Annotated in this window: 77 protein-coding genes and 2 pseudogenes (1 of these 79 running past the window's edge); 18 read left to right on the forward strand and 61 right to left on the reverse strand. The window is 57.0% G+C overall.

The window, feature by feature from the left end:
* From GSF01_RS18240 to GSF01_RS18265, 6 genes are all read right to left on the reverse strand, one after another.
* A protein-coding gene (locus GSF01_RS18240; protein ID WP_159886551.1) for a putative thiazole-containing bacteriocin maturation protein crosses the window boundary here: on the reverse strand, window positions 1-615 show its start. It extends 1,347 nt beyond the left edge of the window; the window shows 615 of its 1,962 coding nt (coding positions 1-615); its start codon is at window positions 613-615; the stop codon falls past the left edge of the window.
* Between the two features lie 240 nt (window positions 616-855).
* A complete protein-coding gene (locus tag GSF01_RS30420; protein ID WP_159886553.1) occupies window positions 856-1,116 on the reverse strand; it encodes a heterocycloanthracin/sonorensin family bacteriocin in 261 nt (86 codons plus the stop codon).
* A 285-nt stretch (window positions 1,117-1,401) separates the two neighbouring features.
* On the reverse strand, window positions 1,402-2,250 hold the full coding sequence (locus GSF01_RS18250) for an AraC family transcriptional regulator (protein WP_159886555.1): 849 nt from the start codon (window positions 2,248-2,250) through the stop codon (window positions 1,402-1,404).
* A gap of 91 nt (window positions 2,251-2,341) precedes the next feature.
* The gene (locus GSF01_RS18255; protein WP_159886557.1) at window positions 2,342-3,190 is read right to left on the reverse strand and encodes a sugar phosphate isomerase/epimerase family protein; all 849 of its coding nucleotides are present in this window, start codon (window positions 3,188-3,190) and stop codon (window positions 2,342-2,344) included.
* A gap of 5 nt (window positions 3,191-3,195) precedes the next feature.
* Window positions 3,196-4,302: a Gfo/Idh/MocA family protein gene (locus GSF01_RS18260; RefSeq protein WP_159886559.1), complete on the reverse strand. Its 1,107-nt coding sequence runs from the start codon at window positions 4,300-4,302 to the stop codon at window positions 3,196-3,198.
* A gap of 16 nt (window positions 4,303-4,318) precedes the next feature.
* Window positions 4,319-5,482 (reverse strand): Gfo/Idh/MocA family protein, encoded by a 1,164-nt coding sequence (locus tag GSF01_RS18265; protein ID WP_159886561.1) that lies wholly within the window; start codon window positions 5,480-5,482, stop codon window positions 4,319-4,321.
* 233 nt (window positions 5,483-5,715) lie between these two features.
* Between GSF01_RS18265 and GSF01_RS18270 the strand changes: the two genes are divergently transcribed.
* A complete protein-coding gene (locus tag GSF01_RS18270; RefSeq protein ID WP_159886563.1) occupies window positions 5,716-5,865 on the forward strand; it encodes a hypothetical protein in 150 nt (49 codons plus the stop codon).
* Between the two features lie 108 nt (window positions 5,866-5,973).
* Here the strand turns inward: GSF01_RS18270 and GSF01_RS18275 are convergent, their stop codons facing one another.
* The 4 genes from GSF01_RS18275 to GSF01_RS18290 all read right to left on the reverse strand — a co-directional run bounded on the left by GSF01_RS18275 (window position 5,974) and on the right by GSF01_RS18290 (window position 10,559).
* Window positions 5,974-7,299: a TolC family protein gene (locus GSF01_RS18275; RefSeq protein WP_159886565.1), complete on the reverse strand. Its 1,326-nt coding sequence runs from the start codon at window positions 7,297-7,299 to the stop codon at window positions 5,974-5,976.
* Window positions 7,300-7,345: 46 nt separating this feature from the next.
* Entirely contained in the window at window positions 7,346-8,632 is a 1,287-nt protein-coding gene (locus GSF01_RS18280) for an ABC transporter permease (protein WP_159886567.1), read from the reverse strand.
* Between the two features lie 6 nt (window positions 8,633-8,638).
* Window positions 8,639-9,913 carry an HlyD family secretion protein gene (locus GSF01_RS18285; protein WP_159886569.1) on the reverse strand — a complete coding sequence of 425 codons (1,275 nt, stop codon included), beginning with the start codon at window positions 9,911-9,913 and terminating at the stop codon, window positions 8,639-8,641.
* Window positions 9,914-9,983: 70 nt separating this feature from the next.
* Window positions 9,984-10,559: a TetR/AcrR family transcriptional regulator gene (locus GSF01_RS18290; RefSeq protein ID WP_159886570.1), complete on the reverse strand. Its 576-nt coding sequence runs from the start codon at window positions 10,557-10,559 to the stop codon at window positions 9,984-9,986.
* Window positions 10,560-10,759: 200 nt separating this feature from the next.
* Between GSF01_RS18290 and GSF01_RS18295 the strand changes: the two genes are divergently transcribed.
* From GSF01_RS18295 to motB, 4 genes are all read left to right on the forward strand, one after another.
* Window positions 10,760-11,218: a MarR family winged helix-turn-helix transcriptional regulator gene (locus tag GSF01_RS18295; RefSeq protein ID WP_407945778.1), complete on the forward strand. Its 459-nt coding sequence runs from the start codon at window positions 10,760-10,762 to the stop codon at window positions 11,216-11,218.
* 77 nt (window positions 11,219-11,295) lie between these two features.
* Entirely contained in the window at window positions 11,296-12,318 is a 1,023-nt protein-coding gene (locus tag GSF01_RS18300; protein WP_159886574.1) for an aldose 1-epimerase, read from the forward strand.
* A 531-nt stretch (window positions 12,319-12,849) separates the two neighbouring features.
* Window positions 12,850-13,644, forward strand: coding sequence for a flagellar motor stator protein MotA (gene motA / locus GSF01_RS18305; RefSeq protein ID WP_159886576.1), 795 nt, complete (start codon window positions 12,850-12,852; stop codon window positions 13,642-13,644).
* The gene (gene motB / locus GSF01_RS18310; protein WP_159886578.1) at window positions 13,637-14,443 is read left to right on the forward strand and encodes a flagellar motor protein MotB; all 807 of its coding nucleotides are present in this window, start codon (window positions 13,637-13,639) and stop codon (window positions 14,441-14,443) included. The genes motA and motB overlap by 8 nt, the downstream gene beginning before the upstream one ends.
* A 116-nt stretch (window positions 14,444-14,559) precedes the next feature.
* On the opposite strand, the gene GSF01_RS18315 is transcribed toward motB, so the two are convergent.
* Window positions 14,560-15,147 (reverse strand): biotin transporter BioY, encoded by a 588-nt coding sequence (locus GSF01_RS18315; protein ID WP_159886580.1) that lies wholly within the window; start codon window positions 15,145-15,147, stop codon window positions 14,560-14,562.
* A 124-nt stretch (window positions 15,148-15,271) separates the two neighbouring features.
* Here GSF01_RS18315 and GSF01_RS18320 point away from each other — a divergent pair, with 124 nt between their 5' ends.
* Together GSF01_RS18320 and GSF01_RS18325 are read left to right on the forward strand one after the other, a co-directional pair.
* A complete protein-coding gene (locus tag GSF01_RS18320) occupies window positions 15,272-16,207 on the forward strand; it encodes an energy-coupling factor ABC transporter ATP-binding protein (RefSeq protein ID WP_159886582.1) in 936 nt (311 codons plus the stop codon).
* Window positions 16,204-18,012: an ATP-binding cassette domain-containing protein gene (locus GSF01_RS18325; RefSeq protein ID WP_159886584.1), complete on the forward strand. Its 1,809-nt coding sequence runs from the start codon at window positions 16,204-16,206 to the stop codon at window positions 18,010-18,012. The genes GSF01_RS18320 and GSF01_RS18325 overlap by 4 nt, the downstream gene beginning before the upstream one ends.
* A gap of 86 nt (window positions 18,013-18,098) precedes the next feature.
* Here the strand turns inward: GSF01_RS18325 and GSF01_RS18330 are convergent, their stop codons facing one another.
* The 7 genes from GSF01_RS18330 to GSF01_RS18360 all read right to left on the reverse strand — a co-directional run bounded on the left by GSF01_RS18330 (window position 18,099) and on the right by GSF01_RS18360 (window position 26,617).
* Complete coding sequence (locus GSF01_RS18330) at window positions 18,099-19,784, reverse strand: ABC transporter substrate-binding protein (protein ID WP_159886586.1); 1,686 nt, start codon at window positions 19,782-19,784, stop codon at window positions 18,099-18,101.
* Between the two features lie 80 nt (window positions 19,785-19,864).
* On the reverse strand, window positions 19,865-20,704 hold the full coding sequence (locus tag GSF01_RS18335) for a carbohydrate ABC transporter permease (protein WP_159886702.1): 840 nt from the start codon (window positions 20,702-20,704) through the stop codon (window positions 19,865-19,867).
* A gap of 73 nt (window positions 20,705-20,777) precedes the next feature.
* On the reverse strand, window positions 20,778-21,731 hold the full coding sequence (locus GSF01_RS18340) for an ABC transporter permease (protein WP_159886588.1): 954 nt from the start codon (window positions 21,729-21,731) through the stop codon (window positions 20,778-20,780).
* 73 nt (window positions 21,732-21,804) lie between these two features.
* A complete protein-coding gene (locus GSF01_RS18345) occupies window positions 21,805-23,604 on the reverse strand; it encodes a cache domain-containing sensor histidine kinase (RefSeq protein ID WP_159886590.1) in 1,800 nt (599 codons plus the stop codon).
* A 14-nt stretch (window positions 23,605-23,618) separates the two neighbouring features.
* Window positions 23,619-24,350, reverse strand: a complete 732-nt coding sequence (locus GSF01_RS18350; protein ID WP_159886592.1) for a response regulator — start codon at window positions 24,348-24,350, stop codon at window positions 23,619-23,621.
* Between the two features lie 294 nt (window positions 24,351-24,644).
* Window positions 24,645-25,484: a sugar phosphate isomerase/epimerase family protein gene (locus tag GSF01_RS18355; RefSeq protein WP_159886594.1), complete on the reverse strand. Its 840-nt coding sequence runs from the start codon at window positions 25,482-25,484 to the stop codon at window positions 24,645-24,647.
* Window positions 25,481-26,617 carry a Gfo/Idh/MocA family protein gene (locus GSF01_RS18360; protein ID WP_159886596.1) on the reverse strand — a complete coding sequence of 379 codons (1,137 nt, stop codon included), beginning with the start codon at window positions 26,615-26,617 and terminating at the stop codon, window positions 25,481-25,483. The genes GSF01_RS18355 and GSF01_RS18360 overlap by 4 nt, the downstream gene beginning before the upstream one ends.
* A gap of 125 nt (window positions 26,618-26,742) precedes the next feature.
* Here GSF01_RS18360 and GSF01_RS18365 point away from each other — a divergent pair, with 125 nt between their 5' ends.
* The 3 genes from GSF01_RS18365 (at window position 26,743) to GSF01_RS18375 (ending at window position 29,784) form a co-directional block, all read left to right on the forward strand.
* A complete protein-coding gene (locus tag GSF01_RS18365) occupies window positions 26,743-27,687 on the forward strand; it encodes an AraC family transcriptional regulator (RefSeq protein ID WP_159886598.1) in 945 nt (314 codons plus the stop codon).
* Window positions 27,688-28,776: 1,089 nt separating this feature from the next.
* Window positions 28,777-29,109 carry a hypothetical protein gene (locus tag GSF01_RS18370; protein ID WP_235941592.1) on the forward strand — a complete coding sequence of 111 codons (333 nt, stop codon included), beginning with the start codon at window positions 28,777-28,779 and terminating at the stop codon, window positions 29,107-29,109.
* Window positions 29,110-29,514: 405 nt separating this feature from the next.
* Window positions 29,515-29,784 carry a hypothetical protein gene (locus tag GSF01_RS18375; RefSeq protein ID WP_159886600.1) on the forward strand — a complete coding sequence of 90 codons (270 nt, stop codon included), beginning with the start codon at window positions 29,515-29,517 and terminating at the stop codon, window positions 29,782-29,784.
* A gap of 2 nt (window positions 29,785-29,786) precedes the next feature.
* On the opposite strand, the pseudogene GSF01_RS29725 reads toward GSF01_RS18375, so the two are convergent.
* The 3 genes and pseudogenes from GSF01_RS29725 to GSF01_RS18390 form a co-directional block, all read right to left on the reverse strand.
* A pseudogene (locus tag GSF01_RS29725) lies at window positions 29,787-29,969 on the reverse strand (IS110 family transposase); the annotation flags it as partial.
* Between the two features lie 327 nt (window positions 29,970-30,296).
* Window positions 30,297-30,926 (reverse strand): CPBP family intramembrane glutamic endopeptidase, encoded by a 630-nt coding sequence (locus GSF01_RS18385; protein ID WP_159886602.1) that lies wholly within the window; start codon window positions 30,924-30,926, stop codon window positions 30,297-30,299.
* 83 nt (window positions 30,927-31,009) lie between these two features.
* On the reverse strand, window positions 31,010-31,885 hold the full coding sequence (locus GSF01_RS18390) for a helix-turn-helix transcriptional regulator (RefSeq protein WP_159886604.1): 876 nt from the start codon (window positions 31,883-31,885) through the stop codon (window positions 31,010-31,012).
* A 136-nt stretch (window positions 31,886-32,021) separates the two neighbouring features.
* Here GSF01_RS18390 and GSF01_RS18395 point away from each other — a divergent pair, with 136 nt between their 5' ends.
* Together GSF01_RS18395 and GSF01_RS18400 are read left to right on the forward strand one after the other, a co-directional pair.
* A complete protein-coding gene (locus GSF01_RS18395; RefSeq protein ID WP_159886606.1) occupies window positions 32,022-33,035 on the forward strand; it encodes a Gfo/Idh/MocA family protein in 1,014 nt (337 codons plus the stop codon).
* Window positions 33,032-34,027 (forward strand): Gfo/Idh/MocA family protein, encoded by a 996-nt coding sequence (locus GSF01_RS18400; RefSeq protein ID WP_159886608.1) that lies wholly within the window; start codon window positions 33,032-33,034, stop codon window positions 34,025-34,027. Before GSF01_RS18395 ends, GSF01_RS18400 begins: the two co-directional genes overlap by 4 nt.
* 126 nt (window positions 34,028-34,153) lie before the next feature.
* On the opposite strand, the gene GSF01_RS29730 is transcribed toward GSF01_RS18400, so the two are convergent.
* A complete protein-coding gene (locus GSF01_RS29730; RefSeq protein ID WP_407945779.1) occupies window positions 34,154-35,470 on the reverse strand; it encodes a WG repeat-containing protein in 1,317 nt (438 codons plus the stop codon).
* A complete protein-coding gene (locus tag GSF01_RS29735) occupies window positions 35,431-36,573 on the reverse strand; it encodes a WG repeat-containing protein (protein WP_235941595.1) in 1,143 nt (380 codons plus the stop codon). Before GSF01_RS29735 ends, GSF01_RS29730 begins: the two co-directional genes overlap by 40 nt.
* A 163-nt stretch (window positions 36,574-36,736) precedes the next feature.
* Between GSF01_RS29735 and GSF01_RS18410 the strand changes: the two genes are divergently transcribed.
* Window positions 36,737-37,948, forward strand: coding sequence for an AI-2E family transporter (locus tag GSF01_RS18410; RefSeq protein WP_159886610.1), 1,212 nt, complete (start codon window positions 36,737-36,739; stop codon window positions 37,946-37,948).
* Window positions 37,949-38,249: 301 nt separating this feature from the next.
* On the opposite strand, the gene GSF01_RS18415 is transcribed toward GSF01_RS18410, so the two are convergent.
* The 5 genes from GSF01_RS18415 to GSF01_RS18435 form a co-directional block, all read right to left on the reverse strand.
* Entirely contained in the window at window positions 38,250-39,059 is an 810-nt protein-coding gene (locus GSF01_RS18415; protein WP_159886612.1) for a hypothetical protein, read from the reverse strand.
* A 984-nt stretch (window positions 39,060-40,043) separates the two neighbouring features.
* Window positions 40,044-41,129, reverse strand: coding sequence for a Gfo/Idh/MocA family protein (locus GSF01_RS18420; protein ID WP_159886614.1), 1,086 nt, complete (start codon window positions 41,127-41,129; stop codon window positions 40,044-40,046).
* A gap of 13 nt (window positions 41,130-41,142) precedes the next feature.
* Window positions 41,143-42,099, reverse strand: a complete 957-nt coding sequence (locus tag GSF01_RS18425) for an AraC family transcriptional regulator (protein ID WP_159886616.1) — start codon at window positions 42,097-42,099, stop codon at window positions 41,143-41,145.
* Window positions 42,100-42,171: 72 nt separating this feature from the next.
* A complete protein-coding gene (locus GSF01_RS18430) occupies window positions 42,172-43,176 on the reverse strand; it encodes a Gfo/Idh/MocA family protein (protein ID WP_159886618.1) in 1,005 nt (334 codons plus the stop codon).
* Between the two features lie 112 nt (window positions 43,177-43,288).
* A complete protein-coding gene (locus GSF01_RS18435) occupies window positions 43,289-44,620 on the reverse strand; it encodes a DRTGG domain-containing protein (protein ID WP_159886619.1) in 1,332 nt (443 codons plus the stop codon).
* A 180-nt stretch (window positions 44,621-44,800) separates the two neighbouring features.
* Here GSF01_RS18435 and coaA point away from each other — a divergent pair, with 180 nt between their 5' ends.
* The gene (coaA, locus tag GSF01_RS18440) at window positions 44,801-45,721 is read left to right on the forward strand and encodes a type I pantothenate kinase (protein ID WP_159886621.1); all 921 of its coding nucleotides are present in this window, start codon (window positions 44,801-44,803) and stop codon (window positions 45,719-45,721) included.
* A 189-nt stretch (window positions 45,722-45,910) separates the two neighbouring features.
* Here the strand turns inward: coaA and GSF01_RS18445 are convergent, their stop codons facing one another.
* From GSF01_RS18445 to argH, 14 genes and pseudogenes are all read right to left on the reverse strand, one after another.
* Window positions 45,911-46,537, reverse strand: a complete 627-nt coding sequence (locus GSF01_RS18445) for an FMN-dependent NADH-azoreductase (protein WP_159886623.1) — start codon at window positions 46,535-46,537, stop codon at window positions 45,911-45,913.
* Window positions 46,538-46,672: 135 nt separating this feature from the next.
* Window positions 46,673-47,097: pseudogene (locus GSF01_RS18450) on the reverse strand (STAS/SEC14 domain-containing protein).
* 27 nt (window positions 47,098-47,124) lie between these two features.
* Window positions 47,125-48,135 (reverse strand): galactose/methyl galactoside ABC transporter permease MglC, encoded by a 1,011-nt coding sequence (gene mglC / locus GSF01_RS18455; protein WP_159886625.1) that lies wholly within the window; start codon window positions 48,133-48,135, stop codon window positions 47,125-47,127.
* Between the two features lie 20 nt (window positions 48,136-48,155).
* Window positions 48,156-49,673 carry a sugar ABC transporter ATP-binding protein gene (locus tag GSF01_RS18460; protein ID WP_159886627.1) on the reverse strand — a complete coding sequence of 506 codons (1,518 nt, stop codon included), beginning with the start codon at window positions 49,671-49,673 and terminating at the stop codon, window positions 48,156-48,158.
* A gap of 138 nt (window positions 49,674-49,811) precedes the next feature.
* The gene (locus GSF01_RS18465; RefSeq protein WP_159886629.1) at window positions 49,812-50,879 is read right to left on the reverse strand and encodes a galactose ABC transporter substrate-binding protein; all 1,068 of its coding nucleotides are present in this window, start codon (window positions 50,877-50,879) and stop codon (window positions 49,812-49,814) included.
* Between the two features lie 222 nt (window positions 50,880-51,101).
* Complete coding sequence (locus tag GSF01_RS18470; RefSeq protein WP_159886631.1) at window positions 51,102-52,082, reverse strand: ABC transporter substrate binding protein; 981 nt, start codon at window positions 52,080-52,082, stop codon at window positions 51,102-51,104.
* Window positions 52,079-53,863 (reverse strand): cache domain-containing sensor histidine kinase, encoded by a 1,785-nt coding sequence (locus tag GSF01_RS18475; protein ID WP_159886633.1) that lies wholly within the window; start codon window positions 53,861-53,863, stop codon window positions 52,079-52,081. Before GSF01_RS18475 ends, GSF01_RS18470 begins: the two co-directional genes overlap by 4 nt.
* Window positions 53,860-55,506: a response regulator gene (locus tag GSF01_RS18480; RefSeq protein ID WP_159886635.1), complete on the reverse strand. Its 1,647-nt coding sequence runs from the start codon at window positions 55,504-55,506 to the stop codon at window positions 53,860-53,862. The genes GSF01_RS18475 and GSF01_RS18480 overlap by 4 nt, the downstream gene beginning before the upstream one ends.
* A gap of 219 nt (window positions 55,507-55,725) precedes the next feature.
* Complete coding sequence (locus GSF01_RS18485; RefSeq protein ID WP_235941596.1) at window positions 55,726-56,451, reverse strand: PIG-L deacetylase family protein; 726 nt, start codon at window positions 56,449-56,451, stop codon at window positions 55,726-55,728.
* Window positions 56,452-56,497: 46 nt separating this feature from the next.
* On the reverse strand, window positions 56,498-57,367 hold the full coding sequence (locus tag GSF01_RS18490; RefSeq protein ID WP_159886639.1) for a carbohydrate ABC transporter permease: 870 nt from the start codon (window positions 57,365-57,367) through the stop codon (window positions 56,498-56,500).
* 15 nt (window positions 57,368-57,382) lie between these two features.
* Window positions 57,383-58,300: a carbohydrate ABC transporter permease gene (locus GSF01_RS18495; RefSeq protein ID WP_159886641.1), complete on the reverse strand. Its 918-nt coding sequence runs from the start codon at window positions 58,298-58,300 to the stop codon at window positions 57,383-57,385.
* A gap of 20 nt (window positions 58,301-58,320) precedes the next feature.
* Window positions 58,321-59,697: an extracellular solute-binding protein gene (locus GSF01_RS18500; RefSeq protein ID WP_159886643.1), complete on the reverse strand. Its 1,377-nt coding sequence runs from the start codon at window positions 59,695-59,697 to the stop codon at window positions 58,321-58,323.
* 44 nt (window positions 59,698-59,741) lie between these two features.
* On the reverse strand, window positions 59,742-60,677 hold the full coding sequence (locus GSF01_RS18505) for an amidohydrolase family protein (protein WP_159886645.1): 936 nt from the start codon (window positions 60,675-60,677) through the stop codon (window positions 59,742-59,744).
* 2 nt (window positions 60,678-60,679) lie between these two features.
* Window positions 60,680-62,215, reverse strand: a complete 1,536-nt coding sequence (argH, locus tag GSF01_RS18510; protein WP_159886647.1) for an argininosuccinate lyase — start codon at window positions 62,213-62,215, stop codon at window positions 60,680-60,682.
* Window positions 62,216-62,517: 302 nt separating this feature from the next.
* On the opposite strand from argH, the gene GSF01_RS18515 reads away from it, so the two are divergent.
* A complete protein-coding gene (locus GSF01_RS18515; RefSeq protein ID WP_159886649.1) occupies window positions 62,518-63,744 on the forward strand; it encodes an MFS transporter in 1,227 nt (408 codons plus the stop codon).
* Between the two features lie 94 nt (window positions 63,745-63,838).
* Window positions 63,839-64,171 (forward strand): MerR family transcriptional regulator, encoded by a 333-nt coding sequence (locus GSF01_RS18520; protein ID WP_159886651.1) that lies wholly within the window; start codon window positions 63,839-63,841, stop codon window positions 64,169-64,171.
* Between the two features lie 168 nt (window positions 64,172-64,339).
* Here the strand turns inward: GSF01_RS18520 and GSF01_RS18525 are convergent, their stop codons facing one another.
* From GSF01_RS18525 to GSF01_RS18600, 16 genes are all read right to left on the reverse strand, one after another.
* The gene (locus tag GSF01_RS18525; RefSeq protein WP_159886653.1) at window positions 64,340-64,651 is read right to left on the reverse strand and encodes a DUF1330 domain-containing protein; all 312 of its coding nucleotides are present in this window, start codon (window positions 64,649-64,651) and stop codon (window positions 64,340-64,342) included.
* Window positions 64,652-64,661: 10 nt separating this feature from the next.
* The gene (locus GSF01_RS18530; protein ID WP_159886655.1) at window positions 64,662-65,156 is read right to left on the reverse strand and encodes a tautomerase family protein; all 495 of its coding nucleotides are present in this window, start codon (window positions 65,154-65,156) and stop codon (window positions 64,662-64,664) included.
* A complete protein-coding gene (locus GSF01_RS18535; RefSeq protein ID WP_159886657.1) occupies window positions 65,120-66,172 on the reverse strand; it encodes an ACP S-malonyltransferase in 1,053 nt (350 codons plus the stop codon). The genes GSF01_RS18530 and GSF01_RS18535 overlap by 37 nt, the downstream gene beginning before the upstream one ends.
* Window positions 66,169-67,047, reverse strand: coding sequence for a Cof-type HAD-IIB family hydrolase (locus tag GSF01_RS18540; protein ID WP_159886659.1), 879 nt, complete (start codon window positions 67,045-67,047; stop codon window positions 66,169-66,171). The genes GSF01_RS18535 and GSF01_RS18540 overlap by 4 nt, the downstream gene beginning before the upstream one ends.
* Entirely contained in the window at window positions 67,044-67,313 is a 270-nt protein-coding gene (locus GSF01_RS18545) for a phosphopantetheine-binding protein (RefSeq protein WP_159886661.1), read from the reverse strand. The genes GSF01_RS18540 and GSF01_RS18545 overlap by 4 nt, the downstream gene beginning before the upstream one ends.
* Entirely contained in the window at window positions 67,298-68,194 is an 897-nt protein-coding gene (locus tag GSF01_RS18550; RefSeq protein WP_159886663.1) for an alpha/beta hydrolase, read from the reverse strand. Before GSF01_RS18550 ends, GSF01_RS18545 begins: the two co-directional genes overlap by 16 nt.
* Before the next feature lie 87 nt (window positions 68,195-68,281).
* The gene (locus tag GSF01_RS18555; RefSeq protein ID WP_159886665.1) at window positions 68,282-69,286 is read right to left on the reverse strand and encodes a beta-ketoacyl-ACP synthase III; all 1,005 of its coding nucleotides are present in this window, start codon (window positions 69,284-69,286) and stop codon (window positions 68,282-68,284) included.
* Window positions 69,287-69,294: 8 nt separating this feature from the next.
* A complete protein-coding gene (locus GSF01_RS18560; RefSeq protein WP_159886667.1) occupies window positions 69,295-70,056 on the reverse strand; it encodes a holo-ACP synthase in 762 nt (253 codons plus the stop codon).
* Entirely contained in the window at window positions 70,037-71,239 is a 1,203-nt protein-coding gene (locus tag GSF01_RS18565; protein WP_159886669.1) for a M20 family metallopeptidase, read from the reverse strand. Before GSF01_RS18565 ends, GSF01_RS18560 begins: the two co-directional genes overlap by 20 nt.
* Before the next feature lie 89 nt (window positions 71,240-71,328).
* Window positions 71,329-72,060, reverse strand: a complete 732-nt coding sequence (locus GSF01_RS18570; protein ID WP_159886671.1) for an ABC transporter ATP-binding protein — start codon at window positions 72,058-72,060, stop codon at window positions 71,329-71,331.
* The gene (locus tag GSF01_RS18575) at window positions 72,026-72,835 is read right to left on the reverse strand and encodes an ABC transporter ATP-binding protein (RefSeq protein WP_159886673.1); all 810 of its coding nucleotides are present in this window, start codon (window positions 72,833-72,835) and stop codon (window positions 72,026-72,028) included. The genes GSF01_RS18570 and GSF01_RS18575 overlap by 35 nt, the downstream gene beginning before the upstream one ends.
* Entirely contained in the window at window positions 72,795-73,784 is a 990-nt protein-coding gene (locus tag GSF01_RS18580; protein ID WP_159886675.1) for a branched-chain amino acid ABC transporter permease, read from the reverse strand. The genes GSF01_RS18575 and GSF01_RS18580 overlap by 41 nt, the downstream gene beginning before the upstream one ends.
* Window positions 73,781-74,656 (reverse strand): branched-chain amino acid ABC transporter permease, encoded by an 876-nt coding sequence (locus tag GSF01_RS18585; protein ID WP_159886677.1) that lies wholly within the window; start codon window positions 74,654-74,656, stop codon window positions 73,781-73,783. Before GSF01_RS18585 ends, GSF01_RS18580 begins: the two co-directional genes overlap by 4 nt.
* A gap of 22 nt (window positions 74,657-74,678) precedes the next feature.
* Window positions 74,679-75,863, reverse strand: a complete 1,185-nt coding sequence (locus tag GSF01_RS18590) for an ABC transporter substrate-binding protein (RefSeq protein WP_159886679.1) — start codon at window positions 75,861-75,863, stop codon at window positions 74,679-74,681.
* A 107-nt stretch (window positions 75,864-75,970) separates the two neighbouring features.
* Window positions 75,971-76,831, reverse strand: a complete 861-nt coding sequence (locus tag GSF01_RS18595) for a VOC family protein (protein ID WP_159886681.1) — start codon at window positions 76,829-76,831, stop codon at window positions 75,971-75,973.
* A 157-nt stretch (window positions 76,832-76,988) separates the two neighbouring features.
* Window positions 76,989-77,912, reverse strand: coding sequence for an alpha/beta hydrolase family protein (locus tag GSF01_RS18600; RefSeq protein WP_159886683.1), 924 nt, complete (start codon window positions 77,910-77,912; stop codon window positions 76,989-76,991).
* A gap of 175 nt (window positions 77,913-78,087) precedes the next feature.
* Here GSF01_RS18600 and GSF01_RS18605 point away from each other — a divergent pair, with 175 nt between their 5' ends.
* Both GSF01_RS18605 and GSF01_RS18610 read left to right on the forward strand, forming a co-directional pair.
* Window positions 78,088-78,417 carry a carboxymuconolactone decarboxylase family protein gene (locus GSF01_RS18605; RefSeq protein ID WP_159886685.1) on the forward strand — a complete coding sequence of 110 codons (330 nt, stop codon included), beginning with the start codon at window positions 78,088-78,090 and terminating at the stop codon, window positions 78,415-78,417.
* Between the two features lie 327 nt (window positions 78,418-78,744).
* Entirely contained in the window at window positions 78,745-78,960 is a 216-nt protein-coding gene (locus tag GSF01_RS18610) for a hypothetical protein (protein ID WP_159886687.1), read from the forward strand.
* 276 nt (window positions 78,961-79,236) lie between these two features.
* Here the strand turns inward: GSF01_RS18610 and GSF01_RS18615 are convergent, their stop codons facing one another.
* The 3 genes from GSF01_RS18615 to xylA form a co-directional block, all read right to left on the reverse strand.
* Window positions 79,237-79,572 (reverse strand): hypothetical protein, encoded by a 336-nt coding sequence (locus GSF01_RS18615; RefSeq protein WP_159886689.1) that lies wholly within the window; start codon window positions 79,570-79,572, stop codon window positions 79,237-79,239.
* A gap of 196 nt (window positions 79,573-79,768) precedes the next feature.
* On the reverse strand, window positions 79,769-81,259 hold the full coding sequence (gene xylB / locus GSF01_RS18620; RefSeq protein WP_159886691.1) for a xylulokinase: 1,491 nt from the start codon (window positions 81,257-81,259) through the stop codon (window positions 79,769-79,771).
* Between the two features lie 23 nt (window positions 81,260-81,282).
* On the reverse strand, window positions 81,283-82,599 hold the full coding sequence (gene xylA / locus GSF01_RS18625; protein ID WP_159886693.1) for a xylose isomerase: 1,317 nt from the start codon (window positions 82,597-82,599) through the stop codon (window positions 81,283-81,285).
* Window positions 82,600-82,852 lie beyond the last annotated feature (253 nt).

Here is an 82,852-nt window from a genome sequence, read left to right on the forward strand (position 1 = left end):
CCTTACGGCCTTCGTCCAGTCGATGCCCTCTTCTCCCGGCAAGGAAACCTCCTCCACGACCGCCTCGGGGTCGGATTGACGGGCATGGGCTGCCAGCTCCTGCATCCGTTGCCGATCTGTCGGGCCCGGACCTGAGACGAGCACGTGAATCTTGGGCAAACCCGAGACAAGCAGCGAAGAAATAAGCGAGTTCAATAAGGGGCCGGAGCCGACCGCCAAAACCTGACTCTGCCGATAGGATTGAAACCGAGAGGCGCCCGACTCTCCGAAGCAATCGAGAAATTGAATTTGGGAAGCAAACTGTCTGACAATCGGTTCCGGCAATTGATGGGGAGCGTCTTGGCTTACATCCCGAGCAAACCCATTACGATACAGCATTTCGCCAATTTTGTAGACCTGGTTCCGATAAAGGTCGGGCAGTCCGTCCGTTATTTCGTCCAGCCTGTACTCTCCGTTGAAGATGGGTACGAGCTGTTCAATCCACTGGTCGATCGACTCGCCCTCCATGCGGAACGAGCTTTTGTTGTTTCGGAAATATACGCTGCCGGCCGGATCAGGCACAAAGAATGTGTCCCTGTTTACCTTTAGCCGCATCGAAGAATTCAATTGGGCCATGCCAATCCCTCCTCCATGTCGCTTAATGGTGATCGTCCCTATCTCTGCACTAGTCATCTTATGTATCGCTCTTTGTCCCTCATGTCTTCTTCCCGCTAAGTCCTGTCTCCAAGGTCGTAACCTACCTGGATACAAGCAAGAAAGCCCCTCGTGAGCCAGGGGCTTTCCTCTTCCGATCCTATGCCGCCTAGAAGCGGGAAAACATCAGGCGCAGCTGATGCCAGACCGGCAACAACAAGCTCAATGTCCTCCGCCTCGGTGGCAGCCCTGACAACGCTGACAGTTGAAACAACGTTGGCAGCTGAAGCAGCGCTGGCAGCTGAAGCAATTAAAACAGTTAACGCAATTAAAACAGCTGACGCAGTTAACGCAGTTAACGCAGTTGAAGCAATTGACGCATAACCGGGCGTCTCGCTGGCCCTGTTCGTTCCAAGGCGTCACCTGGCTCGCATTGAAATCCGAAACACTCAGTTTTTTCAGGTCATTTTTGAAATCATTCATGTACGTTCAACCTCCGTATTGTCCATAGTTGAGTTGCCAGTACTCTGCGTTGGCAAGAAGAACCTTGGGCATCCGCCAATTTATTCAAGTTCCCCATGTCAACATATGACCATAGCTCCGCTCTTGTTACTCCTGCAAGTGCCTATTCTCCATACAGGAGATCTCTTATCGTCAGGCCCGCATGTCAAAAAGGAGCTCAGCCGTTAGAACACGGCCAAGCTCCTCTATTCGTATTGCTGATGGATATTGGGGAAATCGCCCATTTCCCGTGAATGGGGCTCCAGCTCAAGTAGCGGTAATGGCCCGCTTGTAGCTTTCGGGCGTCTGCCCGACCTGCTGTTTGAACACGCGGCTAAAGTGGGCCAGATGCTTGAAGCCTACCTTGAAGCATACCTCCGTGACGGGCACCTTCGGATCCAGCAAAAACTCGATCCTAGCCTGATTGATCCTCCGCTGGTAGATGAAGTCAAAGATGGTCACCCCCGTGACCTCCTTGAACAGCTTGGACACATAATACTTGCTCAGGTGCAGATCCTGCTGAAGCTGCTCCAGACGCAAATCTTCCGTGAAGTGCTCCTCCAGGTACGAGATGATCTGCTGGGCGGTCTTCTCCTTCTCCACCGGCTGATCGCTTCGGTCCTGCATCGGCTGAAGACAGTGCGCGTAGATGAGGCAAAGCAGATCGGCAAAGGCCAGCCGGCAGCGGTAAGCTCCGACGGCATCTCCTCGCTTGTTAAAATCGTTCATCCTGCGAAGGATATCCTCTGCCTCGTCACGGTCAGCGCCAGCCAGCCGAAGCCGGTAGTTGCCCAGCTCCTGGAAGGGCTGGAAGATCGGTAGTTGCGGATAAGCCGGTAGAAGCGGCTGCAGCGCCCCCGGTTCGAAATGTACCGTAGATCGGATATAAGGCACGGCCGGGTCGATCTTGGCGCAGTGCAGCGTCATCCCGTTCATCAGGATCAAATCTCCGGGGGCCAGCACATAGATCCGGTCGCCGATGAGATAGTTGCACACACCGCTGTGAAAATAATAAACCTCGTAATGCGAATGCGAATGAAATGTAGGCTTGAGCGGCGCATCCGCTTTGTACGTATAGGCAAAGATCATATCCCGCTCAGCAGTCCTGGCACGCATAGGAACCTCCGAAGCATTCGGCATTTCCCCCAGCATACCATGAGACGGAGCGGCGATACAATCCATCCGTGCCTTGGTTGAAGCTCCGGTACTACAGCAGACGCCCAATGTAGTCCGCATAATGACGCAGCATGTCCTTGGAAGGAAGCTGCCCGCTGAAATCCTCGACGCCCAGATAGCCGTCATAGCCGACAGCCTTCAAGTCCTCGATCACCTGCGGCCAGGGCACGATGCCTTCGAATAACGGCTGCCAGCCGGCGCTCCAGACAGGGGAGCCGGACTCGACCGCTTCCGTTTGTCGCCAAACCGCATTCTTCACATGCACATGTGCCAGGTACGGGCCGAGCAGCTCCAGGCCGAACCGGTAATTCTCGTAGCCCTCGTAGACCATATTGCCCGGATCATAGAGCACTCCGATCACATCCGGATCGAAGTTCTCCACCAGCCGGTAAGTCCCGCTTGCACTGGAAGCAATCGTATTGTGATGCGTTTCGATCAGTCCCTTAACGCCATACTGCTTGCAGAGAAGGGCCGCCTCTTTAAGGTAGGCCAGCTCTTCCTCGAACAGCTCTCTCGCATGGCGGGTACGGTTATAAGCCGGGACGGCCAGACGGATATACGAAGCCCCAAGATGCTTCGCCGCGACAAGCACATTCTCGGTCGCCTCCAGATCGCCGACACTCAGATACGGCGTCACGCTAAGCGATACAAGGCCTTGCGCATCCGCTGCTGCCTTGAAGCGGTCCCACTCTCCTGCTCCGCCTCGCTCCGGCATGGAGCAAAGATTGTTACGCCAGTACGACGGCGCTTCGGAGGCAAGCTCCGCGGGAACATCCTTAAACCGCCATTCGATCCCGTGCAGACCGGCTTCCTTGGCGGCGACTGCCAGCTCCTCCGGCGTAAGATCCGGTGTGGATACGGTAAATACGGACAGCTTCATCCCGGTTACACTCCTTTCGGCTGCAGCTCAGCCGCATTCTGTATTTGCACCGCTTGCTGTTGAGCGACCAGACACAGCTCCGCCGCCTTGAACGCATGGGCTTGCGTCATGGCCAGCTCGGTCCGGTTGATGCAATCGAGTATCAGCTCGCCGAAGTAGGGGTAGCCCACTTGACCGGTGACATTCAGGTGATATTCCTTCTGACCGTCTACCAGATAGATGTGGTTCCCCGATTTCTCCCGGCCGACATCGATGTACTTCCGCAGCTCGATATAGCCCTTGGTCCCCTGAATGATCGTCCGGCCGTCTCCCCAGGTTCCGAGACCGTCCGGCGTCAGCCAGTCGACCCGGAAGTAGCCGGTAGCGCCATTGTTGCCGATCAGAGTGGCATCGCCAAAATCTTCAAGCTCGGGATAGGCCGGATTGTTGAAATTGCCTACCTTGCTGTGTACCACCCGGGCGTCCGTGTTGCCGGTGAAGTAAAGGAATTGCTCGATCTGATGGCTGCCGATATCGCACAAAATCCCGCCGTAGCGCTCCTTCTGGAAAAACCAGTCCGGACGGGACGGCGCATTCAGCCTGTGCGGCCCGAGACCTAGGACCTGAACGACGCTGCCGATCGCGCCGTCCTTGACCAGCTTGCCGGCATAGACTGCACTTTCTACGTGAAGCCGCTCACTGTAATAAACCGCGTACTTACGGCCAGTAGCCTTCGCGGTCTCGCGCGCTTCCGCCAGCTGCGCGAGCGTCGTGAACGGCGCTTTATCCGTAAAGTAGTCCTTGCCGTGCTTCATGACCTTGACCCCGAGGGGGCCGCGTTCGGATGGAACCGCTGCTGCCGCGACAAGCTGCACCTCGGCATCCTGCAAAATTTCTTCTACCGAGGAGGCTACTTTTGCTTCCGGGTATCTTGCCAGGAAACCTGCCACTTTAGCCGGATCCGGATCGTATACCCACTTCAGCTCCGCACCCGCCTCGATCAGACCGTTGCACATCCCGTAGATATGGCCGTGGTCCAGCGCGACTGCCGCGAAGATAAACTCTCCGGCCTTGACGACCGGGCTCGGCTTGCCCTCCGGCGCGTAATTCATCCCATTATTGACATCTACCATGGTTGATCCCTCCTTCTTAATGCGTGCCGCCAACCTCAAGCGTTCTGTACTCGCCTGCCTTCTTCTTCGTCTCCGAAGCGTCGATGCGCTCCTGCAGCTTGGCCAGGAACAAGTCCTCATCGATCGGCAGATTCACCCAATCGTCCATCCAGGTGGACAGCAGCATCGCATTGGAAATCATCAAGCCCTTGATGCCTTCTTCACCCGGTGCGAGCAGCGGAGTGCCGTTCGCGATGGCGCTTACCCAGTTGGCTGTAATCCCCTTGTGCTGCGGGCTGTCGCCTTTCGTCTGGATCGGGATTTTCCAGCATTCCGGCTGGCCGAAGCCGCCTTTGAAGGTACGGTTGAATTCCGACTCCGAAACGCGCAGACGGTGGAAGGTCATCGCCCCGTCTTCGATGACGATTTTGCCGCGGTCTCCGGTCACTTCGAACCGGTTCGTTCCCGGCGCTTCGCAGGTCGAGGTAACGAACACGCCCGTCGCACCGTTCTCGTACTCCGCATATGCCGTTACTTCATTCTCCACCTCGATCGAACGATGCTTGCCGAAGGAGCAGAACGCCCGGATGCGCGTAGGCATCATGCCGATCGTCCACTGCCACAGGTCGAGCTGGTGCGGGTCCTGGTTAATAAGCACGCCGCCGCCTTCTCCTGCCCATGTCGCGCGCCAGCCGCCCGAATCGTAATAGCTTTGAGAGCGGTACCAATCCGTAATAATCCAATTGGTGCGCCGCACCTCGCCCAGTTCCCCGGACTCGATCAGATCGCGCAGCTTGGCGTACAGCGGATTGGTCCGTTGGTTATACATGATGCCGAACACGCGCCCGGATTCCTTGGCAACTTCATTCATCTCGCGTACCTGCTTGGTGTAGACGCCGGCAGGCTTCTCGATCAGCACATGCAGTCCTTTGCGCAGCGCTTGAATCGCTTGTTCCGGATGGAAATAGTGGGGCGTATTGATCAGAACCGCATCCACCTCGCCCGAATCGAGCAGCGCCTCGTAGCTGCTGTACCGCTTGACTCCTTCTCCGAGATGCTCAGCCGCCCAAGCGAGCCGATCCTCTCTCATGTCGCAGACGGCCGTCAATTGACCGCTTGGCACCTCGTTGTTTTTTAAATACATCGCGTGACCCGTTCCCATATTGCCGAGACCGACTAATCCGATTCGTACATTCGTCATGGAGACACATTCCTTTCGGGATCGTCTTTATTAATGAAATTGTCAGCTTGTTGCCTTCCTTAATGGTAGCATGAAACCGATTTCGGCACTTCACTAGCGTTGCCCAATTGCCGTGACTTATTTAACTCTGGTTGCTGCCTGGCGATCAGCGCGATACCCGGCTATCTTCTCCTATCAGCCTCGAAAAGCAATGAAAACACAAGAATAAACCGGAAAAAGAAAGGATTTTGCCGTTGAAGCTGGCGAAGCCCGACCATCTGCCCGACCCGCGGCCTATCCGGTTGCCCTCCGGCACGATCAACAGCAAAGGCCAGCATGAGCCCTGGAAGCCGTTTACCCGAGACAATGTGGGCAGCGGAGTGCTGGACGCCAGAATAACCTGATCGCTTTGATCGTAACCAAGCCGTGAAGCGCCAAAGGGTCTGTCCCCCAAAAATCACATCCGTGACTTTTGGAGGACAGACCCTCTTGTACGAGCGCGTGGAGAATGATCAGGATATAAATCCTTTCTCCATCGCCTTTGCTTTCTCCAGCCGCGCGTAATAGGTCAGCTTGGCGGCCTCGAGCGCCAGCTCCTGACTCTGCACCTTCAAGTCGAATTTGTTCAGGTCATGCAGCGAAATAACGCCCGCCGTATAACGCAGCTTCATCTTCTCCCGATCTTCCTTCGCTTCGCTTGTCAGCCGCGACTCGGTCAGAACGCTCTGGTAGGCCTTCTCGGCTTCCGTGTAGGTCGCCTCGATCTTTTGAGTCAGCTCCAGCTGGGTTTGGTGATTTTGAGTACCGGCTATCCCCATGTTTACGCCTTGATAGCTCGCTCCGTAGGTGGATCCGGTCACGGTATGAGCTTGCTGCCAGGCGGATTCGTCCAGGTTATTGGCGCTCTTCTTCATGCCGTACGAGCCCTTGAGCAGCTCCTTCGTATCGGCCCGGACGACCGACGGGATCGGACCTGCCGACAGCTCGGCGATGTCTGCAAGCTTAAGCGACGGATTGAAGGCGATGCCGATGTCGAACGATAGCTGCACGAGTGCCAGCCGGTAATTCTGCGCCAGGACAGCCGTATCGTCCCGATGTTTGGCCAGCGCCTTGCCTGCCGTCCGTACATCCTCCAGGGAAGCCAATCCCTGTTCGTTCATCAGCTTGGCCCGCGCCTCTTCCTTCTTCAGCGTAGCCTCATAATCTTTCATGAAGGCAAGCTGCTTGTTCTGACCGAGAAGCTGCACATATTGGGCGATTGTCTGCAGGCGGATAGCTTCCCTGGCCTCCTGCTCCTGCAGCAGCGTATTGCGCTGATCCGTGTAGAGCTGGTGAGCGGCCGACTTCATCTGCTCCCGCTGCGAGGCGAGCAGTGCATTCATCCCGTCGGTCATGGCGCCCATCCCCTGAATAACCTGATTGACGGCCTTATTGGTGACCGTCGTCATAGGACCGATCCACAGATTATCCTCCGGATCGACAGCGACGCCTTGCGCTGCCATCCCTGCGAGAAGCTCCTGCGGCGTATCCGGCAGATGGACGCTGCCGACCGAGCCGCCATACATCGAGGAAGCCTGGGTTTCGAGGTCAAGCTGCTTCGTGTGCTGGGCCGCGTATTTCAGCTGCAGCAGCTGGATATTCGTCGAATCCTTCATAGCCCGCTTCAACACGCCTGGCAGGTCGATGGAATCGACACTCTCCAGCGTCACATCGCCCACATAGATGTTCTGAGTGGCGGAGGCCGCGTCTTCGGCCGCATGCGCCAGCGGCTGCATGACCGTTGTCAGCAAGGCAAGCGCCGTGCAGCAGCCCGCCACTTTCTTGAATACTCTGTTCATTCTTGTGCATCTCCTTCTATTCGCTGTCTTCTCATGATGTCGCGGACTAGGCCGAGAATCCGGCTGTACCTGAGGCCGGAGCTGTGGCTGTACCTGACGGCACGACCGTCTGCGCGGCTTCGTCAGTACCTCCTGGTCGCGGCCCCGCGCCCCCTTCAGTCGCTGCCTTCCCGGCTTCCTTGCGGAAAACGACGAAGCGGGTCAGCAGCATGGCCGCGAAGTAGGTGACGAGACCCATCATACCGAGCGCCAGGCAATCCTGTACGATTGCGGAATAATCCAACCCCTTCACAAATACCGACCGTACGCCGTCCAGCAAATAGGTCAAGGGCAGCAGCTGGCCTACTGTCTGCAGCGCCCGAGGCATCGCCTCGAACGGCCAGGTAAATCCCGACAGCAGAAAGGACGGCACGGCGATCAGCATCGCAATCTGCGTAGCGCCGAGCTGGTTGCCGGAAAACAGGCTGATCAAATATCCGATTCCGCAGACGGCAAAGGTAAAGCAGAGAACAAGAGCCAGCCCCGCCAGCAGGCTGCCGGACAACGGCGCCTGGAAGACATAGCTTGCCACCAGCAGCGCAATCGCTGTGTTGAAAACATTGATGAGAAAGTAGGGGACCGTCTTCGCATAGGCGATCTTCCACGGGTCCCTCCGCCAGGCGGCAAAGCGCGGCCACGTTCCTGCATCCTTCTCGCGTGTAACCGTCAGCGAAATGCCTAGAAACAACACCTGTTGAAGGATCGCTCCCAGCAGCCCGTACAGCATGAAGTCGCTATAGTTAAATGCCGGATTGTACAATACCCGATACCGGAATGGGATCGGCGAAAGCACATTCGCCACCTGCTCGTCCTGCAGCCCCTGCTGGAGCTGCAGCTTCTTGGCGGACAAGCCCATGCTGAAGGTGGTAATGACTTCATTGGCCCCCTTCGTAGCCGAGTTCGAATACAGCATGTTGCTTCCGTCCACCCACGTCAGCAGCGGCAGCGTATGGCCCTGCTTCAGACTGGCCTCGAACCGGCTAGGGATGAAGACCCCCACCTTCGCCTGGCCCGATGCGATCGCCTGCTCGACCTCCTGCTCGGAACGGGCCTCCATCGTCACGTGGAACGCTTCGCTTTCCTCGAAGGCCTGCACGATCTGGCGGCTCAGCGGGCTTTGATCCTCATCCATCACGATCGTGGTCATCTCGGTTACCTTATGATTGGTGTACAGCGCGCCGAACAGGAGCAGGTACATCACCGGAACGACAAACAGGATCAAGAAGAGCCGGCGGTCCCGAAAAATATGTCTCCACTCATCCGCGATAACACGGCCTATGCTAAGCTCAGACATGCTCCATCATCCCTCCGTGATACCGATCCACTGCAGCGTCATCCCGATAACCGCGCCTTCCGGCAGCTTCGGCAGCTCCACCTTGACGCCAAAGGAGCGCACATCCGCCTCCCCCGAAGCCTGGGTCGACTTCTTGATCGCGAAGTCAGGCGCAGCGGCGATCGACGTCACTTTGCCGACTACTTCCTCCCCTGTCGCAACCAGCTTCAGCTTCACCGTATCATTCAGCTTCAAGCCGACCAAGGTCTTCTCGGTCATATAAAACTTGGCCCACTGTGCATCGGTCGCCTGTATCGAGAACACCGGGAAACCGGACCCGACCAGCTCGCCTTCCTGGGCCGTTTGCGCGAGCACCACGCCGTCCGCCGGAGCGGTAAGCTCCGTATAGCTCTGGTACGTCTCCGCTTCCTGCTGAGCTGCCTGCGCTTGCTGCTCGCCGGAGCTCGCCGATTGAATCGCACCCTGCGCCTGGCGGATGGCTGCATCTGCGGCTGCTACATCGCCTTGGCGCACCAGGATCTGGGCCCGTCCGGCCTGTGCGAGTCCAAGCGCCGCTTGCGCCTGCTCCAGCAGCGCTTCCGCGGCGCGGACCTCCTCCTCGCGCGGTCCTTGGTTCACCAGATTGCGCTGCTGCTCGGCAAGCTCCAGCTTCGCCTTCGCCTCCTGGTGACTGACCTTCGCTTTATCCACCTCTGCCTGCGCGATAAGCCCCTCATCCAGCAAGGCTTGCAGCCTGCCAAGATTTTGCTCCGCGATCGCGTATACCTCCTGCGCGGCCTGAACTTGAATCTCGGCCTGCTGCTTCTCTTCGGGACGCGCCCCGTTACGCAGAGCGTCTACCTTCGCCTGGGCCGCTCGCACAGCCGCCTCCGCCTGCGCGACCTGCTGATCGGCCGCCTGCTCCGTGGCGCTTACGCCTGCGGCCGCCTGCTGCTTCTTGGCTTGTGCGGTCGCAGTCGCGCCCTGAGCCTCGGCGAGTTTGCCTTGGGCCAGCGCCACGGCGGCCTTCGCCTGCGCCACCTTCGCTTCCAGCTCTGCACTCTGCAAGCGTGCAAGCGGCTGGCCCTTTTTCACCGTATCGCCTTCCTTTACCAGAACTTCCGTCAGGCGTCCGCCGATCTTGAAGCTGGCGCCGACTTCATTGGATTCGATATACGCGGTGGGAAGGATCGCTAGGCCCGGCTGCGTGCTGCCGGATACCTGCTTGGATGAAAGAAGCACTCCTCCCGCTCCGATGGCAATCGCCATCACCGAATAAACCACTGGTCTAATAAATCGCATAAAGTTCCCTCCATAAGATGTACAAAATGAAGATCGACGAAAAAGCTTCCGCATCAAGTCCTATAGAGGGCTATTCGACAGAGAGACCTTTCATCACATATAGCTGCATCAGCTCGGATATTTGCTCGTTGTCCAGCGGCGGGTGCTTCATCCCCCAGTCATGTACAAGCCCCAGATAGAGCTTAAACAGCACGAACGCCGTAATTTGCGGATCGCAAGGCTTCAACATGCCGGCTGCAACAGCCCGTTCGATATAACCAGCTATGTACGCTTGCGATTCCTGCTCGATAAGGTCAAGCGCTTGCCTCATCATGGGATTGCCGAACTCGCTCTCCTCCCGGAACAGCTTGACCAGCAGCTCATGCTCCTTGCGAAAAACCAATATATTATAGAGAGCTGTGTGGAACCGTTCGAACAAGGGCATCTCCGGATGCTGAAGAGCCTGATCCGCCGATTGCTTCATCTCTTCCGTTAAAAAAAGGATAATATCGTTCAGCAGCTCCTCCTTGCTCGTAAAATACAGGTATAAGGTGCCTTTGCCTACGCCTGCCAGCTTGGCGATATGCCCCATCGTCGTACCCTTGAAGCCGAAGAGGGAAAAAGATTGCTTGGCCGCTTCGAGAATGGCGATTTTTTTAGAATCCATTCGATTACCTCCCTTGATGACCAAAATAACATTTTGGTTCTGTGGTCAGTGTTAACTATATCACATCCTCTTTTTCCTGACAAGGTGGCGAGCCGGCCGATTCCTCCTTATTTGATTTTTGAAAGCCGACCTGATATCGTTAACTATAATTTATATTGGATGAAATTAAATTTAATAGAAGATAAATGAAGGAGACTGCCTTGAAATCAGCTAAGTGGAATGCCGATGATCTAATGAAGCTGGACAATCAATTCTGCTTCGCCGTCTATGCGTGCGCCCGTGAAGTGACCAAGCTGTATCGTCCCCATCTGGATCAGATAGGGCTGACGTACACCCAATATATTGTGCTGCTTGTCTTATGGGAGCGCGACGATATCACCGTGAAGGACCTTGGCGCCAGATTGTATCTCGACTCCGGTACGCTGACTCCTCTTCTCAAGAAGCTGGAGAGCATGAAGCTGCTGCGGCGCTTCCGCGACCCTAGCGATGAGCGGAGCGTGAGAATCCGCTTGACGGCCGAAGGCGCCTTGCTCCGCGAGCAGGCGCTGGACATTCCTCGGAAGGTGTTCTGCATACCCGGTCTTCCTGCAGAGGAGATCGACGAGCTCCGTCAGCGGATGAACGCCCTGCTTCGGCTGGTACATCCGTTAAACGCTTGAGTGTGATTTAGGATGGAAACTACCGGCAAATGCGGGTATGATAGAGGCTGTACCGACCGTAAGAGCAAAGACCATTTATGGAGGGACTTATTGTGGCATTCACTTATCAAGCTATCGAAGATACGTATCAAGGACTTTCCGCTATCACGCTGCGGGCAGATCGTTACGAAGCGGTTGTTCTGCCTACGGTAGGGGCCAATCTGATTGCCTTTCGCGATACCGTAACCGGCAGCAAATTTCTGCGCGAGCCCGCTTCGAACAAAATGGACGACTTTCTTGAGAAGCCCGCCGTGTATGGAATTCCCGTCTTGTTTCCGCCCAATCGATATGAGGACGGCAAGTTTCCGTGGAACGGAGTGGTCTACGAATTCCCGATTAACGAGGAGGACACGAACAACCACCTGCACGGTTTTCTTCATACGATACCATGGGACATTGAAGAGATCGGCACCACCGCAACAAGCAGCTATGTGAGCCTGGTTCAGCATGTGGATGCGAGCCATCCCGTCTATTCCTATTTACCCCATGCGTTCACCTTCCGCCTCCGCTACACGCTCGGCGAAAATGGGCTGCTTCAGCATGTATCCATCCGCAATAACGGCTCAGAGCCGATGCCTTGCCTGCTCGGCTTCCATACCGCTATCAACGCCCCGTTCGAACCGGGCAGCGAGGCTGGCGACTGCACTTTTACGTTGACGACGGGTCGGCGGAGGGAATTAAACGAGCGCATGCTGCCGACCGGCGGCTTCCAGCCGCTTAGCGCGGAAGAAGAAGCGATGAAGACCGGAGGGATCTCTCCTTTCTTCGAAGCGATGGACAATCATTACACCGCCGAGCCTCAAGGCGGACGGAACCGGATGGTGCTGACCGACAAACGCACCGGAACCAAGCTCATCTACGATGTGGGAACGGCTTATAAGCACTGGATGGTTTGGAATAACAAGCTCGTCGGCGGTTTTTTCTGCCCAGAGCCTCAGCTTAACCTGGTCAATGCGCCTAATATCGATCTGCCCGCCGATGAGATCGGCCTCGTGTCGGTGGCTGCAGGCGAGATTTGGGAAGAGACCAGCCGCCTTTACGTCGTTCGGTCCGCAGGCTAGACTAACGTGGATTATGCCCGGCCCCCAAGAGAAATACGCAGCGTTGATCTTGAACAATCGCCCGCCTTGCGAGGAGTCGAATGTCCCAGGATCAGGTTTTTACAACAAATGATCGGGTTAGCCTTCAAAACGAGGACTCTGTCACCGATATAATCGGTACAGAGTCTTTTTTGGCGGTCACGGATATACCGGCTCCGACTATGACTGCCGAACTATGCTGCAGCGCAAGCTTAGCCCGACCGGTTGCAGTACCCGTGTGCTTCGCCTGGTGACCGACGGCCTCGCGCACGTTGTCCTTCAGCTTCCCCACCTGATCGATCGTGACGCTGGCAGCCTGCGGATCGCCTCCATGGGCGAAATGAATCAGCCGGCGTAAACACCGGGGCTTCCGCTTCGTCCGCTTCCATGAAGGAAGACGAAAAAACTTTGATGCGCTTCAGCAGGAGAAGTGTCATTTTTTGTCGAAATAGTCTTCCATCATCAAGCAAACCCTGAATTCGAAAAAATACTGGTGTGGAAGGTGTTTCTCTCTTGGAAAAGTCAACCTTTATCGGCATTATCCTGGCCTTTGTCGCAGTTATCGTGGGTATGATCCTGAAAGGCGCCAATCCCGTAGCTCTGGCAAATCCCGCGGCCATCATGATCATTATCGTCGGCACGGCGGCCACCCTGTTCATCGGCTTCTCGCTGGAAGAGCTGAAGCTGTTTCCCAAGCTCATTAAAATTGTGTTCTCGGAGCAAAAAGCGATCCCGAAAATGGATCTGATCAACATGTTCACCGACTGGGTTTCCATTACGCGCCGTGAAGGCTTGCTGGCCATGGAGAGCAAGGTTGAGGAAATTCAAGATCCGTTTCTGCGCAACGGCATGAGAATGATCATTGACGGCAACGACCAAGATTTTGTCCACGACGTGCTGATGGAGGATATTCACGCCATGCAGGAGCGTCACCGCTCCGGAGCCCAGATCTTTACCCAGGCCGGAACGTACGCACCGACCCTCGGGGTTCTTGGCGCCGTAGTCGGCTTGATCGCAGCCCTCAGCAACCTGAACGAAGTAGAAGCACTCGGCCACCTGATCTCCGCCGCATTCGTCGCGACCCTGCTCGGTATTTTCACCGGTTACGTGCTTTGGCACCCGATCGCCAACAAGCTGAAGCAAAAATCGAAGAAGGAAGTCGAAATTCGTCTCATGATGGTCGAAGGTCTGCTCTCGATTCAATCCGGCATCTCCTCGACGGCTGTGAAGCAAAAGCTGATGGTCTTCGTACCGACTTCGCAGCGCGATGAGAAGAAAGATAATAAAGCGGGGAACAAGGATGAGTAAAAAAAAGCATAGCGAGCATCATGAAGAGCATATCGATGAATCCTGGCTAATTCCTTATGCCGACCTGCTGACGCTGCTGCTGGCGCTGTTTATTATATTGTTCGCTTCCAGTCAGACCGATTCCAAGAAGTACAACAGCATCATGCGCTCGCTAAACCAGGCCTTTACGGGAGGCGTGGGCGCTTTCGAAGCGTCCAACCTGATTCCGATCACAACAGAGGCGAATCCGGACCCGAAGCAGTATGAGCAGCCCGCATCCACGCAGCCTCAGGAAGATGAATCGGAGGAGCAGAAGCAGCTTCAAAAGGAACAGAAGGACCTGGAGCAGCTTAAGGAAAAGCTCGACGAATACATCAATGAAAACAGCTTGTCCGCCCAGCTCGATACGAAGCTGACCCAGGAGCTGCTTATGATTACGATCCGGGATAACGCGCTGTTCGCGTCGGGATCGGCCAACGTTAAGCCGGAGGCCAAGCTGCTGGCTGTCGCCATCTCCGACATGCTGGCGCAATACCCCAACTACCGGATCGAGGTGGCCGGACATACGGACAATGTGCCGATCGGCACCGCCGCCTTTGAAACGAACTGGGATCTAAGCTCGAAGCGGGCTCTGAATTTCATGAAAATTTTGCTGGAAAATGCCCAAGTCGGCCCTGAGCGCTTCCGTTCCATCGGCTATGGCGAATACCATCCGATCGATACGAATGATACGGCTGACGGGCGAGCCAAAAACCGCCGTGTGGAAGTCAGTATTCTGCGAAGCATCAAATCGCCGGAAATGAAAGACGTACCTAAGTAACCGTTCGTTAACAAGAACATCTTCATATTCGTACGCCCAAAGACCGTCTGGCAATCGCCAGACGGTCTTTGGGTATGTACGGGCCTTATAGCACGATGCGAGTGTAGATTAAGATGCTAATCCAGCGGCACGACCTTATTCCCCGCTCCCCCGGTAAGACGCTCGGCCGGGAAGGCCTGCCGGACCGGGATCAGGATAAGCAGCGCAGCTGCTGCCTTGATCGCATCGCCGAGCAGGAACGGGTAGCAGCCCGCCACCATGGCCGCCGACAACGACATTGCCTTCACATGGGCAAGCCAAGGCACTGCGCTGACATACACGAGCCAAGAGCCGAAAACAAGCAGGACGGCATAGGCTGAAGCATAGCCGACAAAGCCTTTCAGCCTAATACGGGGAATCAGCAGGCCGATCAGCAAGGCGGAAAACGGCCACATGAGGATATAGCCTCCCGTTGAGCCGAGCAGGATCCCGAACCCCCCAACGCCATGAAACAACGGAAACCCGATCGCTGTCAACACAATAACCAGAGCCACGCTCAAAAAGCCGTAGAGCGGCCCCAGCAAAGCTCCCGCCAGCATAACAGCCAGCGTCTGCAAAGAGATTGGCACCGGCGTAAAGCCTAGCGGAATGCTGATATAACCGAATAAGACAAGCAAGGCTGAGAATAAGGCAGTAAATACAATCCCCCGAAGCGACAATTTCATGATTGTGCAATCCTCCTGATTTTGGTATGGTAGGTACAGGCTTCTCGTTAACCAATTATCTCGATTCAAGGTTAACAAATCGGATTGTAGCACAAACTTCCACCATGTGAAAGGATTTTTTCAGATGATTTTCTCTCCTTCCCGCTTTCTTTCCTTACGGCAAGCCGCCGTTCAATACTCCACCGATTCCGGTACAGGCCGTAAAGCCTTGACGGATATCACGCTGGATATCCATCAGGGGGAGTTCGTAGCCGTCGTCGGTCCCAACGGCAGCGGCAAGAGCACGCTTGCTAGCGTCCTGCTTGGGCTGTGCCCCCTCTCGCGCGGCAGCTTCACGGTGCAAGCCGGCTCCGGGCTTCGCGGGGTGCTCCAGCAGCCGGACACTCAAGTGCTCGGGGATACGATCGAGGAGGAATTCGCTCTCACCCTGGGCAAGCAGCTCGATAGCGAAGAACAGCTTCAGGCCTACTGCCGGGAAGCTTTGCTGCAGGTCGGCCTCAGGCTGTCTCCCGGGACGCCCTTCTCTGCGCTCTCGGGCGGGCAGCGACAGCTCGTCAACCTGGCTCTCGCCCTGTCCATGCAGCCGGACGGGCTTCTTCTGGATGAAGCTACGGCCATGCTGGATCCGCAGATTCGCGAACAGGTGCTAGCTCTGGTAACGAAAGCGCACCATGAAGGGATGACCGTGGTCTGGATCACCCACCGCATGGAGGAAGCTGCGGCCGCGCAGCGGATCGTAGCGCTCAAGGCGGGGGAGCTCGCCTACGACGGGCCGCCCGAGGGGTTCTTCTATGGCGATGCTGAACCCCTTGTTCCAGGCGCGGGAGCTCAAGAACAGGGTGGCCGGGGAAGCTCCTCCCCTCCCGTTCCCTTTACGACGGCAGCTTCGCCGACTCCCTGCGAACGGCTCGCGCTCGAGCCTCCATTCGTAGTCCGAACGGTGAAGGCTCTTCACGCGCTTGGCGTCCCTATAAGCGGACAGCCTCTGGATGCGAAGCAGCTGGCATCGCTCCTTCGGGCCATCGCTTCCGCAAAGGGGAAGGAGGCGTGTCCGCTATGAGCTTAGCGCTTATTCAGGCCACGGCTGCCGCGCCGGACAACCCGGAGCGTCTGCTGCTCGGGCCGCTCGACCTCAGCTTCTCCGAGGGAACCGTCACCTTGCTGATCGGACGTACCGGCTCGGGCAAATCGACCCTGCTTCAGCTGCTCGCCGGTGTGCGCGCCCCGGCGGGCGGCGAAGTCCATGCAGACGGCGCATCCATTTGGCGCAAATGGCGCGCAGACCGGCGTCTGGTGCTGCCGCTCGGCCTAACGTTTCAATTTCCCGAGCAGCAGCTCTTCGCTCGTACGATCAGGCATGAATTTGGCTACTCGCTTCGCCCCTTCCGCCTGAGCCCGGCCGAAGAAGAGCAGCGAACGCGCGACGCCCGCGCCGTCTGGGACCGCCGGGACGCCTTCGCGCCTGAGCGCTCCCCCTTCACGCTGAGCGGAGGCCAGCGCCGCAGACTGGCTCTGGCCACGACAGCGGCGACAGCTCCGGACTGGCTGCTCATGGACGAGCCGACGGCCGGGCTCGAAGCCGCATCCGTGCTGGTGCTGCAGGCGTATATCCGCCAGCGCCGGGAGAATGGCGGCGGCACGGTCATTGCGACGCATGATCTCGATACGTTCCTGCCGCTCGCAGATCGCGTCCTCGTGCTTCAGGACGGTCTTATCGCCGCCGACCTGCCTCCGCGCGAGCTGTGTGCGCAGTCCTGGCTGCTTCGTCAGACCGGCGTAGGTGTGCCGAGCTGCGTCACGGTGTCGGAGGCTCTGAGCGCGCACGGCCTGGAGCTTCAACCGGACCGGTTGACGCCCGAAGAGACAGCAGAGGCGATCGCCGCTGCCCTCAGCCTCGGCGGAGAGCCGGAAATCAAGCGCAGAGATGCGGCGGAGAGCGATGGAACAAGCCCGGAGGCGGAGAAGCTTCCGACCTCCGCTGCAGATACAGCCGGCGGGCTCCCCACGGAGGCCAGGCATCCCATCGCGCCCCAGGGAGAGCCCCTGCCATCGGCGGCCTCCGGGGCTTCCTATGCCGCAGAGGCACCATCAGCTTCTGTACCCTCTGCGCCCGATGCGGGCTGGGTACAGCGGCTGGACCCCCGGGCCAAGTGGCTGCTTTACGCACTGTCTGTGATCGGCACGATGCAGCAGCAAAGCTGGCTCGGACTCACAGTCTCCCTCGTGCCTGTGCTGCTCGGATTGTTGAGTCTGCCGCGCGAGCGGGTCAAGGGCCTGTTGAAGTTCGCCAAGCCGCTCGCACTGTTCTTTCTGCTGTCGGTCGGTCTGTCCGGTCTGACGCTGACGGCAGGCGAAGGCCTGCCCCTGTTCGGCTTCTCCGCCGAACGGGCGGCCATTACCGCCTTCTATGTCTACCGTCTGCTGATCGTGACGCTGGCCAGTCTCTGGTTCGCGGGGTCCACTTCCTACGGCAGAATGGTCGAGGGTCTGAACTGGGCGTTGTCCTATGTGAAAAGAACCGGACTGCCCGTGGGGTCGTTTGCTTTGGCCGTTGCGCTGCTCTTCCGGTTTATCCCGATGATCCTCAGCGAGCTGGAGCGGTTCTCCCTGATCGTCCGCGCCAGGGGCAAAGCCTCGATGCGTCCCGGCGCCGTGAGGGCCCGCGATATCCCGGCGCTGATCGTGCCTCTTATGCTATCCTTATTTCAAAGGGCGGAGGATATGACGATGGCTATGGAGATGAAGGGAACGGGCACTAGCCCGCTCCAGTCGGCAAGGCCCTCTCTCCTGACTTGGACACGTACAGATTCTCTCTTCACCGCAGCGGGCCTTCTGGCGCTCATCCTGCTTTTGTCGATCCGCTGAGTGCTAACGCTGAACATGGCAAAGGGGGCCCCAAGGCCCCCTCACTCTCACTCAACAATATGTTATCATTCGCGCCCAGCCTTAACTCACTCGTTCCACAGCTTGATCCTGTCCTTCAGCAGTCCGTCAAACTGAGCCTCCAGCTTCTTCACTCCGGCTTGCTCAAGCTCCTTTTGGAAAGAATCCCATAATTCGTCGAACTTTTCCGGTTTCGCCATGATAGCTTCCGGTACCCTTTTTCTCATCAGCTCCAGACATTTTTGCATAATGACGGCGCCGTCCGTATCCTGGGGAATATTGATCTGCCATGCCGCACCCCACGGCTTCACGGGAAACTCGGAGGCCTTCGGATACAAGTCCTGCCACATCTTGGCGTTGTAGTTAGCCAGAACCTCCTTCTCCACGCTGGAGTAGTTATCCATGATCTGCTGCTCGCTATCGATCAAATACGTCTGGCCGGAAGGGTCCTTCACACCGAAACCGTGTTGAGGGAATGGATATACATACATCCCGATGCCGGTTTTCTTGCCATACTGCGGATCATTGACGCGCTTCTCCATCTCTTCCTTGGGAATGACGCGCTTGCCGTTCTCCACCTTGTAGTGTACGCCCTCGATCCCCCAGTTGTTCAAAATCTGCGCTTCGTCGGAGGCCAGCCAGTCCAGGAACTTGATCGCCCGAACAGGATCCTTGCACGACTTCGAGATCGCGACGCCCCATCCTGCCGAGTAGCCGGCGCTCTGGAAGTTCTTGTTCTTGAAGCTTTCATTGAGCGTGATCGGATACATCCCATACGTCAGGTCAAACTTGCCCGCCTGCTTCAGCGACTGCTCCGGCTCCCTGTACTGCCACTTGGAGTCGATGATGGCGAGTACCCGTCCGGATGAAATTTTGGCCTTATACTGATCGTACTTCTGAACGAAGCTCTCCGGGTCCAGAAGACCGATATCATTCATGTGATTAAGCCAGCGGAAGTACTCCTTCTCCTCCGGCCGGGTGATATGAAGTACAGGCTTCTGCGTCTTCTCATCGATATACCATTCGCCGTCATCCGAGCCGCCGGTGGCAAATACAGCCGGATTCGTTACCGACTGGGCGATCCGCCAGTCGTCGGCAAGCAGTGACAGTCCGATCGTCGGCTTACCGTCGATGGTCGGGTGCTTCTCCTTAAACGCCTTGATCGCTTCCTCATAATCTTTGACGGTTCTGAGCTTCGGATAGCCGAGCTCCTTCACCACCTGATGCTGGAGCTGGAAGCCGTCCCTCGGCTCCCACTGCTGCTCGTTCACACCGAAGGTGCCAAGGAAGTAAATCGAGCTATCGTCCTTGCTCCACTTGAGCCGCTTGAGATAGTCGCCGTACAGCTTCTTGAGATTCGGACCGTGCTTCTCGATCAGCGGAGCGAGGTCAATAAAGCCTCCCGCGTCGGCGATGATATTGGAATCATTCTTGGCGAAGATCAAGTCCGGGTATTCGCCGCTTGCGGCCATCAGGGATACCTTTTGCTTGGGGTCCCCTACCGGATAATCGATTTTGAGCGTTACGCCGGTAAGCTCCGTTATTTTTTTGCCGACCGGGCTCTGCATATTTTCGTAGTTCGTGTTCGGGTCCGCCGCAAACATCGTGAAGGTGATCGGCGCTTTGTCGTTGCTTGCGTCAGGGCTGTTGCCCGATTCCTGATTAGGGGCGCTCTGACCCGCATCGTTGCTGCAGCCGGCCAAAGCCAGCCCGGCAGCCAATGTAAATGCCATTATTTTTTTGCTCTTGCTCATGATACGGCCTCCTTATAGGTTCACTATGTATAAACAGATGCTTCATCTGCGCATACCTCATGCAAGCGGCGGTACGGGCGCTAAGCCTTAACCGCCCCCAGCGTCAAGCCTTTCACAAAATATTTTTGCAGGAACGGATACACCAGAAGAATCGGCAGCGTAGCCACAATCGTGATGGACGCCCGGATGGATTCCGGGGACACCTGCGCGGAGAGCGCAGGGTTGCCGCTGCGCGCCAGATCGGCATTGCTGGAGCCTATGGTCGTATTGGCGAGTATCTTCATTAACTCGTACTGGAGCGTGGACAAATGCTCGGAAGTACTGTTGTACAGGAAGGTATCGAACCAGGAGTTCCACTGGGCTACGGCGATAAACAGAGAGATCGTCGCAAGCACCGGCTTGCAAAGCGGTAAGATGATTTTGAAGAAAATCGTCATATCGTTGGCCCCGTCCAGCTTGGCCGATTCCTGCAGGCTGATCGGCAGTCCGTCCATGAAGGAGCGGATGACGAAGATGTTCCAGGCGTTAACGAGGGTGGGCAAAATATACACCCAGAACGAATTCATCAGATGCAGCTCCCGCATGAGCATATAAGTCGGGATCAGGCCGCCGGAGAAATATAGCGTCAAGACGAACAGGAAGGAAATCTGCTTCCTTGCGATAAAATCTCTGCGGCTCAGCACGTAAGCGATCATCGAAGAGCTGAACACGCCGGCAAACGTCCCGATGACCGTTCGCAGCACCGAATTTTGAAAAGCGACCAGCAGGTTGTTATAGGTATAAATTTGCTTGTAGTTTTCCCAGGTAAATTGCCTCGGCCATAAGTAGATGCCGCCCCGCACCGTGTCCATCGCCTCATTGAAGGAAATGGCGAGGATGTTCAGGAACGGATAGATCGTCACTACAGCAACAAACAACATAAGCAGGTACAGCCCGATTTCAAACAGGTAGTCAGCCGCTTTATTCTCTGTTCTGATTCTCACAGCGATCCCCCTATATCACGCTTTCTTTGGTCAGCCGCTTAAACACCCAGTTGGCCGTCAGCAGCAGAACGATGGAGACGATCGTATTGATAATCCCCACAGCCGTACCGAATGAAAACCGGGCCAGCTTGATTCCATAGTTCAGCACGTACAGATCCAGCACTTCCGCATAGTCCTGAACAATCGCATTGCCGAGCAAATACTGCTTCTCAAATCCGATGCTCATCAGCCAGCCGATCGAGAGCACCAGCATGACCATGATCGTCTGGCGTATGCCCGGCAGCGTAATATGCCAGATCCGGCGGAATCTGCCTGCCCCGTCCACCTTGGCCGCCTCGTAGAGCTCCGGGTCTATGCCCACGATGGCAGCCAAGTAAATGATCGAGCTCCAGCCCATTTCCTTCCATAGATCGGACAAGGTGACGATCCCCCAGAACAGATGGCCCTGCGCCATAAACTGGATCGGCTTATCGATCAGATGCAACCCGACCAATATCTCGTTAATGATTCCGCCGTCGGTCGACAGCATCTTGGTCACGATCCCCGCCACGACGACCCAGGAAACAAAATGCGGCAAGTAGGAGATCGTCTGAATCGAGCGTTTGAACGCCACTAGCCGGATTTCATTCAGCAGGATAGCGAAGATGATGGGAATGGTATATCCGACGACCAGGCTCATCGTACTCATAGCCAGCGTATTGCGCAGTACCAGATAGAAGTGCGGCTCCTGGAATACCTGGATGAAGTTATCGAAGCCCACCCAGGTCTGCTCGCTAAAGGCTTTGCCTGGCTTGTACTTCTGAAATGCCATCGTCCACCCCCAGATAGGGAAATAGTGGAAGATCAGCAGCCAAACGACAAATGGCAGGGTCATTAGAAAAAGATAACGCTGTTCGACAACCGCTTTCCATCTGGATTTCGTTCTTAGGGAAGCGGCTGCCTTAGTCTGACTCATCGTTTCCATGCTTCTTGCTCCTTTCTCTTTTATCCGAATTAATAGGATCTTCACGGCCTGCACGCCTCTTCTCCAGTCCAACCTAAGCGGTCATTCCCCCCTTTCTTCCATCCGCGGGCAGAACTATGGACACCTTAGTCCCCTGTCCCGGCACGCTGACCAGCTCCAGTCCGTAGCCAGGACCATAGTAGAGCTTGATGCGCTGGTGCACATTGCGAAGACCGATCCGCTGACCCTGCTCCTTCTCCGGTTCGTCCAGCCCCTCCGCGATCGTACGGAGACGGCCGGCCTCCAGACCGATGCCATTATCCTCCACGGTAATAACGGTCGCCTCTGTCCCGCGAATGACGTCGATCCCTACCGTCCCCTTTCCCCGTCCGCTCTCGATCCCATGAATGATGGCGTTCTCCACCAGAGGCTGAACGAGCATAGGCAGGATGAGGATGCCTTGACAGACCGACGGCTCGGGCAGCCGGAACGTCAGCTTGTCGCCAAATCTGAATTTCTGAATATCCAGATAAGCGCGTACGGTTTCAAGCTCGGCCTGCAGCGGTACCGCCTTATGTCCGAGCTCGAGATTATGCCGGAGCAGCTTGCCGAGCGCATGGACCGAGTCGGCTATCTCGTCTTCCTCCTGGTAAAGCGCCTTCATGCGGATCGATTCCAGCACATTAAACAAAAAATGCGGGTTGACCTGATTGACCAGCATTTTAAACTGAATTTCCTTTTGCCTGATCTCAAGCTCATGCCTTCGCTGCTGCTCCTCCTCTACCCGGATCATCAGTTCCTTGATGCTGCTGACCATCGAATTAAAGTGCCAGGACAGCTGCCCGACTTCATCCCGTCCCTGAATGCTTGAGTGATGGGATAGATCGCCTCTCGACACCAAACGAATATCCTTGATCAGAAGCCGGATTCGCTTGGTAAAGGCATTGGAGAAAAAGACGATGATCACAAGTGCAAGCAACAGGGTGCAGGCAATCATGCCGTAGGCGATCAAGCTGATGCTCCGCGACTCTTTCAGGATAGCCTCCAGCGGAATGATACTGACAACCTGCAGACCGTTTACGCTGTTCTCCGGCTGGATGGATTGCACGATGAGCTTGACGGGCTTGTTCTCGTGCCTGGCATCCATCACCTGAATGCCCGGATTTACCACCGGACCTGCAACCTGCAGCTCGGGGAGCGCATGTCCGACCAAGCCCGGATTTTTGGCTGCCAGCACCACGTCCTGTTCTGAAACGATCATCGTCTCATAAGGCTCCTGATGAACGATGGATTGCAGGGTTTGGGGACTGACGGCAATGACCAGCATGCCCGCGAAGGACATATTGCTGAAGAAAATCGGTCTTGCCAGACTGACCAAGGGCTGATCCTCCCTCGTTTCGTCCGGTATGCGGTACCAGCCCACTTTCCCCCGGTTGCTCAAAGCTTCCTTATACCACGCTTGTTCGGATACCTTAGCCTTGAGCTGAAAGAAAACCCAGTTTTCCAGCAGCGTCCGGTTCCAGGTATATAAACGTACGCCCGCCACTTCTTTGTACAGCTCCCGATACTCCGCGAGATCCGCATGGCTCGCATACGCCTGATAAACCTCCAGACTGGAATCGAAGTTCCGCCCGAGCAGTTCCTTTAATCTCTTGTCAAAATATATTTTATTGGAGATGTCCGCCGGAATTTTTAGCGTCTCCTCCACCTGCTTCTTGATCTTCTCCACATTGTTAACCGACTGCTGGACTGCATGGTCGACCGCCATTCGCTGGAGGGACTGAGTCAGCAGCATGCCAACGATTAGAACGGGCACCAGCACGATCAGTACATAGGAGAGCATCAGCTTTTTCCGGATGTGAATGTTGTTGGTCAATAACGTAATAATCTTCATCCCGCCCGCCCCCGTTAGCTGCGCTTCCCTCTGTAATCCTTGGGCGTCATCCCCGTAACCTTCTTGAACAACTTGTTAAAATATACCGGGTCCGAGTAGCCCACGAGCTCAGCGATCTCGTAGTTTTTGAGGCTGGGATGATCGGCGATAAATTGCTTCGCCTTATCGATCCGGATACGAATCAGGTAGTCCGTCAGCGTTTCGTTCGTCTTGTTCTTGAACAAGCGGCTGATATGACTGGAGCTTTTGCCTATCCGTTCGGCCAGCCTTTCAAGCTCGAACGGCTTGCCGTATTCCTGCCGGAGAATACCTTTGATCTGCTCCACTTCTCCATAGTCCTTCGGGTCTTCCATCTCCCTTTCCACCGAACGGTTTAGTTTGGCGATGCGCTTGAGCGTTTCGTACAGCTGGCTCTTGTCCACCGGCTTCAGCAAGTAGTCGGAGACTCCGTACCGGATAGCGGTACGCGCATAATCGAATTCGCTGAATCCGCTTAGTACGATGACTGCAATGTCCCTCGATTTCTCCCGTACGAGCTCGGTAAGCCTCAGCCCGTCCATAACCGGCATCTTAATATCCGTAATCAGCACCTCCAGGTCGCTGAAATCCAGCTTATGCAGGTGAGACAACGCTTCCATCCCATTGGCATGAGAGCCGATTACTTCGATGTTCAACTCCATCCTGGACAACATTTTTTCCAAGCCCATCCTGATGTTGTCTTCATCATCCGCGATCATTAGCCTCATTTCGCAATTCCCCTCGCCCGCTATACATTGAACGTTTTCCAGAAACTTCAATTGTTAGCGTTTACATGATAAATTATAATGGAAATGTTACCCAACCAAAATGGTTTGTATTTGTATTTCTGGTCCTGTCTTGTCATTCCTCTTTTCTTTTCCAGCCGGCTTGAAGGGCGATGAATTACGTAGTACGGCAAACTCTCAGCCCGCCGCCCCGGAGGAAGAGGCCGTATACAAAAAGACAGTCCGTTGCACGGACTGCTCTTCGTTATGGCTATTATAGGCCCAGGCCTTGGCGGGTTATGACAATCCCGCTTCTGCAAACACCCGCTCAAAACCCGCCTTCGTACGCTTCACCAACGCTTCCGCCGATTCGCCGGGGGGCGACGGCAGCAGCACCTCCTGAGCAACCGGCCCGTCGTAGCCGATATGCTGCAGCGCCCTCAAGTAACCGACAGCGTCAATGACGCCTTCCCCCGTGTACAGTCGCTCATTGTCCACCACAGCCTCGACGGGCACGTCTGGTGCATCGTTGATATGCACATGGACGATCTGTCCGGCGTTCAGACGCGACAGCTCCTCCGCTCCCAGCCCCGTCGTATAGGCATGGTACACGTCGAACAGCAGCCCGACGTTCGGCTTGCCGATCGCGTCGATCCAATCCAGCGTTTCGTCCATCGTCCACAGAAACGGATACTGCCACCGGCTCCGCAGATGATGCGGACCGACAAACTCCAGGCCAAGCCGGATGCCGTAGGCGCCAAGCAGCTCGGCACACACCCGAAGCCGAGTCGTAGCCTTCGCCAGGAATGGCGCGGGCAGCTCATCCGTCGAGGGCAGAATATAGGTGCAGCATCGCGTGCAGCCTATGGCTGCCGCACCGGCAGCGGCCGCGACGAGCAAAGGAAGACCTTCGCGGAAAGCCTCGTCCGTCGTCCGCCATTCCACCGGCAGGCCGAATGCGCCGGCTTCGATCCTGCGCCGCTGCAGGCTAGCTCGAATCTCCTCCGCCTGCTTCGGATCGGCCAGCTCCTGCGCGCCCAGGTCCACCGTCTGGAAGCCATAGGCGGCCGCCAGGGCGATATATTGCTCCGTCGTTCCAACATCGCCCAGTCCCGCTCGGGTTAGTCCCCGTTTCATACGACCTCCGCCTTTCCGAATTCTCCTTGAATAACCTCACCCGGCTGCGACTCCGTCACGCCCCAGTCCAGAATTACCTCATGTCCGGTGCGCGAAGACTCGTAGATCGCATCCAGCACCAGATTGCTCGTCAGACCGGAGAGCGCCGGACTGATCGGCTCCTTGCCTTCCCGGATGCACGAAAGGAAATGACGGCTGAGACGCAGCCGCTCGCCTTCATCGTTTTCGGGACGCGCGAGCAGCGTCTCCAGCGGGCGGTCGAACTTCTCCATCAGCAGCTTGCCCGTCGCTCCCCGGTACGTCGCGCCTCCTTCCGTTCCCATCAGGTGAACGAACGGCGTGTTGTCCGTATCCATGTGCACGGCCCAGCTAACCTCAAGCGTCAGCGTACTGCCGTCCTCCATCTTGATCATGGCCGTAGCCAAATCTTCCACATCGTAGACTCCCGTCCAGTCCGGCTTGCCCCAGGTCCCGATCCCCTTGCGCTTCGGTCCGAACTCTCCGTAGGTGGAGCCATAGACCGATACGGGCTTGGGATTGCCCATGAGGAATAACGCCAGATCCAGCATATGAACGCCGATATCGATCAGCGGACCTCCGCCGGATTCATTCATGCGGGTAAACCAGGTCCCCCACCCGGGGATGCCCTTGCGGCGGTACCAGCCGGTCTTGGCCGTGTAGATGCGGCCCAGCTCCCCGCGCTCGACCTGCTCGCGGATAATCATCGGCACCGACTCCCAGCGCATCTGATGGGCGACCATCAAGGTGCGGTCCGAACGCTGCGAGGCTTCCCAGATGTCGCGGGCCGCTTGTCCGTTGAGCGCCATCGGCTTCTCGACCAGCACATGCTTGCCCGCTTCGAGCGCCGCTATGGCAAGCGAGGCATGGAACTGATTCGGCACCCCGATAATAACCGCGTCCACCCGGGGACTGTTTATAACTTCCTCCGGCGTCCCGGCGACATGAGGGATCCCGAATTCCCGGGCCCGCTGCTCCGCCAGCGGAAGATACAAATCCGTTACCGTTGTAATCTCGCACTCCTCTGCCAGCTTCGAGAACTCGCGCATATGCACTTGCCCGATGTTGCCTGCCCCGATAATTCCGATTCGAATGCGCTGCTTCGACTGATTCATCTTGTCCCCAACCCCATTCCTACAGACTTTTCCTTCCCACTCATGATAGAATGAAAACGATTGCTTTGCATGCCGTCATTTTCGATAAATGTCCCAATATTTCGGAAGGAAGCTGGACCTACGCCATGACCTATTTCCCGAGATACCTGAAAACCTACCCGAACATGGATTCCGCGCTGCCCTTTTATTTGAGCATGAATCGGCTGCAGAACGGCTTCCCTGCTCACCGCCATGATTTCCTTGAGTTTTCCTTCGTGATCGAAGGCAGCGGGAGCGAGTCGATCAACGGCGTTAACCATCCGATGCGCCCCGGCACCTTTACCTTCGTGCTCCCTTATCAAGTGCATGAGCTGTATACCGATCCAGGCAGCACCCTTGTTCTGTACAACGGCAACTTCAGTATGGAGCTGATTACGGAGCCGGGCAGCCGCTACGCCTTATCCGCTCTGCTCGCCGATTCGGGGTCTCTGCCGCCGTTCACCTACTTCGAGGGGGATGCCGCGCTGACAGTCCGCGCCGCGGTCGAGGAGATGCACCGGGAGTTTCTTGGGGACAGCCGCTGGCGCCATGTGCTGATTGCCTCCAAGCTGAAGGAGCTCTTGATCGCCTTCGACCGGGCCCGCCACAGCAAGCTGCCTGCCGCGGGCCGGGATTCGGGAGCCGGACCGTCTGCAGGCGGCGCTGCGAGGAGCGGCCAAACGGACTTTCCGCCTGCGGCCTCCGAGTCGGTGTGGCGGATTATCCATTATATCCATACGCATTATCAAGAGGAGGAGCTGTCGCTGGCCAGTCTGTCCAAACAGTTCTCGATCAGCGCCTCGAGGATCAGCGAGCTGCTCAAGGAAGCGACAGGTCAATCTTTCGTTCCGCTCCTTCATGACCTGAGGCTCCGCCATGCCTGCGGACTGCTCGCTTCGACCGATATGACGATCGCCGAGATCGCCCATGAGGTCGGCTGCAGCTCCTTCAAGACGTTCTCCCGCATCTTCCGGGAATCCAAGGGGCAGCTGCCCTCCGCATACCGCAAAGCGAAGAGGGATGCTCAGCGGGCATCCCTCTCGGACAAGTAAAGCACGTTCTCGTATTGGTGAACCGGAGAGGCTTAAGGGTGTGCCAGCGATCAGGCGGCTCTGCCATTAAGCCTCGAAGGGGTTCTGCGGATGAGCTTCATGCTTATTCCCAGCAGATATTCGGATAATTATCCGATTCACAACCTCATCCTGATCTACGTGATCGGTATATATATTGTTGAAAGGTCCATCCTCCTGGTTCGTCTCCCCGTTCGGATAATCGTTCATCTATATAAGTCGAACTTAAGAATCGTATTCGTTTTAGTAGACAGTCTCACTCCCCCTTCCAGGTCGAAAAAATGCCGAAGTGCAGTCTTTTTACATAAATTGCTTTACGAGAGAGAGAAGTTTCCGCGCGAACGGAGAATGCAGAAATTCAAAAAGAACTCACGGAAATTTACATTGCACAATTGGATGAATGGATTAAAGCCAAAGCGGCAAGAACCGAGACCCTCATTAAAAGTCATCCCGAGTTTGCGAATGGAGACCCGAAGCAAATTCTTCCCTTGCTCCGAAACTTGAAGGAAAGCGACGCAGACATCCAAAACTATAACTTTTTGAATGCCGACGGAATTTTGTACAGATATCCGACCCTCCAAAAACCTAACATGACCAGCTATTTGGAGAAATCCGGAGAAAAATAAAGATCGGCCCTTGCCGCAAAGATGCGAACAAGAGCCATTTTTTTGCATTGTTCCACGAAATCAAAATCGTCATGTTTGTAGAATGTAATGTGTATCCACTAAAGTGTGGAAATATATTACATGAGTAGCTTTGGTATGAAAATGTTGTCTGTTGTTAAATGTATGTCAGTCGTGACTGCTTTAGCAGTTGCAGTAAGCACGAGCTGGTCACCTACAGCCAGTGCCGCAGTTACTGGGACGACTATCGCTCCAGCACTCAATTTGAAAAAAATAATCTTCCTGTGATTCCATCTGTGCATGAAATGAGTTCGGAGCAAAGAAAATTATTTGATAGTCTGGTTGAAGAAGAAGTAAAAAGAAATGGGCAAGATAATCCCGAGCAATTCAGGAAAGCACTAACGGACTTTTTTGATTCAAGAACTGATGTAAACTTCAACCGATTGGCTTGCAGGCTCAAGGTATTGAAGCCCAAGCTCTCGGACTGGCTCTAGGTGTAAACTTTGTTGCTTCGGCTATTAACGTTGCATTGGGTCTAATAGTTGGCGGTGGCGTAGGCGCTATCCAGGCATATATTATTAGTAAAGGAAAAAAAGAAGCCGCCAGAATCTTTACTTCAACAGTAACAAGCAAGTTAATTGCATGGGGTTTTCCTAAATTGGCCGCTTTTGCAGGGGTAGCGGTGGCGTACGCTATGGATTATATTGATATCGGTGCGAGAATTGCTCAATATCTTGATTCTGTAGACTCTAAACCTGGTAACGGATGGATTGATTTCTAAACAAACAGATTAGGGATTGGATTGATCCAGTTGAAAAATTTTGCAAAATACACAACGTTAGTAATTTGGGTATTCTTGGTTATTTATTTTGGTAATATGCTGGGAGTTCCTAAAAACTTGTATTATTACATCATATCTTTTTCTATATCTATTGCTGGAATTCTATTAATTTTTTATTTGTTTGACCGAAAAGATCGTAAACACTAGAATACAAGAAAGAGCCTTCAGTTCCCACAATTGTTAGTGGGGTTGAAGGCTCTTTTTTGTTAAAGTACTCCGGCTAGTACCAGAAGATTTCCTTCTTCACCAGCTCACCGAGCGCAGCCGTATATTTGGGACAAGCTGGCTTGGCTCACTCTATTCAGCGCAAGCTACGCAGCGATCATTACGGCGCTCTTGGCTCTGGTGTCCCCGAATCCGGAATTCGTATTCAGAGCGGTGACGTATACGCTGGACCTCTCGTTATCCCTCGGGGAGACGGCGGCCATCGCCTTCCTCGCACCGTTCTTCGCCGGGTTGAATTGCCTTGGAGGCTGGTCCTTCCTCGAGCAATGGAAGCTCGACGCATGGGTCCGGAGCGTCGGGCTTTCGGTGTTTACGATGCTGGGGCTGTTCGCATTGATCGGTGGACTGACGTTCTTGTCTTGGTTCGTATCGGATCAGGCCTCAATTTAGGGCCCTGTGCTTTCCATAGCAGCGTGAGTACACCTTTTGGCCCTAAGCCAATCCATAAGCATGAGTAAATCGTCGGTCATGGTGCCAAACGTACGGATTTCTTTACCTTCTGGTGTAATGGTGCAGGCAACGATGTTCTTTTTATGAACGTCAAGTCCGCACACATGACTGTAAACGACGTCCATTCGTAACCTTCTCCTTACGGCAGCATAATTGAAGGGGCTGGTGTAACAACCACATATGGTTATTCTATCCTGCGTGCTTCCAAATTCGGAGCAACAATCTGTGGTACACCTGGTCGTTAGGGTCAGTCTAAGACTCGGGCTCGAAGCACCATTGACTGCCGACCTGCCTTCGCCAGCCGTAAGTAAATTATACCGCATACCTACCATTTTCATCATCTGATGGTGCCGCGTTAGCGGCATGGGCGTCTAATACTTTATTTTCTCAGTCTACAACTTTATTTTCAGCAGACATTTATAGCCATGTAATGGATAAACCCACGAAAATCCTTAAAGTAAAAATACTACGATTGAAAAAGTAATCGCATTCGAGATCCCGTGAGAAATCCACCCTGGAACAATGCTGCCATCCGCATACTTTTCTTTTATGTATCCTAGCAGATATCCTGCAAGTGATGACGTTGCCATAAGTAAGATAATACTCCACAAATTGAATGACCCCAGCTTTAAGAACAATAAGGCATGGACTGCGCCAAAAATAACACATTGCAATAGGTTACCAATTTGAAAACCTAGACGATTTATTAATCTCTTTCCTATAAAGCCCCGGAAAAACAGTTCCTCTGAAAACGATGTTTGCAAAAACGATCTTACAACAATGATCAGAAGAAGGGTAAGCACAGGTTCATCGCTGTGCGCTTTCAATTGCGCTGCAGCAGTCGAAGGAGCTAGCAGTACATCCGTACTATTCAACAAGACCAACACGCCAAATGTAAGCATAAGTATAAGGATGGACAACAATAAACTATAAATAATCCCACGCGCCGTGCTCTTATAAATCCCGACATAATCAAAAAAGCCTTCGACTTTCCTGTACTTAACAAGATAAAACAAAAAGGGGAACGCAGAAAAAACAAAGATTTGAATCAGGGCAGATACAATCTCCATCACAATTAGCATGATGATCCTCCAGGTCTTTAAACGAATATCGTGGAACAGGATAATGACGAATCTCCTCTGGAGGCAAACAAGCCGCTATCGGCCTACTCGCCCTTCATACTCACCTTGCCCATAAACTGCTTAGGCGTACAGCCATTGTAGCGTTTGAACAGCTCGTAGAAATGAGCCATGTTGCCGATCCCGACTTCCTCGGCGATTTCGATCACGCTTTGCCTGCCCGTGACAAGCAGCCGCTCCGCTCTGGCGATCCGCCTGCGGTTCACATAGTCGGTAAACGACACGCCCATCGTTTTCTTAAAGTACCGGGAGAAATAATAATAGCTCATGCCGGCCATCTGGCTGATACTCTCCATATCGAGCTTCTGCTCCAGATGTTCGTCGATATGATCCAGGATCGGGCGGACGATATCCGCCTCGATATACTCGTGAGGCTGCAGCAGCCCTCGGGCATCGTGACGAAGCAGTGTCAGCATCAGATGCTTGACATGCATGCTGGCCGCGATTTCATATCCTGGAGCTGCCTCCAGCACTTCGCGATGAATGTCCTCGATGATACGGCCGACGGCCAGCTTGACCTTCTCGTCCTCGAACATCTCATTGAGCTCGTCGAGCGGATGCAGCGCCTCGGAGAAATGCCGGTAATAGCTCATCATTGCGGGGTCGAAATAGGCTTGAAGGTCGACGTGCAGCACCGTGTGCACGAGCTGCTCTTCGCCAAGCTTACGCGGAGCATGAAGCCTCGATGCCCCGACCAGCATCACATCACCGGGACCAAGCTCGTAGATCCGGTTAGGCATCCTGATTTCGTGTCGCCCCTTCTGCACGAGAATCAGCTCCACTTCCTTGTGATGATGCCAGAGTCCGTTCGATGGGCATTCGCACAGATCGCTGATGAACTGATCGACCTTGAGGCGGAGAGCGGGATTCTGATAATAGATCGGTTCCTGAAAAATCTTCATCGCAGGTCGCACCTTGCTTTCGCCGTGACAAATTTGGATAGGAAAGAGGCAAATCGTCGCATATACAGCAACGTCCCCTCCTAGTATCGTAACAGATAACACTTGTATTTTACCATGAAGCGAGGAGAGATGTACCATGAAAGCAGCCGTCGTCGGATGCGGCGAGATGGGACGCGTGCACGCGCTCGCCTATGCCGCCATGCCGGAGGTGGAGCTGGCGGGTGTATGCGACCTTAACGCCGGGCTGTCGAGCCAACTGGGAGAACAGACAGGCGCGCCTTCCTTTGACTCGTTCGAAAGCCTGCTGGCCGGAACCGAGTTCGATGTGGTCAGCTTGACTCTGCCCACCCACCTGCACCGTGACTATACGAGGAAAGCCGCCGATGCCGGCAAGCATATCATCTGCGAGAAGCCGATCGCCTTATCTGCGGAAGATGCGCGGTCGATGATCGCTTACTGCGAGGAGCGCGGCGTCCGTCTCTTCGTCGGGCATGTGGTCCGCTTCTTCCCGGATTACCGGCACATGCAGCGCCAGGTTGCGGATGGGAAGCTGGGGCGGATCGGCACCCTGCATGCCAAGCGGATGGGCGGGCATCCGGGCGAGGCAAGGCCTTGGTTCAAGGAGGCCGACTTAAGCGGCGGAGTGATAGCCGATCTGATGATTCACGATATCGACTTTGTCCGTTGGTCGCTCGGCGAAGTAAAGTCGGTGTATGCGCTGCGGCGAAGCGCTGACCTGCTGGATTATGCCACCGCTACCTTGATAGCCGAGAGCGGTGCAGTCGCTAATCTGGAAGCGTGCTGGGGCTATCCCGGCTCCTTCTATACCGCGGCCGAGATCGCCGGAAGCGCCGGAGTCGTCCGTGCCGACAGCCGCAAGTCCTGCTCGCTGACCATTCATCGCTCTGCCCATGCGGCAAGCGGCCGTGCCTACGCCGAGACGAAAGACAGCCCGCTGGTCGAAAGTGTTTACGAGCGGGAGCTTCGCCATTTCATAGCCTGCCTTCGCGACGGCACAGAGCCTGCGGTCACGGCCCACGATGCGTTGAAGGCGATCGAAATCGCCGAGGCTGCGCTGGAGTCGATCCGAACGGGTAGAGCGGTCTTTCTGAAGCACATGTCTGCCGAGGGCAAGGAGGAAACGCTATGAAACGTTTGAAGATCGGGTTCATTAGCTTCGCGCACGGGCATGCCTTCTCTTATCTGAATGCGCTCGCCGTCATGCCGGAGGTGGAGATCGTCGGTATCGCTCATGACGACAAGACGCTCGTCGAAGAGGCCCTTCGCCGCTATGATGTCCCGTTTTATGCCGATTACAAGCAGCTGCTGGCATCGGATGCCGACGCCGTCGTCATCTGCTCGGAGAATGCCCATCACGCCAGATTGACGATAGAGGCCGCCCAAGCCGGCAAGCATGTGCTGTGTGAGAAGCCGCTCGGCCTGTCCGTCGCCGACATGCAAGCCATGATCGCAGCCTGCCACAGCAGCGGCGTCCAGTTAATGACCGCCTTCCCCTGCCGTTATATTACGCCAGTCGTCCGCGCCAAGGAAGCCGTCGAGCGCGGCGAGATTGGCGAGATCCTCGCCATCAAAGGGACGAATCGGGGAACGATGCCGGGCGGTTGGTTCATAGACCCTGCGCTATCAGGCGGGGGCGCCTTGCTGGATCATACCGTCCATGTCATGGACCTGATGAACTGGTTCACCGGCGCTCGCGTCACCGACGTATACGCCTATGCGGCTACCCGTTTCCACGAGCAGCTGGCTGTCGACGATACAGGCATGATTCACGTCACCTACGATAACGGCGTATTCGGAGTATTGGATACGAGCTGGTCCCGCCCGAAAGCATTTCCGACCTGGGGCGACGTCACGATGGAAATCATCGGCACCGAGGGCGCTATCTCTATCGACAGCTTCGCTCAAATGAACGAGCTTTACACCAATGAGCTTGGTAAAGGGGTATGGAGCACATGGGGCGACTCAATGGATGTACACATGATGTATGCCTTCGTGCAAGCGCTGCTGGAAAACAGGCCGGTACCGATTACCGGCGAGGACGGGCTGCGCTCCGCTGAGGTCGCGCTTGCGGGGTATGAATCCGTGAAGCTGGGGCAGCCTGTCAGGCTCAAGCGCGGTTAACACGGCTATCCAGCGGATGTGCCGTCTGCGGCACGAACCAAGAGCAAGGGCAGCCGATCCTTTCGGATGCGGGAGCAGCCTGGACGGGAAACTCCGTCTGGGCCGTTCCCGCTTCAGATAGTTTCTTTACGACAGTCGCTTAGCAACTTCGGACGGCTGGCGATGAAAGGACTGCCAGAAGGCTCCGTCCGTCGCAATGATCGGCATGATTTCCGCATAGGGAATCCGAAAGGTCGGAAACCCTGCGACATAAGGGGCGATATCGTAAGGGTTGAAGTAGACATAGAGCGCCTCCTCCTTTACATAGAAAGGCTGATTCGGCGCAATCCCCTTGTAGCTGTCCGGGAACACGTAGTCATATTGCGGGTCGTTCTTGATCTGCCGGCCAATTATTTCACTCAGCACCTTGACATAATCGCTGCCCGGCTTGAATAGATCGCTTAACGCGTAAAACTGTCCCGTCCTCAGGTCCACATGGGCATAGATTCGGGTCGGCATGCCATGAGCTGCGCCGAACGGGAAGTTATAGCCGGTCAGCTCCAGCGACAGGAGCTGACCCCGGTAGAAGCCGATCTCGAAATCGCCGGTGTAGCTGTAGCCTAGCTGCCCGGAGCCGACCGGCTTCACTTGGGAGAGCTGCCTCAGCCTTTCATTCGCTTTTCGTTCAGCGGCCGAATCCTTCATCCCTTCGATCTGCGGGTAGTACACGAGGTAATCCTTATTGGGCTTATACTTGAGCTCCCTCACCCGATAGGGGGGCGTGAGGTCAATCACCGTATTCGGCTTCCACACCACGCGCCCCGAAGGGGCCAGATAAGAAATCCGCTGATCGACATTGACCTGGATCAGGGAATCCATAACGGTCAGCGTGCCGACACCCTCGACAGCCGGCATATGCGGAGCCCGTCTGGCGAGACGGTCCAGGAAGAATGTCCGGGTCCCGTCGCTGACCGATACAAGTCCGTTGTTGTACTCACCTACCTCGACATATTGGGCCTGGGTCAGGAAGCGGCCCTGTTCATCCGCAATCGCATAGATGGAGCCGAGAAACGGTTGCTCGGGGTCGATCGCATACCCTACGGCATACCGGCGCTCGCCAAGCGGCCTTATATCATTATAGGAAGGCTTCAGGACAAACCGGCCGCTGCGGTCGATCAGTCCGTACTTGTTCTTGTAGTCAGCGGCCGTGTTGACGACAGCTCTGCCCTCAGCGAAAGGAAGCGCCATCGTAAATTGAGGCTTAATTACGACGCGGCCCTGTTCGTCGATATACCCATAATCCCCTTCCGCCTCCTGCCGGAACGGCAGCAGACCGTCGCCCAGTCCTCCTACGAAAGCATAGGGATACGTCTGCAGTTGCCTGCCAGCCGTATCGATGAGGGCGTAACGTCCTTCGCCTAGCTTCACGACGGCTTTTCCGTCTGCGAAATCACCGGCTTCCAAGTATTGAAGCGGGATCGCAACCTTACCTCCCTATCCAGATAGCCGTAATGACCGGAGCCGGAATCCGTGGCGAGCGCCCGCCCGTCGCGGAAGGTTCCGATGTAGCTGTACGCCTCCGTGGTCAACACGCGCCCCAACTCATCGATAACCTTGAAGCCCTCCTTGTCGACAGCGGCAGCCCGACCCTCCGAGAACTCCCCGATGGTCTCATATAACGGCTTGATCCGATAATGTCCGCTTGTATCGATCGCTCCGACGCCCCTCCTACTGCCGACCACAGCCAGGCCATTGCCTTGAAAATCACCGGCAAACTCATATTGCGGAGCAATCGCAAACCTTCCCTCCGCATTCACATAGCCCCATTTGGTACCCTGAACGGTTTTCACGGCTGCCGGAAACAGCCCGGCGGCCCGCATCCCCGGCTTTGCTTCCGCCTCTTCTCCGGCACTCCAGCCGGCCTTGCCGATCGCATCGCGCAGGTAAGCCTTGTAGAAGAGCTCGCGCGGATATTCCCGGACGAGCCGTTCATAGTAGCGGATCACCCTGCGGAAATAGTAAGGATATACGCCATATGCGGGGACCAAGCTCCCTCCTTTATACCGGTATACGCCCACTGCATAGGCTTGCCCGGTCTCATGCGACCAAAGCGCCAGTTCGGCCAAACCATCCTTCCCCTCAGCTCCCGGCATGTCTTCCGCTTCCGCATAGCTGAAGGTCACATTCCGTGGAGCGATGTCCTCCCAGCCGTCCCCCGTCCAGTCGTACAAGGCCAGCTCCGAGCGGACCGCCCCCACCTGCCGCCAGCCGACCAGCAAGGACAACCGCCCGCGGCGGACAAGCGGAGCAGCCTGCATCGTGCTGACCTCATAGCCCCCGCCCTTCCAGGCAGCCGCAGACTTCCAGCTCCTGCCGTCAGAGCGAAGCACGAGTAGACGGGTCTCGGCACCCAGCCTGTAGGCTCCTGCTATCTCCGGTTCCCCATCTCCATCCAAATCCGCTACGATAATCATCGGCTCTCCGCGCTCTGCATGTCTCTGAACCTCTGCCCCCGGCGGCGCATGCTCCTGCATCAGCCCGATCAATCGCTGTGCGTCATCCGTCATCCTGCTCATCCCTCCTACCGCTCTCTCCCTCAGCATATGGGCGAATGACCTGATCGGTGACGGCCTGCGTATACAAGCGTCAGCCCCGGCCGAGACTGGGTAATAGGGTCATATACCAAGGCAGGCGGAACGCCTGCGACAAAGGATGGCTGGGGGAACGAATATGAATCCAAGACGCAGTGGAGCCGATTTTTTCAAACGATATTTTCTGAACAATCAATTTGTCGTTGTTTTATTGGTCTCGCTGCTGATCAGCTTGAACCTGTTTGTCCTGAACAAAATTCCTTTCATCTTCACCCCCCTGAAGGTGCTGTTCAAAACGATCCTGCTGCCATTGATCCTGACCGGCGTTGCCTATTACTTGCTCAATCCGCTGGTGAACTGGATGGAGAGGCGGCATATCAAACGGATTCAAGCCATCACAGCGTTATACCTGCTCCTTATTTGTCTGCTTACCCTGCTCGTGTTCACCGTAGTCCCTTTGATCCGCGAACAAATCATGAGCCTAGTCCGGAATTTTCCGGCCTACAGCAAGCAGGTCGAGCTGCAATTCGCCCAGCTGCTCGGCAGCCGCTTCTTCAATGAGGTTCAGCAGACCCTCGGCTCCACATCCGGAGATTGGACCTCGTCGCTGTCTGATAAAGTAACTTCTCTGATCAACTTGGCCGGCGCCGGCATCGGCGGGTTCATCGGCATTCTGACGGAGACGGTGCTGACGCTTGCAGCCGTTCCGTTTATTTTGTTTTATTTACTCAAGGACGGCAAAAAGCTTCCCCGCTATATCTTGAAATTCGTGCCAACCGCATGGCGCCGTTTAGGCTATACCGTGCTCAGCGAGATGAATGACAAGCTCAGTTCCTACATACGCGGCCAGCTGATCGTAAGCTGCTGTATAGGCTTGCTGCTGTATATGGGCTACCTGATCATCGGACTGGATTATTCGCTGGTGCTCGCCGTCATCGCCGCCTGCACGAGCATCGTCCCTTATCTGGGCCCCATTATCGCGATCACGCCTGCTTTGATCGTAGCCGCGGTCACCTCGCCTGTCATGCTGCTTAAGATGGCGGCCGTATGGACTGTCGTTCAGCTCATCGAGGGCAAAGTCATTTCGCCGCAGATCATGGGCAAGTCGCTGCACATTCACCCCGTTACGATTATTTTCGTCATTCTGACCGCGGGCAATCTGTTCGGTCTTCTCGGTATCATTCTAGCCGTCCCGGGCTATGCGGTGCTCAAGGTGCTTGCGCGTCATGCCTTCCGGTGGATCAAGTCGCATTCCAGCCTGTATGCTCCGCGCAGGTCGGCAGAGCCGTCCCACGTCACGCCTTCTGCGGAAGCGCTAGGGGAAACGCCCCTCGAAGGGGCTGACCGTTAGGAGCGGGCAGCGCGGATACGGGAAAGAGGCCCTCGGTGTTTTCCGAAGGCCTCACCTGGATCGAACTGCGAACCGGCAGTCCGGGTCTGCGCCACTCTCGTCTCTCCGCTATAATGGCTTAGGAAGGGATAGCTTCCGCCGGTAGAGGTCAACAGAGAAGACCTCCCATCGGCGTCGATGAAAAGTGTGTCCTCGGACCTACCGCGGACCGCAAAAGCGAACAGTCCGATTCGCCCTCCCACGGGAGAGTGAACCGGACTGTTCTATGCCGTTTTTCGGCTTTATCCATATTCAGAGCGTTTTATGCCCCAGTTGCGCTTGTCCCTTCGGCGGCTGCATCGGCAGCCGGAGCGGGACGCTGCGCGTCTGTTTGCTTCCGATCAACGAACTGACGGATCGACTCATCGAGCGAATCCTTGATTTTACTCACGAGTTGCTCCTTATCGATGCCCTTCTCCGCAGCGATCTCCGTCAGCGTTTTTCCTTCCTTCAGTGCGGCCGTCAGCTCATCCTTCGTCAATCCGATCAGGCCCGACACGGTCTCCGGATTGCCAAAGTGGCCAAAACCGCCTTTACCGCCGCCCGGGAACCCGCCTTTGCCGTGCTGTCCGCCTAACAAGCCTCCTTTACCGGCTCCTTGACCGGCAACTGCCGTAATTTCCTTCTGAATGCGCTCAGAAAGTCCCGCTATTTTTTCATCCGCCTGGGTTTGTGTGAGCTTGCCGGCCGTGATGAGCTCCGTTACTTTTGCCGTTTCGGCCTCCACCAGCTTTTGCAGCAAGGCTTCCTGGCTCAAGCTGCCCTTTTCCTGCGCAATCTGCGCAAGCGTCTTTTGCTGCATGAGCTCCTCACGAATCACCGAGGACTCGATGCCAAGCAAAGCAGCCGTTTGTTCAACCAGTCCGCCGCCATGCTTGATGCCGCCTCGCTGTCCGCGTCCTCCTTGCTCTGAGCCTTTGGCTCCCGGCGTTTTCGCGCTTCCCTGGTTATCGACTGCGGCTGCGGACGAATCCGTCGCCGCGAAGGCTTGCGAATAATAAACGCCGGTTCCACCTACCAGTAATCCGGCTGCCAATGTACCTGTCGCGATTTTCTTCATCAATGGGTTCATGTCTCATTCTCCTTTGTTCTTAGGGATTGGTATAGATTGCTACAAGACCCATGATAGAGAAGTAACCTGAAGCCCACATGAAGGGCTGCTGAGTGTTCCTTTAACATTAGCTGAAGATTGGCTGAAAGTCCCTATGAACCCACACCTTTCCGATAGGGGGATCACGAAGCAGTCGTCTGGTATGTTCGTTAGTTGCCAATGCACCGGCAAGCAAGATCCGCATGGCCATAGAGAGCCTAGGTTGACGAGCGCCGCCCTTTATGCTGAAGGGAACACCGGAGACAAACCTCTTGCTGGACGCGTAAGCTATCTATTCGCACCGCGCACAGCTCCCAGCGCACGGTTTAGCTGCATGACGGACGGTCTGTCGACCACATGCAGGCCCATACGGACACCAGCGCCGTTATTAGTCGTTTATCGCCCAATTTTGGAAATTAACGGACACAGGGGACGTTATACGCCGCTGCATGGGCACGATTCCGCCCATTTGGGCACAATAGCCGCATCTAGGTCCGTTACTTTGTCAATTTAACGTTTTGTGCACAAATAACGGCTCTACAGTCCGTTCCGCCTTCATGGCGCCCCCTTTGTATCGAAACTAGGCGAAGCTTCAAAGTTGCTCTCTTCGCCGTCAGTAAGGTTGGCGTACGTTCAGCGTTCCCGAACACGCACCACCTTTCCCCAGCCACGCTTCTCACCGCCACAGCCCGCGCCTTTCCGGACCGTTCCCCCATCCCACCGCCGCACTCGCCCTCTTCCCAAACGCTCCCGCTAGTTCTCCTCCGCCTCACTCGCCCTCTTCCATACCGCTCCCGACAGTTCTCCACCGCCTCACTCGCCCTCTTCCATACCGCTCCCGACAGTTCTCCACCGCAGCCCGAGCGCATCCTTTCCGGACCCTCCCCGCTGCCAAGTACGCCGGCCCGAGACGCCAAAAGGCCGCTCCCTGTCGCCAGGAAACGGCCCGCTTGCCGAAGCTTGCACTTACACGTCCAGGTAAACCGCCTTCCCGGTACGGGAAGATTCGTATACCGCTTCGAGAATAAGCGAAACGATATACGCCTGCTGCGGGGTTACCACAGGCTCCTGGTCGAGGTCGATGGCCTCGATCCAGCGCCTCATCTCCAGATCCGCATCCTTCTCGGCCTTGCCGTCATAGAATGCTACGCCCCCGGCCTTAAGCTCGACCTCGCTCGTGAACAGACGGCTGTGCTTCTCGCCGTTGATACGAAGGCCGCCCTTCATGTCAGCGCCTCCCTCGGTGCCGCACAGCGTGCACTTGGCCTCGTCGACCTCCAGCGTATTCAGCGCCCAGCTCGACTCCAGGACGATGCTCGCTCCGTCCTCCATCACAATCATGCCGAATGCCGAATCTTCTACCGTAAATTTGGCTGGATCCCACGGTCCCCAAGCGTTCGCCGCATTTTCTTTCTGGCTGAGCTTGTGATAAGACGTGCCGAGCACCACCTTCGGCTTGTAATTGTTCATCATCCAGAGCGTCAGGTCCAGCGCATGGGTGCCGATATCGATAAGCGGGCCCCCGCCCTGCTTCTCTTCGTCGAGGAAAACGCCCCAGGTCGGTACGGCGCGTCTGCGGATCGCATGGGCTTTGGCATAGTAAATCTCGCCCAGTTCCCCATCCTCGCACAGCTTCTTCAGATGCTGGCTATCCGGCCGGAACCGGTTGTTGTACCCGATCGTCAGCTTCTTCCCGGTCCGCTCCGCCGCTTCGACCATCCGCTTGGCATCCGCTGCCGTCTTCGCCATCGGCTTCTCGCACATGACATGCTTGCCGGCCTCCAGGGAGGCGATCGCGATCTCCGCATGGGAGTCATTCGGCGTACACACATGGACGATATCGATCGAAGCGTCGTTCAGCAGCTCACGGTAATCCGTGTACACGGCTGACCCTTCGGCTCCATATTGCTCCGCCGCCTCGCGGGCGCGCTCTTCGATGATGTCGCAGAAAGCGACCATTTGGATATTGGACAGCTTGCTCAGGCTCGGCATATGCTTGCCTTTGGCGATACCGCCGCAGCCTACGATAGCAATTCGATAAATACGGGACATGTCAGTGTCCTCCTTATAAGGAAATGGGTACTGCTGATGGCGTCCGGCGGCCTCGGTATTGAGACGGCGTCATACCGAACCGCTTGCGGAACACCGCATGCAGGTAATTGCCGTTCGCAAAGCCCTCCAGCACAGCGATGCGCTCCACGGGTAGATCGGTTTCGTCCAGCTTGCGGCATACCGCCTCCAGCCGGATATCCTCCACGATGCTGCGAAACGAGCTGGTCGGGTGATAGATCTTCAGGACGCGCTGCAGCTGGCGCGAGCTGATGTGGAGCTTATCGGCGACATCCTCCAGGGTCAGCGGACAAGCGTAGTTGGAGCGGATATACTGCAAAGCGAACCGGTAACGACTTGCATTGACATCGCGCTCCGGCAAATCCAGCGGCAGCTTCCCGTCGTCGTAGGCGCGCACCGTGCGCAGCAGGATCTGCACGATACACTGCTTGATCGTGGTATACGAGCCCGAATAGTTATCGCAGCAGGCGCGGTACGCCTCCAAAAAGCAGGGCATCGCCTGATGAACATCCAGTGTCGGCACGAGAGGAAGCGCTTGCAGTTTGCTCACGCAATCCTCGGCTTCCGCGATTTCCCACCGGTCCACCCCGCTCTCCAAGCCGTCTACGATCCCCGCGCTCCGGTCCACAATATCGATATGCAGACAAAGCTCCTCCATGGAAGCCTCCGTATGCGCCTCCTGATAGTGCATGACCCCGGGACCGGTCACGTACAGCATGCCTTCGCTCAACTCATAGGGCTGGTCGATCAGGATCACCTTGCCGGCGCCGCTTGGAATAAAATGAAACTCGAACTCCGCATGCTTGTGAAAGCTGCAGGTTTTGCCGGACGCAAATGAGGTCAGGTGGAACCGCAGCACGCGGATTTCATAGTGGCCCCACCGGATTCTCAGATCCAGCCGCTCGAGAGCATCCTGCCGCTCCCACATCACCTCGTACGGAAAGGCGCTCATGCCATCTCCTCCGCATTCAAATTCCAATTTGCCGCTGAGCGCAGACGCAAACCGCTTCCGGCTCTCCTTAACTTAACGGGTCAGCTCATCCAGGCGGACGGCCCGCCGCTCGCGAGCAGACAGGTTCGAGGCTTCCATCAGCGCAGTCAGCTCCAGGGCGACCCGGATGTTTTCTTCGGCCAACGTATCCTTCGCGATATGCTCAACCCACTGCTCGAAGGCACTCTCCCGCCGCTCGGGCAGCTCCAGCTCATGCCACTTGTCGGCAAACGCTCCGTCCTTCCCTTTGGTGCGAAGCAGCAGCTTATTATCCGGCGTGCCGTACAACAGCGTTCCTTCTGTGCCATGCACCTCCAGCGTGAACGGGGAGAAGCTGTTGACGAAGCCCGCCTCCACTATGCCGAGCGCTCCCGATTTCGTGGAGAGCACCGAGACGGCGTTATCCTCCACTTCCTTGCCCGTGATATACCCGTAGTGGGCCGTGACGTCGACCGGCTCTTCGCCGAGCAGCAGCCTTGTCAAGTACATCGGGTGACAGCCCAGATCGATCAAGGCTCCTCCCTGACAATCCTCCAGGCTGTAAAAATGCGGAGGAAGCCAATCGGCGATCGCCCCGTTGTGAGACAATCTGGCGCGTACGAGGGTCAGGCGGCCAAGCGTTTTCTGCTCCAACAGCTCGCGGATTTTCAGCGTGTAGCCCTCGTTCAGACGGGGCAAGGACACGGTGAGCTTCACACCGCTCTCCGTTACCGCAGCGATAATGTCCTGCGCTTCCCGAACGGTAGCGGCGATGACCTTCTCCGTAAATATATGCTTGCCCGCCTTAGCTGCAGCCACCATCACCTCGCGATGCATACGCGTGGGCGCGTCAACGATGACCGCGTCAATATCCGAGGCAAGCAGATCGTCCAGCGATTCATAGAACGGCACCCCCTGCTTCTCGGCAGCCTCTCTCCCCCGCTGAGCATTCTCGTCCCATACCCCGGCAATCTCCGTATCCGGATGCTGCTGGGCCTCCTTCGTGTAATCCCAGGCGTGAACATGCCAATAACTGATTTTACCGATGCGCAGAGCCATGAATCCCCCTCCTTCACCTATATGAAATTGAGACATCATGGGAATAATGTACCACAGTTTTTTCGTTAGTTTTAGTGCAATTTGGCGACATCAATTCTATAAAAACACGACATCAATCCACCAAACGGGCCGTAAACATGGACTTGGCCATACGGACGCCGTTCAGCTCAACCTCCACCTCGATTTTGCAAAAACGGCGGCTCAGCTCGATCATACAAGGCCAGATCTCGACCACGCTGTCCAGCGGGATCGGCATCAGGAAATAGCCCGAAGAGCTGTCCAGGATCAGGTCGCCTCTCCGATGCTCCTTCACGATCCGCAGCGCAGCCTGATTCATCAAGGTCGCCAGCATGCTTTCCGACGCCATGCCCACGTGGTTGGTCATCTGCGCCGTAATCGTTCCGCGAAAAAAAAGCTTGCCTTCCTTATCCCGGTTTTTCTCAAATCCCGCCCAGATCAAATCCTCGAACGATTCTCCGTATTGGGGCTGAGTCTGGATAAACTGCATCGCCTTGAGCACGTCGCTGCGGCTGATGACGCCCAGCATCTTCTTGTGATCATTCACGACCGGCAGCATCTGAATGCCTTCCCATACCATCGTATGACTGGCGGAGACGACGGATGTCTGCACATGGACGGTAAGAGGACTTCGCTTCATATAATGCTCTACGGGATCGCCAGGCTGCGCGCTCAGCACATCCTTCGTCGTCAAGATGCCGACAGGACGATGATACTCGTCTACGACCGGATAGCGCGTGTGGCCGGTTTCGGCGATCATCCCCTGCATATGCTGAACCGTATCCGTTCCCTTCAAATAATAGACGGGCGTATCGGTCCGAATAATGTCCTGCACTAGAATGATTTTCTTCTTGATCATCCGATCATGGATAGCGCGGTTAATGAGCGTCGCCACCGTGAACGTATCATAGCTGCTGCTGATGATCGGCAGCTCGAGTCGATCGGCCAGCTCCCGCGCCTCGGCAGACGCCTGGAAGCCGCCCGTGATCAGCACGCCCGCTCCCTGCTCCAGCGCATACAGATGCGCCTGACTGCGGTTGCCCACGATCAGCAGATTGCCCGGCTCCACGTAGCGCATCATCGCTTCAAGCTGCATCGCTCCGATGACGAACTTATTCAGCGTCTTATGCAGCCCCGCTTCTCCGCCGAGCGTGACGCCGTCGACGATATGGACGACTTCGTCGAAGATCAGCCGGTCGAAGGGATTCCGCTCACGGGCGTCGACGCGCACCGTGCCGGTCCGCTCCTTGGTGCTCACCAGCCCCTCGGCTTCGGCCTCCTTGATCGCCCGGTACGCCGTTCCTTCGCTGACATCCATCACCTGGGCGATTTTCCTTACCGAAATCCGGGTGCCGACGCTGAGCTTCTCGATATAGCGCAAGATCTGCTCGTGCTTGGTCAATAGTTCCTGCGGGCGGTCGTTCAAAGGTCGCTCACCTCATGGCATCAAGTTGGGAATAACCTATGCTTTCATCTCCAATCTTAGCGTACAGACGCAGAAAAAGCATCCCGATCGTACGGGAAAGCGCTTGCCATGTCTTGTTTTTTACGAAAGTTGTGCTACTATTTGAAAATACGACATTGTGGCGCGAGGTATTAGGCACTTATGGATCCCTACTCACTTTACTTTGAAATGAACCGTGCGGAATGGTCGGAGCTGAGATACAGCGAGACTCCGCCTATAAGCCGGGAAGAATTTGACCGCCGGAAAGGCTTCCACGACCGGATTTCATTCCAGGAAGTCGAAGACATCTACTTGCCGCTCACCCGGTTCATCCATCTTCAGGCCGCAGCGGCCCGGCAGCTCCATGAAGCGTCGGCCACCTTTCTGCAGCACAGAAGGCAGAAGGTTCCGTTCGTCATCGGCATTGCCGGCAGCGTAGCGGTCGGCAAGAGCACGACGGCGCGGCTGCTGCAGGCCCTACTGTCACGCGAGCCTTGGCGCCCGCAGGTCGATCTGATTACGACTGACGGCTTCTTGTTCCCCAATCGGGTGCTGGAGCAGCGCGGGCTTATGAAGCGCAAGGGCTTCCCTGAAAGCTATGATACTAAGAAGCTGCTCCAGTGCATCCGAGACATTAAGGCTGGGAAGCCGGATATTGTCGTGCCGGTGTATTCCCATCTGTCCTACGATATCGTCGAGGGCGAAGCTCAGTTGGTGCAAAGCCCGGATATTTTAATCGTGGAGGGCATCAACGTCCTGCAGGTGACCAAGGACGCCAAGGTGTTTGTCAGCGACTTCTTCGACTTCTCCATCTATGTGGACGCGGATGAGCGCGATATTGAGCGGTGGTATGTCGAGCGCTTCCTGATGCTGCGCGACACGGCGTTCCGCGACCCGCAGTCTTACTTTCACCGCTATGCCAGTCTCAGCGGAGAGGAAGCCGTCCAGACGGCCACCGGCATCTGGAAGGAAATCAACGCCCTCAATCTGCATGAAAACATCCGGCCGACCAAGGGGCGGGCCAAACTTATTCTCCGCAAAGGCCCGGATCACGCTATCGAGCGGCTGTTCGTCCGCAAGTAGCCGTCGGGATCGGGCCTTCGGCGCGTCTGACAACAACCAAGGAAGCCGAGCTTCGACGGAACCGTCGCAGCTCGGCTTTTTTCTTGCCTCTACTTCTGCCTCCAGAACGGCAGAAGACGCAGTAAAAGCCTGCACCGTCATAGCGGAGCAGGCCTGGAATGAGCCGGGTAAACCCGTCAACGAGAACTATTAGAACGCGCGTGCAGCCACAGTCGCCCGCTCTACGCCGTCAGCAATGATTTGCTCGGTGCGATCCGGAAACTGATTATGCCCTTCGACGATGACCTTCGTTACTTCTTTGATTCCCCAGAATGCAAGAACGTTGGTCAGAAAGTTTACGGACATTTCGATAGACGCCATAGGTCCTTCGGAATAAACGCCGCCTCTTGCATTAAGCAGAGCAACCTTCTTGTCGGGAACGAGACCGACCGGACCTTCCGCCGTGTAACCGAACGTTTTGCCGGCTTGCGACAAGTAATCGATATACGTATGCAGAACCGCTGGGAGCGTGAAGTTCCAGAGCGGGAAGCTGAACACGACTTTGTCGGCAGCCAGGAACTGATCCAGGTAACGGTTGGCCGTTGCCGCGGCTGCCTGCTCCTCGGCCGTAGACTCGAAGCCTTTAGCCGCTTTGAACATCCCCGTAATCATAGTCGAATCCAGATACGGAAGCTGCTCGGCGAACAGATCGAGCTCGATCACCGTATCTTCGGGATGGGATGCTTTGTAGCTTTCCAGAAAAGCCTCATGCAGCTTGACAGATACCGCTTGCTCGGCAGGACGGTTGTTAGCTTTGACAAATAAAACAGTAGACATGACAGTTCCTCTTCTCCCCAGAATGACTCTTTGGACATTCTCATTTATTGGTATTTACTTACTAAAAGTTCATAAACTTTTATGTATAATAAATATCATATGGGAGGGTCTGTTGTCAACGATTTTTACCGGGTTTTATACGGGGTATTCCTTCAACCAACTTAATGCTTGCTCATAATGATCAAAAAATTTAACGGATTCCTTGGTATTGGATTGTTGTAAATAAGTCATGATCTCCCCTTCTTCCAGGAGAAACGCAATGGCCTTACTGTGATTCAAAAGGGTTTCATTGAAGAACTTATCCTTCCATGCTTTTTGAACGGAAAAATGATCCGGCGTGTATCCTTTTCTATCCACCAGCAATTTGTACTTCCGACCCTCGGCAATGAATGGCTGGCAAGCCTGCTCGAAGCCATTAAACCAGTCGTTAACATCCTCTGTGCTAATCTTGCCAACTAGATGGGTAACCATTAAATCTCCCGAAACGGTTGTGCTAATATTTGGTTTACTCAATCTGGAACCATCTCCCTTAGTTACACAAGAATAACATTCTTATGCAAGAAAGCAACATGATTTACGAATAGAGCCTATTTCTTAGCCAAATATTTGCGGATATCGAAAGCGACGGCCGCGACGATGATCAGCCCTTTAATGATCAGCTGCCAGTACGGGCTAACGCCGATGAAGGTCAATCCATAGTTGATGACGCCGAAGATCAGCACTCCCGCAAGCACGCCGGGCACGGTTCCGATCCCGCCGGCGGTCGATACGCCGCCCACCACGCAGGCGGCAATCGCGTCCAACTCATACATATTGCCGTAGTTGTTCGTTGCGCCTCCCGTGCGCGCCGCCTCCAGCACGCCTCCGAGTCCGTACAGCGCCCCTGCTATCGCATAGATGCCGATCAGGTTGCGGGCGACACGGATGCCGGATACCGTCGCCGCCTGGACATTGCCGCCGATCGCGTACATGTTTTTGCCTAGCCGTGTCTTATTGAAGATTACCCATACGATAAGGGAGACAACGATCGCGATGATAACGATATAGGGGATCGAGTACGGCCCGTTCGGGCCGAAAAAGCCTGATCCGATGTTTGTGAAGTCGGGCCTGAGTCCTGCGATCGGCTGGGACTCGTTGGGCTTCATATCAAAGTATATGGAGTTGACCCCGTACACGATAACCATCGTGCCGAGCGTCGCAATAAACGGCGGCACATTGAGCTTGGCGACGACCCATCCGTTGATCAGACCGACAACAAGCCCGGCGAGGATGCCCAAAATAATCGGCAGTCCGACCCATAGCTCGGGCAGGTCGGGGAAAAACCTCCGCGGGTAATCGCTGAGCTGCAGCATGGAAGCGGACAGCACCGCCGTCAGGCCCACGACGCGTCCCGAGGACAGGTCGGTTCCACCCGTGATCAGGATGAAGGCCGCGCCAAGAGCGATGATCGCCCGCGTGGAATTTTGCAGCAAAATATCGCGCAGGATGCCAATGTCCAGAAACCGCGGGTCCTTCAAAGCAATCCCCGCGACCAGCAGGATCAGCACGATATAGATCGCATGTTGCGTAACGAAACCGGACAGCTTCTTCCTAGTCATTTGATTCTTCCTCCTAATCGTCAACCCAGATGCTTCGCAGCCAGGCGCATGATTTCTTCTTCCGTCGCTTCCTCGCGCTCGAGGATACCGGACAGTCTCCCGCCTGACATGACCATGATACGGTCCGACATGCCGAGCAGCTCCGGCATTTCCGATGAAATCATGATGATGCTTTTGCCTTGCCCGGCCAACTCCGCGATGATCGAGTAAATTTCGAATTTGGCCCCGACATCGATACCGCGCGTCGGCTCATCCAGCAGCAGGATATCCGGCTCGGTCAGCAGCCAGCGGGCGAGCAGTACCTTCTGCTGATTGCCGCCGGACAGATTTTTGATCAGCGTGCCGATGTTCGGCGTCTTGACGCGAAGCCGCTCCACGCTTTGTTCGGTTTCGGTTCTGGCCTTATGATCATTCATCAGCCCAAGCACATTCAGATACCGGCCCAGATTGGCGATAATCGTATTTTCCTTAATGCTCAGTACCGGGAAGATGCCGGTCGCTCTGCGCTCCTCGGTCAGCAGCGCGATCTTATGCCGCTTCGCATCGTGAGCGCTCCGGATACGCACCCGCTTCCCGCGTATCGCGATCTCGCCGGAGGCCACGGCACGCAGGCCGAAGATCGCCTCGATGAGCTCCGTTCGCTGGGCGCCGACCAGACCCCCGATCCCGAGCACCTCCCCTTCCCGAAGGTTGAACGTAATGTCCCGGAACGATTTTGGCGAAGGCGAGGACAGTCCCTGGACCTGCAGTAAAACTTCGCCCGGCCGACTGTGGCGCTCGGGAAACCGCTCCTTCAGATCGCGGCCGACCATCCGTGTGATGATAAGCTCCGTCGACAGCTCGGCGGCGGGCCAAGTACCGATCAGCTTCCCGTCGCGCATGATGGTCACTTCATCGGAGATACGCAGGATCTCCTCCATTTTGTGGGAGATGTAGATGATCGACACTCCCTTGTCGCGCAGCTGATTGATAATCTTGAACAAAGCCTCGACTTCATGGCCGGTGAGCGAGGATGTCGGCTCGTCCATTACGATTACTTTGGCGTGGTAGGAGACGGCCTTGGCGATTTCAAGCGACTGAATCTTGGAGACGGACAGACTGCGGACTATCGTCTTGGGATCCAGATCCATATTCAGCTCGCGAAACAGCTGCGCAGTCTTCTCGTACATGCTGCGGTGGTCGATTATTTTGAATGGCCCGAACCCCGTCTCCGGAAACCGGCCGAGCCAAATATTTTCCATCACATTGCGGAACGGCACGGGATGCAGCTCCTGATGTATCATCGAGATTCCCAAAGCCAGCGCATCCTTCGAGCTGTTGATCTCAGCTCTGCCGCCATCCAGAACGATCTCTCCGCCGTCCGGCTTATAGATGCCGAATAAGCATTTCATCAAGGTAGACTTGCCCGCTCCATTCTCGCCCATCAAGGCATGCACCGTTCCCGGACGCACCTTCAGGGTTACGCCGTCAAGCGCCTTGACACCGGGGAACACCTTCGTAATCTCCTTCATTTCCAACCTATATCCGGCTTCACTCATGTCGGGTCGCGCCTCCTGCCTATCGAACTCCTTCTTCCGGGCGTGCGCCCGGGTTCGCTCCTATATGCGTGCAGGGCAAAGAGAGGGGAAAGCTATGGGCATCTCCCCCACCCCGCTCTTGCCTGCCGGTTGAGCCGCTTACTTCGCGTCGTTCATGTTGTCCTTCGTGATCTTCTTATAAGGAACCCAGATATACTTGCCGTCCGTAATGTCATAACCGGTATTCTCCTTAGACGGAACTTGTCCGGACGCGAGCACGTGAGCCAGCTGCAATGTAGCCTTTCCCTGATTTTTGGCATCGTTCAGAACCGTGCCGAGCAGCGTGCCGTCCTCCAGCGCCTTCAGAGCCGGTGCCGTAGCATCCACCCCGACCACAGGGATGTACTTGTTGTCTTTGAAGTATCCCTTAGCCTTCAACGCTTCGATCGCCCCGAGCGCCATATCGTCATTGTTCGCGAAGACAGCTTCGATCTTCTCTCCCTGAGAGGCAAGAAATGCCGCCATCTTCTCCTGACCCTTCACGCGATCCCACATCGCCGTATCCTCCGCCAGCTTCTCGACCTTGATGCCCGCATCCTCCACGGCCTTGACGGAAAACTTCGTCCTCAGCTCCGCGTCCTGATGTCCGGGCTCTCCCTTCAGCATGACGTACTGGAGCTTGCCGTCTTTGTTTTTGTCCGCTTCGGGGTGGGACTTGAAGTAATCGACAACGAGTTGACCGGACATCGTTCCTGACTGTTCCGCCTTAGCGCCGACGTAGTACACCTTATCCCACTTCTTCATGTCGTCAGCCAGCGGCTCGCGGTTCAGGAAGACGATCGGGATGCCGGCGGCCTTCGCTTTATCGATCATGACGCCTGCCGCCGTGCGATCCACCGGATTCACCGCAAGCGCATTCACCTTCTTCGTGATAAACAGATCGACCTTGTCGTTCTGGGTCGGCTGCGAGTTCTGACTGTCGACGATCTCCAGCTTGGCTTTTCCTTCGGCGGCCGTCGAGATTGCATTCCGCACGCCGGTCATGAAGGTATCGTCGAACTTGTAGATCGCTACTCCGATCGTCGGCTGCTTGCCGCCCGCGCCGCCGGATGCGCCCTCGGCCGCCCCTCCCGTACTCGCGCCCCCACCTGTCGGCTGCGAGCCGCAGCCTGCTGCGGTTGCCGCAAGCGCCGCCGCCACGATCAAGGATACTGCTTTTTTCTTCATCTCAAGACCTCCATTTGCTTGTTGGATTCAAGTAGGCTCTCTCGCTTACGACTCTCATTATGTTCCATTTTCATACAAATGCACATACAATATCCTCATCTGTTCTATCGATATTCTCCTATCTTTCCTACCCGCGGAGGGCCGCAAAGCCCGCTTCCCCTGCACAGGGAAACGGGCTTTGTGCGGACCAGATACGCGTCTTGCATCCGGCAGCTGCCGGCTTTATTTCACGAAGGGGAACAGCAGCTTCTGGTTATCTGACCAGAACATATTGCTCCGGTCAATGACAGTCGTGCCCGTATCGTAGCGTTCGGGCGGCTTGCCGCCCCGAAGCAGCTCGACGGAGGCTTTGACGCCCAGGTAGCCCATGCTGAACGGATTCTGGGCGACCGTAGCCTGAATCACGCCCTCCTGCAAGTATTCGATATCCTCCTGCTCGATGTCGAAAGCAACAGCTTTCACCCGCTCCTTCATCCCGAGCCGGTCGATTTGGCGGGCCAAGCCGCTCGACGAGGCGGCATGAAGCGCAACAAGTCCCGCGACCGGCTCGTCCTGCCCGAGCAGCTCGGCGGCCTGCAGCTCGCACAGCTTTCCGTTCGAAGCGCAGTAAGCCGTCTCGCCGACCCGGATGGCCGGGTACGCCGCGAGCGCCGCCCTCACTCCGCGCTCACGCTCCGAAGCGTTGCTCTCCTCGAGCTTGAAGCCAAGCAGCGCAACGCGCCCCTGGCCCTCAAGCAGCTCAGCCAGCTTGCTGCCCGCCTTCACACCCGCCTCGTAATGATCGATGCCGATAAACGCATGCACCCGGGACGATTCCACCTCGGTATCCAGCGCCACGACCGGCATCCGCGCAGCTGCCGCCCGCTCCACGGCGGCTGCCGCCGCCTTGCCGTCATTCGCGGCAACGACCAGCGCATCGCGCCTGTAATGGACCGCCTCCTCGATCCGGCGGACTTGCTCGCTTACCTGCTCCTCGTCGGCAGTAGCCTCGGCGATCAGCTCCACGTTGAATTCCTTGGCTGCCGCTTCGGCGCCATTGCGTACCGCCTGCCAAAAGTCGCTTTCACCGGACTTCAAGATAAGCGCAATCTGCCGTTTCTCCTCTCCTTTGCGGGGCTGAGCGTCCGCCGAACCGGAGCTGCAGGAGGAAGCCAGCACACAGGCTGCCAGCAAGACGGCCATACCAGCTAGTCGTCTTCTCATGCCTCCACCTCCTGAACGGGCAAGTACGGAATCCAAACCGTAACCGTCGTGCCGGCCTCCAGCTCGCTAGCCATTTCAAGCCCATACGCATCGCCGAATTGCAAGCGAATCCGCTCATGCACATTTCTCAGGCCCACCCCCGACCCGGTATCGCTCCTCGAATCGCCCGCGGCAAGCAGTCCGCTCAGCTTGTCCGGCGGGATGCCGGGCCCGTTATCCTCCACCTCGAGTCTTACACAATGACCGATCCGCTCGGCGCGGATCTCGATACGCCCCTCATCGACCATCAGCTCCATCGCATGATAGATGGCGTTCTCAACCAGAGGCTGGAGGATCAGCTTCAGCGTTACGCAGTCAAGCACCTGCTCCTCCGCCTTGACGACAAAATCAAACTTGCGCTTGTAGCGCATTTTCTGAATGATCAAATAATGCTTCACATGCTCCAGTTCATCCTGCACGGCGATCAGCCGCTTGCCCTTGCTGAGGCTGATCCGAAAAAACTTGGAGAGCGACGTGATCATCGTGATCACCTCCTCCCCCTTCCCGCTGCCGGCCAGACGAACGACGGAGTTCAGCGTATTATACAGAAAATGCGGATTGATCTGCGCCTGGAGCACTTCCAGCTCCCCCTTCCGCTTCGCCTCCTGCTCCTCGATAATTTGCCCCATCAGCTCGCGGATCCGGGCGACCATCAAGTTGAACCTGCGGGACAAGCGTCCGACTTCGTCGTCGCCCTGCACCGCCAGGTGGATATCGAAATCCCCCTGCTCCACCTTGCGCATCGAACGCTCCAGCCGCTTGATCGGCAGAGAAATGCGCGCCGACAGAAAGGCCGAGATCAGCAGCACGAACACGATGACGAAGACCAGCAGCCACGCGATAAACCCGCCAAGCTCCTTGCGCGTCGTCAGCAGCTCGTCCATATAAGAGACTCCTATAATCTTCCAGCCGATATTGGGGACAGTCTGAATCGTGATCAGCCGCTTCTCCCCGTTCGGGGAATCAATGTAGCTGCCAAACGTATATTTCAACGCCTGCTCGACGTTTTCATATTTCAAGCCCGCATAGATCAGCTGCTGCTGGGGATGGTAGACGATGTTGCCGGCCGATTCGTCGATAATGTAGACATATCCCTTCTGACCCAGGCTAACCCGGCGAAGCAGATCGTCGATCGTTTTGAAGTTGACGTCCACCAGCAGCACCGCCTTCTTCTCCCCTCCCTCGCCGTCCAGAGTAATCCCCTTGCTCATGGATACGACCCATTTGTATTGCCCTTTGTACAGGTTCTGAACATGCGGGAGCGAGAAAGAAAGATGATTCGGATTCTCAAGCGCGCCGCGGAACCAGCCTTGCTCGGTCATCCCGGTGTTGACTCGCAGCTCGGCAGCCGGGTATCCCGTCAGCCGCTCGCCCCGCTCATCGAACAAAGCCATGGATACAATATCGCTGCGCGATTCCAGCAGGGCTCCGATCTGCTCCAGCAGAGGACCTTCCAGCTGTCCGCCGCTCTGCCTCACACGGGCGTCTACGGCAGCAAATACTTGAGCGGTGTTTTGCAGATACATCTCCAGGTTCAAGGTTACCTGATTCACGATTTGGCCGTTGCCTAGGAAAGCGTTCTGCTCGGCGGTTCTGGCGAATTTGTCATAAAGCATGCCGCTGACGACGATCATAGCCAGTACAGTTATCAGGGTGAAGGAGGTCGTGAGGATGAACTGGATGCTGCGCCCCCTCCAAAACCCCGCCAGCCTCTGCGGCAGCCCGTTCGGCCCCCCGCTCATAGGTCGCCGCGGCCGGCCGCGCTGCGGTACTCCTTCGGTGAAACGCCGACGGCTTTACGGAAGCTGAAGCTGAAATAATTCGGCTCGGCATAGCCGACCCGCTCGGCGATCTCGAACGCCTTCAGATCGGTGGTCCGCAGCAACTCCTTGGCCGCCTCCATCCGGATCGTCAGCAGATAAGCGCCGAACGTCACCTTCGCTTCCTTCTTGAAGACACTGCTGAAATAGCCTGCGCTGATATGGAGCTGGCTGCAGACTTTGGCGATGGAGAGACCGCTGTCAGGATAGTGCTCCAGCGTGTAGGCTTTGGCTTTCTCGACGAGCGATCGGTTGGCGCACTGCCGCCCCGAGGCGATGCCCTGGGCAAGACGCATGCACAGGCCCAGTATCCAGCCCTTGGCTTCGCTTAGCTCGGTACAGCTGTTCAGCTCGGCCAGCGGGGCAAACTCCGGTCCGAAGATCGTCTCCATATCGGCCTGAGCATCCTTAGCCGCCTTCAGGATGACCGTCAAGATTTCCATCAGATAGACCTGGTAGTCCTTAACCGATACCTGGTTATCGCCGATTCCCTCGAACAATCCGTCAACCGTCTCCTGAATTTCCGCTCCGGTCCCCACCTTCAGACAGCGGACCAGCGCCTGCTCCTTCAATTCGTCGAAACGCAGCTTCTCCGCGAACCGGGTCTCCACATCGCTGATGCAGATCAGCCGGTTGCCGCCGAGAAGAAGCCGGTAATCCAGCGCGAGCACGGCATCATTGAACGCATGGGACAGCTCGGTCAATTCGTCGCAGACAGTCCCGATGCCGATCGTTACCGTAATTTTCAAATACTTGTCGACGCATAAGCGGATTTCTTCTAAAACAGCCAGCAGCCTTTGCCAAACGCTCCCCGTAACCGGCTCCCTATGCAGGGCTACGATGACAAGCAGACCGTTATGGAGAAACGCCAGCCCGGCGTCATGCCGGCTCAGGACTTCCCCGACTACATTGAGGGCGGCAAACGCCCTCAGCTCCTCATCCTTGGAATAGCGTAGCGATTCGCGGGTATGCTCGCCCGGACCGTTCTCTTCCGGCTTATCGATCCGGACCGCCGCTACGGTGTAAGCGCTTGCCTTCAAGTCAAGCTGGTAATGGGCGCACTGCTCCTCGATCTGCCTGCCCGGCAGCTTGCGCGTGACCAGGGAAGCCAGGAATACCTCGCGCAGCACCGGCAAGCTTTTTCGGTAATAGTCCTGAAGCGTCAGCATATCCTTTCTCCGCTCGGCCTCTTCATCCATCTGTGCCTTCACCTTCAGCATGGCGGCGATCAGCTCCTCTGCGGAGAAGGGCTTCAGCACATATTCGTCGATCTGCAGCCTGATCGCTTTCTGCGCGTACTCGAATTCGTCAAATCCCGTCAAAATCAAAATGCGGGTGGATGGATAATGCTCGCGGATCCACTCCGCCAGCTGCAGACCGTCCATGAACGGCATCCGGATATCCGTCACGACGACATCGGGAGCCCATCGTTCGATAAGCTCTATCGCGTCCTTGCCGTTCTCCCCCGTATCCTTCACTTCAAAGCCGTGAGAAGCCCAGTCGATCTCCTCGACCATTCCTAGCCGGACATCCTCTTCATCTTCCACGATGATCAGCTTATACATGCACGCCCTCCTCCGCCAGCCAGAAGGTATCTGCGCCGGCCCGATCCCCTGCTCAAGCCGGGGCTGCCAGCGCCCGGCTCATCCAGATTGTGTTACTTACTGTAGCAGAAGCCCCTGTATCTTGGGAAGAGGGGCGACAGGAAAAAAATAAACAAACGAGCCTCAGCCCTGGCGGGATGCAGCTCGCTTGCTTCGGTTCGGCTTTCGGGGATGTACTTGTCACTCTGCAGGCTGCGCGGCGTCGTCCTGCAGTCCGTCCAGAATCCAGCTCTCCCGCTTCTTCGGCCAAGCCTCGCCATCCTGCCAGGCCAGCGCGAAGGACTCGTAGCGCCTCTCCTCGGGCAGGGTGTCTCCAAGCGGACCGAAATACCGTTCGACGGCCAGCCGCTGCGACTCATGTGCAGCCAGTGCGGCGGCCTTCACCGGCCAGTAAGGCTCCGTATCGATCGAGAAGGCTGGCTCGCGGCCGTTCTCTGTCAAGGTGGCCGACTGGATATAATACAGCTTGCGGACCGATCGCGCCTCGCCGCTCAGCACGGCCTGCGTCGCGATCTTCGAGATGGCTACATGGTCGGGATGGAAATTGCCCCCGTCCTCCGGGAACGTCACCACGATCTGCGCTCCGTGCCTGTTCAGGAATTCCGCCACGCGACTCACGAACTTCGGAGCCTCGATCTGATTCAGCTTGCCGTCGGGGTAATGCAGATGCTCAACGGCAGCGAGCCCCAGAATTTGCGCCGCCTGCTGCATCTCCCGCTCCCGGCGGTCCCCGAGCTCCCCGGGAGACTCATGGGCGTAGGCGCCGTTCTTCTGCCCGGCATCGCCGCGGGTCGCGAGCAGCAGGACCGGCGGCTCGCCTTCATCGGCCAGCCTGCGGATCAGAGCGGAAGCGAGATACGTTTCATCGTCCGGATGGGCAAATACAAATGCTGTTTTAACTGACACGGAAGCTTCAGCCCCTTTCATGCGATACGGCATGCTGCCGCTTCCCTTATTTTATCCCAGTCAGAGCCACACCGCGAATAATCTGCTTCTGAAAGATGAGAAAGACCAAAATCAACGGCACGACCGATACGCAAGCGCCCGTCATGATCAATACCCAGCCCGCCGTATCCTTCAGCTCGCTGGAGAAAAAGGAGAGGCCGACCGGCACCGTCATCCGCTCCTCGGTCATCGAGACGATGAGCGGCCATATAAACGCGTTCCAGTTGCCCAGAAAGGACAAGATGAACAGCGTCGCCAGAGCGGGCTGAACGAGCGGAACCGCGATCTTGAACAAAATGCCCCATTCGCTCATGCCGTCCATCCGCGCGGCGTCCAGCAGATCCTCCGGCACCGACTCCATAAATTGCTTCATCAGGAAGATGCCGAAGGCCGAGATCAAGCCGGGGAACAGAATGCCCCAGTACGTATCGACCCAATTCAGCTTGACGGAAAGGATGTACCAGGGGATGATCAGCATTTCCGTCGGCACCATCAGAGTGCTCAGGATGCCGATGAAGATCAGCTTTTTCCCATGGAACTGAAACTTGGCCAGCACATAGCCGATGATCGAGTCGAAGAAGCAGACGCTGACGGTCGTAATCGCGGCCACGATCAAGCTGTTCAGCAGCCACGTGGAAAAGGGCGATTTCGTAAAAACCTCGATATAGTTGTTCCAGGTGATCGTCGTTGAAAACAAGCCTAGCGTAAAAATATGCTGCGGTTCCTTCAAGGAGGTGGAAACCATCCAGAGGAACGGGAATATCATCAACACGGCTCCCAGACCCAGGATCATGTAGGGCAGCCACCGCAGCGAGCCTCTTCTCGAAGCGGCTTTTACGTTCCTGCGCGGCAAAGCCGAGATCGCCTGCACACTCATCGCAGGGCTCCCTCCTTAATATTCGATTTTCTTGTTCAGCAGCTTCATTTGTACCAGGGACAGCAGCAGAATCGCGGCGAACAGCACCACGGTAGCCGCTGCCGCATCCCCCATCTTAAAATGCTTGAAGCCCAGATTGTAGATGTGCAGCACGAGCGATAGCGTCGAATTGAGCGGTCCGCCCAGCGTCAGATTGAGCACCTGGGTAAAGGACTGAAGAAAGCTGATCGTGCCGATCACCACCGAGAAGACGATCACTGGATTCAGCAGCGGCAGCGTGACATGGATGAACCGCTGCCACCCGTTCGCTCCATCGATCGCGGCAGCCTCCTCATACATGGCCGGAATATTCTCAAGCCCCGCCAGAAAGATCAGCATCTGAAAGCCGAGCGCCTGCCAGATCATCACCGCGATGACGAGATAGATGGCCTGTGTGGCCGAGCCCAAGAATAACTGAGCGGGTATCCCGAGTTCAACAAGAATGCCGTTCACAACGCCATTTTTCAGGAGAATCCAGCGGAACACCCAGCTTACGGCGACGACGCTTGTGACATAGGGCAGGAAATAAATCACCCGGTACAGCCCCTTCAGCCGCGTGATCCGCTGGAGAAGGAGCGCTACGGCCAAGCCCAGGATCAACTGGCCGGGGACGCCGACCGCCACATAAATGACCGTATTGCGCAGCGCCTGGAGAAACACGGGGTCCTGGAACAGATTCACGAAATTGCCGAGGCCCACAAACGGCTTCTCGTCCGACAGCAGATCCCACTCCCTCACGCTGATGTTGAAGGAATACAGGATGGGGAGAATGCGGATCGTGATGAAGAAAATAAGCGGAATCAGCAGGCAGCCGTAGATGAACAAGTAGCGCTGCTGCTTGACGCTAAGGGAAGACCGCCGCCCGGTGAAGGACGGCGTCTCGTTGTTGGCCATGGAAGTGCTCCTTTCGCAGCCTATTTCTTATCCTGCTTCGCCCAGTACTCGTCATACAGCTTCTGCGTCTTCTGAACCAGCTCATCGAAGGCCGCTTTGTAGCTGACATTGTTCAGCGTAATTTTATCGATGGCTTCGACGAAATAATCCCGCTCCAGCTTCTCATCCACGAAGAAGTGGGAGTTGGCATCGGACAGCTGCTGGATGAACGGCCCCAGCTTCGCATCCTTGGTGAATTTATCCTGCAGGGCGACCTCCTTCTTGGCCGGCAGCTCGCCGACCTTCTCCGCCCACTGCTCCTGAACCTCTTTGCTTGTCAGGAACTTCAGGAATTCTGTGGCAGCTTCCAGCTTTTTACCGGACACGCCCTTGGTGATCGCATTGGCCCAGTAGGAGGCAGGCGCTGCTTTCTTGCCGTTGTGGGAAGGCAGCGGCCCGATCGCATAGTTCAGATTTGGAGCGTCCTTGGCAATCCCCCCAAGCTGGAAGGAGCCGTCTACGCTAAGCGCGGCGAAGCCGCCCTTGAACGCCGTAATATCGTTCGTGTAGAAGTCCTTGGCGCCGACCTTATGCTTGATCCCGAAGTCGACGAGATAAGTGAAGGCCTCGAGTCCGGCCGGCGTTTCGTTCCATAGTATTTTCCGGCGGTCTTCGCTGACATCCTTGCCTCCCGCCTGGTGCACGAGCGTATCGCGGAACCAGTGCGGAAGCTGCGCGTTGGTCTGGAAGGTAAAGCCCTCCACGACAAGCTCCCCGTTCTTGTCGCGCTGGGTCAGCTTCTTGGAATAGTCCACCAGCTCCTCCCAGGTGGCAGGCGGCTTGTTCGGATCAAGCCCGGCTTTCGTGAACAGATCCTTGTTGTAGAAGAGACCGAGCGTCCTCACCGCGGTCGGTATGGCATAATATTTGCCGTTCAGCTTGCTGGAATCGACGAACGGGAAAAACTCCTTCTCGATCTGCGCCGCCGAAAACGCGCTTTCCGGCAGCGGCTGCAGATAGCCGGAGGCTACATATTTGGGCAGCCAGCCGTAATACAGGTTGATGATGTCGGGGCCTTTGCCTGCAGGGACAAGCGTGGCTACCTTCTCGTTATATTGATCGTATGGAAAGTTGGTATGCTTGATCGTGATGTTCGGATGCAGCTTCTGGAAATCCTCGATCAGCTTGTTGACCAGGTCCACCTTGGCGGGAAAGACGTACTGCCAGTATTCAATCGTCACTTTCTCGTCCGAAGCGGCCGGCCCCGCGGCCTCCGCCGATGCGGGCTTGCTCTCGGCCCCTGCGCCTGAAGCCGCCGGCTTCGAGCCTCCGGAGCAGCCCGCTAGGACCGCCAATGCGCCTACAGCAAGCAGGGCGGTGAATTTTGCAGTCGCGGTAACACGGTTTACAGTAGTCAAGACTAACCAATCCTCCCGAAATAAATATGTAGGTTAAAAGTGCTTTAAACCGTCACGGCAAGCTCCTGCTGCGGCTCCAGCAGCCCCAGGAGCTTCCTGGCATTGTTGCCGAAGATCCCTTCGATCTCTTCCTCGCGGAAGCGCAGCTCCCGGCACACCCGGACCTGATCCTGCAGGTAGCGGTAGACGAAGCCCCGCGGAAATCCGCTGGAGTCTGTGCCGAACACGAGACGCTCCGGCCCGATCAGCTCATACGTCTTGCGGAACAGCAGCTCGAGTGTCAGGTCGTAGGGCGACCAGCGCATCCACTGGTTGGAGCCGGAGGTATCGATGTAAATGTTCGGGCAGCCCCAGCAAAGATGGAGCAGCTCCTGGAAGTACCCCGCTCCGAAATGCGGAATAACGAACGGAATCGTCGGGTATTCGCGCGCCACGTTGAAGATCGACAGCGGATTGATATTGAGGTGCTGGACAATGCCTCCCGTATGCCCGAGCAGCCCGAAGTGGATCAGCACCGGCAGCCGGCGCTCGGCCAGAAAGCGCCAGAGCGGACGAAGCGAAGCGCTGTCGAACGGTATTTGCACCATCGGACCAAACAGCTTGTAGCCGCGCAGTCCCAGCGCATCAACCGCGCGCTGCAGCTCCTCGGCCGCATCCGGCGCTTCGATGGAGTGGTGGGCGAAGCCCGTGAACCGGTCCGGATATTTGGCGATCTGACTTGCCAGATCGTCATTGTCCCGGGCCGTCAGAAAGTTGATGCCGCCGATGCCGTACCGGTCCAGCTCCTCTGCCCAGCGGTCGATGATCGGCTTCCTTGCGTCTGCTTCATCGGACAACGGCTCAGGGAAATCCCAGGCCAGCCGCATGCGCTCGGACCGCTGTCTGTTGAAGGAATCGAAAATTTCATTGCGTGTCATGAACGGGGTCGGGTACGGCAGATGCCCGTGAATGTCGAATACTCGAAAATCGGTTCTGAACATGGCTATTCCGCCTCCGTTCCTAGTTTAGTTACCCGCCGCGCCCATTCGCTTATGGTGCGGCTCACCTGCTGTTCGGCCGCACGGATCGAGCCGCGCGCCTGCTCCAGCCAATCCCTTTGGCTATCGAAGCGTTCCTGTTGCTCCTTCAGCGCCCGCGCCACCTCCAGAGGATTCGGTCCCCCTGGCAGCTTGCGGACCTCGATGAAGTTATGCGGGTCGAGCGCTTGGCGCAGCGCCTCCTCGCTGAGCTTCAAAGGATATCCGACCGTCTCGCGGGCCGCTGCATCGAGGGTCTGGAGCGAAATATCCCGGACGCTGCCGCCCGACTCCACTACGCGGCTTACCGTACGGCTGACGATGAGATGCGACTGACGAAAAGAAAGTCCTTCCTGGCGGACCAGCGTATCGGCCAATTCGGTCACCGTCGCGAAGCTTTCCTCCGCACGGGTGCGCAGTACGTCCTTGCGGATGTGCAGCGTAGCGATCACATTCGCCAGCAGCCGGTAAACCGCGCTCAGCTTCTCCAGACTTCTCCAGGCATACGGCTGGAGGTCATCCTCCGTATCCACAATATCCCCGAAGGGCGTATTGTGGATCATGGTCAGCACGGTCTGCGCATCGCCGAAGACGGCTGACAGCAGAGCGCGGGCATGCTCCACGGAGACGGGATTGCGCTTCTGCGGCATAATCGAGCTGATCTGCACATACGGAGCGGCAACGCGCAGAACCGCGAACTCCTGCGTGCACCACAGCAGCAGCTCCTGCACGAAGCGGCCCAGATTGACCGCCGCGAGCTGGACGGCGGCCGCCGCCTCGCCGACATAATCCGAACCGCTGACCGCGTCGTACGCATTCACGATCAGCTCGTCGAAGGCGAGCAGCTCCGCTACCCGGCTTCGGTCGACCGCGAAGCCCGAAGTCGTCAGCGCCGCCGCGCCCATGCTGCTGCGGTTGCAGCCGCTGTAGGCCCGCTGCAGCCGGACCAGGTCACGGCCAAGCGAATCCGCGACCGCCGACAGGTAATGCGCCAGTGTCGTAGGCTGAGCCTGCTGGGTATGGGTGTAGCCGATCATCACGGTATCTGTGTGCGCCTCAGCCGTCTTCAGCAGCTCCCGCTGCAGAAACAGCCCTGATGATACCGCCTGCAGCAGCTTTTCGCGAAGCACGAGACGATACAGCGCGATCCCCATGTCGTTGCGGCTGCGTCCGAGATGCAGATACCCTGCCGCCTCGCCGGCCAGCTCCGCCAGCTCATGCTCGACCTGGAAGAACAGATCCTCGTAAGCGCCCGTGTATGTGCTTTGACTTAGCGCCTCCAGATCGATCCTCGTAAGCGCGTCCGCGATGCGGCTTGCATCCGCCTCGTGGATGAGTCCTTGCTCGCCGAGCATGATCAGATGCGCTTGGTTAACTGCCATCATCGGCCCCAGCAGTTCGGACTTCGCTTGCTCGTAGGCCGGCTCCAGGACGGCCCGCGTATAGGCTGCGCCTGGAAAACGTTCCTCGTCATCCAGTTTCCATTCGTCTGAAATGCCCATGATGTGTGCCCTGCCCCCCGCTTGTAATAGCTGTTGTGCCGGGTAAACGAAAAAAGACACGCAGCCCTGCATCGACGATAAAGTCAATGCGGCTGTACGTGTCTCCAGTTGCCCGGTGGAACGCAACAATAACCGAGTTATCCAATTAATTTACTCAACATTGCATGAGTGAATATTACAGGATGATCCAAATGTTGTCAACAAAAATTTATAAGAAAACAATCTAGGTTATTTATTGACTTAAATTGTAATTAAGTTACAATAATAAATGTTTAACTATTACGGATCGGAGTGATGAAAACATGGAACAAACTTTGCTCGCCCCTCATACGGAGTCGGCCCTTCATCCGCGCTATGGTCTCGTCTCCGCCCTGCTCGTCTGGTGCGGACTCGCCGTCGTATCCAGTCTGTACGTGACCGTCTCCATCGGCGGACTTCTGGCCGCACATTATGGCATCACCCTGGCGCAGAGCGCCTGGGCGTCGAGCGCCTTCTCCCTGTTCTACGCCCTCGGGTTTCTGGCCTGCGGGCCGCTATCCGAACGTTACGGACGACGCAGCGTGATCTTGGCCGGCCTGGCGCTGCTGGCCATCATCAGCCCCTTAATCGGGTTCGCCCCCTCCTTCGCCGCACTCGCCGCCCTCCGCGCGCTCCAAGGAGCTGCAGCCTCGACTTTCGCTCCTTCCGCTCTCGCCTACATCATGGAATCGTACCCGGCCGGCAAAAAAGTAACTGCCATCGGACTCGTCAGCACCGGATTTCTGACGGCCGGCATCGTCGGACAGCTGTTCAGCAGTTTCATCGGAGAAAGGCTGGGATGGCCCTATGTATTCCATATCCTGGGGGCCGTTTATCTGATTACCGCACTCGCCGCGCTCCGTCTGCTGCCCCGCGATCGGGCAAAGGGCCTGCCGCTGGCGTTAAGCCAGCTCCCCCGCAAGCTGGTCGGAGTATTCCTGCTGCGCCCGCTGTATGCCTGCTATGCCGTTACCGTCACTCTGCTGTTCGCGTTCGTCGGCATGTATCTTGTACTGGGCCATTACTTGTCTGCTCCTCCGTTCGGCTTGACACCCCCGCAGCTGCTGCTTCTGCGGGCAGCAGGCATCGTCGGGATGGCCGCTTCTCCCTTCGCCGGAGCACTCGTCGCCCGCCGCGGTTCCTATCCCGTGCTGCTGAGCGGACTGACACTCGCTTTGACCGGACTGCTCGGTCTTGCGCTTATCCCAAGCCTGCCCTCCTTGACCGTATTCAGCATCGTGTTCGTCACCGGAATCGCCTTATCCGTGCCAACCCTGATCGCCCTGATCGGCCAATTGGCCGGTCCCTCCAGGGCTTCAGCGGTCTCATTGTACACGTTCATCCTATTCGTCGGAGCCACGCTCGGTCCGGTCGGAGCCACCTTGCTGATGAAGGAATGGGGTGACCGTGCAGCCTTTCTCGGCTTGGCAGGAGCCTTGTCCTTAGGACTGCTGGCCGCTCTCTGGCTGTGGCGCGAGAATCGCTTCCGGACAACCAATGGCATCAACTAGCAAATCAGGCTAGTTGCCATCGGTTCATTGTAAGCGGTCGTCCTTATATACTATAATGGAGACAGCATGGCTTACGTAAAGGGGGCAGCGCAGGATGAGCGCAAACCACGATGAACAGATGTACTACGACTTCGACTTGCTGAGCAAGCTCGTAGTCGGCATCGGAGAGGTCGCCGATATCACGGGCGTGCCGACGCGGAAGATCCGTTACTGGGAGGACAAGGGTATCGTCCGCTCGGTTCAAGAAGCCGACGGCTCCACGAGACGATACGATTACTTGAACATCAAGAAAATCGTACTCGTGCAGGAGCTGCTTGAGGACGGCTACACACTCGATGCGGCGGCCCGCAAGGTCGAGGACCGGATGAAGAACATTAACGATATTTTTCAGAAAATCGCCGACAAGCAGAACGCTCCCCAGCCTTGAAGCGCCGGACGCCGGACGCGCCCCCCAGGCTCTAGTTCCCAGGGCCAGGTAAGGCGGGCGGGTCAGCGGGCGAAGCGGATAACAACGAGCAGCCGCTCCCTTCCGGAACAAGATTTCCGGAAAGGAACGGCTCTTTGCGTTCGCATCTTCACTCCAGCTATCGATGGCCTAGCGGGTCGCCCCTTCATCCAGATCACGCAGAAGGGTCACGGTTACGGAAGCGAACGCCTTCTCCCGGAAGGGGATAACCTCGGCGTACCGGGGGTCCTCCAGCCAGCCTTTTACTTGCTCTTCGTTATCGAACCGAAGCAGGCGGATCGACTCGTCCGGGAACGAGCCCACCAGCCGCTCCCCCGCGTCCCAACGCCGGAAGGCCTGCGCTCCATACTCATCGCGGACCGCCTTAGCCCGCTCCTTGTAGCGCTCCAGCGCCTCCGGCTCCTGCTCGTTGGGCGTCATCGTGACTAGTACCCAGACCAAGCGACCGCCCTCAGCCGCGCCCGGAGGCGGCGGCCACCTGACGGCTCGCTTCCAGGAACGCGGGATGGGCTCCTGTCACGCCGGTCTGGGCCCAATGTCCCGGGGGCAGATCCCGGAACAGGATCAGCACCTTGTCGGCCGGCGTCCCAAGCAGTTCGCCCGTCAAGGCGGTAAGGCCGGCTGCCCATTCGTTTTTCTGCGCCTGCGTATATACGTTCCACACGTCAATGGCAATGACAGCCGTGTTCGACACCGGCGATATCCCATCATGATACGTCTCTTCCGACCCCCAGACGATGGAGCGGCTCTTCTCTGCGAAATCCGGGTCGGCCCCGCTGACGCCGGCCTGTCCCCAGTTCCCCGGAGGGAACTCCCGGATCAGCACCAGTATTTTGTCCGGAGGGATGTTCAGCAGATTGGCTCCGATCTCCGTCGCCCCTCGAATCCACTGTCTCTTCGTTTCCTCCGTTATTCCCGTCCATGTTTCCAATGCGAGAAATGGCATGCTCCCACTAGCTCCTCTCGAAATTCGGATTGTATGTGATCGACAGCGATCCTCAGCGTCTCTGCGTCCTCGACATGCAGAGTAACGGCATCCGGATCGACTGCACGGATCAACCTGCTTAATACCTGCCCCGGCCCCAGCTCGACGAACAGGCGGATGCCCTGGCCGAGCAGGTGGCGAACCGACGCTTCCCACAGTACGGGAGATGTGATCTGCTCGCGCAGCAGCCGCTCCCACGCCTGGCCCTCCTCCGGACGTGCCGTAACATTGGAGACAACAGGCGTGCCGCCCCGATGGAAGAAGACATCGGCCAGCACTGACGCGAACGCACGGGCCGCCGGTTCCATCAGAGGGGAATGAAAAGCCCCGGATACCGCCAGCGGGAACACGGTAACCTCCTCATCCAGCGCCAGCTCGAGCAGCGCATCGACTGACTCGGCGTCTCCCGACACAACGGTCTGCGCCGGTGAGTTGCGATTGGCCGGAACGAGCACTCCGCCGGGCACCACCGCCTGCCGGCACAACCGCTCGATCGTTTCCCCCGGTGCGTCCTTGATCGCGGCCATCGCCCCTCGCTGCATGCCAGACATCAGGCGCCCCCGCTCGGCGATCAGCCGGAGGGCGTCGGCCCGGCTCACGATACCGGCTGCGGCCAACGCGGCGTACTCTCCGGCGCTGTGGCCGGCCATATAAGCCGGGGGATGCGGGAACGCCTCGCGGAACGTCTCCCAGGCCGCCAAGCTAGCAGCCAGCAGGCAGGGCTGCGTATAGGCCGTATCGCTCAGCCGACCCGCGTCGTCCTCCACGAACGATACCTCCCGGATAGGCAGCCCCGTCCACTGCTCCGCCTCCACATATACTTGCTTAGCCGCATCGGACGCGGCAAACAGAGAAGCGCCCATGCCCGTATACTGCGCCCCTTGCCCGGGAAAAACGATCGCATAGGGCAGCGGAGCGGACTTGCGGCTTGACTCTTGGGCATAAGTCGGCTCCCATGGCGGTATGACTTGACTCATAGGCCGAACAGCACCTCCAGCGCAATGGCGACGCCGTCTTCCTCATGAGACAGCGTGACGAACTTCGCCGCCCGCTTCAGCTCCTCCACGGCATTGCCCATCGCCACGCCAAGCCCGGTCGCAGCGAGCATATCGAGATCATTGTAGCTGTCCCCGAAGCTGACGATGTCGTCCGGATCGATTCCGAGCAGAGCGGCCACCGCCAGCACGCCCTTGCCCTTCGAGGTTTCGCCCGGCAGCAGCTGAAGCTGCCAGACGTCATCGAACCAGGGGATCAGCACATGGTCGAACTGCCGGCCGTACCTCGAGCGGGTATGCTGCAATACCTCCTCCAGCTGCTTGCGTCCGCCCATGATCAGCAGCGAGGTCGGTTCCTCCTCGGTATCCGAGAACGCCCCGAGCTGCTTCAAGGGAACGCCAAGCTCGGCGGAAAATCTTTCGCTCCATGGATGCCGGCCCGTTAACAGCACCTCATCGTCGCAGTTCCAATGCACGACCAGCCCTTTGAGCAGCGCCTGCGCGACGGCAAGCCGCACCGCGGGCAGCGGCACCGTCTTGTGCACATAAACGGTGTCGTTGCCCGAGTGCTTGACAAGCGCCCCGTTATGCGACACGACAATGCCGGGAATGCCCAGCAGCTCGGCATGCTCCCTCACGGCGCCCATCATCCGCCCTGTCGCCAGCAGCACGGTTATCCCGCGGGCGGCGACACCCTGGAGCGCTCGGATGGTGCGATCGGACAGCCGGTGGTCGCGACCGAGCAGCGTGCCGTCCATGTCGCATGCCACAAGCTTATAGCCTCCGGGCTTGCGCAGAAGCAGACGGGACAGCTCATTGCCAAGTACAGGATGTTTCTCCTGTGACACCTGGCTCATCGGACGCCTCCCTGCTCCACATATCGGAACGCATCCCCGACCGTTTTCAGACGGCCGGCTTCCGTCGTCGACAGCTTGATCCCATACTTTTGGCGGAGCAGCATGACGATCTTGACCATATCAACCGAGCTGATGCCCACATCCCGCACCCATTCCGCCTCCGGCGTCAGAAGTCCTTCCTCCTTTTTCAGCTTGTGCGCCGCCTGGGCCCGAAAATCGGCAAAAGACGGCCGCGATGAATCGATATGCGCTACTTGCTCGCCCATGCGGCTTCCCCCTCTCTTTCATTCTGTATCTGCAGCGCGCCGTAACCTTCATGAACAGCGGCTAAGAGACTGTCGAGCTGTGCGCCCGCCAAGGTCGGCAGGAACCAATCGACTGTCAGCTCGAACAGCTCCTCCTTATGGTAGGGGAAGGAATGATGCGCCCCTTCCAGCACGATAAGCCGCTTGTCGGCAGCGGCCTCCGCAGCCGGTACGCTTCTCTCGAAGGCCGACCGTATCTCGCTAACCGGCACAAGCCCATCCTCCGAACCGTGGATAAGCAGCAGCGGCGTTCGGATGCGTTCCAGCGTTTCCGCCAGATCGAACCGTCCGGACTCCGCCTGCACGATGGCCGGACCGCAGCTGAACAGCTGCTCGTTGTAGATAAAGTCCGCCTCATCGCCCTCCTCCAGCAGGCTAAAAGCATCTTCTCCGACCATAGCCGATACGGTGCCGCGCAAATCGGTGAACGGCGCCCAGGCCACCGTCCGGTAAATACGGGCATCCCCCGCCGCTCCGCGCAAAGCCGTCACAGCTCCCATGCAATGCCCGACGACGCCTATCCGGTCTGGATCGACACCGGCAAACTGCGCCGCCGTAGAGATGGCCGCGTGCAGATCTTCCAGCTCCCGATCGAGCGTCAGCTCGGTCAACTCCCCATCGCTATCGCCCGATCCAGCGAAGTCGAAGCGGAATACCGATACGTTCCGTCTGGCCGCATAGCGCGCAAACTCGACGAACCTCCGGCTTCCGCCGATTTTGGTGCCTGCAAATCCATGGCATACGATCAGGCAGGGCCGAAGCCCTTCACCCTCGCCATGATGCAGCACACCGACCAGCTCCTGATTTCTGCTATTGCGAAACACAACCGCCTCCAGCGCCATGATGGCTTCCTCCCGTGTTCTTTTTTTTAGAAGTTATCTCTAAGCTTTTCACCGTGTTTGTAAATTCGACTTGAACCCACGCGCACTTCAAGATGCCTGTATGCGGCGAAAGCTATCTCCCCAGCGAATAATGCTGGCCCCGCAAGTCAGTCCGGCTCCGAAGCCGGCTATCAGTATGTAGTCGCCCGGCTCCACCCTTCCCTGTCCCACGGCTTCCTCCAATGCAAGCGGTATCGACGCAGCCGACGTATTGCCTACCTTCTGCAAATGGATATAGAACCGCTCCAACGGAACATTCAGGCTATCCGCAATCTCCTCGACGATATGCACATTCGCCTGATGGGGAACGATCAGCCGAATGTCGTCCAAAGCGATGCCCGTCCGCTCGCAAGCGTCCAGAATCGTCTCGCAGACGATCGGTACGACTTCCTGGAACAGCTCCGGCCCCTTCATCTTCAGCACATGCTGCCGGCTCTCGACGGTATGCGCCGTCGCGGGTTGTGCCGTTCCGCCTGCGGGCATATACAGCAGCTCCTTGCCGGAGCCGTCCGAACGGAAGGCTCCGCCGAGCAGCAGTTCGGCGTCCGCGCTTTCGAGCAAGGCAGCGCCTGCGCCGTCCCCGAACAACACGCAGGTGGACCGGTCCTCCCAGTCCAGATACCTGGAGATCACTTCCGACCCGATCACCAGCGCATTGCGGACCGAGCCGCCTTTGACGAACTGGGCCGCTACCTCCAGCGCATAGACAAAGCCCGAGCAGGCTGCGGACAAATCGAAGGCGAACGCCCGGGTCGCTCCAAGCTCATGCTGCACGAGGCACGCCGTCGACGGGAAAGGATGATCGGGCATCATCGTGGCCACGACGATCAGCTCCACCCGCTCCGGCGCCAGTCCGCGCCGTTCCAGCGCTGACCGGGCCGCCCGCACCGCGAGCGTGGACGTCGTTTCTCCAGGTGCGGCGATGCGGCGCTCTTCGATTCCTGTTCTTGATCGTATCCAATCATCGGAGGTGTCGACCGTCGCCGCCAGCTCATCGTTCGTAAGAATTCGTTCAGGCAAGTAGGTCCCGATAGCAGTTAAGGCAACCCCCATACATCCATTCACTCCTTATCATGTTCTTGCTCAGTTTCTCTTCTCCGTCGCTTCACCGGAATGGAGCGGACCGGATCGCCCGCCGCTTCGGCTCTCCCGGAGCCGACTGCGACTGCCAGGGCATAATCCCGGTGATGGCTGATGCTCAGCTCCAGCCGCTCCAGGCCGCAGAGGCTCCAGGCTGCCAGAGCGGACCCGCGCAGGCGGACCTGAGGCCTGCCTCCATGAAAGCGGCGAACCTCAATATCGGTCAGCTCGATCCGGTCAAGCCCGCAGCTCAGCACCTTCATCACCGCCTCCTTGGCCGCGAACCGGCCGGCCAGCCTCTCCAGCAAGCCGGGAGGCGCACTCAGCCTCAGCTCCGAAGGCGAATGGACGCTTGCCAGCCCCAGCGACTGCTCAGCGTAGGATTCGCCTTCTTTAGCCGCCAATCCCGGCGCTGCCCTTGTTTCCGACGGCGCAACAGAATGCACGACAGCCGGCCTCCCCGTCTTAGCCCCGCTATGCTCCGCCCTTCTCCGCCATGCGTCGCGACTCGATTCAAGCGGGCCTGTCACTTCCTCCCATTCCTCGCGCGTCAGCCAGACCTCGTCGGCATCCGGATACAGATCAGTCATATCCCCTACGTGCACAAGGTCCACGCCGACTCGCAGTCCGGGGCCTCCGACCTCCGACCATGCCGTCCGGTCCGCCCGCCCTTGCCCCCGGTCTTCGGCACTTGCATCATCCCGCCACAGCTCCCGACCGCTTCTAATCCGTCTTCGCATCATGCAAAAACGTATGCGCAATCCGCACGAACAGCCTCACGCCGATAGCAAGCGAATCCTCGTCGATCGTAAATCGGGCATGATGGTGCGGATGCACAATGCCCAAGGCTGCATTGCCCGCCCCGATATTGAAGAAAGCGCCAGGGGCCGCCTGCTGGTAAGCCGAGAAATCCTCGCCCCCCATAATCGGCCTCTGGATAACAACCGCCTCCCGGCCGAGCAGACCTACCGCCGCTTCCTCGATGACCCTCGTCAGCGATTCGTCGTTTACGACCGGGCGATAGCCATAGTCGTATTGGAATTCATACTCGGCGCCATGAGCCTCCGTAATGCCTTTTACAATCTGCCGGATTCGCTCGGGAACCGATTGCCGCAGCGTCTGATCGAAGCTGCGGACCGTGCCTCCCAGCTCAGCGGTTCCGGGGATCACGTTATGCGCCGTGCCGCCGTGAAACTCCGTTACCGACAGCACGAGCCTCTCCAGCGGATCGGTGTTGCGCGAGACGATCTGCTGCAGATTCGTTACAAGCTGAGCCCCGATAATAATCGGATCGACCGTTTGATGCGGCATCGCTGCATGCCCGCTGACGCCGCGTACGGTGATGCGGAACGTATCCGGAGCGGCCAGCATCGGGCCATAGGCGACCGCCACCTTGCCTGTCTCCAGCGGTGAAAACAGATGCGCGCCGATGACGGCGTCCACCCCGTCCAGCACACCCGCGTCGACCAGCTGTTGGGCACCCCCGGGCGGCAGCTCCTCGGCATGCTGGAACAGGAAGAGGATCTCGCCGCGCAGCTGCTCCCGCCGCTCGCTAAGGATGCGGGCCGCTCCCAGCAGAACGGCCGCATGCCCGTCATGACCGCAGGCATGCATGACGCCGGGATTCTCCGAGGCGAACTCGAACTCGTTCTCCTCCTTGACCGGTAGCGCGTCGATATCGGCCCGCAGCGCCAGCACGCGGCCGGGCTGGCCGCCGGTAAGTCGTCCGACCACGCTCGTCGGCGTCGGCCGGCTGATCTCGATTCCTTCGAACGAGCTCAGCGTATCTGCAATGAACTGGGCGGTCGCATGCTCCTCGAAGGACAGCTCCGGATGACGGTGAAAGTGGCGCCGCCAGGCAATAACCTGTCGAATCAGCCCTTCGGATACCCCCTCTTCATCCTTGTCAACCTTATGGATACTCATGTTTGTCAGCCTCCCTGCGTGGATTGAATTTGCTGATTGCTTCAGGCGTCATTCACTTCGGCTGCCACTTGCTTCAGCTGTCGTCAGCTTCAGCCGTGTGCCGTCTGCCCGCTCTGCGCGCCGCCCCCCAGATAGGCGGACATCAGTCCGCCATCCAGACGGAGCCTTGCCGCCTCTCCCTCCAGCACGACGCGTCCGGATTGCAGCACGTAAGCACGATGGGCGCAGCTTAGCGCCAGATTGACATTTTGCTCGACGAGCAGCACCGTCACCCCCCGGGCATGAATCTCGCGAATAATGCGGTATACGCTGCGGACAATGAGCGGGGCCAGCCCCAGCGAAGGCTCATCGAGCAGCAGCAAGGACGGCCTCGCCATCAGCGCTCGGCCGAGAGCCAGCATCTGCTGCTCGCCCCCGCTCAGGCTGCCCGCCCGCTGCTTCCTGCGCTCCAGCAGCACCGGGAACAAGTCGTACACGTAGTCGAAATCTCGCCTAGCTGTCCGCCATCCGTGACGGTACGCGCCCAGGTGTAGATTGTCTTCGACCGTCAGGTCGGCAAAAATCCGCCTTCCCTCCGGCACGTGGCCGATGCCCAGATGGGGAATCCGGTGCGCAGCCAGCTTCGTCGTCTCCTGGCCCGAGAAACGGATCGAACCGGCAGAGGGGCGTACCAGCCCCGAGATAGCTCTTAGCACGGTCGACTTGCCCGCGCCGTTCGCGCCGATCAGGCCGACAATTTGGCCTTCCCCCACCTGCAGAGAAATGTCATGTATGACGGGACCGGAGTCATACCCCGCCGTAAGGCGTTCCAAGCTCAGCATGTTCGTCCTCCACTCCCAAATAAGCTTCCCGGACTGCCGGGCTTCGCCTCACTTCCTCCGGCGTCCCCTCGAATAGGGACTTGCCGCAGTCGAGCACCCGGATGCGGTCGCACAGCTCCATCACGACATCCATGTCGTGCTCGATCAGCACAAAGGTGAGCTGATGCGTGCGCTTAACCTGCTTCAACAGCTCGACCAACTGCCGGCCTTCCGCAGGATTCATCCCGGCCGCCGGCTCGTCAAGCAGCAGCAGCTTGGGGAAGGCAGCCAGCGCCCGGGCGATTTCCAGCCTCCGCTGATCGCCATAGGACAGGTGTACGGACAATTCGTCCGCATGGCGCGCCAGCCCGAACGTCTCGAGCAGCTCTGCCGCATGATCTTGGAGCTGGCGCTCCCTGCTGCGGAACAATCGTCCTTGCGCCAGACTGCGACATGGGTGGCGGTCACTGGACGCGTGCATCCCGGCCAGCACATTTTCGAACACGGTCAATTGCTTGAACAAACGAATATTTTGGAACGTTCGCGAGACGCCCCTGGCTGCGAATTCCTCCGCCCCGCACCCAGTCAGATGCCGGCCGGCGACGGCAATTTCCCCTGAGGTCGGCTTGATCGTCCCGCTGAGCAGATTGAACACCGTTGTCTTCCCGGCTCCGTTCGGACCGATCAGGCCGACGAACTCTCCCTCCTGCACAGACAGGTGCAGCTCCTCCACAGCGCGAATACCTCCGAAGGACTTACTCAGTCCCTTGACTTCCAGCAGCGGTTGTCCGGGCATGGGTCTTCATCCTCCTTCTCCGCCGTATCTCCCCCCTTGGCCGAACTCCCCCGTCACCCAGCAGCCCGCCCGGCCGCAGCAGCAGCACCACCGTCAGAATAAGGCCATACAGCAGGAACCGGTAATCCTGCATTCCCCTCAGCCATTCGGGAAGCACCGTGAACAAGGCGGCTCCGAGAAGCGGTCCGAGCAGATGATTCATGCCTCCGGTGATAACCATGGCCAGCAGCATAAACGATTCTGCGGGACTGAATGAATTAAAATTGATGAATGCCATATAATGGGCGAACAAGCTGCCCGCCAGACCGGCGAGGCCGGCCGACAGGGTGAACGCCAGCGCCTTGTACCGCAGTACGCGGATACCCAGCGTGGCGGCGACGATCTCATCCTCGCGGATGGAAACGAGCGCCCGGCCGATCGGCGAGCGGTACAGCCGCTGAAGGAGCCACAGCGTGAGCGCAAGCAGGGCAAGCGAGAAATAATACATGCTCCGGTCCGTGGCAAGCACGTAGCCGGGCAGGGCGGGCAGCGGAATACCCGGCACGCCGTTCGGTCCATTCGTCAAGCTCTCCCAATTCAACAGGAGCATCTGGACGATAATGCCGAACGCCATCGTCCCCATGGCGAAAAAATGTCCCTTCAGCTTTAGCAGCGGAACAGACACCGCCAGACCGATAACAGCAGACAGCAAGGCGGCGGAAGCCAGCGCAGCCAAAAACGGCGTACCGGCCTTTACCGACAGCAAGGCCGACGTATAGGCGCCAATGCCGAAGAATGCGGAATGCCCGGCCGAGATGATGCGGAGCCTGCCGACCAGAATTCCGAGGCTCGTCGCCAGCAGGCCGAAGATCAGCGTCATCACCCCGATGCGCTGGTAATAGGGATCTGCGAACACAAGCGGGAACGCTATGGCCGCCAGCAGCATCGGCAGTATGACAGCGGCCTTCACAGCTTCTCCTCCACCCGCTTGCCGAGCAGCCCGTTCGGACGCAGCAGCAGCACGAGGATCAGTACGGTCATCTCTACCAAATCCTGATACGCTACGTTCAGGAAGCCGGCCGTCAGCACCTCCAATACGCCAAGCGCGACGCCTCCCGCCACGGCGCCGGACAAGCTGCCGAGTCCGCCCATCAGCGTGGCGGCGAAGGCCTTCAGCCCTACGGAGAAGCCGAGAGAAGGGAAGATCGCCCCGTACAGGGCACCCACCAGCACGCTGGCCGCGCCGGCAAACGCGGAGCCGACTACGAACGTGAGCATGATCATCCGCTCGGTAGGAATGCCCATCAGCTGCGCCGTCTGCGGATCGGATGCCGTCGCCCGCAGCGCCCGTCCCGTACGCGTCCTCAGTATCCAATAGTTGAATACCAGCATAAGCCCCAATGTGATCCCAAGAATCCAAATCCGCTGCCCGGAAATTCGCAGACCCCCGATAACCAGATCGGCAGGCTTCCAATCGATGGCAAGCGTATGCTGCTCCGGACCCCACAGCAAAATAGCCGCATTTTGCAAAATTAGCGATACACCGATGCCACTGATAAGCGGAACGATCTCATGCGCCTGCCGGTAAGGGCGGAACGCCAGCCGTTCGGTCAGAAGTCCCAGCACTGCCGCGACGGCGATGCCTGCCGCCAGCAGCACAGGAAACGGAAGATGCGCATAAATTCCGATCAGGGTCATAACCAGGTATCCCGTAAACATAAACACATCGCCATGCGCGATATGCATCAGCTTCAGCACGCCGAAGATCAGCGTGAAGCCGAGGGCTATCAGCGCATAAACTCCGCCAAGCGTCAGCCCGTTAACCAATTGCTCCAGCAGCATGAAGCCCCAACCTCCGGTCCGATTATTTGGTCAGAGCGAACTTTCCGTTTTTGACCACCAGATTCGTGTACGTTTTGTTCGTGTCGCTTCGGTTCTCATCGAAAGCAGCCACGCCCGTTACGAGCCGGAAGTCCTTGATGCCTGCCAGCGAATCGCGGATACCCGAGCGTGTAGCCCCGCCTCTGCGGATCGCCTCCAGTATCAGATTCGTCGAATCGTAAGCAAGCGCCTCGAAAAAACCAGGGTCCGCTTGACCGAATTGCTGCTTGTAGTCGCTCACAAATTTTTTGCCGGTCGGATCATCCGTCTCCGGAAAGAATAGAGCGTCCAGATAGAAGCCTTCGACGACCTCCGGGTCCTTCAAAAACTCCTCCGTATAGAAGGTGGCCGGCCCGAAAAATTGCGTCTCGATGCCAAGCTGCTTCGCCTGCTTCAGGATCAGTACCCCCTCATTCACCAGGCTTGCCAGCACGATCCCGTCCGGCTTCGTCCCCTTGATCTTCGTCAGCGCCGCCGTAAAATCAATGCCTTGACCCGGCGGATACGACTCATATGCAACTACCTTGCCGCCAAGCCCTTCGATGTGCTTCTTCAAAAATTCCGCCTCGGACTTGCCCCAATCCGAATTGATATACAGAATGGCGATGGACTTCTTGCCCTGCTTATTCACGATAAAGTCGGAGTTATACTTCGTCTCGATTTCAGTCGTGGCGCAGCTGCGGAAGATCCACGTATTTTCCTTCTTGGTGATGTCCGGATGCGAGCCCGTCGGCGTAATCATCGGAATCTGGCTGCGGTTGTAGATCGGGATCGCCGCCAGCGTCGCCGAGCTGCTCCAGTGGCCGACGACAGCCAGATTAGCCGGATCCGAAGCTAGCTTCTGGGCCGTATTGGCGGCTTCCTTCGGATCGTTCTTGTCATCGCCATATACGAGCTTTACCTTGCGCCCCTGATAACCGCCGGCTGCGTTGAACTGGGCGACGGCGAGCTCCGCTCCATTCTTGAACGACTTGCCATAGGTGGCCCCGTCTCCAGTGAACGGACCCGCTACGGCCAGCGCTATATCTTCAGCAGGCTTGGCGGCTGCAGCCGGTTCCGCTTGAGGCTGAACACCACAACCAACTATTCCAATAAAAATAGTCGACATTAGACCAAATGAAAACCATCTTCTTCCCGTCTTCTTTGTATGCTTGCCAAACTGGCTCATATGTAACAACCCCCATGACCGATATGTAGATATGGCCCTGCCTCAACTTCTGCTGTCTCAACTTCTGCGGACGGACTTGTTGCCTTCCATCTTGCATAGCCGCACCGTCATTCCAGGAGCCGCCAGATTGCCCCCAGCTGCTCCTGCTGCCGGCCCGATTCCTCCCCTGCACGATCCGGGCTTTGCAGCATCTGCCCGTACTCCGCGCCTCTGATGACATGCCCGGGCTTCAATGCGATCAGAATCGGCCGGGGTCCCCGCCTGTCCAGCCGCTCCTGCAACGGTCCGGGACCTGTCGGCGACAAGAAGACAAGATCCCCTCCCGGAAGCTTCAACGTATGCCCCCGTGCCCGCAGCCTATCATCCTCCACTACCGGTCCTACGGACAGGCCGAACCACCTGCCCCATTCGAATGCCGTCTTCTCTGCATCGTCCACGGCAAGTCCGATGTAGACCAGCTCCAGGCCTCCCGGCCGCAGCGCGCCGTCACGCTCCAGCTCCAGACTTCGTTCTGCGTCCTCCTGTTCCCACTGGATGACGAACGGCGGCGGAAGCGCTCCGTCCGACGGTTCGAGCAATGCCATCGTCCAGCGTACAACCGTTCCATCCGGACGCTCCCTGCTTCCCTGGAACGGTCCGAGTACGGCCAGCCCCCGGTCCCTTAACCCCGCCACCGTCGCTTCCATATCCGACGTACGGATCGCCAGCGTCCCCGGTCCCTCAGACAAGGCCAGATCCGACAACAGCTGGCGCATCACGGGGATATGCGATGCCCGCTCCGTCGCCGCCCGGTCGTATACGCCCAGCAATTCTACATAACTGAGACCGAAGTAAACGAGCGCATTTTCCGTTCCGAGCGACTCATGCTTGCCGCCAGTTACCACATGAAAGCCCGATTGCCGTAATTGATCTGCGGCCGCAGCCGTATCCCTTACAAAATGCACCAGATGATCGAACGCTAAGCCCACCAGCCTTCATCCCCTCCCCCAAAGCTCCTCTATATGCGAAAGAGGCCTCGTACGTCCGATGCGGGTCATCCTGGGATGACGCGGACATATTCGAGACCTCTAGCGAACTAGTCGGTTGACTTTACTTTTAGTAATTGTAACATAATTACATTAGTTGTCAATAAGTTACTTTTTGATTATTTTCCAAAAAAGAAAGTGTAGCCTCAAGCGCCTGTTCCAAATAGGGCGTCGTTCCTTGAAAGGGATGAACGGCGCCGAAGGTGTGATTGCCGCCCTCGATCGTAACGATCGCCTTCGCATGACGGGGGCTTGCCTGACGGAGCGTCTCGAACCCGGCTTTCAGCCGCGGGGAATCCTGATCGCCCTGCACCTGCAGCACCGGGGCCTCAATCTCCTGCAGCCTGCGGGCGATATCATAGCGTTCGCCATGCAGGCGCAAATCCTCATAGAATACGGCCCGGATCGGCATCTCCTGCTTCGTTCTCGCATTCGCTACGTATGCCACCCCGTCCTGTGCAATCCGCTCCTTGAACGCATCATCGAACAGATCGGGATTGGCGTTGCCATTCCACGTCGTTACTGAACGAATCTCCGGATGCTCCGCTGCTGCGAGGATACTGTTGCCGCCGCCTCTGCTATGACCCAGCAGATGAATCCGTCCGGCATCGGCATATTCGCCGAACGGCAAACTTCCTGCCTTTACGGCACCGAGCAATAGCTTCAGATCCTGCTGCTCCCGTGAGTACGTATTGACCGCGAATTTGTCCAGCTCATCGAAGTCCCTCTCATTGACCCCGTTGCAGGAGAAATTAAATGTTACCGTGTAAAAGCCGCGAGACGCAAAACGTTCCGCCACATACGGGAAAAACCCCCAATCCTTGAAGCCCTTGAAGCCATGGCTAATGATCAGCACCGGAAGACGCACACCTGCGGATTCGGCATCCTCCTCCGAACGCTCGCCCTCCCTTCCATGGGCTATCCGCACCTCGCCTCGGATGTAAAGCGGCTCTCCATTCTCCAAAGTCCCTGCATCCAGAATAAATGATTCCCGGTTAACCTGAACTTCCGCCGATTGAGACATGTTTCCCGCTTCCCTTCTATAAGCAATATACCTGCCATTAAACTATAGCAGTTTTGTCGGAATATTTTTATTGTAACATATTGACCTATTTTGATAAAGTGTTACAATTGAAAAAAAAGGAAATCGCTGAGCGTTCCCTTTTTTCATCTCCCCCTATTCGAAAGGAGCTATATCCATGAAAAATCCCGATTTCGAGCTTTTTGCCCAACTATTCCCTGGTACCGCCGATCATTTCCGTGCGCTCCACCGGTCGGTCATAGCGGAATCCGTACTGGATCCGAAAACGCAGCAGTTGATTTATATTTCCAACCTCGCTGCACTCGGCTACGCGCCCGCCGTCAAATCCCATATCCCGCTCGCCCTCCGGGCAGGCGCAAGCAAGGAAGAAATTCTCGCTTCCCTGCTGACTAGCATACCGGCAGGCGGCCTCGTTCCCGTCCTCCCTGTGCTCAGGGAAGTCGCCGATACCATCGACGAGTTTCTGGCCGCTCAAGCCGCAGGCTGATTAGCGACGATTCGTTCTTTGGCTTTCTGAGACCTAGCCTGATCCGGCCCGGCGTTCCACCAACGCCGGGCTTTTTGGCGTGCTTGCCTCTGAAGCCAGGGTAGAGCTGTACGCCTTTGCACCTTCAGCGAAGCACAAAAACCTCAATCGCACCGCTTCTCCGAAGCCTGCACGTTGAGGTTTACATCAATTCCGATTTGATTAATAAGTTTAATATAATATCACAACCCCGCAGAAATAACAAGAAAAAATTATTGACTTCCCTACCATAATATAGTAATCTCATAAATGAATTAACCAACCCAATAGAAAAGAGGAGAAACAACGATGGAAAAAATGTGCATGAACATGATGATGACGATGTGCATGAAGGACATGATGACCCGCATGGAGTGTATGAAGATGATGATGGACAACATGTCCTCCATGAACATGATGGAAAGCATGGATATGGACATGATGATGAAGAACATGCAGCAATGCGATGAGATGATGACCATGATGATGAACATGATGGCCGAGGCTAAACAATCCGCTATGTAATTTGATCTGGCACTTCGACTTCCAGGCGTTCCTACGAAACTCCCATTCGCAGACGCCCTAGCAGAACAGTCCTCTGTATGCTCCCCAGCATAGACTTACCTGATCGTGATGGCACATTAGACAACTAACTGCCTTCATTTTTTTATTTCTTCCTTCGTTCTACTCTTGCCGAGCACTCCATCCTTCTTCCTTCTCCTGGCAGACCCGCGTCTCTATGCGCAAGTTCTCTCTGTTCTTCCTCTATTATATCCGATATCGCCTTGAGCCCGCGACGGCTTATCCCGTATACGATACGATTTTGCGGCTCACTTCCAATCGGCGTTTTTTCAAATCCATGACCGTCTCCCGCATCTTGGCCCTCTCGTACAGGCTCCGGCTTTGTTGAAGCTGGGCAAACAGGTCGAGCAGCTTTTTGTTCAAAGCGGCAAATTCACGCCATAATTCACGCTGAATGGCCTCCTGAACATTGTCCGCTGCCAAATGCTGCTCATGACGGAGCGTATGCATGATCTGCGCCTGCCACTCCGTATCCCCAAGCGTTCCAGCGAAATTATATAAATCCAGATAATCGTCAAACCAGGATTTAAGTATGTTTTGTTTGATGTCGACCATGTCCGGACCTTCTTTCGTTCATCGTTCTTATATGGCAGCAACCCTATACCAAGTATTATACTAGGATTAATTTGTTTTGCAACACCTTTTTATCATTTTCTTAGCTGCTTCCGTTGCGGTCCTTGACATAGCAAAAGCCCCGTACCTTCGAAAGGTACAGGGCCTGAGCTTATTCCTGCGAGCACTATTCGCCCGACTATCTAAAAGCATGGAGCTTGTGGTTCAGCTCCCGCGTGCTTTCATAAACATCGCGGTAGAGCTGGAACAGCTCCTGGTATACCGCTGCGCGCTCCTTATTCGGCTCGAACGTACGGGCCCGATGTACGAATACGGAGGCGCAGTCACGCAGATTGTCGAACCAGCCCGAGCCTACGGCAGCCAGCATCGCCGCTCCAAGCGCTGGCCCCTGCTCGTTCTCCAGACTGACCACGGACGCGTCGAAAATATCGGCCTGCATCTGCAGCCACAGCTCGCTCTTGGCCCCTCCTCCGATGGAGACGATGGTACCGACCTTCACGCCGGCCTCTCGCAATCGCTCCACAGACTCGTTCAAGGAGAAGGTGATGCCTTCCAGCACCGCACGGGTAAGATGCTCGCGCCGATGCGATCCATCCAGTCCGATAAAACTCCCCCGAATAGCCGAATCGGCATGTGGTGTCCGCTCCCCGACCAGATAGGGGGTGAACAGCAGACCGCCGGACCCAACCGGCACTTCGCCGGCAGCAGCCACGAAAGCATCGAAGGTTTCATCGGGAGCCACCGTCTTCTTCAGCCAATCCAGGCTGTAACCGGCCGCCAGCGTAACGCCCATCGCATAGTAGGTGCCAGGCTGCGCGTGATTGAAGAAATGCAGCTTGCCGCCAAAATCACGATCCTGCTCTTCGTAGGAAAGCAGCACGCCGGACGTTCCAATGCTGCACAATGCGGCGCCCGCTTCTACGATCCCGGCTCCTACAGCTCCGCAGGCATTGTCCGCCCCTCCGGCAAATACACGCGTCGAAGTAGACAAGCCGGAGCGGCTGGCGAATTCAGGCTGCACCGTTCCCGTCTGCTCCAAGGAGCCGACTAGCGGCGGGCAAAGCTTCCTGTCGAGCCCGAAGGCCTCGCAAATCTCATCGCTCCAGTTAGCCCCGGTAACGTTCAGCAGCAGCGTTCCGGCCGCATCGCTCAGATCCATATGCAGGCTGCCCGTAATCCGGTAACGGAGGTAGTCCTTCGGCAGCAAAAACACGGCAGCCCGGGCTAGCAGCTCCGGCTCATGCTCCTGCACCCATAGCAGCTTGGGCAGCGTAAAGCCTTCCAGCGCCGCATTCTTCGTCTCGGCCAGAAGCCGCTCGCCCAGGACTGACTCAATCCTGCGGCACTGCGGCGTCGTACGGGTGTCATTCCACAGAATAGCCGGGCGCAGTACGCGCCCTTCGGCGTCCAGCAGCACGAGGCCGTGCATTTGACCGGAGAAGCTGATGCCCTCCACCTCGTCCGGACTTACCTTGGTCTGCTCCAGGAGCGCGCGCAAGGCTTCGACCGTCTGCTCCACCCAATGTTCGGGGTCCTGCTCGCTGTAACCGGCTTGCGGCTGCATCAGAGGGTAGGAGCGGGAAGCCTCCCCGCACAGCTCCCCCTGCTTATTGACGAGTAGCGCCTTCACGGAGCCGGTTCCCAGATCAATGCCAATTACATAACTCATGGCTCATGGCCTCCCCTTCCGGCTTATACCGAGAAGATATACTCGTTAAGCTGAGCCTTGATGCGCTCCAGCTGACCGGATCTCGTGCGGATCGCACGGTCGTTGGCCAGCGCGTACTGCTCCAGCTTGCGGAAATCGGTTTTTCCGGACACGATGTCCAGGCCGATGCCGCTTTCGAATGTGCTGTAGCGTTCCTTCACAAGCTGCTCGAAGAACCCATCCTCAACCAGCTTCGCTGCGACCTTCAGACCTTTCGCAAACGTATCGATCCCCGCGATATGAGCGTGGAACAAATCCTCAGGCTCGAACGAAGAGCGTCTGACTTTGGCATCGAAGTTAACTCCGCCGGAGCCGAGACCGCCGTTTTGCAGGATTTCATACATCGCCAGCGTTACCGCATACAGGTCGGTAGGGAATTCATCCGTATCCCAGCCGAGCAGCAGGTCGCCCTGGTTGGCATCGATGGAGCCCAGCATCCCGTTGATCCGCGCCACGCGCAGCTCATGCTCGAACGTATGCCCGGCAAGCGTCGCATGGTTCGCTTCAAGATTCAGCTTGAAATCTTTATCCAGACCGTATTTCTGCAGGAAAGCAATCGTGGTGGCCGCATCGAAATCGTATTGGTGCTTGGAAGGCTCCTTCGGCTTAGGCTCGATCAGGAACTGCCCAGTGAAGCCGATTTCTTTGGCGTAGGCCAGTGCCATATGGTAGAAGCGGGCCAGGTTATCCAGTTCCAGCTCCAGGTTCGTGTTCAGCAGCGATTCATAGCCTTCACGGCCTCCCCAGAACACATAGTTCTCTGCGCCGAGCTGAACTGCGGTTTCGAGGCCCTTCTTGACTTGCGCCGCCGCATAAGCATATACCTCGGCATGGGAGGTAGTCGCAGCGCCGTGGACGAAGCGTGGGTTCGAGAACATGTTCGCCGTATTCCACAGCAGCTTGATCCCGCTCGACTTCATATGATCGCCGATCAGTCCTACGATCACATCCAAGTTTTCGTTCGTTTCCTTCAGCGAGTCGCCTTCCGGAGCGATGTCGCGGTCATGGAAGCAGAAGTAAGGCGTACCCAACTTCTCCATAAATTCGAAAGCCGCTTCGACACGTACCTTGGCCAGATCAAGCCCGCTGTAGGAGCTCCATGGACGGATCGCCGTGTCGGAGCCGAACGGATCGCTGCCGCCAGCCGTCAAGGTGTGCCAGTAAGCGACCGCAAAACGCAGGTGCTCTTCCTGCGTCTTGCCCAGGATCACCTCGGATTTGTTATAATGCTTGAACGCAAACGGGTTCTTGGACTCTCTTCCCTCATAGGCAATCGCTGGAACTGAACTGAAATAACTCACTGTGGATTCCTCCCGGAACGTTTATTTAGTGGATGAATGGGGTATTATGGTACCGCTTACCCGTATCTTAACACGGGCAACTTAGTTTGTCTAGTAAACAAACTTACGAAGCATAATAATTCTTACTATATAGATTGAACTGAAAAACTTCATACCTGAACAAGCAGACGGTCTATGACTTCAAGAGGCGATTTATTGATCCGTTTCATGAAAGCAGCGACATGAGAACGAATCACATAAAACTTATGGAAAA

Source organism: Paenibacillus puerhi (assembly GCF_009846885.1).
Lineage (GTDB): Bacteria > Bacillota > Bacilli > Paenibacillales > NBRC-103111 > Paenibacillus_G > Paenibacillus_G puerhi.

What these genes read in the sequence shown, in the direction of transcription:
- GSF01_RS30420 (WP_159886553.1), bottom strand. Translation starts at nt 1,116, where the DNA reads ATGAATGATTTCAAAAATGACCTGAAAAAACTGAGTGTTTCGGATTTC.
- GSF01_RS18250 (WP_159886555.1), bottom strand. Translation starts at nt 2,250, where the DNA reads ATGCGTGCCAGGACTGCTGAGCGGGATATGATCTTTGCCTATACGTAC.
- GSF01_RS18255 (WP_159886557.1), bottom strand. Translation starts at nt 3,190, where the DNA reads ATGAAGCTGTCCGTATTTACCGTATCCACACCGGATCTTACGCCGGAG.
- GSF01_RS18260 (WP_159886559.1), bottom strand. Translation starts at nt 4,302, where the DNA reads ATGGTAGATGTCAATAATGGGATGAATTACGCGCCGGAGGGCAAGCCG.
- GSF01_RS18265 (WP_159886561.1), bottom strand. Translation starts at nt 5,482, where the DNA reads ATGACGAATGTACGAATCGGATTAGTCGGTCTCGGCAATATGGGAACG.
- GSF01_RS18275 (WP_159886565.1), bottom strand. Translation starts at nt 7,299, where the DNA reads ATGAACAGAGTATTCAAGAAAGTGGCGGGCTGCTGCACGGCGCTTGCC.
- GSF01_RS18280 (WP_159886567.1), bottom strand. Translation starts at nt 8,632, where the DNA reads ATGTCTGAGCTTAGCATAGGCCGTGTTATCGCGGATGAGTGGAGACAT.
- GSF01_RS18285 (WP_159886569.1), bottom strand. Translation starts at nt 9,913, where the DNA reads ATGCGATTTATTAGACCAGTGGTTTATTCGGTGATGGCGATTGCCATC.
- GSF01_RS18290 (WP_159886570.1), bottom strand. Translation starts at nt 10,559, where the DNA reads ATGGATTCTAAAAAAATCGCCATTCTCGAAGCGGCCAAGCAATCTTTT.
- GSF01_RS18300 (WP_159886574.1), top strand. Translation starts at nt 11,296, where the DNA reads ATGGAGGGACTTATTGTGGCATTCACTTATCAAGCTATCGAAGATACG.
- motB (WP_159886578.1), top strand. Translation starts at nt 13,637, where the DNA reads ATGAGTAAAAAAAAGCATAGCGAGCATCATGAAGAGCATATCGATGAA.
- GSF01_RS18315 (WP_159886580.1), bottom strand. Translation starts at nt 15,147, where the DNA reads ATGAAATTGTCGCTTCGGGGGATTGTATTTACTGCCTTATTCTCAGCC.
- GSF01_RS18320 (WP_159886582.1), top strand. Translation starts at nt 15,272, where the DNA reads ATGATTTTCTCTCCTTCCCGCTTTCTTTCCTTACGGCAAGCCGCCGTT.
- GSF01_RS18325 (WP_159886584.1), top strand. Translation starts at nt 16,204, where the DNA reads ATGAGCTTAGCGCTTATTCAGGCCACGGCTGCCGCGCCGGACAACCCG.
- GSF01_RS18330 (WP_159886586.1), bottom strand. Translation starts at nt 19,784, where the DNA reads ATGAGCAAGAGCAAAAAAATAATGGCATTTACATTGGCTGCCGGGCTG.
- GSF01_RS18335 (WP_159886702.1), bottom strand. Translation starts at nt 20,704, where the DNA reads ATGTTGTTTGTTGCTGTAGTGACGATCTATCCGTTCCTGAACATCCTC.
- GSF01_RS18340 (WP_159886588.1), bottom strand. Translation starts at nt 21,731, where the DNA reads ATGGAAACGATGAGTCAGACTAAGGCAGCCGCTTCCCTAAGAACGAAA.
- GSF01_RS18345 (WP_159886590.1), bottom strand. Translation starts at nt 23,604, where the DNA reads ATGAAGATTATTACGTTATTGACCAACAACATTCACATCCGGAAAAAG.
- GSF01_RS18350 (WP_159886592.1), bottom strand. Translation starts at nt 24,350, where the DNA reads ATGAGGCTAATGATCGCGGATGATGAAGACAACATCAGGATGGGCTTG.
- GSF01_RS18355 (WP_159886594.1), bottom strand. Translation starts at nt 25,484, where the DNA reads ATGAAACGGGGACTAACCCGAGCGGGACTGGGCGATGTTGGAACGACG.
- GSF01_RS18360 (WP_159886596.1), bottom strand. Translation starts at nt 26,617, where the DNA reads ATGAATCAGTCGAAGCAGCGCATTCGAATCGGAATTATCGGGGCAGGC.
- GSF01_RS18365 (WP_159886598.1), top strand. Translation starts at nt 26,743, where the DNA reads ATGACCTATTTCCCGAGATACCTGAAAACCTACCCGAACATGGATTCC.
- GSF01_RS18385 (WP_159886602.1), bottom strand. Translation starts at nt 30,926, where the DNA reads ATGCTAATTGTGATGGAGATTGTATCTGCCCTGATTCAAATCTTTGTT.
- GSF01_RS18390 (WP_159886604.1), bottom strand. Translation starts at nt 31,885, where the DNA reads ATGAAGATTTTTCAGGAACCGATCTATTATCAGAATCCCGCTCTCCGC.
- GSF01_RS18395 (WP_159886606.1), top strand. Translation starts at nt 32,022, where the DNA reads ATGAAAGCAGCCGTCGTCGGATGCGGCGAGATGGGACGCGTGCACGCG.
- GSF01_RS18400 (WP_159886608.1), top strand. Translation starts at nt 33,032, where the DNA reads ATGAAACGTTTGAAGATCGGGTTCATTAGCTTCGCGCACGGGCATGCC.
- GSF01_RS29735 (WP_235941595.1), bottom strand. Translation starts at nt 36,573, where the DNA reads ATGACGGATGACGCACAGCGATTGATCGGGCTGATGCAGGAGCATGCG.
- GSF01_RS18410 (WP_159886610.1), top strand. Translation starts at nt 36,737, where the DNA reads ATGAATCCAAGACGCAGTGGAGCCGATTTTTTCAAACGATATTTTCTG.
- GSF01_RS18415 (WP_159886612.1), bottom strand. Translation starts at nt 39,059, where the DNA reads ATGAACCCATTGATGAAGAAAATCGCGACAGGTACATTGGCAGCCGGA.
- GSF01_RS18420 (WP_159886614.1), bottom strand. Translation starts at nt 41,129, where the DNA reads ATGTCCCGTATTTATCGAATTGCTATCGTAGGCTGCGGCGGTATCGCC.
- GSF01_RS18425 (WP_159886616.1), bottom strand. Translation starts at nt 42,099, where the DNA reads ATGAGCGCCTTTCCGTACGAGGTGATGTGGGAGCGGCAGGATGCTCTC.
- GSF01_RS18430 (WP_159886618.1), bottom strand. Translation starts at nt 43,176, where the DNA reads ATGGCTCTGCGCATCGGTAAAATCAGTTATTGGCATGTTCACGCCTGG.
- coaA (WP_159886621.1), top strand. Translation starts at nt 44,801, where the DNA reads ATGGATCCCTACTCACTTTACTTTGAAATGAACCGTGCGGAATGGTCG.
- GSF01_RS18445 (WP_159886623.1), bottom strand. Translation starts at nt 46,537, where the DNA reads ATGTCTACTGTTTTATTTGTCAAAGCTAACAACCGTCCTGCCGAGCAA.
- mglC (WP_159886625.1), bottom strand. Translation starts at nt 48,135, where the DNA reads ATGACTAGGAAGAAGCTGTCCGGTTTCGTTACGCAACATGCGATCTAT.
- GSF01_RS18460 (WP_159886627.1), bottom strand. Translation starts at nt 49,673, where the DNA reads ATGAGTGAAGCCGGATATAGGTTGGAAATGAAGGAGATTACGAAGGTG.
- GSF01_RS18465 (WP_159886629.1), bottom strand. Translation starts at nt 50,879, where the DNA reads ATGAAGAAAAAAGCAGTATCCTTGATCGTGGCGGCGGCGCTTGCGGCA.
- GSF01_RS18470 (WP_159886631.1), bottom strand. Translation starts at nt 52,082, where the DNA reads ATGAGAAGACGACTAGCTGGTATGGCCGTCTTGCTGGCAGCCTGTGTG.
- GSF01_RS18475 (WP_159886633.1), bottom strand. Translation starts at nt 53,863, where the DNA reads ATGAGCGGGGGGCCGAACGGGCTGCCGCAGAGGCTGGCGGGGTTTTGG.
- GSF01_RS18480 (WP_159886635.1), bottom strand. Translation starts at nt 55,506, where the DNA reads ATGTATAAGCTGATCATCGTGGAAGATGAAGAGGATGTCCGGCTAGGA.
- GSF01_RS18490 (WP_159886639.1), bottom strand. Translation starts at nt 57,367, where the DNA reads ATGAGTGTGCAGGCGATCTCGGCTTTGCCGCGCAGGAACGTAAAAGCC.
- GSF01_RS18495 (WP_159886641.1), bottom strand. Translation starts at nt 58,300, where the DNA reads ATGGCCAACAACGAGACGCCGTCCTTCACCGGGCGGCGGTCTTCCCTT.
- GSF01_RS18505 (WP_159886645.1), bottom strand. Translation starts at nt 60,677, where the DNA reads ATGTTCAGAACCGATTTTCGAGTATTCGACATTCACGGGCATCTGCCG.
- argH (WP_159886647.1), bottom strand. Translation starts at nt 62,215, where the DNA reads ATGGGCATTTCAGACGAATGGAAACTGGATGACGAGGAACGTTTTCCA.
- GSF01_RS18515 (WP_159886649.1), top strand. Translation starts at nt 62,518, where the DNA reads ATGGAACAAACTTTGCTCGCCCCTCATACGGAGTCGGCCCTTCATCCG.
- GSF01_RS18520 (WP_159886651.1), top strand. Translation starts at nt 63,839, where the DNA reads ATGAGCGCAAACCACGATGAACAGATGTACTACGACTTCGACTTGCTG.
- GSF01_RS18530 (WP_159886655.1), bottom strand. Translation starts at nt 65,156, where the DNA reads ATGCCATTTCTCGCATTGGAAACATGGACGGGAATAACGGAGGAAACG.
- GSF01_RS18535 (WP_159886657.1), bottom strand. Translation starts at nt 66,172, where the DNA reads ATGAGTCAAGTCATACCGCCATGGGAGCCGACTTATGCCCAAGAGTCA.
- GSF01_RS18540 (WP_159886659.1), bottom strand. Translation starts at nt 67,047, where the DNA reads ATGAGCCAGGTGTCACAGGAGAAACATCCTGTACTTGGCAATGAGCTG.
- GSF01_RS18545 (WP_159886661.1), bottom strand. Translation starts at nt 67,313, where the DNA reads ATGGGCGAGCAAGTAGCGCATATCGATTCATCGCGGCCGTCTTTTGCC.
- GSF01_RS18550 (WP_159886663.1), bottom strand. Translation starts at nt 68,194, where the DNA reads ATGGCGCTGGAGGCGGTTGTGTTTCGCAATAGCAGAAATCAGGAGCTG.
- GSF01_RS18555 (WP_159886665.1), bottom strand. Translation starts at nt 69,286, where the DNA reads ATGGGGGTTGCCTTAACTGCTATCGGGACCTACTTGCCTGAACGAATT.
- GSF01_RS18560 (WP_159886667.1), bottom strand. Translation starts at nt 70,056, where the DNA reads ATGATGCGAAGACGGATTAGAAGCGGTCGGGAGCTGTGGCGGGATGAT.
- GSF01_RS18565 (WP_159886669.1), bottom strand. Translation starts at nt 71,239, where the DNA reads ATGAGTATCCATAAGGTTGACAAGGATGAAGAGGGGGTATCCGAAGGG.
- GSF01_RS18570 (WP_159886671.1), bottom strand. Translation starts at nt 72,060, where the DNA reads ATGCTGAGCTTGGAACGCCTTACGGCGGGGTATGACTCCGGTCCCGTC.
- GSF01_RS18575 (WP_159886673.1), bottom strand. Translation starts at nt 72,835, where the DNA reads ATGCCCGGACAACCGCTGCTGGAAGTCAAGGGACTGAGTAAGTCCTTC.
- GSF01_RS18585 (WP_159886677.1), bottom strand. Translation starts at nt 74,656, where the DNA reads ATGCTGCTGGAGCAATTGGTTAACGGGCTGACGCTTGGCGGAGTTTAT.
- GSF01_RS18590 (WP_159886679.1), bottom strand. Translation starts at nt 75,863, where the DNA reads ATGAGCCAGTTTGGCAAGCATACAAAGAAGACGGGAAGAAGATGGTTT.
- GSF01_RS18600 (WP_159886683.1), bottom strand. Translation starts at nt 77,912, where the DNA reads ATGTCTCAATCGGCGGAAGTTCAGGTTAACCGGGAATCATTTATTCTG.
- GSF01_RS18605 (WP_159886685.1), top strand. Translation starts at nt 78,088, where the DNA reads ATGAAAAATCCCGATTTCGAGCTTTTTGCCCAACTATTCCCTGGTACC.
- GSF01_RS18610 (WP_159886687.1), top strand. Translation starts at nt 78,745, where the DNA reads ATGGAAAAAATGTGCATGAACATGATGATGACGATGTGCATGAAGGAC.
- GSF01_RS18615 (WP_159886689.1), bottom strand. Translation starts at nt 79,572, where the DNA reads ATGGTCGACATCAAACAAAACATACTTAAATCCTGGTTTGACGATTAT.
- xylB (WP_159886691.1), bottom strand. Translation starts at nt 81,259, where the DNA reads ATGAGTTATGTAATTGGCATTGATCTGGGAACCGGCTCCGTGAAGGCG.